This window comes from Nocardioides sp., from assembly GCF_035503875.1.
Taxonomy (GTDB): domain Bacteria; phylum Actinomycetota; class Actinomycetes; order Propionibacteriales; family Nocardioidaceae; genus Nocardioides.
Genome location: NZ_DATJTA010000054.1, coordinates 57,480 through 169,865, shown reverse-complemented (window position 1 = coordinate 169,865; position 112,386 = coordinate 57,480). Strand labels below are relative to the sequence as shown.

110 protein-coding genes (2 of these 110 running past the window's edge) are annotated in these 112,386 nt (G+C 73.3%); 56 read left to right on the top strand and 54 right to left on the bottom strand.

The annotated features are described in order from the left end of the window. Nucleotides 1-72, top strand: the end of a protein-coding gene (locus VMF51_RS13315) for an RNA polymerase sigma factor (protein WP_325474925.1). The gene continues 1,146 nt to the left of window position 1, outside the view; the window shows 72 of its 1,218 coding nt (coding positions 1,147-1,218); its start codon lies beyond the left edge, outside the window; the stop codon is at nt 70-72. Here the strand turns inward: VMF51_RS13315 and VMF51_RS13310 are convergent. Beyond that, nucleotides 59-1,309: a hypothetical protein gene (locus tag VMF51_RS13310; RefSeq protein ID WP_325474924.1), complete on the bottom strand. Its 1,251-nt coding sequence runs from the start codon at nt 1,307-1,309 to the stop codon at nt 59-61. The genes VMF51_RS13315 and VMF51_RS13310 overlap by 14 nt on opposite strands. A 115-nt stretch (nt 1,310-1,424) precedes the next feature. Between VMF51_RS13310 and VMF51_RS13305 the strand changes: the two genes are divergently transcribed. The 3 genes from VMF51_RS13305 to VMF51_RS13295 all read left to right on the top strand — a co-directional run bounded on the left by VMF51_RS13305 (nt 1,425) and on the right by VMF51_RS13295 (nt 4,674). Next, nucleotides 1,425-3,344: a M3 family metallopeptidase gene (locus tag VMF51_RS13305; protein WP_325474923.1), complete on the top strand. Its 1,920-nt coding sequence runs from the start codon at nt 1,425-1,427 to the stop codon at nt 3,342-3,344. Nucleotides 3,345-3,559: 215 nt separating this feature from the next. Then, on the top strand, nt 3,560-4,264 hold the full coding sequence (locus VMF51_RS13300) for a PadR family transcriptional regulator (RefSeq protein WP_325474922.1): 705 nt from the start codon (nt 3,560-3,562) through the stop codon (nt 4,262-4,264). Next, nucleotides 4,261-4,674 (top strand): DUF1707 domain-containing protein, encoded by a 414-nt coding sequence (locus VMF51_RS13295; RefSeq protein WP_325474921.1) that lies wholly within the window; start codon nt 4,261-4,263, stop codon nt 4,672-4,674. Before VMF51_RS13300 ends, VMF51_RS13295 begins: the two co-directional genes overlap by 4 nt. A gap of 63 nt (nt 4,675-4,737) precedes the next feature. Here VMF51_RS13295 and VMF51_RS13290 read toward each other — a convergent pair whose 3' ends face one another. The 7 genes from VMF51_RS13290 to VMF51_RS13260 form a co-directional block, all read right to left on the bottom strand. Next, entirely contained in the window at nt 4,738-5,343 is a 606-nt protein-coding gene (locus VMF51_RS13290) for a response regulator transcription factor (protein ID WP_325474920.1), read from the bottom strand. Further along, a complete protein-coding gene (locus tag VMF51_RS13285; RefSeq protein WP_325474919.1) occupies nt 5,340-6,488 on the bottom strand; it encodes a sensor histidine kinase in 1,149 nt (382 codons plus the stop codon). The genes VMF51_RS13290 and VMF51_RS13285 overlap by 4 nt, the downstream gene beginning before the upstream one ends. Nucleotides 6,489-6,516: 28 nt before the next feature. Beyond that, nucleotides 6,517-7,317 carry an ABC transporter permease gene (locus VMF51_RS13280; protein WP_325474918.1) on the bottom strand — a complete coding sequence of 267 codons (801 nt, stop codon included), beginning with the start codon at nt 7,315-7,317 and terminating at the stop codon, nt 6,517-6,519. Then, nucleotides 7,314-8,237 carry an ABC transporter ATP-binding protein gene (locus VMF51_RS13275; RefSeq protein ID WP_325474917.1) on the bottom strand — a complete coding sequence of 308 codons (924 nt, stop codon included), beginning with the start codon at nt 8,235-8,237 and terminating at the stop codon, nt 7,314-7,316. Before VMF51_RS13275 ends, VMF51_RS13280 begins: the two co-directional genes overlap by 4 nt. Before the next feature lie 73 nt (nt 8,238-8,310). Then, nucleotides 8,311-8,988: a Crp/Fnr family transcriptional regulator gene (locus VMF51_RS13270; RefSeq protein WP_325474916.1), complete on the bottom strand. Its 678-nt coding sequence runs from the start codon at nt 8,986-8,988 to the stop codon at nt 8,311-8,313. Nucleotides 8,989-9,102: 114 nt separating this feature from the next. Then, nucleotides 9,103-9,447: a thioredoxin family protein gene (locus VMF51_RS13265; protein ID WP_325474915.1), complete on the bottom strand. Its 345-nt coding sequence runs from the start codon at nt 9,445-9,447 to the stop codon at nt 9,103-9,105. Continuing rightward, the gene (locus tag VMF51_RS13260) at nt 9,444-9,842 is read right to left on the bottom strand and encodes a MerR family transcriptional regulator (protein ID WP_325474914.1); all 399 of its coding nucleotides are present in this window, start codon (nt 9,840-9,842) and stop codon (nt 9,444-9,446) included. The genes VMF51_RS13265 and VMF51_RS13260 overlap by 4 nt, the downstream gene beginning before the upstream one ends. An 88-nt stretch (nt 9,843-9,930) precedes the next feature. Here VMF51_RS13260 and VMF51_RS13255 point away from each other — a divergent pair, with 88 nt between their 5' ends. Genes VMF51_RS13255 through VMF51_RS13245 form a run of 3 tightly spaced genes read left to right on the top strand, consistent with a single transcriptional unit; the run spans nt 9,931 to nt 12,922 of the window. Continuing rightward, the gene (locus VMF51_RS13255) at nt 9,931-11,145 is read left to right on the top strand and encodes an acyl-CoA dehydrogenase family protein (protein ID WP_325474913.1); all 1,215 of its coding nucleotides are present in this window, start codon (nt 9,931-9,933) and stop codon (nt 11,143-11,145) included. Further along, on the top strand, nt 11,142-12,302 hold the full coding sequence (locus VMF51_RS13250) for an FUSC family protein (RefSeq protein WP_325474912.1): 1,161 nt from the start codon (nt 11,142-11,144) through the stop codon (nt 12,300-12,302). The genes VMF51_RS13255 and VMF51_RS13250 overlap by 4 nt, the downstream gene beginning before the upstream one ends. Next, nucleotides 12,299-12,922 carry a hypothetical protein gene (locus VMF51_RS13245; RefSeq protein ID WP_325474911.1) on the top strand — a complete coding sequence of 208 codons (624 nt, stop codon included), beginning with the start codon at nt 12,299-12,301 and terminating at the stop codon, nt 12,920-12,922. The genes VMF51_RS13250 and VMF51_RS13245 overlap by 4 nt, the downstream gene beginning before the upstream one ends. 69 nt (nt 12,923-12,991) lie before the next feature. Here the strand turns inward: VMF51_RS13245 and VMF51_RS13240 are convergent, their stop codons facing one another. The 6 genes from VMF51_RS13240 to VMF51_RS13215 all read right to left on the bottom strand — a co-directional run bounded on the left by VMF51_RS13240 (nt 12,992) and on the right by VMF51_RS13215 (nt 17,302). Continuing rightward, nucleotides 12,992-13,426, bottom strand: a complete 435-nt coding sequence (locus VMF51_RS13240) for a universal stress protein (RefSeq protein WP_325474910.1) — start codon at nt 13,424-13,426, stop codon at nt 12,992-12,994. Between the two features lie 45 nt (nt 13,427-13,471). Further along, nucleotides 13,472-14,431, bottom strand: a complete 960-nt coding sequence (locus VMF51_RS13235; protein ID WP_325474909.1) for an LLM class flavin-dependent oxidoreductase — start codon at nt 14,429-14,431, stop codon at nt 13,472-13,474. 19 nt (nt 14,432-14,450) lie between these two features. Continuing rightward, nucleotides 14,451-15,350, bottom strand: a complete 900-nt coding sequence (locus VMF51_RS13230) for a GNAT family N-acetyltransferase (RefSeq protein ID WP_325474908.1) — start codon at nt 15,348-15,350, stop codon at nt 14,451-14,453. Beyond that, nucleotides 15,347-16,249, bottom strand: a complete 903-nt coding sequence (locus tag VMF51_RS13225) for a GNAT family N-acetyltransferase (protein ID WP_325474907.1) — start codon at nt 16,247-16,249, stop codon at nt 15,347-15,349. Before VMF51_RS13225 ends, VMF51_RS13230 begins: the two co-directional genes overlap by 4 nt. Before the next feature lie 155 nt (nt 16,250-16,404). Continuing rightward, complete coding sequence (locus VMF51_RS13220; RefSeq protein ID WP_325474906.1) at nt 16,405-17,004, bottom strand: YceI family protein; 600 nt, start codon at nt 17,002-17,004, stop codon at nt 16,405-16,407. 160 nt (nt 17,005-17,164) lie between these two features. Next, nucleotides 17,165-17,302: a hypothetical protein gene (locus VMF51_RS13215; protein WP_325474905.1), complete on the bottom strand. Its 138-nt coding sequence runs from the start codon at nt 17,300-17,302 to the stop codon at nt 17,165-17,167. Nucleotides 17,303-17,613: 311 nt separating this feature from the next. Between VMF51_RS13215 and VMF51_RS13210 the strand changes: the two genes are divergently transcribed. The 3 genes from VMF51_RS13210 to VMF51_RS13200 are packed head-to-tail and all read left to right on the top strand — an operon-like array spanning nt 17,614 to nt 21,563. Beyond that, complete coding sequence (locus VMF51_RS13210) at nt 17,614-17,877, top strand: hypothetical protein (RefSeq protein WP_325474904.1); 264 nt, start codon at nt 17,614-17,616, stop codon at nt 17,875-17,877. Nucleotides 17,878-17,920: 43 nt separating this feature from the next. Next, complete coding sequence (gene glmS / locus VMF51_RS13205; protein WP_325474903.1) at nt 17,921-19,750, top strand: glutamine--fructose-6-phosphate transaminase (isomerizing); 1,830 nt, start codon at nt 17,921-17,923, stop codon at nt 19,748-19,750. A gap of 58 nt (nt 19,751-19,808) precedes the next feature. Further along, nucleotides 19,809-21,563: a DEAD/DEAH box helicase gene (locus VMF51_RS13200; RefSeq protein ID WP_325474902.1), complete on the top strand. Its 1,755-nt coding sequence runs from the start codon at nt 19,809-19,811 to the stop codon at nt 21,561-21,563. A 4-nt stretch (nt 21,564-21,567) separates the two neighbouring features. Here the strand turns inward: VMF51_RS13200 and VMF51_RS13195 are convergent, their stop codons facing one another. Next, nucleotides 21,568-22,479, bottom strand: a complete 912-nt coding sequence (locus VMF51_RS13195; protein ID WP_325474901.1) for an NAD(P)/FAD-dependent oxidoreductase — start codon at nt 22,477-22,479, stop codon at nt 21,568-21,570. A gap of 54 nt (nt 22,480-22,533) precedes the next feature. On the opposite strand from VMF51_RS13195, the gene VMF51_RS13190 reads away from it, so the two are divergent. From VMF51_RS13190 to VMF51_RS13160, 7 genes are all read left to right on the top strand, one after another. Continuing rightward, entirely contained in the window at nt 22,534-22,944 is a 411-nt protein-coding gene (locus tag VMF51_RS13190; RefSeq protein WP_325474900.1) for a MerR family transcriptional regulator, read from the top strand. Between the two features lie 136 nt (nt 22,945-23,080). Next, a complete protein-coding gene (locus VMF51_RS13185) occupies nt 23,081-23,890 on the top strand; it encodes an SGNH/GDSL hydrolase family protein (protein ID WP_325474899.1) in 810 nt (269 codons plus the stop codon). Between the two features lie 46 nt (nt 23,891-23,936). Continuing rightward, on the top strand, nt 23,937-25,841 hold the full coding sequence (locus VMF51_RS13180) for a penicillin-binding transpeptidase domain-containing protein (RefSeq protein ID WP_325474898.1): 1,905 nt from the start codon (nt 23,937-23,939) through the stop codon (nt 25,839-25,841). Between the two features lie 238 nt (nt 25,842-26,079). Next, nucleotides 26,080-27,537: an NAD-dependent succinate-semialdehyde dehydrogenase gene (locus VMF51_RS13175; protein ID WP_325474897.1), complete on the top strand. Its 1,458-nt coding sequence runs from the start codon at nt 26,080-26,082 to the stop codon at nt 27,535-27,537. A gap of 2 nt (nt 27,538-27,539) precedes the next feature. After that, nucleotides 27,540-28,517: a DUF2332 domain-containing protein gene (locus tag VMF51_RS13170; protein ID WP_325474896.1), complete on the top strand. Its 978-nt coding sequence runs from the start codon at nt 27,540-27,542 to the stop codon at nt 28,515-28,517. 33 nt (nt 28,518-28,550) lie between these two features. Further along, nucleotides 28,551-29,531 carry a zinc-binding dehydrogenase gene (locus VMF51_RS13165; RefSeq protein WP_325474895.1) on the top strand — a complete coding sequence of 327 codons (981 nt, stop codon included), beginning with the start codon at nt 28,551-28,553 and terminating at the stop codon, nt 29,529-29,531. A gap of 55 nt (nt 29,532-29,586) precedes the next feature. Continuing rightward, nucleotides 29,587-30,900 carry an MFS transporter gene (locus tag VMF51_RS13160; RefSeq protein ID WP_325474894.1) on the top strand — a complete coding sequence of 438 codons (1,314 nt, stop codon included), beginning with the start codon at nt 29,587-29,589 and terminating at the stop codon, nt 30,898-30,900. 108 nt (nt 30,901-31,008) lie between these two features. On the opposite strand, the gene VMF51_RS13155 is transcribed toward VMF51_RS13160, so the two are convergent. From VMF51_RS13155 to VMF51_RS13135, 5 genes are all read right to left on the bottom strand, one after another. Next, the gene (locus VMF51_RS13155) at nt 31,009-32,010 is read right to left on the bottom strand and encodes a LuxR C-terminal-related transcriptional regulator (protein WP_325474893.1); all 1,002 of its coding nucleotides are present in this window, start codon (nt 32,008-32,010) and stop codon (nt 31,009-31,011) included. A gap of 78 nt (nt 32,011-32,088) precedes the next feature. Then, nucleotides 32,089-32,640 carry a TIGR03086 family metal-binding protein gene (locus VMF51_RS13150; RefSeq protein ID WP_325474892.1) on the bottom strand — a complete coding sequence of 184 codons (552 nt, stop codon included), beginning with the start codon at nt 32,638-32,640 and terminating at the stop codon, nt 32,089-32,091. Beyond that, nucleotides 32,637-33,668 carry a sigma-70 family RNA polymerase sigma factor gene (locus VMF51_RS13145; protein WP_325474891.1) on the bottom strand — a complete coding sequence of 344 codons (1,032 nt, stop codon included), beginning with the start codon at nt 33,666-33,668 and terminating at the stop codon, nt 32,637-32,639. The genes VMF51_RS13150 and VMF51_RS13145 overlap by 4 nt, the downstream gene beginning before the upstream one ends. Nucleotides 33,669-33,765: 97 nt before the next feature. Further along, nucleotides 33,766-35,295: a glycerol-3-phosphate dehydrogenase/oxidase gene (locus VMF51_RS13140; RefSeq protein ID WP_325474890.1), complete on the bottom strand. Its 1,530-nt coding sequence runs from the start codon at nt 35,293-35,295 to the stop codon at nt 33,766-33,768. After that, nucleotides 35,292-35,882 carry a helix-turn-helix domain-containing protein gene (locus VMF51_RS13135; RefSeq protein WP_325474889.1) on the bottom strand — a complete coding sequence of 197 codons (591 nt, stop codon included), beginning with the start codon at nt 35,880-35,882 and terminating at the stop codon, nt 35,292-35,294. The genes VMF51_RS13140 and VMF51_RS13135 overlap by 4 nt, the downstream gene beginning before the upstream one ends. Before the next feature lie 17 nt (nt 35,883-35,899). Here VMF51_RS13135 and VMF51_RS13130 point away from each other — a divergent pair, with 17 nt between their 5' ends. Next, entirely contained in the window at nt 35,900-37,486 is a 1,587-nt protein-coding gene (locus VMF51_RS13130; protein WP_325474888.1) for an FAD-binding oxidoreductase, read from the top strand. Then, nucleotides 37,483-38,394: a diacylglycerol/lipid kinase family protein gene (locus VMF51_RS13125; RefSeq protein ID WP_325474887.1), complete on the top strand. Its 912-nt coding sequence runs from the start codon at nt 37,483-37,485 to the stop codon at nt 38,392-38,394. The genes VMF51_RS13130 and VMF51_RS13125 overlap by 4 nt, the downstream gene beginning before the upstream one ends. A gap of 83 nt (nt 38,395-38,477) precedes the next feature. Here the strand turns inward: VMF51_RS13125 and VMF51_RS13120 are convergent, their stop codons facing one another. Beyond that, nucleotides 38,478-39,104, bottom strand: coding sequence for a pirin family protein (locus VMF51_RS13120; RefSeq protein ID WP_325474886.1), 627 nt, complete (start codon nt 39,102-39,104; stop codon nt 38,478-38,480). 60 nt (nt 39,105-39,164) lie between these two features. Between VMF51_RS13120 and VMF51_RS13115 the strand changes: the two genes are divergently transcribed. After that, nucleotides 39,165-40,526: a GH1 family beta-glucosidase gene (locus VMF51_RS13115; RefSeq protein WP_325474885.1), complete on the top strand. Its 1,362-nt coding sequence runs from the start codon at nt 39,165-39,167 to the stop codon at nt 40,524-40,526. A gap of 1 nt (nt 40,527) precedes the next feature. Here VMF51_RS13115 and VMF51_RS13110 read toward each other — a convergent pair whose 3' ends face one another. After that, entirely contained in the window at nt 40,528-41,091 is a 564-nt protein-coding gene (locus VMF51_RS13110; RefSeq protein WP_325474884.1) for a hypothetical protein, read from the bottom strand. A gap of 62 nt (nt 41,092-41,153) precedes the next feature. On the opposite strand from VMF51_RS13110, the gene VMF51_RS13105 reads away from it, so the two are divergent. After that, the gene (locus tag VMF51_RS13105) at nt 41,154-41,729 is read left to right on the top strand and encodes a sugar O-acetyltransferase (RefSeq protein WP_325474883.1); all 576 of its coding nucleotides are present in this window, start codon (nt 41,154-41,156) and stop codon (nt 41,727-41,729) included. Between the two features lie 178 nt (nt 41,730-41,907). Here the strand turns inward: VMF51_RS13105 and VMF51_RS13100 are convergent, their stop codons facing one another. The 6 genes from VMF51_RS13100 to VMF51_RS13075 form a co-directional block, all read right to left on the bottom strand. Continuing rightward, nucleotides 41,908-42,573 carry a response regulator transcription factor gene (locus VMF51_RS13100; protein WP_325474882.1) on the bottom strand — a complete coding sequence of 222 codons (666 nt, stop codon included), beginning with the start codon at nt 42,571-42,573 and terminating at the stop codon, nt 41,908-41,910. Then, the gene (locus tag VMF51_RS13095; protein WP_325474881.1) at nt 42,570-43,835 is read right to left on the bottom strand and encodes a sensor histidine kinase; all 1,266 of its coding nucleotides are present in this window, start codon (nt 43,833-43,835) and stop codon (nt 42,570-42,572) included. Before VMF51_RS13095 ends, VMF51_RS13100 begins: the two co-directional genes overlap by 4 nt. After that, on the bottom strand, nt 43,832-44,818 hold the full coding sequence (locus VMF51_RS13090; RefSeq protein ID WP_325474880.1) for an acyltransferase: 987 nt from the start codon (nt 44,816-44,818) through the stop codon (nt 43,832-43,834). The genes VMF51_RS13095 and VMF51_RS13090 overlap by 4 nt, the downstream gene beginning before the upstream one ends. Before the next feature lie 156 nt (nt 44,819-44,974). Continuing rightward, nucleotides 44,975-45,901, bottom strand: coding sequence for a D-alanine--D-alanine ligase (locus tag VMF51_RS13085; protein WP_325474879.1), 927 nt, complete (start codon nt 45,899-45,901; stop codon nt 44,975-44,977). Beyond that, nucleotides 45,898-47,043, bottom strand: a complete 1,146-nt coding sequence (gene alr, locus VMF51_RS13080) for an alanine racemase (protein ID WP_325474878.1) — start codon at nt 47,041-47,043, stop codon at nt 45,898-45,900. Before alr ends, VMF51_RS13085 begins: the two co-directional genes overlap by 4 nt. Next, entirely contained in the window at nt 47,040-47,666 is a 627-nt protein-coding gene (locus VMF51_RS13075) for a M15 family metallopeptidase (RefSeq protein WP_325474877.1), read from the bottom strand. Before VMF51_RS13075 ends, alr begins: the two co-directional genes overlap by 4 nt. Nucleotides 47,667-47,795: 129 nt before the next feature. On the opposite strand from VMF51_RS13075, the gene VMF51_RS13070 reads away from it, so the two are divergent. Next, nucleotides 47,796-48,665, top strand: a complete 870-nt coding sequence (locus VMF51_RS13070) for an ABC transporter substrate-binding protein (protein ID WP_325474876.1) — start codon at nt 47,796-47,798, stop codon at nt 48,663-48,665. Nucleotides 48,666-48,698: 33 nt separating this feature from the next. Here the strand turns inward: VMF51_RS13070 and VMF51_RS13065 are convergent, their stop codons facing one another. After that, on the bottom strand, nt 48,699-49,667 hold the full coding sequence (locus tag VMF51_RS13065) for a hypothetical protein (RefSeq protein WP_325474875.1): 969 nt from the start codon (nt 49,665-49,667) through the stop codon (nt 48,699-48,701). A gap of 19 nt (nt 49,668-49,686) precedes the next feature. Here VMF51_RS13065 and VMF51_RS13060 point away from each other — a divergent pair, with 19 nt between their 5' ends. The 6 genes from VMF51_RS13060 to VMF51_RS13035 all read left to right on the top strand — a co-directional run bounded on the left by VMF51_RS13060 (nt 49,687) and on the right by VMF51_RS13035 (nt 55,622). Beyond that, nucleotides 49,687-50,844: a CaiB/BaiF CoA-transferase family protein gene (locus tag VMF51_RS13060; RefSeq protein WP_325474874.1), complete on the top strand. Its 1,158-nt coding sequence runs from the start codon at nt 49,687-49,689 to the stop codon at nt 50,842-50,844. After that, complete coding sequence (locus VMF51_RS13055) at nt 50,841-51,575, top strand: glutamine amidotransferase (RefSeq protein ID WP_325474873.1); 735 nt, start codon at nt 50,841-50,843, stop codon at nt 51,573-51,575. The genes VMF51_RS13060 and VMF51_RS13055 overlap by 4 nt, the downstream gene beginning before the upstream one ends. Before the next feature lie 32 nt (nt 51,576-51,607). Further along, on the top strand, nt 51,608-53,032 hold the full coding sequence (locus VMF51_RS13050; RefSeq protein ID WP_325474872.1) for an NAD(P)/FAD-dependent oxidoreductase: 1,425 nt from the start codon (nt 51,608-51,610) through the stop codon (nt 53,030-53,032). A 54-nt stretch (nt 53,033-53,086) separates the two neighbouring features. Beyond that, the gene (locus VMF51_RS13045) at nt 53,087-53,281 is read left to right on the top strand and encodes a CsbD family protein (protein WP_325474871.1); all 195 of its coding nucleotides are present in this window, start codon (nt 53,087-53,089) and stop codon (nt 53,279-53,281) included. A 191-nt stretch (nt 53,282-53,472) separates the two neighbouring features. Further along, nucleotides 53,473-54,915, top strand: a complete 1,443-nt coding sequence (locus VMF51_RS13040; protein WP_325474870.1) for a DEAD/DEAH box helicase — start codon at nt 53,473-53,475, stop codon at nt 54,913-54,915. Nucleotides 54,916-54,926: 11 nt separating this feature from the next. Further along, nucleotides 54,927-55,622 (top strand): type II CAAX endopeptidase family protein, encoded by a 696-nt coding sequence (locus VMF51_RS13035; protein WP_325474869.1) that lies wholly within the window; start codon nt 54,927-54,929, stop codon nt 55,620-55,622. 91 nt (nt 55,623-55,713) lie between these two features. On the opposite strand, the gene VMF51_RS13030 is transcribed toward VMF51_RS13035, so the two are convergent. Then, nucleotides 55,714-56,595 carry an NAD(P)H-binding protein gene (locus VMF51_RS13030; protein ID WP_325474868.1) on the bottom strand — a complete coding sequence of 294 codons (882 nt, stop codon included), beginning with the start codon at nt 56,593-56,595 and terminating at the stop codon, nt 55,714-55,716. A 32-nt stretch (nt 56,596-56,627) separates the two neighbouring features. Further along, nucleotides 56,628-57,425, bottom strand: coding sequence for a MerR family transcriptional regulator (locus VMF51_RS13025; RefSeq protein WP_325474867.1), 798 nt, complete (start codon nt 57,423-57,425; stop codon nt 56,628-56,630). Between the two features lie 68 nt (nt 57,426-57,493). Here VMF51_RS13025 and VMF51_RS13020 point away from each other — a divergent pair, with 68 nt between their 5' ends. The 17 genes from VMF51_RS13020 (at nt 57,494) to VMF51_RS12940 (ending at nt 76,668) form a co-directional block, all read left to right on the top strand. Continuing rightward, nucleotides 57,494-58,705, top strand: coding sequence for an acetyl-CoA C-acetyltransferase (locus VMF51_RS13020; RefSeq protein ID WP_325474866.1), 1,212 nt, complete (start codon nt 57,494-57,496; stop codon nt 58,703-58,705). 19 nt (nt 58,706-58,724) lie between these two features. Next, on the top strand, nt 58,725-60,917 hold the full coding sequence (locus VMF51_RS13015) for a 3-hydroxyacyl-CoA dehydrogenase NAD-binding domain-containing protein (protein ID WP_325474865.1): 2,193 nt from the start codon (nt 58,725-58,727) through the stop codon (nt 60,915-60,917). 126 nt (nt 60,918-61,043) lie between these two features. Next, a complete protein-coding gene (locus tag VMF51_RS13010; protein ID WP_325474864.1) occupies nt 61,044-61,790 on the top strand; it encodes an SDR family NAD(P)-dependent oxidoreductase in 747 nt (248 codons plus the stop codon). Further along, nucleotides 61,787-62,836 carry a phosphotransferase family protein gene (locus VMF51_RS13005; RefSeq protein WP_325474863.1) on the top strand — a complete coding sequence of 350 codons (1,050 nt, stop codon included), beginning with the start codon at nt 61,787-61,789 and terminating at the stop codon, nt 62,834-62,836. Before VMF51_RS13010 ends, VMF51_RS13005 begins: the two co-directional genes overlap by 4 nt. Beyond that, nucleotides 62,836-63,486 carry a histidine phosphatase family protein gene (locus VMF51_RS13000; protein ID WP_325474862.1) on the top strand — a complete coding sequence of 217 codons (651 nt, stop codon included), beginning with the start codon at nt 62,836-62,838 and terminating at the stop codon, nt 63,484-63,486. Before VMF51_RS13005 ends, VMF51_RS13000 begins: the two co-directional genes overlap by 1 nt. Before the next feature lie 143 nt (nt 63,487-63,629). Beyond that, nucleotides 63,630-64,238 (top strand): TetR/AcrR family transcriptional regulator, encoded by a 609-nt coding sequence (locus VMF51_RS12995; RefSeq protein WP_325474861.1) that lies wholly within the window; start codon nt 63,630-63,632, stop codon nt 64,236-64,238. Next, entirely contained in the window at nt 64,235-65,017 is a 783-nt protein-coding gene (locus VMF51_RS12990) for a TIGR03084 family metal-binding protein (RefSeq protein WP_325474860.1), read from the top strand. The genes VMF51_RS12995 and VMF51_RS12990 overlap by 4 nt, the downstream gene beginning before the upstream one ends. Beyond that, on the top strand, nt 65,014-66,756 hold the full coding sequence (locus tag VMF51_RS12985) for an acyclic terpene utilization AtuA family protein (protein ID WP_325474859.1): 1,743 nt from the start codon (nt 65,014-65,016) through the stop codon (nt 66,754-66,756). Before VMF51_RS12990 ends, VMF51_RS12985 begins: the two co-directional genes overlap by 4 nt. Then, nucleotides 66,753-67,874, top strand: a complete 1,122-nt coding sequence (locus tag VMF51_RS12980; protein ID WP_325474858.1) for an acyl-CoA dehydrogenase family protein — start codon at nt 66,753-66,755, stop codon at nt 67,872-67,874. Before VMF51_RS12985 ends, VMF51_RS12980 begins: the two co-directional genes overlap by 4 nt. Before the next feature lie 172 nt (nt 67,875-68,046). After that, on the top strand, nt 68,047-69,618 hold the full coding sequence (locus VMF51_RS12975) for an acyl-CoA carboxylase subunit beta (protein ID WP_325474857.1): 1,572 nt from the start codon (nt 68,047-68,049) through the stop codon (nt 69,616-69,618). A 91-nt stretch (nt 69,619-69,709) separates the two neighbouring features. Next, nucleotides 69,710-71,608, top strand: coding sequence for a biotin carboxylase N-terminal domain-containing protein (locus VMF51_RS12970; RefSeq protein WP_325474856.1), 1,899 nt, complete (start codon nt 69,710-69,712; stop codon nt 71,606-71,608). Next, complete coding sequence (locus VMF51_RS12965; protein WP_325474855.1) at nt 71,605-72,777, top strand: acyl-CoA dehydrogenase family protein; 1,173 nt, start codon at nt 71,605-71,607, stop codon at nt 72,775-72,777. Before VMF51_RS12970 ends, VMF51_RS12965 begins: the two co-directional genes overlap by 4 nt. A 37-nt stretch (nt 72,778-72,814) precedes the next feature. Further along, complete coding sequence (locus VMF51_RS12960; RefSeq protein ID WP_325474854.1) at nt 72,815-73,576, top strand: carboxymuconolactone decarboxylase family protein; 762 nt, start codon at nt 72,815-72,817, stop codon at nt 73,574-73,576. 8 nt (nt 73,577-73,584) lie between these two features. Then, nucleotides 73,585-73,959, top strand: a complete 375-nt coding sequence (locus tag VMF51_RS12955) for a hypothetical protein (RefSeq protein ID WP_325474853.1) — start codon at nt 73,585-73,587, stop codon at nt 73,957-73,959. Nucleotides 73,960-73,986: 27 nt separating this feature from the next. Then, nucleotides 73,987-74,907, top strand: a complete 921-nt coding sequence (locus VMF51_RS12950; RefSeq protein ID WP_325474852.1) for an AEC family transporter — start codon at nt 73,987-73,989, stop codon at nt 74,905-74,907. A 21-nt stretch (nt 74,908-74,928) separates the two neighbouring features. Next, a complete protein-coding gene (locus VMF51_RS12945) occupies nt 74,929-75,534 on the top strand; it encodes a hypothetical protein (RefSeq protein WP_325474851.1) in 606 nt (201 codons plus the stop codon). A gap of 9 nt (nt 75,535-75,543) precedes the next feature. Then, nucleotides 75,544-76,668, top strand: a complete 1,125-nt coding sequence (locus tag VMF51_RS12940) for a YihY/virulence factor BrkB family protein (protein WP_325474850.1) — start codon at nt 75,544-75,546, stop codon at nt 76,666-76,668. On the opposite strand, the gene VMF51_RS12935 is transcribed toward VMF51_RS12940, so the two are convergent. Further along, nucleotides 76,658-77,428 (bottom strand): tyrosine-protein phosphatase, encoded by a 771-nt coding sequence (locus VMF51_RS12935; protein ID WP_325474849.1) that lies wholly within the window; start codon nt 77,426-77,428, stop codon nt 76,658-76,660. The two genes, VMF51_RS12940 and VMF51_RS12935, sit on opposite strands and share 11 nt — an antisense overlap. 42 nt (nt 77,429-77,470) lie before the next feature. Beyond that, a complete protein-coding gene (locus VMF51_RS12930; RefSeq protein WP_325474848.1) occupies nt 77,471-78,028 on the bottom strand; it encodes a protein-L-isoaspartate O-methyltransferase in 558 nt (185 codons plus the stop codon). Nucleotides 78,029-78,080: 52 nt separating this feature from the next. Here VMF51_RS12930 and VMF51_RS12925 point away from each other — a divergent pair, with 52 nt between their 5' ends. Genes VMF51_RS12925 through VMF51_RS12915 form a run of 3 tightly spaced genes read left to right on the top strand, consistent with a single transcriptional unit; the run spans nt 78,081 to nt 80,248 of the window. Continuing rightward, on the top strand, nt 78,081-78,461 hold the full coding sequence (locus tag VMF51_RS12925; protein ID WP_325474847.1) for a PLD nuclease N-terminal domain-containing protein: 381 nt from the start codon (nt 78,081-78,083) through the stop codon (nt 78,459-78,461). 49 nt (nt 78,462-78,510) lie between these two features. Beyond that, nucleotides 78,511-78,996 (top strand): SigE family RNA polymerase sigma factor, encoded by a 486-nt coding sequence (locus VMF51_RS12920; RefSeq protein WP_325474846.1) that lies wholly within the window; start codon nt 78,511-78,513, stop codon nt 78,994-78,996. Further along, nucleotides 78,989-80,248 (top strand): hypothetical protein, encoded by a 1,260-nt coding sequence (locus VMF51_RS12915; protein WP_325474845.1) that lies wholly within the window; start codon nt 78,989-78,991, stop codon nt 80,246-80,248. The genes VMF51_RS12920 and VMF51_RS12915 overlap by 8 nt, the downstream gene beginning before the upstream one ends. Nucleotides 80,249-80,446: 198 nt before the next feature. On the opposite strand, the gene VMF51_RS12910 is transcribed toward VMF51_RS12915, so the two are convergent. From VMF51_RS12910 to VMF51_RS12855, 12 genes are all read right to left on the bottom strand, one after another. Further along, on the bottom strand, nt 80,447-81,928 hold the full coding sequence (locus VMF51_RS12910) for a hypothetical protein (protein ID WP_325474844.1): 1,482 nt from the start codon (nt 81,926-81,928) through the stop codon (nt 80,447-80,449). After that, entirely contained in the window at nt 81,925-82,635 is a 711-nt protein-coding gene (locus VMF51_RS12905) for a hypothetical protein (protein WP_325474843.1), read from the bottom strand. Before VMF51_RS12905 ends, VMF51_RS12910 begins: the two co-directional genes overlap by 4 nt. 97 nt (nt 82,636-82,732) lie before the next feature. Then, complete coding sequence (locus VMF51_RS12900) at nt 82,733-83,407, bottom strand: response regulator transcription factor (RefSeq protein ID WP_325474842.1); 675 nt, start codon at nt 83,405-83,407, stop codon at nt 82,733-82,735. After that, the gene (locus tag VMF51_RS12895) at nt 83,404-85,425 is read right to left on the bottom strand and encodes a sensor histidine kinase (protein ID WP_325474841.1); all 2,022 of its coding nucleotides are present in this window, start codon (nt 85,423-85,425) and stop codon (nt 83,404-83,406) included. Before VMF51_RS12895 ends, VMF51_RS12900 begins: the two co-directional genes overlap by 4 nt. Nucleotides 85,426-85,507: 82 nt before the next feature. Then, nucleotides 85,508-86,023: a hypothetical protein gene (locus VMF51_RS12890; protein WP_325474840.1), complete on the bottom strand. Its 516-nt coding sequence runs from the start codon at nt 86,021-86,023 to the stop codon at nt 85,508-85,510. Beyond that, nucleotides 86,020-87,309 (bottom strand): hypothetical protein, encoded by a 1,290-nt coding sequence (locus tag VMF51_RS12885; RefSeq protein ID WP_325474839.1) that lies wholly within the window; start codon nt 87,307-87,309, stop codon nt 86,020-86,022. The genes VMF51_RS12890 and VMF51_RS12885 overlap by 4 nt, the downstream gene beginning before the upstream one ends. 133 nt (nt 87,310-87,442) lie before the next feature. Continuing rightward, nucleotides 87,443-88,687 (bottom strand): cyclopropane-fatty-acyl-phospholipid synthase family protein, encoded by a 1,245-nt coding sequence (locus VMF51_RS12880; protein ID WP_325474838.1) that lies wholly within the window; start codon nt 88,685-88,687, stop codon nt 87,443-87,445. Next, a complete protein-coding gene (locus tag VMF51_RS12875) occupies nt 88,684-91,221 on the bottom strand; it encodes an FAD-dependent oxidoreductase (protein WP_325474837.1) in 2,538 nt (845 codons plus the stop codon). The genes VMF51_RS12880 and VMF51_RS12875 overlap by 4 nt, the downstream gene beginning before the upstream one ends. Further along, nucleotides 91,218-91,940 (bottom strand): anti-sigma factor, encoded by a 723-nt coding sequence (locus VMF51_RS12870; RefSeq protein WP_325474836.1) that lies wholly within the window; start codon nt 91,938-91,940, stop codon nt 91,218-91,220. The genes VMF51_RS12875 and VMF51_RS12870 overlap by 4 nt, the downstream gene beginning before the upstream one ends. Continuing rightward, nucleotides 91,937-92,551, bottom strand: coding sequence for an ECF RNA polymerase sigma factor SigK (gene sigK / locus VMF51_RS12865; RefSeq protein ID WP_325474835.1), 615 nt, complete (start codon nt 92,549-92,551; stop codon nt 91,937-91,939). The genes VMF51_RS12870 and sigK overlap by 4 nt, the downstream gene beginning before the upstream one ends. A 37-nt stretch (nt 92,552-92,588) precedes the next feature. After that, entirely contained in the window at nt 92,589-93,248 is a 660-nt protein-coding gene (locus tag VMF51_RS12860) for a fasciclin domain-containing protein (protein WP_325474834.1), read from the bottom strand. Between the two features lie 91 nt (nt 93,249-93,339). Continuing rightward, nucleotides 93,340-94,836, bottom strand: coding sequence for a molybdopterin-dependent oxidoreductase (locus tag VMF51_RS12855; RefSeq protein ID WP_325474833.1), 1,497 nt, complete (start codon nt 94,834-94,836; stop codon nt 93,340-93,342). 54 nt (nt 94,837-94,890) lie between these two features. On the opposite strand from VMF51_RS12855, the gene VMF51_RS12850 reads away from it, so the two are divergent. Together VMF51_RS12850 and VMF51_RS12845 are read left to right on the top strand one after the other, a co-directional pair. Next, nucleotides 94,891-95,649: an enoyl-CoA hydratase-related protein gene (locus tag VMF51_RS12850; RefSeq protein WP_325474832.1), complete on the top strand. Its 759-nt coding sequence runs from the start codon at nt 94,891-94,893 to the stop codon at nt 95,647-95,649. Nucleotides 95,650-95,768: 119 nt separating this feature from the next. Further along, the gene (locus VMF51_RS12845) at nt 95,769-97,961 is read left to right on the top strand and encodes a HelD family protein (protein ID WP_325474831.1); all 2,193 of its coding nucleotides are present in this window, start codon (nt 95,769-95,771) and stop codon (nt 97,959-97,961) included. A gap of 106 nt (nt 97,962-98,067) precedes the next feature. On the opposite strand, the gene VMF51_RS12840 is transcribed toward VMF51_RS12845, so the two are convergent. Then, the gene (locus tag VMF51_RS12840) at nt 98,068-98,433 is read right to left on the bottom strand and encodes a hypothetical protein (protein WP_325474830.1); all 366 of its coding nucleotides are present in this window, start codon (nt 98,431-98,433) and stop codon (nt 98,068-98,070) included. 143 nt (nt 98,434-98,576) lie between these two features. Between VMF51_RS12840 and VMF51_RS12835 the strand changes: the two genes are divergently transcribed. From VMF51_RS12835 to zwf, 4 genes are all read left to right on the top strand, one after another. After that, complete coding sequence (locus tag VMF51_RS12835; protein ID WP_325474829.1) at nt 98,577-100,526, top strand: anthranilate synthase family protein; 1,950 nt, start codon at nt 98,577-98,579, stop codon at nt 100,524-100,526. Between the two features lie 98 nt (nt 100,527-100,624). Then, complete coding sequence (locus VMF51_RS12830) at nt 100,625-101,197, top strand: aminodeoxychorismate/anthranilate synthase component II (protein ID WP_325474828.1); 573 nt, start codon at nt 100,625-100,627, stop codon at nt 101,195-101,197. Continuing rightward, nucleotides 101,194-102,486, top strand: coding sequence for an anthranilate synthase component I family protein (locus VMF51_RS12825; RefSeq protein WP_325474827.1), 1,293 nt, complete (start codon nt 101,194-101,196; stop codon nt 102,484-102,486). Before VMF51_RS12830 ends, VMF51_RS12825 begins: the two co-directional genes overlap by 4 nt. A 14-nt stretch (nt 102,487-102,500) precedes the next feature. After that, on the top strand, nt 102,501-103,946 hold the full coding sequence (zwf, locus tag VMF51_RS12820; protein ID WP_325474826.1) for a glucose-6-phosphate dehydrogenase: 1,446 nt from the start codon (nt 102,501-102,503) through the stop codon (nt 103,944-103,946). Nucleotides 103,947-104,191: 245 nt separating this feature from the next. On the opposite strand, the gene VMF51_RS12815 is transcribed toward zwf, so the two are convergent. After that, on the bottom strand, nt 104,192-105,088 hold the full coding sequence (locus VMF51_RS12815) for an acyl-CoA thioesterase domain-containing protein (protein ID WP_325474825.1): 897 nt from the start codon (nt 105,086-105,088) through the stop codon (nt 104,192-104,194). 14 nt (nt 105,089-105,102) lie between these two features. On the opposite strand from VMF51_RS12815, the gene VMF51_RS12810 reads away from it, so the two are divergent. Continuing rightward, nucleotides 105,103-105,489 (top strand): hypothetical protein, encoded by a 387-nt coding sequence (locus VMF51_RS12810; protein ID WP_325474824.1) that lies wholly within the window; start codon nt 105,103-105,105, stop codon nt 105,487-105,489. Between the two features lie 12 nt (nt 105,490-105,501). Here VMF51_RS12810 and VMF51_RS12805 read toward each other — a convergent pair whose 3' ends face one another. From VMF51_RS12805 to VMF51_RS12780, 6 genes are read right to left on the bottom strand one after another with little or no spacing between them, the layout of a single operon-like run. After that, nucleotides 105,502-106,038 carry a hypothetical protein gene (locus tag VMF51_RS12805; RefSeq protein WP_325474823.1) on the bottom strand — a complete coding sequence of 179 codons (537 nt, stop codon included), beginning with the start codon at nt 106,036-106,038 and terminating at the stop codon, nt 105,502-105,504. After that, on the bottom strand, nt 106,035-107,477 hold the full coding sequence (locus VMF51_RS12800) for a HAMP domain-containing sensor histidine kinase (protein ID WP_325474822.1): 1,443 nt from the start codon (nt 107,475-107,477) through the stop codon (nt 106,035-106,037). The genes VMF51_RS12805 and VMF51_RS12800 overlap by 4 nt, the downstream gene beginning before the upstream one ends. Beyond that, nucleotides 107,474-108,169, bottom strand: coding sequence for a response regulator transcription factor (locus tag VMF51_RS12795; RefSeq protein WP_325474821.1), 696 nt, complete (start codon nt 108,167-108,169; stop codon nt 107,474-107,476). The genes VMF51_RS12800 and VMF51_RS12795 overlap by 4 nt, the downstream gene beginning before the upstream one ends. Nucleotides 108,170-108,218: 49 nt before the next feature. Next, nucleotides 108,219-109,079 carry a fructosamine kinase family protein gene (locus tag VMF51_RS12790; protein ID WP_325474820.1) on the bottom strand — a complete coding sequence of 287 codons (861 nt, stop codon included), beginning with the start codon at nt 109,077-109,079 and terminating at the stop codon, nt 108,219-108,221. Beyond that, nucleotides 109,076-109,594: a low molecular weight protein-tyrosine-phosphatase gene (locus VMF51_RS12785; RefSeq protein ID WP_325474819.1), complete on the bottom strand. Its 519-nt coding sequence runs from the start codon at nt 109,592-109,594 to the stop codon at nt 109,076-109,078. Before VMF51_RS12785 ends, VMF51_RS12790 begins: the two co-directional genes overlap by 4 nt. After that, on the bottom strand, nt 109,591-109,974 hold the full coding sequence (locus VMF51_RS12780; protein WP_325474818.1) for a phage holin family protein: 384 nt from the start codon (nt 109,972-109,974) through the stop codon (nt 109,591-109,593). Before VMF51_RS12780 ends, VMF51_RS12785 begins: the two co-directional genes overlap by 4 nt. 135 nt (nt 109,975-110,109) lie before the next feature. Between VMF51_RS12780 and VMF51_RS12775 the strand changes: the two genes are divergently transcribed. Next, on the top strand, nt 110,110-111,738 hold the full coding sequence (locus tag VMF51_RS12775; protein WP_325474817.1) for a methyl-accepting chemotaxis protein: 1,629 nt from the start codon (nt 110,110-110,112) through the stop codon (nt 111,736-111,738). Nucleotides 111,739-111,740: 2 nt separating this feature from the next. Here VMF51_RS12775 and VMF51_RS12770 read toward each other — a convergent pair whose 3' ends face one another. Beyond that, nucleotides 111,741-112,386: the 3' portion of a GntR family transcriptional regulator gene (locus VMF51_RS12770; RefSeq protein WP_325474816.1), read on the bottom strand. The gene runs 53 nt beyond the window's last position; the window shows 646 of its 699 coding nt (coding positions 54-699); its start codon lies off the right edge, out of view; its stop codon occupies nt 111,741-111,743.

Genomic DNA, 112,386 nt, shown 5'->3' with positions numbered 1-112,386 from the left:
ATCGCCGCCACCGCCAACGCGGCCGAGCGGGCCTACCTCGCCCGCCGGCGCGACCAGCTCAGCTCCACATGACGTTGGTGAGGCACTCGTGGGCCGGAGCGACGTCGCAGTTCTGCGTGGCGTGGAGCATCGTGATCCAGACGCGTAGCGTGTGGACCTGGTTCTTGCCCTCGGGATTGCGGTAGCTCACGTCGAGCTCGGTGTCGGAGAACGTCTTCAGTGCGGCGGCCAGCTCTCCGGCGATCCCGTCCGCGGACTCGTACCAGTCGGTGTCGCTGTGCTTGGCGAGCAGCTCCTTGACGCGACGTTTCACGTCGTCGGGCATCTGGGCGATCTCGCTGAACTGCGCGAGCTGCTTGAGGCGCCGGTCGACCCGCCCGCTGACGTCGCCGAGCACGTCGAAGTCGTCGTCCCGGTCCGGGTCGTTGATGCCGAGGTTGAGCTCCGAGCGCCGGGGGTCGGACGAGCTCACGATCGGCTCGGCGGTCGGCACTCGTTGCTTGATCAGGGCCAGCAGGGCGGCCAGGTGCTCGGCCGTGAGAGCTGGTTGGGCGACGTCGGCGTACAGGCTCTGCGCCGCGTGCATCAGGTTGTAGACGAGCACCGGCTTCCCGATCCGCTTCAGCTCCGCCGCGAGCGGGTCCGACCCGGCGGCGAGGAGGAGGGCGTCGGCCGAGACCTCGAAGCAGTCGAGGTGCTCGAACCCGGCCACGTTCCCGGCCGTGACGTCGCCGGCTCCGAGGTGCGTCGCCACTCCGGTGCGCCGGAGCTCGAGGAGATGAGGGAGGTAGTCGCCCGCCCGCCGTGCGTCGGTGGTCTGGTGGATGAGCAGGTGGTCCACCCGGCCGCCGAACAGCTTGGCCACCTTCGTGACGTGCACGCCGACCTGGTCCGGTTCCGTGCCCAGCACCTTGTAGACGATGTCGAAGTCGTCCCGGGTGAGTCCGGATCCGCCCCCGACGGCGCGGTCGATCTCCGCGGCGAGCAGCGTGATGGTGTCGCCGTAGGTGTCGGCTCCGTCGAAGGTGCGGTAACCCTGGGCGATGGCGGTCCGGATGTGCTCGGCGCTGCGGCCGCTCAGCCCGAAGGTGACGTTGGTCGTGAGCCGCTGACGGTGGTCGGGGTCGCCGACGGTGACCGCATCGCCGACCTTGCGTCGCAGGGGGCCGGTGTCGCTGGAGGTGACCGAGTCGTCGGCGGGCCGGTGGACCGGCAGCGGCACGGGCGCGCGGGGCGTGTCGTTCTCCGACTCACGCCGGTCCGACGGGCGGACCTCCGGCTCGGGGGTCGCGAAGGTGGACTGGGACATGGGCGCCTCCTGGTGCCGTCGGCCCCCCGCGGCCTCGACCGTACCGTCGGCGAGACCCACGCGGTGTGGTTTCGCGCACGGTCCGCGGTCGGCGGTGGGTCCTACGCTGGCCCGCGTGACGCTCTCCCCGCTCTCGCTGCCCAGTTCCGACGACGCCCTCTCCTGGGTCGAGGAGTACGCCGCCGACGGCCTCGCGACGGCTCGCCGGCTGGTCGACGAGCTCCGGGCCGCCCCGCCCGCGGACACCCCGGCCGCGCTGCGCCAGTGGGACGAGATCGGCCGTCGGCTGGGCAACGTCGCGGCCGTCGGCTCGCTGCTGTCCAACGTGCACCCGCGCGAGGACGTCCGCACCCGCTGCGAGCAGGCCGAGGTCGACGTCGACCGGATGGCGACGCAGCTGCGGCAGGACCGGGCGCTGTACGACGTGTTCGCGGCCCTCGACGCCTCCGGTCTCGACGACCGGGCCGCGCGGCTGCTCGACAAGGTGCTCACCGACTTCCGGCGGGCGGGCGTCGACCGCGACGACGCCACCCGCGCCCGGCTCGCCGAGATCAACGAGCGGTTGACCGCGCTCGACCAGGAGTTCAGCCGCAACACCCGCGACGACGTCCGGACCGTGACCGCCCCCGCCGAGCGGTTCGCCGGGCTGCCGCAGGACTGGCTGGAGGCGCACCCGGCGGACGCGGCCGGTGACGTGACCGCCACGACCGACTACCCCGACTCCGTCCCGGTGCGGATGTTCGCGCACGACGCCGACCTGCGCCACGACATGTCGGTCGCGTTCCTGACCCGCGGCTACCCCCAGAACGAGCCCCTGCTGCAGGAGATGTTCGCGCTGCGGCACGAGCTGGCGACCCTGGTCGGCTACGCCGACTGGGCGTCGTACGACGCCGACGTCAAGATGATCGGCTCCGGCCCGGCGATCCCGGAGTTCATCGACCGGATCGCGGCTGCCGCCGCGGAGCCGATGGAGCGCGACCTCGCCGTGCTGATGGCGCGCTACCGCCAGGACCGGCCCGACGCGACCGAGATCCCCGGCAGCGACGCGTCGTACTACCAGGAGGCGGTGCGCCGCGAGCAGTACGACGTCGACGCGCAGCAGGTGCGCCGCTACTTCGACTTCACCAAGGTCCGCCAGGGACTGCTGGAGGTCACCGGACGGCTGTTCGGCCTCTCGTACCTGCCCGTGCCCGACGCTCCGGTCTGGCACGAGGACGTCACGGCGTACGACGTCGTCGAGACGGGCTCGACCGAGCCGTTCGCTCGGATCTACCTCGACCTGCACCCCCGCGAGGGCAAGTACAAGCACGCCGCCCAGTTCACCCTGACCGACGGCGTCGCCGGACGGCAGCTGCCCGAGGGCGTGCTGGTCTGCAACTTCTCCCGCGGCCTGATGGAGCACGACCACGTCGTCACGCTCTTCCACGAGTTCGGGCACCTCGTGCACCACGTGCTCGGCGGTCGCGGCGAGTGGGCGCGCTTCGCCGGCGTCGCCACCGAGTGGGACTTCGTCGAGGCGCCGAGCCAGATGCTGGAGGAGTGGGCGTGGGACGCCGACATCCTGGCCAGCTTCGCGACCGACGAGTCCGGCACGCCGATCCCCGCCGACCTGGTGGCGCGGATGCGGGCCGCCGACGACTACGGCAAGGGCATCTACGCCCGGGTGCAGATGTTCTACGCCGCCATGTCGTACTGGTTCCACACCGACCGCCCCAGCGACCTCACGGCCGCGATGCGCGAGCTGCAAGCCCGCTACTCGCCGTTCCCGTACGTCGAGGGCACCCACATGTTCGCCAGCTTCGGCCACCTCGGCGGCTACACCTCGGCGTACTACACCTACATGTGGTCGCTGGTCATCGCGAAGGACCTGTTCAGCGCCTTCGACCCGGCGGACCTCTTCGACCCCGAGGTCGCCGGCCGCTACCGCGACCGCGTCCTCGCCCCCGGCGGCGCGAAGGACGCCGCCGACCTGGTCGCCGACTTCCTCGGCCGGCCGTACTCCTTCGACGCGTTCGCGGCCTGGCTGGCCCGGTAGGGCTCGGCGCGGATTCACCGGTAGACCGGTGAACCTGGACGTTCTCGGCCGAAACTTCGCCTGAGAACGTCCACATTCACCGGTGAACCGGTGAATCCGTCGACCCCCCTTGCCCAAGCCAACACATCGGCGTACGCTCACGATATATCGCGAACCGTCGCCGACAGTCACTCGGACGTCAGGCTGACCGCGATACCCAGATCAAGGAGGTCCCCATGGGACAGCGTGGATTCAACCGACAGTGGTCGCGGTACGCCGAGGACCAGTTCCAGCAGCACCGGGGTCGCGGCGGACGCGGCGGCCCCTTCGACGGTCCGTGGCAGGGCGGCGGCTTCGGCGGCGGCTTCGGCGGACGTCAGGGCCCGCCGCCGTGGGTGGCCGGCCTGTTCGGGCTCGACCAGGGCGAGCGCCGGCGCGGGCCGCGGGTCCGCCGCGGTGACGTCCGATCCGCCATCCTCGACGTGCTCCGCAGCGCGCAGGAGGGCGAGCCGATCAACGGCTACCAGGTGATCCAGCAGATCACCGAGCGCTCCGGCGGCGCCTGGCGCCCCAGCCCGGGCTCGGTCTACCCGACCATCCAGCAGCTCCAGGACGAGGGACTCGTCGAGGTCGACGAGTCGAGCAAGCGCCGTACCGTCCGGCTCACCGAGGACGGCGAGGCGTACGTCGCCGAGCGCGGCGACGAGCTCGCCGCGGTCTGGACGCCCTTCGAGGACCGCGAGCGCGAGGAGCGCAGCGACTTCGCCGACCTCAAGCCGGAGATCGGCCAGGTCATGGGCGCGGTGTGGCAGATCGTCACCACCGGCTCGGAGTCCCAGCGCCGGGCGGCCGTCGACGTCCTCGTCGACACGCGCCGGCGGCTCTACGGGATCCTGGCCGAGGGCGACACCGAGGGCACGGAGGAGGCGGACGAGGCATGAACGAGGCGCAGCTGCGGATCGGCGACGCCGAGCGCGAGCAGGCCGCCGCCGTCCTCGGCGAGCACTTCGCCGCCGGGCGGCTGAGCGCCGACGAGCACGGCGACCGGCTGGACCGGATCTGGTCGGCGCGCACCCGCGCCGACCTGGTCCCGGTCTTCCGCGACCTCCCCGGCCCGAGCAGCGCCCCGCGCCGTACGCCGGAGCGCGCCGACCGCAGCTGCGGCTACTGGTCGGGCGGGCCGCACCGCGGCCTGCCCGGTCCGCTGCTGCTGGTGCTCGGCGTGCTCATCGCGCTGACGGTGCTGACCCACCTGCCGATCGTCCTGCTGGGCCTCGGTGTGTGGATCTTCGTCGCGGCCCGGCGGCGTACCCGCCACCAGCGACGCCCCGCGATCGGCTGGCCGGGGTAGTCCGTCACGTTCTGCAGGTAGGACATCTCTTGAACATGCAGAACGTGACGGACTATCCAGCCGCTAGATCCACCCCAACCGCCGCGCCGTGGCGGCCGCGTCGTGCCGGTTGGCCGCGTCGAGCTTGGTGACCGCGCTGGAGAGGTAGTTGCGCACGGTGCCGGGGGAGAGCGAGGCCCGGCGGGCGATCTCCTCCACCGGGGCGCCGTCGGCCGCGAGCTCCAGGACGTCCGCCTCCCGCGGGGTGAGTGGGCTGTCGCCGGCGGCGATCGCCTCGGCGGACAGCTCGGGGTCGACGTACCGGCCGCCGGCGTGCACGGATCGGACGACCGAGGCGAGGGTCGTGGCGGAGGTGGTCTTCGGGAGGAAGCCGCGTACGCCGGCCCCCAGCGCCCGCTTCAGGTGGCCCGGGCGGCCGTGACCGGTGACGATCACGATGCCGCAGCCCGGTCGCAGCCGCAGCAGCTCGGTGGCGGCGCCGATGCCGTCGAGGCCCGGCATCTGCAGGTCGAGTACGGCGACGTCGAAGTCCACCGACCGCGCGACCGCGAGCACCTCGTCGCCGGAGGCCGCCTGCGCGACGACCGCGAGGTCGTCCTCCAGGTCGAGCAGCTGGGCGAGGGCGGTGCGGATCAGGTGCTCGTCGTCGGCGAGCAGCAGCCGGATCACGCGACCACCGCCGCCGGGTCCAGCCGGACGACGACCTCGAAGTGGGCGTCGTCCGCCTCGACCTCCAGGGTCGCGCCGAGGGGCGCGAGCCGGGCGGCCAGGCTGCTCAGCCCGGCGCCGTCCTCGGCCCGGCCCGCGCTCGGCCGGTCGTTGGTCACCCGCAGCGCCGCGCCGTCGTAGGCGATCGTGACCCGGGTGGCGGTGGAGTGCCGCAGCACGTTGGTGACCGCCTCGCGGACCACCCAGCCCGCCGGCTCGTGCCAGCGGGGCGGCAGGTCGTCGACGTCGAGGTCGACCGCGATGCCCGCCGAGCGCAGCAGCGAGCGCGCCCCGTCGAGCTCCTGGCGCAGGTCCACGGGTCCGTAGCCGCGGGCCAGCTCGCGGGCCTCCCGGAGCGTCTCGTGCGCGGTCGCCCGGACCTCCAGCATCTTCTCGGCCGCCGCCTCGGGCTCGCCGCGCCGCGCGAGCGCGGCGGCGAGCTCGGCCTGCAGCCCGATCGCGGAGAGCCGGCGGCCCATCACGTCGTGCACGTCGCGGGAGAAGCGCAGCCGCTCCTCGGCGACCGCGAGCGCGCCTCGGGTGGCGCGGGTCCGGTCGAGCTCGCGCACGATGCCGAGCAGCCACAGGGACGCCCGCACCGTGAACATGAAGAACAGCGCGATGCCGAGGCCCCCGAGCAGGAACCACGGCTCGCGGGCCGCCAGGGCCGGCGCCCCCGCGAGCGCGACGAGCACGGCGATCGTCGTACGCCGCCCGCGCAGGCCGACCAGCGACCAGGCCATGGCCGACCAGAGCAGCAGCACCCCGAGCCCGCGCACCTCGGTCGGCAGCGTCAGCACCGCAAGGAACCCGACGACCTCCAGCCCGAGGAAGGGGCCGAGGCTGCGCCAGGGCAGCGGCCGGTACGCCGGGTACAGCTCGATCACGTCGGCGAGGACCCGATGGGCGGCCAACGTCACGACGAAGCCCCCGACCGCGACCGCGACGGCCAGGCCGTTGTCCTCGGCGGGGACCTCGTGCGAGGCCTGCACCGCGATGAGGACGGTGAAGCTCCAGAGCAGCACGTAGAGGGACTGCCGGGTGTACATGTCGACGCGGTCGACCTGGTCCCGGTCCGCCCACGACCACCACCTGCGAGAGCTCATGCCGGACAGCCTGCCCCCTCGGCATGCATCACGAACGGGGCTCCCACCGCATCGACCGTGCCGTCAGCCAGACGCCCAGCGCCGCCCAGGCGGCGAGCACCAGCAGCGGCTGCCCCGCCGCGGCCCAGGTCGAGCCGAAGTCGAGCGTCGGGTCGGTCGAGGTGCCCTCGAGACCCAGCCACGAGGAGCGCACCAGGTCGGTGATCGCCGCGCCCGGCGTCAGGTCGGCCCAGCGGCGGACCTCCTCGGGGAAGCTCACCGCCACCTGTCCGACGAGGGCCAGCAGGATCACCGGCATGCTGGTGATCTGGGCGGCCTCGGCGTTCTTGGTCCACGCCGCGGTCCAGAAGGCCAGCACGGCGAAGGTCAGGGCGGCCACCAGCACGGCCAGCACGAAGAGCGCCGGGTTGACCGGCATCGGCGCGCCCAGGGCGAGGGCGAGCGGGATCGCCACCACGCCGACGATCATCGCGACGACGACGCCGGGCAGCGCGAGCGAGGTGAGCAGCTCCAGGTCGCGGGTCTCCCCGGTCCGGATCCGCTTGAGCACCAGCTCGTCGCGGCGGGTCACCGTCATCGACAGCACGTTGTAGAACACCGGGAACAGCACCGCCATCACGACGGTCGAGGTCAGCGCCATGCCGGCCGCCCCGACGTCGCCGCGGTCGCCGAAGAGCAGGAACGCCATCGGCAGCAGCGGGAGGACGAAGGCGTACGCGAGGTTCAGCCGGTTGCGGAGCATCAGGAGCGCGTTGGCCCGGGTGAGGCCCGTCGTACGGCGCATCGCGGCCGAGCGCTCGGACCGGACGGTGGGGGTCGTGGTGGTCATCGCAGATCTCCTTCCGGTGCCTGGGCGAGGGCGAGGAACGTCGACTCCAGCGACGCGGACCGGGCGTCGAGCCGGTCCAGGCGCACGTCGTTCTCCGCCGCCCAGGACAGCAGCTCGGTCAGGGTGGTCTGGAGGTCGTCGGTCTCGAGGGTGGTGGTCTCGCCGTCGGGGGTGACGTAGCGGACGGTCGACGGCTGGTGCGCGACCACCTCCGCGATCGTGCCCTCACGGACGATCCGGCCCGCGTGCATGATCGCGATCCGGTCGGCGAGCTCCTCGGCCTCCTCCAGGTAGTGGGTGGTGAGGAGCACCGCGTTGCCATCGGCGCGCAGGCCGCGGATCAGGTCCCAGACCCGCCGCCGGCTCTCGGGGTCGAGTCCGGTCGTGGGCTCGTCGAGCATCAGCAGCTCGGGCCGGCACAGCAGGGCGCAGGCCAGGTCGAGCCGCCGGCGCTCACCGCCGGAGAGGGAGAGGACGCGCGTGCCGGCGCGGTGGTCGAGGTCGACCAGGGCCAGCACCTCCGCGACCGGCCGGGGGTCGGTCACGGTCGCCGCCTCCATCACCAGGGTCTCCATGACGGTGAGGTCGCCGGAGAAGCCGCTCTCCTGCAGGACGACGCCGGTACGCCGCCGTACCTCCGCGCGGTCGGTGATCGGGTCCAGGCCGAAGACCCGGACCGAGCCCGCGGACGGTGCGGCCAGGCCCTCGATCACCTCCATGGTGGAGGTCTTGCCGGCCCCGTTGGTGCCGAGCAGGGCGACGATCGTGCCCCTCTCGACGGTGAGGTCGACGCCGCGGACGGCCTCGAACGCCGCGTCACCGGTGCCGTAGGACCGGCGCAGCTCGTGGACCTCGAGGGCGGGCTCGCGGTCCGCCGGGGGTGCGGGTGGGCGGGCGGGTGTCGGTGCGGTCGTTGCCATGCCTCCAGCGTCGTCGCGCCGGCGGTCCTCCGGCAGTGCCGGAGATCAGCAGAAACCCGTGACAGATGTCAGGTCAGGACGCGAACGCGCGCAGCCGCTCGGCGTCGCGGATCGTGATCACCCGCTGCTGCACGTCGATCAGGCCCTCCGAGGCGAACCGGGCGAGTGCCTTGTTGACCGTCTCCCGGGCCGACCCGACGAGCTGGGCGAGCTCGGACTGGGTGAGCCGGTGCTCCACGACGAGCGCCCCGTCCTCGGCAGGTACGCCGAAGCGCTCGCCGAGCTTGAGCACCATCCGCGCGACCCGCGCCGGGACGTCGGCGAAGACGAGGTCGGCGATGGTGTCGTTGGACGCGCGCAGCCGGCGGGCCAGGTGGGAGAGCAGGGCACGCACCAGGTCGGGACGGCGGCCGATCTCCTCGTCGAAGCGCGAGCGCGACAGCTCGAGCAGCGTCGTGGGCGCCACCGCCGTCACGGTCGCGTCGCGGTCGGAGGCGTCGAGCAGCGACATCTCGCCGAGCACGTCGCCCGGGCCGAGGACGGCCAGCATCGTGGGCCGGTCCTGCGAGGCCGAGCGGGTGACCTTCAGGCTGCCCTCGGCCACGACGTACATCGAGGCGCCGGGGTCGCCCTGGGAGAACAGCACGCCACCGCGCCGCAGGTGCACCCGGTGCATCAGGGCGAGCAGCTCGTCGGCGGCGGCCGGGTCGGCACCCGCGAGATCGTGCAGGGCGGTGCTGAGCTCGGACACCGTCGCTCCTTCGGACTCCGTGCCCATCGAAGGCAATCGGGTTGGGAGTCAACAATTCTCGGACATCCGATGCTCTCGGCGCGACTTCCCCGGGGATGAGATCGGACACGTCGCTCAGCCGAGGATCCGCTCCACCTGCTCGAGCAGGGCGCGGCGGGGCCGGCTGCCGACGATCGCGCCGATCTCCTCGCCGTCGCGGAACACCTTCATCGTCGGCAGTCCCAGGACCTTCAGGGCGGCGGCGGTCGCGGGGTGCGCGTCGGCGTCCAGGGTGACCACGCGGAGCCGGTCGCCGAGCTCGGCGGCGACGTCGGCCAGGACGGGGGCGAGCTGGTGGCAGGGGCCGCACCAGGCGGCCCAGACGTCGACGAGCACCGGCGTGGACGAGGCCAGCACCTCGGTGGCGAAGCTCGCGTCGGTGACGGCGGGGAATCCGGTCGTGGCGGTCGGGTGGGTCATCGGCTCTCCTCGGGGACGAGCTCGCACCGCGGGGTGGGTACGGCGCGAGCGGTGGCGGCCGCGAGACGTTCGGCGAGCAGGTCGCGCCGGGTGCTCAGCCGGGCGATCCGGTCCGTCATGTCGGCGATCGCCTCGCGGTAGGTGTCGAGCGAGGCCGGGCAGTCGTCGCCGGACGAGCCGCCGGCGTCGAGGCAGTCCAGGAACGGGCGGGTCCGCTCGGCGGTGATGCCGAGCTCGCCGAGCGTCCGGATCTCCCGGATCCGGTGCACGTGCGCGTCGTCGTACTCGCGGTAGCCGTTGGGCAACCGCGCGGCGCGCACCAGCCCGAGCGACTCGTAGTAGCGCACCGCCTTGACGCTCACGCCGGCCCTGCGGGCCACCTCGCCGATCCTCATCCCGACCTCCTCGCCCCCGAGCCTCGTCCCTGCCCCCAGGGTCAAGGTCAAGCCCACGGGCGCGATTCCCGTGAGTAGGGTCGATCGCGTGACGACGCCCTCCTTCGAGCTCGGTCCCGACCACCTCGAGCTGCAGCAGTGGCTGCACACCTTCGCCGCCGACGTGATCCGCCCCGCCGCGGCGGAGTGGGACGAGCGGGAGGAGTTCCCCTGGCCGGTCGTCGAGGAGGCGGCCAAGGTCGGCATCTACTCCTTCGACTTCATCGCCACGCAGGCCTTCGACGGGACCGGGCTCGGCTTCCCGATCACCATGGAGGAGCTCTTCTGGGGTGACGCGGGCATCGGCCTGTCCATCGTCGGCACGTCGCTCGCCGCGGCCGCCGTCCGGGCCAACGGCACCGACGAGCAGGTCGGCGAGTGGGTCCCCGAGATGTACGGCGCCCCGGGCGACCTCAAGCTCGGCGCCTTCTGCTCCTCCGAGCCCGACGCCGGCTCCGACGTCGGCGCGATGCGCACCCGCGCGGTGTACGACGAGGCGACCGACGAGTGGGTGCTCACCGGCACCAAGACCTGGGCGACCAACGGCGGGATCGCCGACGTCCACGTCGTGACCGCGGTCGTCGACCCCGACCTGCGCACCCGCGGCCAGGCGAGCTTCGTCGTACCCCCGGGCACGAAGGGGCTCAGCCAGGGCCAGAAGTTCGCCAAGCACGGCATCCGCGCCTCGCACACCGCCGAGGTGGTCCTGGACGCGGTCCGGGTGCCCGGTCGCTGCCTGCTCGGCGGCAAGGAGAGGCTCGACGCCCGGCTCGCCCGAGCGCGGGAAGGCGGCGCCGGTCGCGGCAACGCGAGCATGGCGACCTTCGAGCGCACCCGGCCGGCGGTCGGCGCGCAGGCGGTCGGCATCGCGCGGGCGGCGTACGAGGTCGCGCTCGACTACGCCAAGACCCGCGAGCAGTTCGGCAAGGCGATCATCGAGAACCAGGCGATCGCCTTCGCACTCGCCGACATGAGGACGTCCATCGACGCCGCGCGGCTGCTGGTGTGGCGGGCGGCCTGGATGGCTACCCAAGGGAAGTCCTTCGACGCGGCGGAGGGCTCGATGTCCAAGCTGTTCGCGGCGGAGACGGCGGTGAAGGTGACCGGTCAGGCGATGCAGATCCTCGGCGGCAACGGCTTCACGCGCGAGTACCCCGTCGAGCGGTGGGCGCGCGACGCGCGGATCTACACCATCTTCGAGGGCACCTCGGAGATCCAGCGGCTCGTGATCGCCCGGACGATCTCGGGGGCGCCGATCCGGTGACCGTGGGTTCGGCCGGCTCGACCGGTACGACGACGCAGCGGCCCGGGCTCCGTCGGGGCCGCTGGCACGACCCGGTCGTGTGGACCGACGTCGTCCAGCTGGTCAAGACCGTCGTGGCCGCGGTGGTCGCGTGGGTCCTGGCCACCCACGTGCTGGACCTCTCGCAGTCCTTCCTGGCCCCGTGGTCGGCGCTGCTGGTGGTCCACGCGACCGTCTACCGCACCTTCTCCCAGGGTGTGCGGCAGGTGGTGGCCGCGGTCGCCGGTGTCGTGGTCGCCTGGCTGGCCGGATGGGCGCTGGGGCTGGACCCGCTCGCCGTCGGGGTGGCCGTCGGTGCCGGACTGGTCATCGGCGCGATCGGATGGTTCCACGACGAGGGCACGACGGTCGCCGCGACGGCGCTGATCGTGCTCACCACCGGCTACTCCGACGACGGCCTCGTCCTCGTCGACCGCCTGCTCGACACCGCGATCGGCATCGGCGTCGGCCTCGTCGTCAACGCCGTGGTCTGGCCGCCGCTGCGGCGGCGCGCCGCGATCTCCGCGCTGGACGCCCTCGACAACCGGATCGGGCAGCTCCTGGTCGACATGGCCGGCGGGTTCGAGCGCGGGTTCAAGGCCGGCGAGGTCGACGACTGGGTCGAGCGGAGCCGTGACCTCGACGAAGACCTGGACCGGGCCTGGTCGCTGGTCCGGCAGGCGCGGGAGAGCGCGCTGATGAACCCGCGCCGCGGTGCCGGCGAGCTCCGCGACCCCCGGGAGTGGGTGCAGGTGCTGCGGCGCATGGAGCAGGCGCTGGCCGAGATCCGCAGCCTGGCGCGGACCTGCTCCTACGACCAGCTCTACGAGCCCGAGTGGCAGCCGCGGTTCCGCACGTCGTACGCCGCCGCGCTGCGCCGCGCGGGCGAGGGCCTCCTCGGCTCCGACCGCGAGGAGATGCTGGCCGTCTGGACCGACCTCGACCGGCTCGTCGACGAGCTCGGCGAGACCCGGCCGGCGCCGCGGCTGTGGCCGGTCTACGGGAGCCTCGTGGTGAACCTGCGCAACCTGGTCGACGCGATGGAGGAGGTCGCCGACCGGAACCCGCTCGCCCAGCCGCCCCTGCCGTTCGCGCGGCTACGCCGGCGCGGCCTGCTGGGCCGCCGGGGTCGGCCGTGACCGCGCCTGGCCGGACTCGCTTCCGCGGGGCGATCGCCGGCGTCGGCACGACCTCGGGGGTCCGGGTCGTGGTCGGCCGCTGGTCGGAGTCGCCGTACGGCGGGTTCGCGGACGCGATGGTCGAGACGGCCGCCGGTCGCCGGGTGCTGCTCGCGCCCTCCTCCGAGGTCGCGGAGTTCGTCGCGTCGACGTACTCCTTCGACGAGGTGCGGGTCGAGCTCTTCTCGGTCGTCGCCGGCGCCGACGCGTGGACGGTCCGCTCGGAGTCCCTCGCCCTCGTCGTGGAGCTCGGTGCGCCGACCGCGCTCGGACGGCTGCTGCGCCTGGTCCCGTCGCGGCTCGCCGAGGCGCCGTGGTGGTGCACGGTGACCGACCCGGTCGCACGGCTGGTGCTGCGCGGCGTACGGACCCGCGGCAGCGCCGGTGGCGGGAGGCGGGAGTACTACGGCGCGACCGGCGTACGCCGCATCTCGCGCGCCACCGGATCCTTCGACGGCCTCGACCTGGGCACGCTCGCGCCCGTCGACCCACCCCCGCGCTTCGGGTTCTCCTCCACGCCGCGCCGGCCCGCGGTCACCGACGTGGTGACCACGGTCGTGGACTCCTCGGCCGGACCCTGACGTTCTGGCCCGAAACTTCGGCTGAGAACGTCAGGATTCCCCGGTCCACCGGGGAATCCGCGCTACCCCTCAGGCCGGGTGCGTGTGCGCGATGTAGACGTCGCACGGCGCGTGCGCGGCGACGTCGCGGGCGATGCTGCCGAGGACGCGGGCGATGCCCTGCACGCGCTTGTTGCCCACGACGATCAGGTCGGCGTCGAGCCGCTCGGCGGCGCGCACCAGGGCCTCGCCGGGGCGACCGCTGCCCGACCAGGTGCTGATCTCCAGCCCGGGGAAGTCCCGGTGCAGGTCCACCGTGATGGCGCCGGTGATCCGGTCGGCCTCCATCTCGTTGGTCACCAGGAACCTGTCCGAGCCGACCTCGACCGTCTCGGCCTCGAGCTTGCCGTAGGCCGAGACCAGGTGGAGCTGGGCGCCGAGGGCCGTCGCGAGCTCGGCCGCCTTCCGTGCCGCTGCGGCCGCCGTGGGGCTGTTGTCGACTCCGCAGACCAGTGTCTTCGTCACGATCGCAACTCTAGGGGTTCGCGCCGACCGCGGCGCGACCAGACGTCAGCTCCGGACGGCCGGCAGCACGACCTCGCTGATCGCGCGCAGGCTCGCCCACGACGGCTCGGCGGGCAGCCCGCCGCAGGCGGGGTGGCTGGTGACCAGCCGCAGCCCCGTGCGGCACCGGTCGACGAGCTCGTCGGGGGTGACGACCAGGTAGACCCCGGCCTCCCGCATCTCCTCGACGGTGCGCGAGCCGTCGACGACGTACGAGCCCGCCTCGCCGTGCCATTCCTGGTACGCCGTCGCGTCGGCCAGCAGGTGATGGCCGTAGCGCTCCCAGAACTCCTCGGGGTCGTCGGCGCAGAACACGTTGGCCGGTCCCTCGGCCGGGGCGCGCAGCACGAAGCCGGGCTCGCGGCCCAGCGAGCGGCAGGTGGCGTCGTACTCCTCCTTCAGGGCGGGGTCGCCGTGCTGGGGCTGGAAGTTCAGGCCCAGCCGGGCGGCCCGGCGCGCGGCGGCGGGCGAGCCGCCGCCGTAGAAGAGGAACGGGTGCGGCTGGGAGTACGGACCCGGCGTGGTGGCGCCGGTCCGCCACAGCTCCAGGACCCGGGCGATCCGCTCCTCGATCTCGCGACCCCGCGTCGTCCAGGACCGGTCGTAGAGCTCGTACTCGACGGGGCGGTAGCCCAGCCCCAACGTGTAGCTGACCCGCCCCTTCGAGAGCAGGTCGAGCACGGCGAGGTCCTCGGCCAGCCGGACCGGCTCGTAGAGGTTGACCAGCAGCGCCGAGACCGTGATCGGCACCCGCTCGGTCACCGCCGCGAATGCCGAGGCGACCAGCAGCGGGCTCGGCAGGTAGCCGTCCTCGGCCGCGTGGTGCTCGGAGACCATGATCGCGTCGTGGCCGTGCCGGTCGACGTACGCCGCCTGCTCGACGGAGCGGCCGAACAGCTCCTGGCGCTCCTCGGGGGTCGCGCCGGGCGCGCGGAGGTCGTAGCGGGTGACGAAGGTGGTGCCCATCCGCGCAGACTAGAACAAGTTACAGATTCATGGCGCGATGGACCCAGGTCGAGGCGACCACCATGCCGACCCGCTCGTAGAGCCCGCGCGCGCCGGAGCGGGTGTCGGTCGAGAGGTAGCAGCGCTCGGCGCCGTACGCCCGGGCCAGCACGAACGCGTCGACCAGCAGGGCCGGGGCCAGCCCGCGCCCGCGATGGTCGGGACGGACGGCGAGCCGCGCGACGTAGCCGGCGTCGCCCGCGAGGTGGACGTGCACGGCCCCGACCGGCTCCCCGGCCGGATCGAGCAGCAGCCGGAGGTTCCACGGTGCGGAGCCCGGCCGCCCCCAGACCCGGGCGCCGAAGTCCTCGAACGTCGTGCGCTCCCGGTCGGCCCACTCGCCGAACGCGTCCTCGACCAGCGTCCAGACCGCGACCCGGTCGGCCTCGCTCGCGTCCCGGATCGCGTACCCCGTCGGCAGCGGGCGCGCCGCGACCTCCGCGCCGGGTGGCAGCTCGAGGTCCCAGGCGGTCCAGCGGGCGGCGTACCCGAGGTCGGCGAGGAGCCGGTCCGCCGCGCTCCCCTCGGGGACCTGCGCGCCGATCGAGGCGTAGCCGCGCTCGCGACCCCGTGCCTGCAGCCAGCGGGCGATCGCCGTCCCGATGCCGCGGCCCTGGTACGACGGCAGCACGGCCGCGTAGGCGATGCCCGGGCCGCTGAGGTCGCCGTACGCCACCAGGTCGGCGCCGTCGAGGACGCCGACGGTGCTCGCCGCGACGTCGTACGACGGCCGCGCCCAGTCGGCCTGCACGTCCTCGAGCGTCAGCTCCGCGGCGCCGAGGTCGACGACCTCCTCGGCGGCGACCACGGCGTGCACGGCCGGGGCGTCGTCGAGGGTGAGCGGACGGGCGGTCAGGCCGTCCGGGAGCCCCGCGATCACAGGTCCACCGCGCGGTGCACCCAGGTGGAGGTGACCTCCATGCCGACCTTCTCGTAGAGGCCGAGCGCTCCGGTGCGCGAGTCGGTGGAGAGCTCCGATCGGGAGGTGCCGTGGGCGCGGGCCTCGCGGAAGGTGTCGGCGAGCAGGCACTGCGCGAGGCCGCGGCCGCGCCGGTCGCGCCGGGTGGCGAGCCGGTCGACGAACCCGTACTCCTCGTTGACGTGCAGGACCGCGGCGGCGACGACCTCGCCGGCGGGGTCGGTCACCACGCGCAGCTGCCAGGGCTCGAACCCGGGCCGGTGCAGCACCGCGGCGGCGAAGTCGTCGTACGGCTCCCGGCCGCGCTCCGTCCACTCCAGGAACGCGTCCTCGAGGACGGTCCAGCAGGCCGGGTACTCGTCCTCGCGCGCCGCGCGGACGGCGTACCCCTCGGGGAGCGGGCGGTCGGCGATCGTGCGGCCCGGCGGGAGCTCGAGGACCCAGCTGGTCCAGCGGATCCGGTAGCCGCGCTGTTCGAGGAGCCGGTCGCCCGGCGAGCCCGCCGGCGTCGGCGTACCCACGACGCGCCAGCCCTGGGCGCGGGCGAGCTCCTGCATCCGGTGGGCGAGCCAGGTGCCGATCCCGCGTCCGCGGTGGTCGGGGTGGACGGCGGCGTCGCCGCGCTCGTGCCGGTCGATGGCGACGTAGCCGACCAACCGGTCGCCGTCGACGACGCCGAGTGCGCTGGAGGCGAGGTCGAACGAGGGACGGCTCCAGTCGGAGACGACGTCCGCCTCCTCGATCACCACCGCGCCGACGTCGGCGAGCTCCTGGGCGGCGACCAGCTCGAAGACCGCGCGGGCGTCGGCGAGCACGAGCGGCCGGGCGATGAGCCCGTCGGGGAGCGGGGGCGCGGACATGGCGCCAGTGTGGGGGACGCCCGCTCCGGGATGCGCGGGCTTTTCCGGGCGCTCAGGTCGGCGTACGACGAGCCGATGGTGCGGAGACGCCGACGGCCCGGGTCCACGGGGACCGGGCCGCCGGCTGTCCACCTGCCGAGTGGCAGGTGCGGGGATCAGGCGTTCTTGATGGCCGAGATGTCGAACTCGAGCTTGACCTTCTCGGAGACGAGGACGCCGCCGGTCTCGAGCGCGGCGTTCCAGGTGAGGTCCCAGTCCTTGCGGTTGACCGCGGTCGCGCCCTCGAAGCCGACGCGCACGTTGCCGAACGGGTCCTGCGCGGAGCCGGTCTCGTCGAAGGCGATGGTGACCGGCTTGGTCGCGCCCTTGATGGTCAGGTCGCCGGTGATGGCCCAGGTGTCGTCGTCCACCTTGCTGACCTCGGTGGAGCGGAAGGTGATCTCCGGGTTGACCGCGGCGTCGAAGAAGTCCGCCGAGGCGAGGTGGCCGTCGCGGTCGGCGGAGCCGGTGTCGATGCTGGCGGTCTTGATGGTGAGCGAGACCGAGGAGGCGGACGGGTTCGCGGCGTCGATGTGCGCGGTGCCCTCGAACTCCTTGAACGCGCCGCGGACGGTGGTGACCATCGCGTGGCGGGCGCTGAAGCCGATCCGGCTGTGCGACGGGTCGATGGTGTAGTCGCCGGAGATGTCGTCGAGGGCCGTGGTGGCGGCGTCGAAGGTCGGCTCGGCGGCGGGCTTGCGGGAGAAGATGCTCATGGTGTCGCTCCTGGTCGGTGGGGATCGTAGAAGATTCAACCACTTGAACCGGACCGCCATCCGGTTTCTTCCCGAACGCCGGAAGTTTTTTCTCCGGACGTGCGACGAGGCCGTCCTCCCGGGTGGGAGGACGGCCTCGTCGGCGTACTGGCGTGGGTCGTCAGGCGGCGTGGGGGGCGGCGGACGCGGCGGCCTCGCCGACGACCTGCCAACGCGCCTCCATGCGGGACCGACCGTCGCGGTCGACCACCGAGATCCAGCGCATCTCCAGCTCGCCGGTCACCGTTGATTCCGTCATGGGACACCTCCTGTTCATCTTCCGTTCACCAAAGATAGCCGATCCCCACCCGGACCGCCAGAATTCGGCTCAGATCGCGCGCGCCCCTCCACCGGGACCCCCCTGCGCCCGCCCAGGTGACCCATCCCCTCCACCTGGCTCACGGGGGATGCCGACCCGTCAGACAATCGGCTGAAATCGCGGCGTGTTGACGCACGATCGACGGGTCGGTGAACGGCGCAGCGAGCCTGGGTCATCCAGATGGGGGAAGTTCCTGCCCGATATCGGGCAGGAAGTTGCCAGTGGACGGCCGGGGGCGTCATCGTCTCCCCATGCCCGCCGATCCGGACCTGGTCGCCCACCTGGTGGGGACGACCGGGCTCACCGCCGCCGAGGCGGTGCGTGTGGTCGAGGACGTCGTCGCGTTCCACGCCGAGCCGGTCGAGGAGCTGGTACGGCGCCGGCACGCCGAGCTGAAGACGTACGGCGCGAAGAACCCGGAGATCTTCCCGAAGATCTCGGCCGAGCTCGCCGATCGCGTCGTCGGCGCGCCGCGGCTCACCGAGCGCCAACTGCGCCGCATCGTCTACGGATGACGGACGGCTGCGGCACCCATCCCATCGTGAGAGGACATCTGAGATGTGCGGCATCGTCGGCTACATCGGCACCCAGCAGGCCGGGCACCTGCTCCTGGAGGGCCTGACCCGCCTGGAGCACCGGGGGTACGACTCCGCCGGCGTCGCCGTGCTCGGCGCGTCCGGCTCCGCGCTGAAGGTGGCCAAGCAGGCCGGCCGGGTCCGCGACCTCACCGAGGGGCTGCCCAAGCGGTTCTCCGGCCGGGTCGGCATCGGCCACACCCGCTGGGCGACCCACGGCCCGGCGACCGACGCCAACGCGCACCCGCACACCGACGCCAAGCGCGACGTGGCCGTCGTCCACAACGGCATCATCGACAACGCCTCGACCCTGCGCCGGCTGCTCGCCGACGACGGCGTCGACCTCGTGAGCGACACCGACACCGAGGTGCTCGCCCACCTCATCGCCCGCTCGGAGTCCGACACCCTGGAGGGCCGGGTCGCCGACGCGCTCGCCCTGATCGAGGGGACGTACGGCGTCGCCGTCGTGCACGCCGACTTCCCCGACCGGATCGTCGTCGCCCGCAACGGCAGCCCGCTGATCATCGGCGTCGGCGACAAGGAGATGCACGTCGCCTCCGACCTCGCCGCCCTCGTCCGCTACACGACGACGGTCGCGCACCTCGACGACGGTGAGATGGCGACGCTGACGGCGACCGGCTTCACGACGTACCGCCAGGACCTCACCGCGACCGCCAACCGGGCGCAGACGATCGACATCGACCCGTCGGCGTACGACGCGGGCGACGAGGGCGGCTCGTTCATGCACCGCGAGATCCACGAGCAGCCGCGTTCGACCGAGCGGGTGCTGCGCGGGCGGCTCGACGAGCGGTTCGGCACCGCCCACCTCGGCGGCCTCAACATGGACGCGCGCGAGACCCGGGCGATCCGGCGCGTGAAGATCCTCGGCTGCGGGTCGGCGTACTACGTCGGCCAGATGGGGGCCTCGCTGGTCGAGGAGCTCGCGCGGATCCCCGCGGACGCGGAGGCGGCCAGCGAGTTCCGCTACCGCAACCCGATCATCGAGCCGGACACCTTGTACGTCGCCGTCAGCCAGTCCGGCGAGACCATCGACACCCTGCTCGCCGTGCAGGAGATCCGGCGCAAGGGCGGCCGGGTGATCGGCCTGGTCAACGTCGTCGGCAGCGCGATCGCCCGCGAGTGCGACGGCGGCATCTACCTGCACGCCGGGCCGGAGGTCGCGGTCGCCTCGACCAAGGCGCTGACCAACATGTTCCTCGGGTTCGCGCTGCTCGCCCTCCAGCTCGGGCGTGTCCGCGACCTCTCGATCGCCGACGGCAAGCGGCTGATCGCCGGCCTGAACCGGCTCCCCGAGCAGATCGCCGAGCTCCTGGAGCGCGAGGACGAGCTCGCCGAGGCGGCCGCCCGGCTGGCCGAGGCCGACAGCCTGTTCTTCATCGGCCGGGTGCGCGGCTTCCCCGTCGCCCGCGAGGGGGCGCAGAAGTTCAAGGAGATCACCTACCGCCATGCCGAGGCCTACCAGACCTCCGAGCTCAAGCACGGCCCGCTGGCGCTGATCGACGAGTCGGTGCCGACCGTCGCGCTGGTGCCGACCGACGAGCTCACCGACCGCAACGTCGGCGCGATGCACGAGATCGCGGCCCGCCGCGGCCCGCTGGTCGTCGTGACCCACGAGGACGTCGACCTCGGCGAGCTCGACGCCGTACGCATCGACGTGCCCCGCAACGAGCGCGAGCTGGACCCCATCCTGCTGACGATCCCCCTGCAGCTGCTGGCCTACCACGCCGCGCTGCGCCTGGGGCTCGACATCGACAAGCCGCGCAACCTGGCCAAGTCCGTGACGGTCGAGTGACCCAGCCCACCGCGACGACGAAGGTGGCGGCTGCGGCCCATACCACTACCGTTGACGGGTGAGCACCGAGGACCAAGCAGCCGAGACCGACGCCCAGCAGACCACCTTCGCGGACCTGGGACTGGACGACGCGGTCCTCAAGGCGCTCAAGGACGTCGGGTACGAGACCCCGTCGGCCATCCAGGCGGCGACCATCCCGCCGCTGCTGGCCGGTCGCGACGTCGTGGGCCTGGCGCAGACGGGCACCGGCAAGACGGCCGCCTTCGCGCTGCCGATCCTGTCGCGGCTCGACGTACGCCAGAAGTCGCCGCAGGCGCTGGTCCTCGCGCCCACCCGCGAGCTCGCGCTCCAGGTGTGCGAGGCGTTCGAGAAGTACGCCGCCCACCTCAAGGGCGTCCACGTGCTGCCCGTGTACGGCGGCCAGGCGTACGGCGTGCAGCTCTCCGCGCTGCGCCGCGGCGTGCACATCGTCGTCGGGACGCCGGGCCGGATCATGGACCACCTCGACAAGGGCACCCTCGACCTGTCGCAGCTGCGCTTCCTGGTGCTCGACGAGGCCGACGAGATGCTCAACATGGGCTTCGCGGAGGACGTCGAGACGATCCTGGCCAGCACCCCGGAGGAGAAGAACGTCGCGCTGTTCTCGGCGACGATGCCGGCGCAGATCCGCCGGATCTCCAAGAAGTACCTGCGTGACGCGCAGGAGATCACCGTCAAGAACAAGACGGCGACCGCGGCGAACATCACCCAGCGCTACCTGATGGTGAGCTACCCGCAGAAGGTCGACGCGCTCACGCGCATCCTCGAGGTGGAGAACTTCGAGGGGATGATCGTCTTCGTCCGCACCAAGAGCGAGACCGAGTCGCTGGCGGAGAAACTGCGGGCCCGTGGTTTCAGCGCGGCCGCGATCAACGGCGACGTCGCGCAGGCCCAGCGCGAGCGGACCGTCAACCAGCTGAAGGCGGCCAAGCTCGACATCCTGGTCGCCACCGACGTCGCCGCCCGGGGCCTCGACGTCGAGCGGATCAGCCACGTCGTCAACTACGACATCCCCACCGACACCGAGTCCTACGTGCACCGCATCGGCCGCACCGGCCGCGCCGGCCGCAGCGGCGACGCCATCTCCTTCGTGACGCCGCGCGAGCGCTACCTGCTCAAGCACATCGAGAAGGCCACCCGCCAGCCGCTGACCCAGATGCAGCTGCCGAGCCCCGAGGACGTCAACGTCACCCGGCTCAACCGGTTCGACGAGCAGATCACCGCCGCGCTGCAGCAGACGTCCCGGATCGAGCGGTTCCGCGACATCATCGGCCACTACGTCCGCCACCACGACGTGCCCGAGGCCGACGTCGCCGCCGCCCTCGCGGTCGTCGCGCAGGGCGACGAGCCGCTGCTCCTCGACCCGGCCGCCGAGAAGCCGATCCGCGAGCCCCGCTTCGAGGAGCGCGACCGGCCCGAGCGCTCGGGCAGCCGGGAGCGCCGCGGCTCGCGCAGCGACGTCCCGATGGCGATGTACCGGATCAACGTCGGCAAGCGCCACAAGGTCGAGCCCCGCCAGATCGTCGGCGCCATCGCCAACGAGGGCGGCCTGCGCCGCGCCGACTTCGGCCAGATCCAGATCCGCCCCGACTTCTCCCTCGTCGAACTCCCGGCCGACCTGTCGAGCGAGGTCTTCAGCGCGCTCTCCGGCACCCGGATCTCCGGCAAGCTGATCGAGCTCCAGCGCGACCAGGGTCCGCGCGGCGGCGGGCGGTCGTCGTACGACGGCCGCGGCGACCGGCCCGAGCGGAAGCCGCGCCACAAGAGCCACTGAGGGACTACCCCGCCAGCACCAGGTCCTGCACCACCGCGCTGGCGGCGACCAGCCCGGCGGCCGCCGAGGTGAGCACCGCCGACATCGGCATGGGCAGCGCCTCGAGATGGGCCAGGTCGCCGGCGGCGTAGACGCCGGGGAGGCTGGTGCGCTGGAACTCGTCGACCCGCACGCAGCCGGACGGCAGCAGCTCCAGACCCAGCTGCTCGGCGAAGGGTGCCGACTGGGCGAAGGCGGTGGTGACGAACAGCCCGGCCACCTCCTCGGTCGGCCCGTCGGTGAACGACACGGTGGCGCCGCTGGCGCTGCGGCAGAAGCCGGTGACCGGCTCGGTCTGCACGGTCACGCCGGCCCGCGACAGGGTGTCGGCGAGTGCCGCCTCGACGGGTACGCCGTCGGTGAGCACGGTCAGCCGGCCCGCGATCGGCCCCAGCATCCCGGCCAGCCGCTCCGCGTGCGGTCCGGCGCCGAGGAGCGCGATGTGCCCGCCGGCGTACTCGTGGCCGTGGCAGAACGGGCAGTGCGCCGCGACCGTGCCGAACAGCTCGGTCAGGCCCGGCTTGTCGGGCAGGGTGTCGCGCACCCCGGTGGCGAGCACCAGTCGCCGCCCCGCCAGCACGGATCCGTCGGCGAGCTCGACGGTGAAGCCGCCGTCCGCGGCCGCCACGGAGGTCGCGGCGACCTCGCGCACCGAGACGGTCGAGTACGCCGCCAGGTCGGCCCGCGCGAGTGCCCGGAACTCGGCCGGGTCCCGGCCGTCGTGGGTCGCGAAGTTGTGCAGGTGCTCGACCGGCGCGTTGCGGTACGCGCCCGAGTCCAGCAGCACCACCGAGCGGTGCATCCGGCCGAGGGTCAGGGCGGCCTGCAGGCCGGCGGGTCCGCCGCCGATCACGACCGCGTCGAGGTTGTTCTCCATGTCGTCTCCCGTCGTCGACTTGTCTTGACGACGAGCATGTGACTTCATGTTGACATGAAGTCAAGTCCGGACGAGACCCCCTGGTCCGTGGGGGACGTGGCCGCCAAGTTCGGCCTCGCGACGCACGTGCTGCGCCACTGGGAGGACGTCGGCCTGCTGCGGCCGGCGCGCGACGGGGCGGGCCGCCGTCGGTACGGCGTGGACGACCTCTCCCGGGTCGCGGTCATCGTGCGGAGCAAGGACTCCGGCATGAGCCTGGAACAGATCGCCGTGCTCCTCGACGCCGAGGCCGTCGACCGGCACCGGGTGCTGCAGGCCCACGTCGACGACCTCGACCGCCGGATGGCCGAGATGGAGCGCTCCCGCGAGATGACGCTGCACGCGCTGAGCTGCCGCGCGCACGACGTCGCCACGTGCCCGAACTTCCAGCGGTTCGTCGCCGACATGGTCGGCTCGGTCGCGTAGCGACCGCTCGCGACACCCGGTCCACGCTCCCCTCCACAGGCGCCGGAAGGCCGGTGGCGGACGTCCCCGCCGGGTGCTTCGGTGATGCTCCGTCGGCCGCATCGGGGTGGCCGCATCCGGACCGCGGAGGTCGCTCGTGCGCAGACTCCTCACCACCCTCGGGCTCGCCCTCGGCGTGCTGCTCGCCACCGTGCCGGTCGCCTCGGCGACCGCGGCGCCGCCCGACCGGCCGACACGGCCGAGCTACGTCGCGCTCGGCGACTCCTACGCCTCGGGCGTCGGCAACGGCCGCTACCGCGAGGACGGCAGCGACTGCCTGCGTTCGCCGGACGCCTATCCCGTGCTGCTGGCCGACGCGCGCAGGTACGCCCTGCGCTTCCGGGCGTGCTCGGGCGCGACGATCGCCCACGTCCGGAGCACCCAGCTCGGGGCACTGAGCGCCCGCACCCGCTACGTCACCCTCTCGGTCGGCGGCAACGACGTCGGCTTCTCCCGGGTGTTGACCACCTGTGCGACGCCGTGGTGGCTGGCCGACTGCGGTGCCGCCGTCGACCGGGCACAGGCGGTGGTCCGCGACCTCCTGCCCGGCATGCTCCGCAGGCTGTACGCCGCCGTCCGCGCCCGGGCGCCGCGCGCGACGGTCGTCGTGGTCGGCTACCCGCGGATCTTCTCCGGCACCGACTGCGATCCCGGGACCTGGTTCAGTCGCCGGGAGCAGCAGCGGCTGAACCGGACGGCCGACCTGCTCGACGCGCGGATCGGGCGGGCGGCCCGGGACGCCGGGTTCGCCTTCGCCTCACCCGGGCGGAGGTTCCGCGGGCACGCGGTGTGCGACCGTCCGGCCTGGCTCAACGGGCTGTCGTTCCCGGTCGGGGAGAGCTACCACCCCAACCGGGCCGGGCACGCCCGGGGTCTGCTGCCGCTGGTGCGCCCGCTGCTGCGGTGACCGCTGCCGTGCGGGTCGGTCGGTGCGGGCTGGTAGAAGGGACGCCATGCGCCCACCCCTCCAGGTCCCGGCCGCCGTCCTGCTCGTCGCCGGGCTGCTCAGCTCGTGCGACCAGGTCTCGGGCCGCCTCTCCGACCCCGAGCCGGACCAGGCCGCGGCCGACCTCGCGACCGGCCTGGCCGGCGGGGACCTGAGCGCGGTGACGTTCTCGGGCACCACCGCCGCCGAGGCGACGGCGGCCTACGCCGCGGTGGTCGAGGGCCTGGGCGACCTGGAGCCCACCGTGACCCTCGACGACGTGGCGTCGGCCTCCGACGGCGCCTCGACCGCCACCCTGGCCTGGTCCTGGCCGGTCGGCGCTGCGCCCTGGGAGTACACCTCGGAGGCGCCGCTGGAGCTGGTCGACGACGAGTGGAGGGTCGTCTGGTCCCCGGCGGTCGTCGAGCCGTCGCTGACCGACGGCGAGGTGCTCGACGCGACCACGATCGCCGCTCGTCGAGGCGACATCACCGGGGCCGAGGGGAAGACCCTGGTCACCCTGCGACCGGTCGTCCGCCTCGGCATCGACCGCTCGGCGGTCCCGAAGCCGGAGGCGGTCGCGGCCGCACGCCGGCTGGCCGACCTGGTCGAGATCGACGCGGCGGCGTACTCCGCGCGGGTGGAGAAGGCGGGCGAGGCCGCGTTCGTCGAGGCGATCACCTACCGCTCCGAGGACGTCCCGCCGGCGGCCGCTCGCGCGGCCGAGACCGAGGCGGCCGTCCTCGCCGTCCAGGACGAGCTGCCGCTCGGGCCGACCCGGGAGTTCGCCGCACCGATCCTCGGCACCGTCGGCGAGGTCACGGCCGAGATGGTCGAGGAGGACCCCGACACCTACCGGCCCGGCGACGAGGCCGGCCTCTCCGGACTCCAGTCCCGCTACGACGACCTGCTCCGGGGCGAGCCGGGCGTCGTCGTCCACGCCGTGGCGACCGAGGACGAGGCGGCCGAGGACGCGGCCGAGCGCGAGCTCCACCGGGTCGATCCGCAGGCGGGCGGCGCCCTCGAGCTCACCCTCGACCCCGACCTCCAGCAGGAGGCCGAGCGCCAGCTGGCCGGCGTCCGACCAGCCAGCGCGCTGGTGGCGCTGCGTCCGAGCACCGGCGAGATCGTCGCCGCCGCCAACGGCCCCGGCACCGACGGCTACAACATGGCGACGTTCGGGCAGTTCGCGCCCGGCTCCACGTTCAAGGCGGTCACCAGCCTGGCGCTGCTGCGGGCCGGACTGACGCCCGCCACCCCGGTGCCGTGCACCCCGACGATCGTCGTCGACGGCAAGAGCTTCAAGAACTACTCCGACTACCCGTCGGGGGCGCTGGGCCGGATCCCCCTGCGTACGGCGATCGCCAACTCCTGCAACACCGCCCTGATCTCGCAGACCGACCGGCTGGGCGACACCGGCCTGTACGACGCAGCGGTCTCGCTCGGCATGGGTCTCGACCACGACCTCGGCTTCCCGGCCTTCCTCGGCAGCGTGAAGGACGCGACCTCCAAGACCGAGGCGGCCGCGGCGACCATCGGTCAGGGCACCGTCCTCGCCTCGCCGATGGTGATGGCCACCGTGATCGGGTCCGTGCAGCAGGGGGAGCTCGTGATCCCGCGGCTGGTCCGCTCGGTCGAAGTGACGGCCCCCGACGGCGCGCAGCCGCTGAAGCCCGGCGAGGCGAAGGCGCTGAAGTCGATGCTGCGCGAGGTCGTGACCGCCGGCAGCGGCCGGGCGCTCGCGGACGTGCCGGGCGGCCCGGTCATCGCCAAGACCGGCACCGCGGAGTTCGGCAGCGACCCGGTCCGCACCCACGCGTGGATGATCGCCGCCCAGGGCGACCTGGCCGTCGCGGTGTTCGTCGAGATCGGCGAGTCCGGCTCCCAGACCGCCGGGCCGATCCTGGAGGCGTTCCTCAGAGCGGCTCGCTAGGGGCCTACCGACGACGAGGCGCGGAGCTCCGGATGGGGCCGGGCTCCACGCCTCGTGCTCGTCCGGCGGCGGGGGACGTACCCGCCGGGCAAGGGAGAACCCCTCGCCGCATGGGGTCGGCAAGGGGTTCGGTCGCCTTCAAAGTGCTCCCTCCGAAGTCGACTCCGAAAAGGATTCCACGCGTTCTGGGGCCTGTCACCGGTTTTGCCGAAGTCGAGCGGGTGACAGGCTGGGTGACATGACCGGACTGAACCTGCTCGCCCCCCACCAGCGCCACCTCCTCATCGGCGGCGAGTGGCGCGAGGCCGACGGGGGTCGGCGCTTCGACGTGCACGACCCCGCCGACGGCAGCGTGCTCACCGATGTCGCCGACGCCTCGGTCGCCGACGCCGTCGAGGCCCTCGACGCGGCGGTGGCGGCCCAGGCCGACTGGGCGCGTACGGCGCCCCGCGAGCGCGGCGAGATCCTGCGCACGGCGTTCGGGCTGATCGCCGACCGGGCCGACGACTTCGCCGAGCTGATGAGCCTGGAGATGGGCAAGACGGTCGCGGAGGCGCGCGGCGAGGTGACCTACGGCAACGAGTTCTTCCGCTGGTACGCCGAGGAGGCGGTCCGCATCCACGGCCGCTGGATGCAGGCGCCGGCCGGTGGGAGCCGGCTGCTCACCATCAAGAAGCCGGTCGGGCCGTGCCTGTTCGTCACGCCGTGGAACTTCCCGCTGGCCATGGGCACCCGCAAGATCGGCCCGGCGATCGCGGCGGGGTGCACGATGGTCGTCAAGCCGGCCGAGCTCACGCCGCTGACGATGCTCGCGCTGGCCGGCGTACTCGAGGAGGCCGGGCTGCCGCCGGGCGTCCTCAACGTCGTCCCGACCACCGACGCGGCCGCGGTGAGCAAGGAGCTGCAGGCCGACGACCGGCTGCGCAAGGTCAGCTTCACCGGCTCGACCACCGTCGGGAAGGTGCTGGTGCGCCAGTCCGCCGACCAGCTGCAGCGGGTGAGCATGGAGCTCGGCGGCAACGCACCCTTCCTGGTCTTCGAGGACGCCGACCTCGACGCGGCCGTCGACGGCGCGATGGTGGCGAAGATGCGCAACATGGGCGAGGCCTGCACCGCCGCGAACCGGTTCCTGGTGCACTCCTCGGTCGCGGCGGAGTTCGCCGAGAAGCTGGGCGCGCGGATGGGCGCCCTGCGGGTCGGCCGCGGGCAGGACGACGGCATCGACGTGGGCCCGCTGATCGACGAGAAGGCGGTCGAGTCGGTCGGGCAGCTCGTCACCGACGCGGTCCACGCCGGCGCGCGGGTGGTCACCGGCGGCTCGGCGCCCGACGGCCCGGGCTACTTCTTCACGCCGACCGTGCTGCTCGACGTCCCGGTCGACAGCGAGATCACCACCCAGGAGATCTTCGGCCCGGTCGCGCCCATCACCACCTTCGAGACCGAGGAGGAGGCGATCGCGCGGGCCAACGACACCGAGTACGGGCTCGCGTCGTACGCCTACACCCGCGACCTGGCCCGCACCATCCGGCTCGCGGAGAGTCTCGACTACGGGATGGTCGGCATCAACACCGGCCTGATCTCCAACCCGGCCGCGCCGTTCGGCGGCGTGAAGGCCAGCGGGTTCGGCCGCGAGGGTGGCTTCGAGGGCATCGAGGAGTACCTCGAGACGACGTACGTCGCGCTCCCGGCGGGCTGAGCGTGGACGTCTACGGCGACCTCGTCGAGCAGTACGACGACTTCGGCCGCTACGCGGTCGCGGACTCGCCGTGCTTCGCCGCCTGGTCGGCGGCGGTGGCCGCGGATCCCGAGGTGCTCGCCTGGCTCGACACGCTGCCGCCCGGGAAGGCCCAGCCCAACCTGGTCTTCGCGGCCGCGCGCTGGCACGGCGTCCCCGCCCCCGGCGAGTACGACGCGCTGCGGACGGCCCTGCTCGGCGACGACGGCTCCATCCGCGCGACGATCCTCGAGCGGCGTACCCAGACCAACGAGGTGGGCCGGCTGGCCACCCTGGTACCGGCGTTCGCCACGCTCGGGATCGACGAGCCGGTGGCGCTGCTGGAGGTGGGGCCGAGTGCGGGGCTGGTGCTCTACCCCGACCGCTGGTCGTACGAGTGGGAGACCGATTCCGGGGTCGTGCGAGCAGGCACCGGCCGTCCGCTCGGCTGCCGGGTCCGGGGACCGGCGCCGGTCCCGGCCGAGCCGCCGCGGGTGGCGTGGCGTGGCGGGATCGACCTGAACCCGCTCGACGTCACCGACGCCGACGCGATGGCGTGGCTGACCACGCTGGTCTGGCCGGAGCAGGACGCGCGCCGCGAGCAGCTCGGGCACGCGATCGAGATCGCGCGTGCGGACCCGCCCGACCTGCGCCAGGGCGACCTGCTGACCGGGCTGAGCGACCTGGTGGCCGAGGCGGCGTCGTACGGGCCGGTCGTCGTGTTCCACACCGCCGTGATCGCCTACCTGACCGACCCGGACCGCGAGCGCTTCCACGACCTGATGACCGGGCTGGTGGCGTCCGGGGCCTGCCGCTGGGTCAGCAACGAGTCGCCGCAGGTCCTGCCCCGGGTGACCGCCACCGGTCCGGGGGCGACCGGCGGCCGGTTCGTGCTGGGCGTGGACGGGCAGGCGGTGGCGGCGACGCACGGCCACGGACGGACGTTGACCTGGTTCCCTTGACTTCAAGTTAACTTCATGTTGTCGGATCGGCGCATGCACGCCATCCGACAGCACGCCCTCGGCGACCCCGACGTCCTCGTCCTCGACCGGCTGCCCGACCTCGACCCGGGACCGGGGGAGGTGCGGATCGCGGTCGAGGCCTGCGGGGTGCACCTGCTCGACACGACCCTGCGGCGCGGCGCGACCGACGGTCCGATGCCCCCGCAGCCGCTACCGACGATCCCCGGCCGCGAGGTCGCCGGCGTCGTCGACCGGATCGGCCCCGGCGTCGAGGCGAGCTGGCACGGGCGCCGGGTCGTCGCCCACCTGGGCATGGTCCCGGGTGGGTACGCCGAGCAGGCCGTGACCGCGGTCGGGTCGCTGTTCGCCGTGCCCGAGCACGTCTCGTTCCCCGCCGCGGTCGCGGCGGTCGGCACCGGCCGCACGGCGCTGGCGATCGTCGAGCTGGAGCCGCCCCGCCCCGAGGACGTGGTGCTGGTTCCCTCGGCCGCGGGCGGGCTGGGTTGGCTGCTGGTGCAGGCCGCGCACGCGGTGGGAGCCACCGTCGTCGCGGCCGCCGGCGGCCCCTCCCGGACGGCCGTCCTCGCGGACCTGCGCCCGCGGCTGGCCGTCGACTACTCAGACCCGCGGTGGGCCGAACGGGTCCGGAGCGAGGTCGGCGCGGCGACCGTCGTGTACGACGGGGTCGGCGGCGAGGTCGGCCGGTCGGCCCTCGAGCTGCTCGCACCGGGCGGCCGGCTGGTGATGTTCGGCTACAGCGCCGGTACGCCGACCCGCTTCGACTCCGGCGACGTCGTCGAGCGGGCGCTGAGCGTCGGCTGGAGCCTGGGGCCGCGGATGACCGCGCTCCCCGGCGGCATCCCGGGCCTGGCGGGCCGGGCGCTCGACCGGGTCGCGGCGGGCGGCTGGGAGCCCCTGGTGTCGACGTACCCGCTCGCGGACGCCGCGCGCGCTCACGCCGACCTGGAGGGCCGCCGCGCACTGGGCAAGGTCGTGCTCACGGTGCCCCGATGAATTCGGTGGTGACCGTCGGTGCCCGCCTCCAGACTGGGACCCCACGGAGGAGCAGATGACCGAGCAGCAGACGCAGGCCCAGCCCCAGCCCGAGACCCCGCAGGGCCGGTCGCTCCCGCGCGCGCTGACGCCGTTCCGCAACCTCGCCTACCGCCGGCTCGCCCTCGCGCTGATCCTGTCGACCTTCGCCTCCGGCGTCTGGATCGTCGGCCTGGTCTGGGAGGTCATCCGGATCGGCGGCGGGCCGGGCCAGCTCTCGACCGTCTCCACCGCGGCGGCGGTCGGCGTGCTACTGCCCGCGCTGCTCGGCGGCGTCGTGGCCGACCGGGTGCCGCAGAAGCTGATCCTGCTCGTGGTGGCCGCCGTCGAGGTCACCGGCATGGGTCTGGTGGCCGCGCTCTCCCTCACCGACACGACCCAGGTCTGGCACCTCGCCACGGTCTCGTTCGTGACGGGTGCGGCGATGGCGTTCTACTACCCGGCCTACTCCGCCTGGCTGCCGGCGCTGGTCGAGGAGCGCGACCTGCTCGCGGTCAACGGCTTCGAGGGCATGATCCGGCCGACGATCGGCCAGGCGATCGGTCCGGGCGTCGCCGGGGCGGTGGTCGGCGCGATCTCGCCGGGCGCGGCGTTCTCGATCGCGGCGGTGGCCAGCCTCGCGGGGCTGATCGCGCTGACGGCCGTGCCGCAGACGCCGGTGCGCCGCGAGATCGACCCCGAGTCGGTGCCCCGCCGTCCGGTCGCCGCGGCGCTGATCGACGTGCGCGAGGGCTTCGGCTACATGGTCCGCACCCCGTGGCTGCTGGCCACGCTGCTCTTCGCGTCGCTGCTGGTGCTCTCGATCATGGGTCCCTTCGAGGTGCTGGTGCCGTTCCTGATCAAGGACAAGCTCGGCGGCGACGCGGGCGACCACGCGATGGTGATGGCGGCGTTCGGGATCGGCGGGGCCGTCGGCTCCCTGGTCATGGCCTCGCTGCGCCTGCCCCGGCGCTACCTCACCGTGATGAACCTCGGCTGGGGCCTGGGCTGCCTGCCGGTGATCGTGATGGGCATGGCGACCGAGGTGTGGGTGCTCGTCGCCGCGGCGTTCGTCTTCGGGGCGATGTTCTCGTTCCCGATGGTCATCTGGGGGACGCTGCTGCAGCGCCGGGTCCCGCCGCACATGCTCGGCCGGGTGGCGTCGCTGGACTTCTTCGTCTCGATCAGCCTGATGCCGGTGTCGATGGCCCTCGCCGGGCCGGTCAGCGACGCCATCGGGCTGCGCACGACGTTCCTGATCGCCGGGATCCTGCCGGGCGTGGCCGCGGTGGTCGCGACGATCGCGGCCCGGCTGCCCGCGGACGAGCTGGCCCACCCGCTGCGCGACTGACGAGGGCCGGGGCCGCGGACCCCTCCGGCGGAACCTGACGTTCTGGGCTGGAACTTCGGCTGAGAACGTCCGGTTCACCGGTTCACCGGTGAATCTGCAGCCGACGCCTCAGACCGGCGTGCCGAGGGTGTCGGCGAGGTGGTTCCGGGAGGCGATCCCGAGCTTGCGGTAGATGTGCGAGAGGTGCCACTCGACCGCCTTGACGGTCACCACCAGCTCCTCGGCGATGCGGCGGTTGGTGAGCCCCTCCGAGGCCAGCAGCGCGACGCGTCGCTCGGCGGCGGTGAGGGTCGCCATCGCCTCGGCCCGCACCCGGTGCGGCTGCTCGCCCATCCGGTCGAGGAGGCGGCGTACCCGGCCCTGGAGCGGCCAGAGCTCCTCGCGGCCGGCGTACTCCTCGGCCGAGCGGAGCAGCGCGCGGGCCTCGTCGGTGCCGGCCCCGGTCGGGTCGAGCAGGAGCAGGCCGGCGAGGTCGGTGTCGATCTGGGCGGCGAGCCGCTGCGCGACCACGTCGGTGAGCGTGGCCCGGGCCTCGCGCAGCAGCACCACGCGATCACCGCCGACGCCGACCGTGGCCAGGGTGCGCAGCGCGTGCGCGTGGGCGTACGGCGACCCGGAGGCCGCGGCCACGCCGCGCCACTCCTCGGCCAGCGCGACGGCCTCGCGGTGCCGGCCGACGCGGACCAGGGCGATGGACGCGCTGGCGCGCCAGGGCACCAGCGCGGGATCGGCCAGCGTCTCGGTGTCGCTCAGCCGCGCGCCGGCGGTGGTGAAGTGCTCGACGGAGCGCTCGTCCTCGCCGAGGACGGTGGCGAGCTCGCCGCGCGCGTGGTGGGCGAGGGCTCCCGGCGGACCGGGGAGGTCGAGCAGCGGGTCGAGGGCTCCGCCGACGACGATCGCCTCGCCGACGTCCCCGCGGGCGAGGCGGCAGTCCACGAGCGCGGCGGTGACCAGGCCCCCGGCGACCGGGTCGGCGGAGGCGACGGGATGCGCCCGCAGGGCGGTCAGCGCGTCCAGACCCTCGCGGATCCGTCCGGCCCGGACGCTGACCAGTGCGGCCGGCAGGGCCTCGGCAAGGTCAGCCTCGTCGGGAACCTCGGGCGAGCGCATGGGCAGGAGCCTAGGAAGGTCGCGCCGCGCCCGGACCGGAACCCCGGAATCGGTCCGGAATCGACACGGGTGGACCAGTCAGGTGCGCCCCAGGAATGCCAGCAGGCGGACGTCGGCCGGCGCGTCGGGGGCCACGGCACGTGCGGGCGCGAAGCGCACCCCGCGGTCGCGGGCGTCCACGAGGACGTCGGCGGCTCCGAGCAGGCCCTCGGCGAGCTCCTCGGGCACCCGACGGGGCTGCCCGGCAGCCTGGCCGACGTCCCAGCCGTGGACGGTGATCTCGAGCGCGGCGGCGGTGACGAGCACCGGTCCCGCGAGGGCGGCGTCGCCGACCAGGACGTCACGGGGGCAGGCCCGGACCCACGCGCCGAGCAGCGCGCCGGCCTTCTCGCGCAGGGCGCCCACGGTGTCCGCCGCCGGCGCCGGCGGGGTCACGGCGACCGTGCCCTCGGCGGCCTCGAGGAAGGCGTCCAGCGCGTCGTCCATGTGGTCCAGCAGGGCGCCGAGCGTCCACCGGCTGCACGGGGTGGGCCGCTCGAGGTCGGCCTCGCCGACGCCCGCGAGGGCGACGCAGGTGAAGGCCAGGGACCGGTCGAGCAGCTCGACGGCGTCGTCGAGCCGCGGGGTCACCGCGGTGCCGGGCTCTCGCAGGGGACCGCGGTCTCCGGCCGGTAGTCGGCCGGCAGCACCTCGGGCAGTCCGCACCGGGCGAACAGGGTGGCGTCGAAGAACGCGTGCACGTGCTTGACCTGGTCGCCGTCGAGCTGGAGCACCTGGAGCTGGAACGGGACGAAGTGCCCGTCGGCGGTGCGCATGTAGAGCCCGAACGCCGGCTGCCCGTTCGCGTACGTCGTCAGCATCGGCATGTCGTAGCTGCCGCCGGGGCAGGCCGTCGCGATGAGCTCGCCGATGTTGGCGGCGCCGACGTACCAGCCCGTGAACGGCGGCATCTCCCAGACCGCCTCGGCGGTGAGCAGGCTGACGATCTGGTCGATGTCCTTGCGCCAGAAGGCCTCGACGTAGCGCTCCAGCAGCTGCTGCTGCTCGGGCGTGAGGTCGGGACGGAGGCTCTCCTGGGTCAGCCCGCGGTCCTTGATCTGCGCGTGCGCGCGTTGCAGCGCGGAGTTCACCGCCGCCGTCGTCGTGTCCAGGGCCTCGGCCGTCTCGGCGGCCGACCAGCGCAGCACGTCGCGCAGGATCAGCACCGCCCGCTGGCGGGCCGGGAGGTGCTGGAGGGCGGCGATGAAGGCGAGCCGGATCGAGTCGCGCTCGGCCACCACGACGGCCGCGTCGGGGACCGGCTCGAGCCAGGCGATCTCGTTGTTGGCCTCCAGCGCGTCGCCGGCCAGGGCGTCGGGGGTCCCGAGGCCGGTGGGCAGCGGCCGGCGCGGCCGGCCCTCGAGGTTGGTCAGGCAGACGTTGGTCGCGATCCGGTAGAGCCAGGTGCGGACCGACGAGCGGCCCTGGAAGTCGGCGGAGGCCTTCCACGCCCGCAGGAAGGTCTCCTGGACGAGGTCCTCGGCCTCGTGCACCGAGCCACTCATCCGGTAGCAGTGCGCGAGCAGCTCGCGCTGGTAGCGCTCGGTCAGGGTCGGGAAGTCGTCCAGCTCGCTGCTCGTCACCTGCTTGGTCACCGCCAGGGTCATCGCCGCCGTCATGATCCGTCCCCTCGAGTCGTCCAGTCTGCCTCGCCGTACCGACCGGGGTCGAGGGAGAAACTCATCGTTCCCCCACGGTGGGTAGTCGTCGGGGGACTCAGGAGGCGGACGCGCAGATCTCCAGCGCCCGCTCGGCGGCGGGTACGGCGAGGAGCCGGTCGGCGGGCACCAGGCCGACGCGGGTACGCCGGTCGAGCAGGTCGTCGACGTCGAGCGCACCCTCGTGGGTGATGCCGAACAGCAGCTCGGCGAGCGTGGTGGGGACCGCGTCGGCGACGGGGGCGAGCAGCTCGTCGTCGCCGAGGCCGCTGACCTCGCGCGCGGAGGCGAGGACGAGCGCCGCGTCGGTGCCGTAGCGGCGCACCAGCCGGGTCGGCTCCTCCAGCTCGGCGAGCGCCGGTCGCGGCGCGGCGCCGAGCAGCGGGAGGGCCGCGGTCCGGCACGGAGCGGCCTCCAGCCCCGCGTGGGCGACCGCGGCGTCGACGGCGTCCTCGGCCATCCGGCGGTACGTCGTCAGCTTGCCGCCCACGACCGTGAGCAGGCCGGACTCCCCGGTCAGCACCGCGTGCCGTCGGGACAGGTCGGCGGTCGAGCCGTCCGGGGCGTGCAGCAGCGGCCGGAGCCCGGCGTACGCCCCGACGACGTCGGTGCGGTGCAGCGGCCGCGCGAAGGCGGCGGACACCACGTCGAGCAGGAACCCGATCTCCGGCTCGGTCGGCTGGGGGACGTCGGGCACCTCGCCGTCGGCGGGCTCGTCGGTGAGGCCGACGTACAGGGTGCCGTCGGGCTGGGGGAGTACCATCACGAACCGGTTGGTCGCGCCCGGGACCGGGCAGAAGACCGCGGCCCGGAGCCCGGGGGCCGACTCGCCGCGCAGCACCAGGTGGGTGCCGCGGCTGGGGCGCAGGGTCACCTCGGCGGCGAGGGTGCCGGCCCAGACGCCTGTGGCGTTGACGACGGCGCGCGCCGTGACCGTCCGGGTCGCGCCGGTGAGCTCGTCGCGCAGCTCGACCCGGCTGCCCGTGGCGCTGAGCACCCGGGCGCGCGTGCGGACGTGGGCGCCGTACGACGCGGCCGTGCGGGCGATCGTGACGACCAGCCGGGCATCGTCCTCGAGCTGGCCGTCCCACGCCATCATCGAGCCGCGCAGGCCCGCGCGGCGCAGGGCCGGGGCCAGCTGCAGGGTCTCGGTGGCGGTCAGCCGCCGCGGCCGCGGGAGCGTCTCGTGGTCGGTGCGCGCCCCCCGGCGCAGCCCGTCGCCGGCCCACATCCCGGCGCGGGTGATCCCGGCCATCATCCGGCCGACGCTGGCGTCGAACGGGACGACGTACGGCATCGGGCGGGTCAGGTGGGGCGCGGTGACCTCCATCAGCACCCCGCGCTCGACCGCGCTCTCGTGAGCGACGCCGACCTGGCCGTTCGCGAGGTAGCGGAGGCCGCCGTGCACCAGCTTGGAGGACCAGCGCGAGGTGCCGAAGGCGAGGTCGTGCGCGTCGACCGCGAGCACGGACAGGCCGCGGGAGGCGGCGTCGAGCGCGACGCCGGCGCCGGTGACGCCGAGGCCGACGACGACCAGGTCGACGTCGGCGGGCGCCCCGTCCAGGCCGGGCGCGATGCGGGTGCTCACGGCTGCAGGACCCGGGTCAGGGCCAGCGCGAGCTCGGCGTCGAGCTCGGCCAGCGAGGCGCGGTCGTCGACCATCGTGTGGGCCGAGAGCACGAAGCCGTGCGCGGCCAGCACGAGGGACCGGGCGATCGCGGTCGGGTTGCCGGCCCGTACGTCGCCCGTGGCCTGCCCCGCGACGATCGACTCCTCGGCGATGGCCAGGATCAGGTCCTGCGAGCGGCCGCGGCGGGCGAGCAGGTACGGGAGGATCAGCTCGGGGTCGAGCTCCACGATCCGCACGAACAGCTCGTTCTCGCGCAGGGTGCGGATGGTGGCGACCATCCGGTCGACGAGGCCGGGGATGCCGTCGGCATCGCTGCCCGTGCCGGCCACGATCGCCGTCCACTCGCGGGTCATCAGGTCGCCGAGCAGCTGCGGCATGTCCGACCAGGTGCGGTAGATCGTCATCCGCGACACCCCCGCGCGCCGCGCGACCTCGGTGAGCGTCGTACGTCGCCAGCCGACGTCGAGGATGCAGGCCCGGGCGGCGTCCAGGTAGCCGTCACGCGGCCCTGGCGCAGCATCGGGGTTGTGACGAAGTGACGCCATATGTCACATTGTAACGCATGGTCCACGAGTCGAGCTCTGCCGAGATGCACCCGTCCCGCTGGGGCGACCCCGCCCAGGCCGCGCCGCTGGCGGACTCCGCCCGCGGGCTCGTCGAGATGGTGTTCGGGCTCGACGAGCGGCCCGCGCTGACGGAGGTCGTCGTACCTCCCTCCCGGCTGGAGCCAGCGATCCTCGCTGCGCTGGAGGAGCTGCTCGGCCGTGAGCACGTGCTGACCGACGACGGCACCCGGCGGCTGCGCACCCGCGGCAAGTCCACCCCCGACCTGCTCCGGCAGCGCGCGGGCGACCTGGCGGACGCCCCGGACGTCGTGGTCCGGCCGTCGTCCCACGACGAGGTGGCGGCCGTCCTGACGTACGCCGTCGCGCACCACCTCGCCGTGGTCCCGTTCGGCGGGGGTACGTCGGTGACGGGCGGCCTGGTCGCGCGCCGCGAGGGGTACGAAGGTGTCGTCTCGCTCGACCTGGTCCGGATGAAGCGGCTGCTCGCGGTCGACCGGGTCTCGATGACCGCGACCCTGGAGCCCGGGCTGCGCGGCCCGGAGGCCGAGGCCCTGCTCGCGGCGGAGGGGATGACCCTGGGGCACTTCCCGCAGTCCTTCGAGCACGCGACCATCGGCGGCTTCGCCGCGACCCGGTCCTCGGGGCAGTCCAGCGCCGGGTACGGCCGCTTCGACGCGCTGGTCGTCGGCCTGCGCGCGGCGACCCCGCGCGGCGAGCTGGTGCTCGGGAGCGCACCCGCCTCCGCCGCCGGTCCGGACCTGCGCCAGCTGCTGCTCGGCTCCGAGGGGGCCTTCGGGGTGATCACCGCGGTCACTGTCCGGGTCCGGCCGGTGCCGGTGGAGAAGGTCTACGAGGGCTGGCGCTGGCCCACCTTCGACGCCGGTCGCGACGCGATGCGCACCCTCGCGCAGGCCGGCCTGCTGCCGACCGTGCTCCGGCTCTCCGACGAGGCCGAGACGTCGCTCAACCTGGCGCGTCCCGACGCGATCGGGGACGCCTCCGACGGGGGCTGCCTGATGATCACCGGCTACGAGGGCGAGCCCGACGCGGTCGCCGCGAAGAGGACCGCCGTCACCGCGGTGCTCACCGGCCTCGGCGGCGTACCGCAGGGGGAGGAGCCGGGCCGCTCCTGGGCGCACGGTCGCTTCCATGCGCCGTACCTCCGGGACTCGCTGCTCGACGTCGGTGTGCTCGTCGAGACGCTGGAGACGGCGACGTTCTGGTCGAACGCGCCCCGCCTGTACGCCGACGTGAAGTCCGCCCTCGAGACCGCACTCGGGTCGCCCACGCTCGTGCTGTGCCACGTGTCGCACGTCTACGAGACCGGCTGCTCGCTCTACTTCACGATCGCGGCCAAGCAGTCGGACGACCCGGTCGCCCAGTGGCTCGCGGCGAAGGCCGCGGCGAGCGACGCCATCGTCGCCGCCGGGGCGACGATCACCCATCACCACGCCGTCGGCACCGACCACCGGCCGTGGCTGGCGGCCGAGATCGGCGACCTCGGTGTCGGGGTGCTGCGGGCCGTAAAGGCCGAGCTCGACCCCACGGGGATCCTCAACCCCGGGATCCTGGTCGCGCCGTGACCCGCTCGTTCACGTTCCTGGTCAACCCGGCGTCCGGCGGTGGCGCGGCGCCCGCCGCCGTCGTACCCGTCGCGCGGCTGCTGCGCGACGCGGGCGCGACCGTCGACGTGACCTACTCGCCCGGCCCGCTCGCGATGACCGCCCTGGTCACCGAGGCGGTCGGCCGCGGCGACGTGGTCGTCTCCGTGGGCGGCGACGGGATGCTCTCGCACCTCGCCGGGCCGGTCGCGGCCGCCGGCGGGACGCTCGCGGTGCTGCCGGCCGGGCGCGGGAACGACTTCGCCCGGATGCTCGGCCTGCCGACGGAGCCCGAACCGGCCGCCGAGCTGCTGCTGCACGGCCCCGCGACCCCGACCGACCTGCTGGGCTGGACGGTTCCGGGCTCGTCGACCCGCACGGTGGCGGGCTCGGTGTACGCCGGCGTCGACGCCCGCGCGGCCGCGATGGTGCACCGGATGCGGTGGACGCCGAAGCGGCTGCAGTACCCGTCGGCGGCGGTCCGCTCCCTCGCGACGTACCAGCCGGGACGGTTCGAGGTGAGCGTCGACGGCGCCGCGCACCGGTTCTCGGCCGCGACGGTCGTGGTCGCGAACTCGGCGTACTACGGCCAGGGCATGAAGATCGCGCCCGCCGCGGCCGTCGACGACGGCCTGCTCGACGTCGTCGTCATCGAGGCCGCCTCCCGGCTGGCGCTGGTCCGCTCCCTGCCGAAGGTGTACGACGGCGGGCACGTCGCCCTGCCCGAGGTCACGGTGCTCAGCGGCCGCCGGGTCGAGCTGCGCGGCACCTCCCGCGGCGGCGTACCCGTCGGCGCCGACGGCGAGCCCCTCGGCGACCTGCCCACCCTCGACCAGCCCCCGGCGATCGTCGAGATCCTCCCCGCCGCCCTCCCCGTCATCCGCCCCTGACCCCCCGCCGAGTCGGCAGAAGTTGCGCGTCGAGTCGGCAGAACTTGCGCACAGACTGTCGGCAAGTTCTGCCGACTCGGCGGTCAGGTGAAGGACCAGACCAGGAGCTCGGTGGGGACGGCGGCGGTGACGCGGACGGCGGGGTGGTCGACCAGCTCGAAGGCGTCGCCGGCGGCGAGCGGCTCGGCGAGGGAGGAGCGGGTCAGCGCGCCGCTGGCGACGAAGGCGTGCACCCGGCCGGCGGCGGGGAGCTCGACGGTGTCGCCGGTGCGGAGGCGGGCGACGGAGAACCGCGCCCCGGGCAGGGGCGCGGCGACCTCGGTCAGCGTGCCGGGCTCGAGCGCCGGCGTCGCGACGTCGTACGACGGGGGCGCGGGCTCGTCGGCGGCGATCCAGACCTGCACGAAGCGGGTGCGCGGCTCGGCCGCCACCTCGCTGTGCTCGACCGGCGGGTGGGTGACGCCGTCGCCGGTCTGGAGCACCGCGACCTGGCCGGGCGCGACCACGACCGCGTCGCCGACGCCGTCGTGGGCGAGCGCGCCGTCGAGGACCCAGGTGACGATCGACACGCCCGAGTGGGGGTGAGTGGCGAATCCCTCACCGTCCTTCAGGAAGTGGTCGTCGTGGCACACCATCGGCCCGAACCGCAGGCGATCCGGGTCGTGGTGGTCGCCGAAGGAGAAGGAGTGCTGGGTGGCCCGTCCCGGCATACGTTCGGTAAAACGTGCGGAAGCGCGGCGGATCTCGACTGTCACGTCCATGATGGTGACATGGGGGCAGAGTCCGAAAGTCGAACGTTCCCGGTTCTCCCTCCCGGTTTCCGGCTGGGTGCCGGCACGGCGGCGTACCAGGTCGAGGGTGCGGTCGCCGAGGACGGCCGCGGCCCGAGCATCTGGGACACGTTCTGCCGCATCCCCGGCGTGATCGCCGACGGCAGCAGCGGCGACGTCGCGACCGACCACTACCACCGGTACGCCGAGGACGTGGCGCTGCTGAAGCGCCTCGGCGTCGGGGGCTACCGGCTCTCGATCGCCTGGCCCCGCATCCAGCCCACCGGTCGCGGACCCGTGAACCCCGCCGGCCTGGCCTTCTACGACCGGCTGCTCGACGAGCTCCTCGAGGCCGGCATCCGGCCCATGGTGACGCTGTACCACTGGGACCTGCCCCAGGCCCTCGAGGACGACGGCGGGTGGCTGAACCGCGCCACGATCGACCGGTTCGCGGACTACGCCGCCCTCGTGGCCGAGCGGTTCGTCGACCGGGTGGAGCACTGGATCCCGGTCAACGAGCCCAGCAACGCGGCGTACCTCGGCTACGGCCTGGGTCGGCACGCCCCGGGCAAGGCGATGCTCTTCGACTGTCTCCCGGCAGCGCACCACCTGCTGCTCGCCCACGGCCGCGCCGCGGTGGCGCTGCGGGCCGCCGGCGCGACCAGCGTCGGCTGCGCGAACAACCACGCCCCGATCTGGCCGGCCAGCGACGATCCGGCCGATGTCGGCGCCTCGAAGCTGTTCGACTCCCTGTGGAACGGCATCTTCATCGAGTCGATGCTGCTCGGCCGCTACCCCGTGGACCTGCAGCCGCTGCTGGAGGAGGACATCCACGACGGCGACCTCGCGACGATCCGGCAGCCGCTCGACTTCTACGGCGTCAACTACTACAGCCCGCAGCGGGTCGGTGCGACCCACGAGGATGCCGCGCTGCCGTTCGAGTGGCGGCCGCTGATCGGCTACCCGACCACCGAGGCGGGCTGGTCGGTGGTGCCCGCGTCGCTGCGCGAGTGGCTGATCACGTTCCGTGCCCGGTTCCGCGCCGCCCTGCCGCCGATCTACGTCACCGAGAACGGCGCGTCGTACACCGTCGCGCCCGACGCGGACGGCGTCATCGACGACCAGCAGCGCATCGACTACCTCGACGTGCACCTGCGTGCCGTCGCCGAGGCGGTCCAGCGCGGCGTGGACGTGCGCGGCTACTACGCCTACTCGCTGCTCGACAGCTTCGAATGGGGCGACGGGATGCGCTCGCGCTACGGCCTCGTGCACGTCGACCCCGAGACCCAGGACCGCACCCCCAAGCGGTCCTTCCAGTGGTACGCCGACACGATCGCCGCGCAGACCCGCTCGACCGGCTGAGCTACGACCTCCGGGTCACTGGGGTGGTCACGCCGTTGCGACGCAGGGCGGCGGTCAGGGCCTCGTGGAACGCGTCGGCACCGGCGCGGCCCCAGACCAGGACGCGTGGCAGCTCGGTGCTGTGATCGGTCAGGCGGTCGGGCCGGGCGCGGACGCAGACGACCTGCGGCATCCCGGAGAGCAGGGCGAAGCTCGTGAAGAAGAGCCCCCGCCACGTCAGGGAGCCGGCGACGTGGATCTCGTCCACCTGGCTCGCGTCCACGCGCCGCATCCGAACCGGACCGCGGCGTACGACGATGTCGGTGCCGTCGACGTAGTAGCGCACGGGCGCCGGCCACAGGACCCAGACGAGCGCCAAGATCGCGCCTGCGAGAAGACAGGAGACGAGGGCGAAGGCGAGTACCGCCAGGAAGCCCTCATACGGGCGAGGCTCGTCCCACCAGGCCGCGATGGCGACCACCCCGAAGACGACGCCGAGGACGAGTCCGGTGAGCAGGAGCGAGCCGACCGGTCGCCACGCGTGCCGCGCGCTTCCCGCGACGATCAGCTCGCCTGGTCGATCCATCTCGTGTCCTCGGTGCTCGGAGGTCGGGGGCGCCCGACCGGGGCGAGGCTAGCGTCGGGGACGTGACGAGCTACGAGCGGGACGACCGGACCATGCGCGAGCGGATGCTCGCGGGCGACGCCTACATCGCCGACGACCCGGAGCTGGAGGAGGCGTCGTACGCCGCCCGCGACCTGATGTCGGCGGTGAACGCGACCGATCCTCGGGAGAAGCCGCTGCGGCGCCGGCTCCTCGAGGAGCTGCTCGGCGCGATCGGCGAGGAGACGGAGATCCGGCCACCGCTGTACGTCGACTACGGCAGCCACCTGAGCATCGGCGCCCGATCGTTCGTGAACTTCGGCCTCGTCGCGCTCGACGTCGCCGCGATCACCATCGGCGACGACGTCCAGATCGGGCCGAACGTCCAGCTGCTGACGCCCACCCACCCCGTCGAGCCCGGCCCGCGCCGCGACAAGTGGGAGGCCGCCAAGCCGATCACCATCGGCGACAACGTGTGGCTCGGCGGCGGGGTGATCGTGTGCCCGGGCGTCACCATCGGCGCGGACACGGTCGTCGGCGCCGGCTCCGTCGTCACCAAGGACCTGCCCGCCGGCGTCGTCGCCGTCGGCAACCCCGCGCGGGTGGTCCGCAAGGTCTGAATCCCTCGCCCGACGCTGGTTGAGGTGCGAGCGCAGCGAGCCTCGAAACCTGGCGAGCCGGGAAGCAGCGGTGGGCGAGGCCGTCTGTCGTCTTGCGGGGTTTCGAGGCTCAGGACTTCGTCCTTCGCGCCTCAACCAGCGTGCGACCAGGACTTCGTCCTTCGCGCCTCAACCAGCGTCAGGCGAGGCCGTGGGCGTGGGCGAAGACGACGATCTGGACCCGGTCGCGCAGGGACAGTTTGCGCAGGATCGCGCCGACGTGGGTCTTGACCGTCGACTCGCTGGCGAAGACCAGGCCGGCGATCTCGGTGTTGGAGAGGCCGCGGGCGACGGCGGAGAACACCTCGCGCTCCTTCTCCGTCAGCGAGAGGTACGACGCGGGCGCGGGTGCGGCCGCCTGGAACTGCCCGTCGAGCAGCGTCGAGAGGTCCTGGGGGGCGAGGACCGCGTTGCCGACGTACACCGTGCGGATCGCGTCGCGGAGCATGGTCGGGGTGGTGTCCTTGAGCAGGAAGCCGCTGGCGCCGTACCGGATCGCCGTCGCCGCCCGGTCGTCGAGGTTGAACGTCGTCAGTACCACCACGCGCAGCGGCGCCGAACGCCGCGCCACCCGTTCGGGCAGGAACAGCTGGCGGGTGGCCTCGACGCCGTCCATCTCGGGCATCCGGACATCCATCAGCACGACGTCGGGTTCGAGCTCGTCGGCGAGCCGGACGGCCTCCAGCCCGTCGGACGCCTGGCCGACGACGCTCATGCCCTCCTGGGCGTCGACGATCACCGCGACGCCGGCGCGGAAGAGCTCCTGGTCGTCGACGAGCAGGACGCGGATCGGGGCGTCGCTCATCCCGACACCGTCCGCACCGGCACCCACGCGGTGACGGTGAAGGTGGCGCCCTCGGCCTCCTCGCGGCGGCGTACGTCGAGCCGCCCGCCGACCGACTCCACCCGGCGGCGCATCCCGTCGAGCCCCTGCCCGCCGCCCTCCGGCGGCGGCGCGGTCAGCGGCTGGGTCTCGTCGGGAGCGGGCGCGAGGTTGCGCACCTCCAGCCGCAGCTGGTCCTCCCAGGCCCCGTCCGGCCAGTGCCGCTCGACGAGCACCGGAGCGTCGCGCCGGCCGTGCTTGAGGGCGTTGGTGAGCATCTCCTGGAGCACCCGGTACGCGACGGTCTCCAGCTCCGGCGGCAGCGGCTGGACCTGCCCGACCTCGGAGGCGACGACCTCGTGGCCGCCGGCGCGCACGCCCGCGATCAGCTCGTCGAGCCCGCCGGGCCGCGCGCCCGCGGGCTGCGGGGTCTGGCTGAGGACATGCCGGACGTCCTGGAGCGAGGAGCGCGCGGAGGTCGCGATCGTCTCCATGGTCTTCTTCAGCGCCTGCGTGTCGGCGTCGGGCAGGTACTGCGCCGACTCGGCCTGGGCCAGGATCACCGCGAGCGAGTGGCCGACGACGTCGTGTACGTCCCGTGCCAGCCGCGCCTGCTCGTTGCGCAGCCGGGCGATCTCCTCGGCCTGCTCGCGGTCCTCGACGGCGCGGGCGGCCTGGTCCTCGGCGGCGACCTGCGAGACGCGGGACGACTGCGCACGAGCCACGAACCGCAGCGCCAGGCCGGCGAGCCACGGCACGCCGAGCAGCGCCATCCCGATCACCGATGCGGCCACCTGCCAGGAGTCGCCGTACCGGTAGCGGTCCTGGATCAGCTGCTCGAACCCGGCGCCCTCGACCAGGCCGTCGAGACCGTTGACGCCGACGTACAGGACGGCGATCAGGGCGGCGGCGGGGATCGAGAGCGCGCTCAGCCCCACGGTGAGGGTCGAGCCCCAGCGGGCGCACCCGAAGGCGACCACCGCGACGGCGACCTCCACGAGCATCAGGTCGACGCCACTGGTCACTTGCAGCACGCCGACGCCCCAGACCAGGGCGAGGGCGGCGGCCGGCGCCCATCGGCTCAGCGCGACGGCGGCGCCCATCGTCAGGGCGATCAGTGCGAGCCCGCCCCGCGAGGTGCTGACGTAGTCCCGGTTGACCGCCTCGAGCAGGCCGAACAGGGCGACCAGCAGTCCGGCGGCGACGTCGGGTACCCACCGCTGCCAGTCCCGGACGGCGTTCATGCCGGCACCGCCACCCGGGGCCGGGGCGCGACGAAGCGCCGCTCGACGGCGTACCAGCTCAGCGCCGCCGCCGGCACCGTCAGCGCCGCCGCGAGCAGCCCGGCGTGGTCGACGTGCGGGCGCAACCACAGGGTGAGCGGGTAGTTCCACAGGTAGGCGCCGTACGACATCGTCCCCAACCACACGAGCGGGCGCAGGCCGGGCGCGGTCACGTCGGCCCAGGTCCGCCAGGCCACGAGCAGCACCGCGGTGAGCAGGGCGATCGCCGGGCCGGCGAGCAGATAGGTGAGCGCATGACCCCGCAATGGAACCACGCTCAGCACCGCCAGCCCGCAGAGCGCGGCCCCCGGCGCCCAGGACGGTACGGCGGCGCGGACGGCGAGCACCCGGCTCGCCGCGCCGATGACGAAGCAGACCGCCCACGAGGTCGGGAGCGCGTACGCCAGGTCCGGCTCGGCGCGCAGCCACAGCACGGTCAGGGCGGCGGCGAGCAGGCAGGCCGCGGCGACCCCGGCCAGCAGCACGAGCACCAGCCGGCGCCGGAACGCCAGCGCCAGCAGCACCGGCCAGACCAGGTAGAACTGCTCCTCCGTGGCCAGCGTCCACAGGTGGAAGGTCGCGCCGTCGGGCGTGAGGTGCGGCAGGTTGCCGGTCCAGGTCAGCGCGACTAGCACGTCCCGGGGGAGCGCGCCGCGATCGCCCAGGGGGTCGAACAGCAGCGTCACCACGACGATGCCCGCCACCAGCAGCACCAGCGCCGGCACCAGCCGCCGGGCGCGGCGGACGTAGAAGCGCCGCAGGTCGACCCGGCCGGTGCGTTCCAGCTCGCCGAGCAGCAGGCCGGTGATCAGGTGGCCCGAGAGCGCGAAGAACATCACCACGCCCACCACGCCGGCGCCCGCGAAGGCGTCCGGCAGGGCGTGCCGCAGCACGACCAGCCCCACCGCAATTCCCCGGAGCAGGTCCAGGCCCTGGAGTCTCACTCCGACGCCTGCTGCGCCCCGTCTCGGCGGCGCCTGGACTTCGTTGTCGTCGGTCGTCATGACTCCGTCATGCCTCCCTCCTCCGCCTCGCCAGACGCTCCCCGAGACGACGCTCGCGACGGCGCGGAGTGAGACTCCAGGGCCAGCCTTGGATCCTCACCCGAGCGCGTCCCGGACCAGCAGGTCGACGAGGTCGGCGTACGACGTCCCGGCGGCGGCGAACATCCGCGGCACCTGCGAGTGCTCGGTGAAGCCGGGCATCGTGTTGACCTCGTTGAGCACCGGACCCTCGTCGGTCAGGAAGAAGTCGACGCGGGCCACGCCCGCGCACCCGAGCGCGCCGTACACCGCGACCGCGGCGTCCTCCAGCGCCTTCCGCTCGACGTCCTCGAGGACGGCGGGGATCCGGAAGTCGGCGGTCCCGCCGTACTTGGCGTCGAAGTCGAAGAGCCCGTCGACCACGATCTCGAGGGTCGGGGAGACGAGGAGGCCGTCGCGCGACGCGAGCACGGCGACGTCGATCTCCCGGCCGACGACGACGTCCTCGACGAGCACCCGGTCGTCGAGCGCGAGCGCGGCGTCCAGCGCGGAGGCGAGCTCGTCGGCGGTGCGGACCATCGAGACGCCGTGGCTGGAGCCGGCGGCGACGGGCTTCACGACCACCGGGTGCGTGAAGCGGTACGACGTCGCGGTCGCCGCGGTCAGCAGCACCCCGGCGGCCGTCGGGATCCCGATCGCCTCCGCGACCAGCTTGGTCGCCCACTTGTCCATGGCGATCGCGCCGGCGCCGACCCCGGACCCGACGTACGGGATCCCGGCGAGCTCGCAGAGCGCGGCCAGGGTGCCGTCCTCGCCCCGCGGCCCGTGGACGACGGGTACGGCGACGTCGCAGGTCCCCAGCAGGCGTACGGCGCCGGCGAGGCCGATCGGTCCCTCCTCGTCGCGCCAGGTGCCGTCGGGGTCGATGGTGAGGCGGACGACGTCGTACCGCTCCGCGAGCGCGTCGGCGACGCCCGCGGCGGAGGCCAGGGACACCTCGTGCTCGCAGTTCGCGCCGCCGCCGATGACGGCGACCCGGCTCATCGCACACCCCGCAGCGAGGCGAGGGCGGTGCCGCGGGCGATCCGCGGGCCGAAGCCGGTGACGACCTCGTGCGGCAGCGTGTCCGACCAGGCGGCCCAGTCCGCGGGCGTCGGCTCGCCGGCACGACCCGGGCCGAGCACGGTCGCGGTCTCCCCGGCCAGCACCGGCTCGTCGCCGACGTCGACGACGACCTGGTCCATCGACACTCGGCCGACGACGGGCCGGCGCCGACCGCGCAGCAGGACCTCCGCGCGACCCGAGGCGGCACGCGGCAGCCCGTCGGCGTACCCCAGGGGGAGCAGCGCGAGGGTCGTCGCCCGAGGCGCGGTCCAGGTGTGGCCGTAGCCGACGCCGGTGCCGCCGCGGACCCGGCGGACCGAGACCACGGGGGCGGTGAGCGTCATCGCCCAGGAGAGCGTGGTGGTGCCGGAGGGGTCGATGCCGATCAGGCCGGCGCCGACGCGCACGGTCGTGTGGTGGCTGCGGGGATCGGTGAGGGTGGCCGACGTCGCGGCGAGGTGGCGTACGGCGGGCCGCAGGCCGGCGGCCCGCGCGGTCTCCACGCCCCACGCGAACCGCGTCCGCCCGGCGGCGTTCGCCGGGTGCCCCGGCTCGTCCGCGCAGGGCAGGTGGCCCATCACGCCGACGACGCGCAGCCGGCCGGCCTGTTCGGCCCGGCGGGCGGTCCGGCAGAGCCGTGCCCAGGCGGTCGGCTCGGCGCCGTCGCGGGCCAGCCCCGTGTCGAGGTGCAGGTGGATCCGCGCTCCCGGCGCCTCGCGCACGATCGCCTCGAGGTGCGCGGCGGACGGGACGGCGAGGTCGAGGTCGTGCGCCACAGCGGTCGCGAAGTCGGCGTCGACCGGGTTGAGCCAGCTCAGCACCGGCGCCCGCAGCCCCGCCTCGCGTAGCGCGAGGCCCTCCGCGATGCTCGTGACCCCCAGGCCCGTCGCGCCGTTGGCCAGCGCGGTCCGGGCGACGGTCACCGCGCCGTGCCCGAAGCCGTCGGCCTTCACGACGGCCATCAGCTCGCCGGTCGCCCGGCCCGCGAGCAGCCGCGTGTTGGCCGCGATCGCCGCGGGGTCGATCGTCAGGGTCGGACCGGTCACGCGCTCCTGGACGCGGCTCACCGCCACGGCGCTCATGCCGCGACCAGCGCGTCGAGCGGGCCGTACGACGCAGCCGCGGCCCCGGTCGTCAGCGCCCAGTACCGGTCGCCGTAACTCCAGTGCCACCACTCGGTCGGGTAGTTCACCAGCCCCGCCCCGCCCAGCACCCGCGCCATCAGGTCGCGGTGCGCCCGGGCGTCCGCGCCGATGCCGTCCGCGGCGGTGAAGCACCGGCCGTCGGACTGCTCGGGGGTCGCGTCGATCGGCGTACCGAGGTCGAGCTCGTCGCCGCAGGCGTCGACCAGGGTCAGGTCGACCGCGGCGCCCGCGACGTGCGGCGCCACCTCGACGGGGGAGACGAACCGGCTGACGAGCCGGGCGATGGCGGCGGCGTCGGTGACCTGCGGGTGCGCGGCGCGGACCTCGGCGTCGTACGCCGCGATGATCGCGCGCTGGTCGGCGACCGAGCGGTGCCCCTCCACGACCTTCAGGGAGATGCCGAGCGGGAGCGCGTGCCGCGCGGCCGCGAGGCGGTCGGCGAGGCCGGCGCGGACCAGGGCGCGGGCGGGACCGAAGCCCGCGTCGAGGTGGACCAGCGGCTCGCCGCACTCGTGCACCGGGACGGCGGCGACGCGGGGGTCGGACAGCAGGATCGTCATGGTGACCACGCTCCCGGCCCGGACGGGTACGGCGCCTCCACCTGAGGTGCCGGTGGGCTGTCCTTCAGGACAGTTCTTGCAGGCCGAGCCCGTCCGCTATCCGGAAACCGGGCTCCCTACGATCTGCGCATGCGCCTGCGTCGTCCCGCTCTCGCCCTGCCGGTCCTGCTCACCCTCGCCACGGCGGCGTGCGGATCGGCCGACGACAGCGACGGCGCGGCGTCGACCGGTACCCCCGCGAGCGGTGCCTGCGGACCCGAGAGCCTCCCGCTGGTCACCGACGGGAAGCTGACCGTGGCGACCGACTCGCCGGCGTACGAGCCGTGGTTCGTGGACAACGACCCCACCAACGGCGACGGCTTCGAGTCCGCCGTCGCGTACGCCGTCGCGCAGCGGCTCGGCTTCTCCGAGGACCAGGTCGAGTGGGTCGTCGTACCGTTCAACCGGTCCTACAAGCCCGGCGCGAAGGCCTTCGACTTCGACGTCAACCAGATCTCGATCTCGCCGGAGCGCGCCGAGGCCGTCGACTTCTCCCGGGGCTACTACTCCGCCGCGCAGGCCGTCATCGCGCTGAAGGGCAGCGAGGCCGCCAACGCCACCAGCCTCGACGACCTGCGCGACCTGCAGCTCGCCGCCCAAGCCGGCACCACCTCGCTCGCCGCGATCACCGACGTGATCGAGCCCGCCGCCGAGCCGGACGCCCTGACCGACACGGGCCAGGCCAAGCAGAAGCTGCTCAACGGCCAGGTCGACGCGATCCTCGCCGACCTCCCCACGGCGTTCTACATCTCCGCGGTCGAGATCCCCGACAGCGCCATCGTCGGCCAGTTCCAGGCGGAGTCCGGCGAGCAGGAGGAGTTCGGCCTGCTCTTCGAGAAGGGCAGCCGGCTGCGGCCCTGCGTCGACGAGGTCCTCGCCGGACTCGACGAGGACGGCACGCTCGCCGAGCTGGAGCAGGAGTGGCTGTCGGACGTCGTGGGCGTGCCGCAGCTGAGGTGAGGTTGCCGTGGAAAGCGTGACGTACCTGGTGCGTCACGGCTTCCACAGCTCCGCGGCCTCGCACCCGGCGCCGCACGGTCGAAGCTCGCCGGTCCAGCCCCGGCCCCGCAGCACCGTCGCGATCCGCGCCGCGGTCCGGCAGGGGCGGTCGTACACCTGGCCCCACCCGAGGCGCACGGTCTGCTCGCGATCGACGGTGGCGTCCAGGTCCCGCTCCAGGTCGACGTCGCGCTGGGCGGCCAAGTCGTGGAACAGCCGGCCGTCGAGCTCGACCACCAGGCGGTACGGCACGTAGTCGACGTCGCGCCGGCCCGCGCGGACCTGCCGTTGACGCGACGGGACCGGAAGCCCGTGCGGCCGCTCGACCCTCTGCAGGTAGCCGTGCTCGAGCACCGAGCAGGACCCGCTCGCGATGTCGTCCGCCACCTCGATCAACCAGCGCCGCCGAGGCACGTTGGTGAGGCCGCCGGCCGCCTCGGCGAGCCGGCCAGCCGCCGTACGCCGGGACTGGCAGACGTCGGCCAGCAGCTGGATGGCCGCGAGCTCGTCGAGCTCGGCCGCGACCAGGATCGCCGCGTGCTCGATCCGGCGCCGCGGCGGCGAGATGTTCGCCAGGACGGTGGCGGCGTACTGCCGGGACCGCCGGACGACGTACCCCTCGATCTCGCGCCGGCGGACGGACGCGGGGACGACGATCTCGATCGGGTCGGCCGGGCGGTGATCGCGCCAATCGGCGCCGAGTGCGAACTGGAGCGCCGAGCGCCCGTCCAGCGCGGCCTCCGGTCCGAAGCGGTGGATGCCCGCCCAGGCCCGCTGCCGCCAGGTGGGTACGCCGGTGTGGTCGACGAAGACGCCGGGGAGCAGCCGGACGAGCTCCCGCCGCCGCAGCCGCCGAGACCGCGACTGTGGATGGCCGCGTGGAAACGGTGACGCACCAGGTACGTCAGGACTTCCACACCCCCGCACCCACCCATCGAGACCACCCTTCAAACGTGACAGCATCGCTGTCATCATCGTGGCCATGACGTACGAGCTGGGGCAGGGGACGGGTCCACTCAAGGGCGTGAAGGTCGTCGAGATCGCGGGGATCGGGCCGGGGCCGCACGCGTGCATGATCCTGGCCGATCTGGGGGCCGACGTGATCCGCGTCGAGCGGCCGGGCGGGCAGATGCTGGCGGGGGGAGCGAAGAACCTGCTCAACCGCGGGCGGCCGAGCGTCGCGCTCAACCTGAAGGACCCCGAGGCGATCGCCACGATCAAGGAGCTGGTCGCGGGGGCCGACGTGCTCGTCGAGGGGATGCGGCCCGGGGTGGCCGAGCGGCTCGGGATGGGGCCGGACGACTTCGCGGAGGTCAACCCGCGCCTGGTCTACGGCCGGATGACCGGCTGGGGCCAGCACGGCCCGCTCGCGCACGCGGCCGGGCACGACATGAACTACATCGCCATCACCGGCGCGCTGTTCGGGCTCGGGCAGGACAAGTCCAAGCCGCACTTCCCTACCAACCTGCTGGGCGACTTCGGCGGCGGCTCGACGTACCTCGTCATCGGCATCCTCGCCGCGCTCCTCGAGGCCCGGGTCAGCGGGCAGGGGCAGGTCGTCGACGCGGCCATCGTCGACGGCACCGCGCACCTCAACGCGATGACCGCAGCGTTCGTCGGCGACGGAACCTTCAAGGAGGAGCGGGCCGCCAACCTGCTCGACGGCGGCGCGCCGTTCTACGACGTCTACGAGACCAGCGACGGCCGGCACATGTCGGTCGGCGCGCTCGAGCCGCAGTTCTGGGCGATGTTCATCAAGCTGCTGGGCGTCGAGGACGTCGTACCCGGCCAGTACGACCTCGACCGGTACGCCGAGATGCGCCAGCTCTTCGCCGACACGTTCCGCACCCGCACCCAGGCGGAGTGGATCGAGGTGTTCGAGGGCACCGACGCGTGCGTCGCCGGGATCGTGCCGCTGAGCGAGGCCGCCGAGCACCCGCACCTGAAGGCGCGCGGGACGTTCGTGACGAAGGACGACCTGCTCCAGCCGGTGCCCGCGCCCCGGTTCTCGCGCACCGAGGCCACGATCGGCACCCCACCGTCGCCGTCGCCCGGCAGTGACACCCGCGTCGCGCTGAGCGCTTGGGGCATCGACGACGTGGATGGCCTGATCGCCCGGGGGGTAGCGGTCCAGGTGTGAAGCCGTTCCTGTTCCTCGGCACCCGCGCCGAGGACCTCGCCGCCGACGGTGAGTACGACGCCGTCCTGCGCTTCACCGGCCTCGACGAGCGCGACGTACGCCGGGTCCGGCTGGAGCGCGACGCCCTGGGCGAGGTCGACCTGGACGACTGGTCGGGGATCGTGCTCGGCGGCGGCCCGTTCAACGTCAGCGACCCGGAGGAGCGCAAGAGTCCCACGCAGCACCGGGTCGAGGGCGAGCTGCGGGCGCTCGCCGAGCGGGTCGTCGAGTGCGACTTCCCCTTCCTCGGCGCCTGCTACGGCATCGGCACCCTGGGCACGCTGCGCGGCGGCGTGGTCGACCGGACGTACGCCGAACCGATCGGCGCGGTGACGGCCACGCTCACCGAGGCGGGCGCGGCGGATCCGCTGACCGGGGTGCTGCCGCCGTCCTTCGACGTCTTCCTCGGGCACAAGGAGGCGGTCAGCCGCCTGCCCGACGGGGCGGTGCTGCTGGCGAGCGGCGCGGGCTGCCCGGTGCAGGCCTTCCGGATCGGGACCAACGTCTACGCGACCCAGTTCCACCCCGAGCTCGACGTGGAGGGGATCTGCACCCGGATCGAGGTCTACCGCCACTACGGCTACTTCGACCCGCCCGACGCCGCGACGCTGATCGCCGGCGCCCGGGCGGCCGTGGTCACCGAGCCACCCCGGATGCTGGCGCGCTTCGTCGAGCTCTTCGCACGCTATTGAACAGGCGTCAATAGCGTGGTTACAGTGCTGGCATGGAACACGTCGACGTCCTGGTCATCGGCGCGGGTCTCTCGGGCATCGGCGCCGCCTGCCAGCTGCGCGAGCACCACCCGGGCCGCAGCATCGCCGTACTGGAGGGGCGCGAGGTCAGCGGCGGCACCTGGGACCTGTTCCGCTACCCCGGCATCCGCAGCGACTCCGACATGTTCACCTTCGGGTACCGCTGGCGCCCCTGGCCCGGCGACACCGCGCTGGCCGACGGGCCGCTGATCCTCGACTACCTGCGCACCGTCGCGCGGGAGTACGGCGTCGACGAGCTGATCCGCTACGACCACCGGGTCACCCGGGCGAGCTGGGACTCCGGGACCGCCCGCTGGACGGTGGAGATCGAGGGCCGCGAGCCGATCAGCGCAAGCTTCCTGCACGCCTGCACCGGCTACTACGACTACGAGACCGGGCACGCGCCCACGTTCCCGGGCCAGGCCGACTTCCGGGGCGACGTGATCCATCCCCAGCACTGGCCCGAGGACTACGACTACGCCGGCAAGCGGGTCGTCGTGATCGGCAGCGGGGCCACCGCGATCACGCTCGTGCCCGCGATGGCCGGGACCGCCGAGCACGTCACGATGCTGCAGCGCTCGCCGACGTACGTCCTCTCCCGGCCGGGCAAGGACCCGTTCGCCACGCGGTTGGCGCGGCTGCCGCTGCGGTTGCGCTACCCGGTCGTGCGGTGGAAGAACATCCTGGTCGCGAGCGGCTTCTACCAGCTCTCCCGCCGCCGCCCGGGCGTGGTGAAGGGCTTCATCGCGAAGGCGCTGCGCCGCCAGCTGGACGGGCACGTCGACGTCGACCGGCACTTCGCCCCGTCGTACGACCCCTGGGACCAGCGGCTCTGCTTCGTCCCCGACGCCGACCTGTTCCGCGCCTTCCGGCGGGGCACCGCGTCGGTCGTCACCGACACCATCGAGACGTTCACCGAGACCGGGATCCGGCTCACCTCGGGCGCCGAGCTGGAGGCCGACCTGATCGTCACCGCCACCGGACTGAAGCTGCTGCCGTTCGGCGCCATCGACCTGGAGGTCGACGGCGAGAAGGTCGAGCTCAGCGACACGATGGCCTACAAGGCGCTGATGCTCAGCGGGGTGCCGAACTTCGTCTACACGATCGGCTACACCAACGCGTCCTGGACTCTGAAGGCCGACCTCGTCAGCGAGTACGTCGTCCGGCTGCTGAGCCACCTCGACGAGCACGGACTGCGCAGCGTCGTACCCGTGAAGGACGCGGGGGTCGAGGAGCGGCCGTTCATGGACTTCCAGTCGGGCTACGTCCTGCGCGCGCTCGACGGGCTGCCCAAGCAGGGCAATCGGGCGCCGTGGATGCTGAAGCAGAACTACCTCACCGACGTCCGGACCATCCGCCGGGACCGGATCGACGACGGGGTGCTGGCCTTCGGGTGAGTTGGTCGTGGCCCGATCGGTTACCTGAACGGTCTACCGATCGAGGAGGACGCGATGAGCTTCGTGGACAAGGCCAAGCACAAGGCGGAAGAGCTCAAGGGCCACGGCAAGGAGCAGGCCGGCAAGGCGAACGACGACCCGCAGCTGACGGCCGAGGGCAAGGCCGACCAGACGTCGGGGAAGACCAAGCAGGCCGGCGAGCACCTGAAGGACGCCGCCAAGGACATCAAGGACGGCTTCACGAAGTAGTGAACGTCACCCCGCCGCGATGCGGGGTCTGTCGGGCCGCACCCCTAAGGTTGGGGGTGCGGCCCGTCCAGTCTTGCCTCGGCCCCGCTCGCGACATTCGCTGTCTCTTCGACAGGTCGCGCTTCTTCTGGCGAGACGCCGCCACAGTTAGTGACTCTCACTTGTCTTCGCAGTCCTTCGCCGATCTCGGCGTGCCCACTTCCCTCGTCGCCCTCCTCGCGGAGCGCGGCATCACCGTCCCGTCGCCGATCCAGGCGGCCACCCTCCCCGACTCGCTCGCGGGTCGCGACGTCCTCGGCCGGGGCCGTACCGGCTCCGGCAAGACCTACGCCTTCCTGCTCCCGCTGGTCGCCCGGCTCCAGGCCTCGGGCCGGCGCCCGCAGGCGACCAAGCCGCGCGCGCTGATCCTGGCCCCGACCCGCGAGCTGGTCGGCCAGATCCAGGAGTCGCTCGCCCCGCTGGCCAAGTCCGCCGGCCTGAGCACCCAGACCGTCTTCGGCGGCGTCGGCCAGAACCCGCAGGTCCAGGGCCTGCGCAAGGGCGTCGACATCGTCCTCGCCTGCCCCGGCCGGCTGGAGGACCTGATCGGGCAGGGTCACTGCGACCTTGGCGCCGTCGAGATCACCATCCTCGACGAGGCCGACCACATGGCCGACCTCGGCTTCCTGCCCGGCGTACGCCGGATCATGGACCGCACCCCGAAGGACGGCCAGCGGCTGCTCTTCTCGGCCACGCTCGACAACGGCGTGAACGTGCTGGTCAAGCGGTTCCTCTCGAACCCGGCCACCCACGAGGCCGACTCGGCCCAGTCGCCGGTCGCCAAGATGGACCACCACGTCCTGCACCTGCACCGCGACCAGCGGGTCCCGGTGCTGGTCGACCTGGCCAGCGCGCCCGGCCGTACCGTCGTCTTCACCCGCACCAAGCACGGTGCCAAGGCGCTGACCCGCCAGCTCAACAAGAACGGCGTCCCCGCCGTCGAGCTGCACGGCAACCTCAGCCAGGGCGCCCGCACCCGCAACATGGACGCCTTCCACGCGGGCAAGGCCAGCACCCTGGTCGCGACCGACATCGCCGCGCGCGGCATCCACGTCGACGACGTGGCGCTGGTCGTCCACGCCGACCCGCCGGCCGAGCACAAGGCGTACCTGCACCGCTCGGGCCGTACGGCGCGCGCCGGCGCCGCGGGCACCGTCATCACCCTGATGACCGAGGACCAGGTGCGCGACGTGCGCGACCTGACCCGGGCGGCCGGCATCAAGCCGACCATCACCAAGGTCGACGGCCCGCGCCACCCGGTGCTCGCCCAGCTCGCCCCCGGCGAGCGGGTCATCGTCGAGGGCGGCCTCGTGGTCGAGGCCCCCGAGCAGCAGCGCCAGCCCAAGCAGCCCCGCTCCGGCGGGAACGGCGGCAATGGCGGCGGTGGTGGCGGCGGTGGCCGTAACCGGCGTCGTCGCGGTGGCAGCGGCGGTGGCAACGGCGGCGGCGGTGGCCGGGGCGGCCAGGCCTCGGGTGGCCAGTCGTCCGGCGGCCAGTCGCGCAAGCCCGCCGGTCGTCGCGGCCAGTCCTCCGGCGCGTCCCCGTCCGGCGGCTCCCGCCACAGCGCCTCGTCGTTCTCTTCGGGGCGTCGCTAACCTCGACACGCATGAGCCCGGTCGTCGCCTGGATGCGGCGATCGCTGTGGGACGTCGTCCCGCGCGATCACCGCGAGTCGCCTGAGCTGCTCAGGCGGCGACAGGTCGTGACGGCCGGGTTCGTCGTCCTCGGCGCGGTCGTCCTCGGCCTATCGCTGCGGATCGAGCCGGGCAGCGCGTGGTTCTATCCCGCGACCCTGCTGCTCGCCGCGGTGTGGACGATCGGGGCGTTCGTCTCCGGGCCGTTGCACCTGGGCCGGATCGCCCGCCGCGACCGGCTGGTCCGGCCGTGGGCGACCCCGATCGCCGTCGGCCTGGCCCTCGCCGGGCTGTTCGTCGTCGGCGCCCTGGTGGTGCGGGAGATCCCGTTCCTCGGGGACCAGGTGTCCTCGGTCCTCGACTACGCCGACCAGGGGTTGCTCCCGCTCCTGGTCGCGATCACCCTGGTCAACGGGATCGCCGAGGAGCTGTTCTTCCGCGGTGCGGCGTACGCCGCCATCCCCCGGCGCCCGGTGCTCTGGACGAGCGTCGCGTACCCCATCGCCACGCTCGCGACCGGCAACCTGATGCTGTCGTTCGCGGCGGTGCTGCTCGGTGTGGTCGTGGGCCTGGAGCGGCGCGCCTCCGGCGGCATCCTCGCCCCGATCCTGACCCACGTGACCTGGTCGCTGGCCATGCTGCTGGTGCTGCCGCAGGTGATCGGCTGACTTCTGGGGGATCCGCTGACGTTCTGGGGCGCAATTTCGCCTGGGAACGTCCAGATTCACCGGTGAACCGGTGAATCTGCAGCCCCGCCCCTCAGCCCTCCGCCAGTGCCCGTTCCACCGCCTCGGCGTACGTCAGCGGCTCCCCGGGGACCACGTCCCGGATGGAGTGGTCGGTCTGGATCACCTCGGTGCCCATGGAGTCGATCAGGTTGCGGCCGGTGGTGACGTCGACGCTGGTGACGAACGAGATCCAGTACGACGACAGCTTGGGCGTCAGCACGGGCGCCTTGATGATCGGGACCCGCTTCCCGGTCATCACCTCCGAGGCCTGCTGGAGCATCTCCAGGTAGCTCAGCCGGTCCGCGCCGCCGACCTCGAAGACCCGGCCCAGTGCCTCGTCGTTGTCGACCACGCCGGCCAGGTAGCGGATCACGTCGTCGATGGCGATCGGCTGGGTGCGGGTGGCGGCCCACTTCGGGACCACCATCGCGGGCAGGTTCTTGACGAGCTGGCGGGTCATCTCCCACGAGATGCCGCCGGCCCCGACGACGATGGCCGCGCGCAGCACGGTGACCGGGACGCCCGAGGAGCCGAGCAGCTGCTCGACCTCGCGGCGCGAGCGCAGGTGCGCGGAGAGCTCGTCGCCGTCCTTGCCGAGCCCGCCGAGGTAGACGATCTGCGTCGCTCCCGCGGCTGCCGCGGCCAACCCGAAGCCGCGGGCGGCCTCGGCGTCGCGGCGCTCGAAGTCGTCGTCGTCGAGCGAGTGCACAAGGTAGACGGCCACGTCGACGTCGGTGAGCGCCTCGGCGAGCGTGCCCGGGTCGTGCACGTCGCCGAAGACCGGCTCCCCGGGACCGTCGTACGTCTCGGGGTGGCGGGTCATCGCCTTCACGTCGTGGCCGGCGTCGATCAGGACGGGGACCAGTCGCTTGCCGACGAAGCCGGTGGCGCCGGTGACGAGAACGTTGCTCATGGGTGGGCCGGTACCCAGGGCGCGCGTCCGGTTCAGGCCTCGGCGCCGCCCCCGTCGCGGGCGCGCTTGGCGATCCGCTCGCGCTTGGTCTCGTCCATGGCGGCCTCGTACGCCGCGACCAGGCTGGCGATCGAGAGCGGCTTGAGGCGCTCGACGACCTCCTGGATCCGCTCGGGGGCGGCCCCCGCGTCCCGGTAGACGGGCCACACCATGGTCCGGAACAGCTCGTTCAGCTCGTGCGCGAGCTGGCGGCCGTGGGCGGCGTACACGTCGGCGGCGGCGACCGCGGCCTCGGTCGGGAAGCCGAGGTCGATCAGGCCGAGCCCCACGGGGAGCTGCGACATCGAGACCTCGTAGCGCCCGCGCTTGTTGCGGAACGCGATGCCGAGGGCCGCGAGAGTGGCGAGGTCCTCGTCGCTGAGCGTCCGGCCGGTACGGCGGTCGAACTCGGTGCGCGTCAGCTCGGCCGGCGCGTCGGCCTGCCAGGGCGCGAGCATCGTGCGGTGCAGCGCGATGTCCTCCGGAGTGGCGCCGGCGGGGATCGCGACGAGGTACCGCTCGATCGCCGAAAGGGTGAAGCCATGCTGCTGCAGCTCGCGGACCAGCTCGAGGCGGGCGACGTGGTCGGCGGAGTAGTAACCGGAGCGGCCGCGCCGGATCGGCGGCGGCACCAGCCCCTTGGTCGTGTAGAAGCGCACGTTGCGCACACTCATCCCGACCCGGGCCGTGAGCTCCTCGAGCGTCAGCAGCTCCTCGTCCGCCATCTCCGCCTGCCTGCCTTCCGTGACCGAGGCCACAACTTCCGGGTGCCCCTTGACCGTGACACTCATGGTGTCACAATCGGAGGACATCGCGGATCTTCGGTCCGCACCCCGAACTACTCCTCGCTAGGACGGTCATGGCAGAAGCATTCGTGTACGACCACCTCCGCACGCCGCGCGGCAAGGGCAAGGCAGCAGGCTCGCTGCACGAGGTGAAGCCGGTCGACCTGGTGGTCGGGCTGCTCGACGAGGTCAAGGTCCGCAACCCCGGGCTCGACCCGGCGCGCGTCGACGACGTCGTCCTCGGCGTGGTCTCGCCGATCGGCGACCAGGGCGGCGACATCGCCAAGACGGCCGCGCTGGCCGCCGGCTACCCCGACACCGTCGCGGGCGTCCAGCTCAACCGCTTCTGCGCGTCCGGCCTCGAGGCCGTGAACCAGGCGGCCTCCCGGGTCCGCGGCGGGTTCGAGGACCTGATCCTCGCCGGCGGCGTGGAGTCGATGAGCCGGGTGCCGATGGGCTCCGACGGTGGCGCCTGGGCGTCCGACCCGGCCACCGCCTTCAAGGCCGGCTTCGTGCCCCAGGGCATCGGCGCCGACCTGATCGCGACGCTGGAGGGCTGGAGCCGCGACGACGTCGACGCGTACGCCGCCGAGTCGCACCACCGCGCCGCGAAGGCCTGGGCCAACGGCTACTTCTCCGGCGCGATCGTGCCGGTCAAGGACGTCAACGGCCTGACCGTCCTCGACACCGACGAGACGATCCGCCCCGACACGACCGCGAGCAGCCTCGCCGGCCTGAAGGCGTCGTTCGCCCAGATCGGCGCCGACGCGGGCTTCGACGACGTGGCCCTGGAGAAGTACCACTGGATCGAGAAGATCGACCACGTCCACCACGCCGGCAACTCCTCGGGCATCGTCGACGGCGCCGCCCTGATGGCCATCGGCTCGGAGGAGGTCGGCGCCGAGCTCGGCCTGACCCCGCGCGCCCGGATCGTCGCGACCGCCGTCTCCGGCGCCGACCCGACGATCATGCTCACCGGCCCGGCCCCGGCCGCCCGCAAGGCGCTGGCCAAGGCGGGCCTGGAGGTCGGCGACATCGACCTGTTCGAGATCAACGAGGCCTTCGCCGCGGTCGCGATGCGGTTCATGCGCGACCTCGACATCAGCCACGAGATCACCAACGTCAACGGCGGCGCGATCGCCATGGGCCACCCGCTCGGAGCCACCGGCGCGATGATCCTCGGCACCCTGATCGACGAGCTCCAGCGCCGCGACCAGCGCCGCGGCCTCGCCACGCTCTGCGTCGGCGGCGGCATGGGCATCGCCACCATCGTCGAGCTGGTCTGAGAAGCGAGGAAGAGAAACCATGACCGAGACCCAGACCCAGTCCGCCGTCCACTTCGAGAAGGACGCCGACGGCATCGTCACCCTGACCCTCGACGACCCGACGTCGAGCGCCAACACGATGAACCAGCTCTACATCGACTCGATGGACGCGGCGATCGACCGGCTGTACGCCGAGGAGCCCGACGTCGCGGGCGTCGTACTCGCCAGCGCGAAGAAGACCTTCTTCGCCGGCGGCAACCTGAAGAACATGATCAAGGCCGGCCCCGACGACGCGGCCGACGTCTTCGCGATGAGCGAGACGGTCAAGGCGTCGCTGCGCCGGCTGGAGAAGTTCCCCCGCCCGGTCGTCGCCGCGATCAACGGCGCCGCGCTCGGCGGCGGCTACGAGATCTGCCTGGCCGCCAACCACCGCATCGCCTGGGACGGTCCCGGCGTCATCGTCGGTCTGCCCGAGTCGACGCTCGGCCTGCTGCCCGGTGGCGGCGGCGTGACCCGCATCGTGCGGAAGTTCGGCCTGCAGGCCGGGCTGATGGACGTGCTGCTCACCGGCACCCAGTTCAAGGCCGCCGCCGCGAAGGACAAGGGCCTGGTCGACGAGCTGGTCGCGACCCGCGAGGAGCTGGTCCCGGCCGCGAAGGCCTGGATCAGGGCCAACCCCGACGCCGCGCTGAACCCGTGGGACGCGCCGGGCTACAAGATGCCCGGCGGTACGCCGAAGTCCCCGGCGCTGGCCGGCTTCCTCCCGGCGTTCCCCGCGCTGCTGCGCAAGCAGACCAAGGGCGCGGTGTTCCCGGCGGCGCGGGCGATCCTGTCCGCCGCGGTCGAGGGCGCGCAGGTCGACTTCGAGACCGCCTCGCGGATCGAGTCGCGCTACCTGACCAACCTGATCGTCAACCAGGGCTCGAAGAACATGATCCAGGCGTTCTTCTTCGACCTGCAGGCGATCAACTCCGGCTCGCTGCGTCCCGACGGGATCGAGCCGTACAAGGCCGTCAAGGTCGGCGTCCTCGGCGCCGGGATGATGGGCGCCGGCATCGCGTACTCCTGCGCCCGCGCCGGGATGCAGGTCGTGCTGAAGGACGTCTCGGCCGAGAACGCCGCGAAGGGCAAGGCGTACTCCGAGAAGCTCAACGCCAAGGCCGTCGGCCGCGGCAAGCTGACCGAGGAGAAGAGCGCCGAGCTGCTCGACCGGATCACCCCGACCGCCGACCCGGCCGACCTCGCCGGCTGCGACCTGGTCATCGAGGCCGTCTTCGAGGACCCGGCACTGAAGGCCAAGGTCTTCGCCGAGGTGGCGCCGTACGTCAACGACGACGCGCTGCTGTGCTCCAACACCTCGACGCTGCCGATCACCGAGCTCGCCGAGGGCGTGGACCGGCCGGCCGACTTCATCGGCCTGCACTTCTTCAGCCCGGTCGACAAGATGCCGCTCGTCGAGATCATCCGCGGCAAGGAGACCTCCGACGTCGCGCTGGCCAAGGCGTACGACGTGGTCCAGCAGATCAAGAAGACGCCGATCGTCGTCAACGACAGCCGCGGCTTCTACACCTCGCGGGTGATCGGGTTCTTCGTCAACGAGGGCCTCGCGCTGCTCGCCGAGGGCCAGCGGCCGTACTCCATCGAGCGCGCCGCGACGCAGTCCGGCTACCCGGTCGGCCCGCTGCAGCTCACCGACGAGCTCAACATGGAGCTGATGGCCAAGATCGCCAAGGCCACCCGCGAGGCGGCCGAGCGCGACGGCACGTCGTACGACCCGCACCCGGGCACGGGCGTCGTCGAGAAGATGATCGAGGCCGGGCGCCCGTCGCGGCTCGCCGGTGCCGGCTTCTTCGAGTACGCCGACGGCAAGCGCGGCTCGATCTGGTCCGGGCTGGCCGAGACGTTCCCGATCGCCGAGGAGCAGATCCCGCTCGTCGACATGAAGGAGCGGATGCTCTTCGCGGAGGCGCTGGAGACCGCGAAGTGCTTCGAGGAGGGCGTCATCACCTCGGCGGCCGCCGCGAACATCGGCTCGATCATGGGCATCGGCTTCCCGCCCATGACCGGCGGCGCGGCGCAGTACATGACCGGCTACCAGGCGGCCGACGGGTCGATCGGCCTCGCGGCCTTCGTCGCCCGCGCCGACGAGCTGGCCGACGCGTACGGCGACCGCTTCCGCCCCACGCAGTACCTCCGCGACCTGGCCGCCTCCGGGGGTTCCTTCCCCGCCTGACCCACGTCGCCCCCTCACCCACCACCCACGCCGAGCCGGCGCGAGTTTGCCGCCGAGCCGGCACGAACTCGCGCCGGCTCGGCAGCAAACTCGCGCCGGCTCGGCGGTTACGTAAGGTCGATCCCCATGAGCAGGGTCCTGATCACCGGGGCCGCGTCCGGGCTGGGCGCGGCGCTCGCCGAGGCGTTCGAGGTGCGCGGGGACGAGGTGCTGCGCACCGACCTCGACGGCGCCGACCTCCGCCTCGACATCACCTCCGAGGAGGACTGGGTCGCGGCGCTGGCGCACGTCGAGGAGACCTGGGGCGGGCTCGACGTCCTCGTCAACAACGCCGGGGTCGCGGGCGGCGGGCGGCTGGACGTCGCCGAGCTCGACGAGTGGCGGTGGATCTTCGACATCAACCTCTTCGGCGCGGTCCGGGGCACGCGCGCCTTCGTGCCGCTGTTCAAGCGGCAGCGCGCGGGGCGGATCGTCAACGTCGCCTCGCTGGCCGGACTGGTGCACCCGGCGGGGATGGCGTCGTACAACGCCGTGAAGGCCGCGGTCGTCGCGCTCACCGAGACGACCGGCCACGAGCTGGCGTCGTACGGCGTCACGGCGCACGCCGTCTGCCCGTCGTACTTCCGCACCAACCTGATGAGCTCGATCCGCGGCGCCGACACCGCGCTGGCGGGCGTGATGAGTCGGCTGGTCGACGAGTCGCCGGTCGGCGCCGACGAGATCGCCGCCGCCGTGCTCGCCGGGCTCGACCGTGGCGAGGAGCTGATCCTCCCCGACGCGGCCGGCCGGGCGGCGTACGGACTCAAGCAGACCGACCGGGCGGCGTACGACGCAGTGATGCGCGACCAGGCCCAGAAGCTGGAGCAGGCATGAACGACGCCAGGCCGGTCCGCGACGAGGACGCCTTCGATGTCGGCGCGGTCGAGAGGTGGCTCGGCCGGGGCGCGATCGAGGAGGTCCGCCAGTTCCCGGGCGGCGCGTCCAACCTGACCTACCTCCTCCGGCTCGCCGGCGACCCCGGCCGCGAGCTGATCCTGCGCCGGCCGCCGACGGGCCAGAAGGCCGCGGGCGCCCACGACATGGGGCGCGAGCACCGGATCCAGGCGGCGCTCGCGCCGGTCTTCCCGTACGTGCCCGAGATGATCGGGTTCTGCGAGGACGAGTCGGTGATCGGCTCGCCGTTCTACGTGATGGCCAAGGTCGACGGCACCATCCCGCGGCGCGACCTGCCGCCCGAGATGACCCGCGACGAGGTGTCGCGGCTGTGCGGCAGCGCGTGGGACGTGCTCGCCGAGCTGCACTCCGTGGACGTCACCGCGCATCCCCAGCTGGCGGCGCTCGGCCGCGGCGAGGGGTACGTCGGCCGCCAGGTCGGCGGCTGGACCGCCCGGTTCGCGAAGGCGCGCACCGAGGACACCGGCGACTGGAGCGACATCGAGGCCTGGATCGCCGCGGAGCAGCCCGCCGACGTCGCGCAGGTGCTGATCCACAACGACTTCCGGCTCGACAACGTGGTGCTCGACCCGGACGACCCGACCCGCGTCGTCGGCGTCCTCGACTGGGAGATGGCGACGGTCGGCGACCCGCTCATGGACCTCGGCGGCTCGATGGCGTACTGGGTCGAGGCGGGCGACGACGAGTTCTTCCAGGCCTTCCGCCGCCAGCCCTCCCAGGCCGACGGCATGTGGACCCGCGCCGAGATCGTTGAGCGCTACTGCGCGCGGATGGGCTACGAGCTCACGCCGGAGCAGTGGCGCTTCTACGAGGTCTTCGGGTTGTACCGGCTGGCCGTGATCGCCCAGCAGATCTGGTACCGCTACTTCCACGGCCAGACCACCAACGAGGCGTACGCCGTCTTCGGACCCGCCGTCGGCTACCTCGAGAAGCGCTGCCGCGGCCTGGTGGCGGAGGCGGGCTGATGGGCCTGCTGGTCCTGGTGCGGCACGGGCAGGCGTCGTTCGGCGCCGAGGACTACGACGTCCTCTCCGAGACCGGGCACGAGCAGGCCCGGCTGCTGGGAAAGCAGCTCGCGGCGCTGGGGGTGGACCCGGCGCTCGTGGTGCGCGGCGGGATGCGACGGCACCGCGAGACGGCGGAGGCGATGGCCGACGCCGCGGGGTGGACGGCCCCGACCGAGGTGGACGCGGGCTGGGACGAGTTCGACCACCTCGCGGTCGTGGAGGCTCTCGGTGAGCCGACCCCGCCCGGCCTGGACCGCCGCGCGTTCCAGGCGCTCTTCGAGCGGGCGACGTCTGGCTGGGTGGCCGGCACGCTGCCGGTCGGCGGCGAGTCGTACGCCGACTTCCTGGCCCGGGTGCAGGCCGCGCTGGACCGCCTCGTCGAGCGGGCCCGCACCGGCACCGTCGTCGTGGTGACCTCCGGAGGCCCGATCGGCGCCGCCGCCGCGACGCTGGTCGACCGGTCCGATCCTGCACGGTTGTGGGCCGCCTTCAACACGGTGCTGGTGAACAGCTCGGTCACGCGGGTCCTGGTCGGACCGTCCGGCACGCGGCTGCTGACCTTCAACGAGCACACGCACCTGCCGGCCGGGGTGCTGACTTACCGCTGAGCTGACCTCGTCGGGGTAGTCCGTCACATGAGGGGGGTCGATCGTCGGCGGAACCCCGCGGGTGTGACGGACTACCCCACCAACCACGACTCAACTAAAAATCAGGCTTGACTGTTTGTGACCATCCGGACGATGCTGTCCGGGTGTCGACCACCCGAGTGCCCCAGGAGGAGCGGACCCGCGTCATGCGGGCCCGGCTGCTGGAGGCGACCGTCGAGCTGCTGGTGGAGCGGGGCTTCGGCGGTACGTCGACCACGCTGGTCTCCGAGCGGGCCGGGGTGAGCCGGGGGGCGCAGCTGCACCACTTCCCGACCAAGAACGCGCTGGTCGTGGCGGCGGTCGAGCACCTGACCGAGGTGCGGGGGGCGGAGCTGGCCAGGGCCGCGGAGGCGCTGCCGGTGGGCGAGCGGCGTACCCGTGCGGTGCTGCAGATGCTCGGCGACCACTTCACCTCGCCCGTCTTCACCGCCGCGCTCGAGCTGTGGGTCGCGGCCCGAACCGACGCCGCCCTGCTGGAGGCCGTGGCGCCGCTGGAGCAGCGGGTCGGGCGCGAGGTGCACCGGCTCACCGTCGAGCTGCTCGGAGCCGACGAGTCGCTGCCCGGGGTGCGCGAGCTCGTCCAGGGCACCCTCGACCTCGTGCGCGGGCTCGGCCTCGCGAACACCATCACCGACGACGCCCGGCGCCGCGAACGGATCCTCGACCAGTGGGCCGAGGTCCTCGACACCGCCCTCACCTGGGAGAACGCATGAGCCTGCTCGACGACCTCCTCCTCGACCTGCGGGCCGAGGGCGACGGCATCTGGAACGCCGTCGCCGGCCTCGACGACGCCGCGTGGGCCACGCCCACCCCGGCCGCCGGCTGGACGATCGCGACCCAGATCGCGCACCTGGTGTGGACCGACGAGGTGGCGGTCGTCGCCGCGACCGACCCCGAGCGCTGGGACGCCCTGGTCACCGAGGGGGCGGCCGACCCGGACGGCTTCGTCGACGCCGGTGCCCACGAGATCGCGCGGCTGGCGCCGACGGCCCTGCTCGCCCGCTGGGGCGCCGCCCGCACCGCGCTGGCCGACACGCTCCGCGACTACCCGCCCGGCGAGCGGATGCCGTGGTTCGGTCCGCCGATGTCGCCCACGTCGATGGCGACCGCGCGGCTGATGGAGACCTGGGCGCACGGCCTCGACGTGTACGACGCCCTCGGGATCACCCCCGAGCGCACCGACCGCATCCGGCACGTCGCCCACCTCGGCGTCCGCACCCGCGGCTACGCGTACGCGGTGCGCGGTGAGCAGGCCCCGGCCGAGGAGCCGCGGGTCCAGCTGACCGCGCCGTCCGGCGACACCTGGGCCTGGGGGCCGGAGGACGCGGCGCAGTCGGTGACCGGGTCGGCGTACGACTTCTGCCTGCTGGTCACCCAGCGCGTCCACCGCGCGGACACGGACCTGGTCGCGGTCGGCGACGACGCCGAGCACTGGCTCGCCATCGCCCAGGCCTTCGCCGGGCCTCCGGGCGAGGGACGGGCGCAGCGATGAGCGACACCGGAGCGCTGCGGATCGGCAACTGCTCGGGCTTCTACGGCGACCGGCTGTCGGCGATGCGCGAGATGCTGGAGGGTGGGTCGCTGCACGTCCTCACGGGCGACTACCTCGCCGAGCTGACCATGCTCATCCTCGGCCGGGACACGCTGAAGGACCCGTCGCTGGGGTATGCGAAGACCCACCTGCGCCAGCTCGAGGACTGCCTGGGGCTCGCGCTCGAGAAGGGCGTCCGGATCGTCAGCAACGCCGGCGGCCTCAACCCCGCCGGTCTCGCCGACCGGGTCCGCGAGGTCGCGAAGGGCCTCGGGCTCGACGCGGACGTCGCGCACGTCGAGGGCGACGACGTACGGCACCTCGCCGAAGAGATCGGACTCAGTGGCGGTGCGCTCACCGCCAACGCCTACCTCGGCGGGTTCGGCATCGCCGCCGCGCTCCGCGAGGGCGCCGACGTGGTCGTCACCGGCCGGGTCACCGACGCCTCCCTCGTGGTCGGGCCGGCCGTCGCGCACCACGGCTGGACGCCGACGTCGTACGACGAGCTCGCGGGCGCCGTCGTCGCCGGGCACGTGCTGGAGTGCGGGACCCAGGCCACCGGCGGCAACTTCTCCGGCTTCATGTCCATGGTCTCGACGAGCTCGACCACCAGGAGCGGGAAGCCGCTCGGCTTCCCGCTCGCCGAGATCGCGGCCGACGGCTCCAGCGTGATCACCAAGCACGACGGCACCGGCGGCCTGGTCTCCACCGACACGGTGACCGCCCAGCTGCTCTACGAGATCCAGTCCACCCGCTACCTCAACCCCGACGTCACCGTGCACCTCGACTCCGTGCGCCTGCGCCAGGACGGCGTCGACCGGGTGCGTGTCGAGGACGTGCGCGGCGAGGCCCCACCGGCGCGGCTGAAGGTGTGCGTCAACGAGCTCGGCGGCTACCGCAACAGCGTCGAGTTCGTGGTCACCGGCCTGGACATCGAGGCCAAGGCGGACTGGGTGCGCGAGCAGCTCACGCCGTCGCTCACCGCGAGCACCGTGCACTGGAGCCGGGCCGTCCTGCCGATGCCCGACGCCGACACCGAGGAGGGCGCCTCCACGCTGCTGCGGTGCACGGTGCTGGACGCCGACGCGGACCGGGTCGGCCGCGCGTTCACGGGCGCGGCGGTCGAGCTGGCGCTGGCGTCGTACCCCGGCTTCACGATGACGGGACCGCCTGCCGCTCCCACGCCGTACGGCGTCTATCGGGCGGAGTACGTCGACCGCGGGACCGTCACGCACACGGTCGTGCACGCGGACGGTCGGCGCGAGGTGATCGCCGACCCGACCGAGTTCTTCGAGAGCGACCCGGATGCGGGGCGCCGCGAGTCGCCGTACCCCGCCCCTGCGGACTCACTGACCCGCCGGGTGCCGCTCGGCACGTTCGTGCACGCGCGGTCCGGTGACAAGGGCGGCGACGCGAACCTCGGGCTCTGGGTGAAGAACGACGGCTCGCCGCTGCGCGCGGCCCGCGTGCAGTGGCTGGCCAAGCTGATGAGCCCGCGCAAGGTGCGCGAGCTGCTGCCGGAGGCGGCCGGGCTGGACGTCGACGTCTACGTGCTGCCCAACCTGGGCGGCGTCAACGTCGTCATCCGCGGGCTGCTCGGACAGGGGGTCGCCGCGTCCACGCGGTTCGACCCGCAGGCGAAGGGGCTGGGCGAGTGGATCCGGTCCCGCATGGTCCACATTCAGGAGGATCTGCTGTGAGTGAGCTGCGCGAGCTGGGCGCCGAGTTCGTACGCCGCGAGGTGGCGCCGTACCTCCAGGACTGGGAGGAGGCCGGCGAGGTTCCGCGCTCCCTGCACCTGGCCGCGGCCAAGCAGGGCGTGCTCGGGGTCTCCTTCGCCGAGTCGGTCGGCGGCGAGGGCGGCTCGGTGCTCGACATGGTCGACCTGCAGGAGGGGATGTTCGAGGCGGGCGCGTCGAGCGGGCTGATGTCGGCGCTGTTCACCTGCGGGATCGCGGTGCCGCACCTCGCCGCGCACGGCTCGCCGGAGCTCGTCGACCGGTACGTGCGGCCGACGCTGGCCGGCGAGAAGATCGGCTCGCTCGCGATCACCGAGCCGGGTGGCGGATCCGACGTGGCGAACCTGCGGACGACGGCGGTCCGCGACGGCGACTTCTACGTCGTCAACGGCACCAAGACGTTCATCACCAGCGGCGTGCGCGCCGACTTCGTCACCACCGCGGTCCGCACCGGGGACCCCGGCCACGGCGGCATCTCGCTGCTGGTGGTCGAGAAGGGCACGCCCGGCTTCACCGTGGACCGGGCGCTCACCAAGATGGGCTGGCACTGCTCCGACACCGCCGAGCTCGGCTTCGCCGACGTCCGGGTCCCGGTCGGGAACCTGGTCGGCGCGGAGAACTCCGGCTTCTACCTGATCGCCGAGCAGTTCGTCGCCGAGCGGCTCGGGCTCGCGGTCCACGGCTACGGCATCGCCGCCCGCGCGCTGGCCCTGACGGCGGCGTACTGCCGCGAGCGGGAGACGTTCGGCAAGCCGCTGATCGCCAACCAGGTGGTCCGGCACCAGCTCGTCGAGATGCGCCGCCGGGTCGAGGTCGCACGCACCTACGCCCGCGAGGTCGCCCGGCGCCACGAGAACGGCGAGAACGTGATCGCCGAGGTCTGCCTGGCCAAGCAGACCGCGTGCGAGACCGCGTCGTACGTCGTCGACCAGGCGGTGCAGCTGCACGGCGGCCTGGGCTACCTGCACGGCACCGAGGTCGAGCGGCACTACCGCGATGCGCGCCTCCTGCCCATCGGCGGCGGCGCCACCGAGGTGCTCGCCGACCTCGCCGCCAAGCTGCTGGGGTACGCCGCATGACCCGCCGCAATGCCACGCTGGTTGAGGTGCGAGGCGCGCCAGCGCCGAGCCTCGAAGCCCGTCTTGCCGGGAGACCAGCTCGATCGGGGCCGTCTGTCGTCTCACCGGGTTTCGAGGCTCAGGACTTCGTCCTTCGCACCTCAACCAGCGTCGGGGGACCGGAGGGCGAGCGATGAGTGACAACAGGACCGCGATGCTGGAGAAGCTCGCCGACCTCCACGCGGAGCACGCGAAGGCGGTGGCGGGGGGCGGGGAGAAGTACGCCGAGCGCCACCGGGCGCGGGGGAAGCTGCTGCCGCGGGAGCGGATCGAGCTGCTCGTCGACGAGGGGTCGGCGTTCCTGGAGCTGTCGCCGCTGGCGGGCTGGGGCTCGGACTTCACCGTCGGCGCGAGCGTGGTGACCGGGATCGGCGTCGTCGAGGGCGTGGAGTGCGTGATCACCGCGAACGACCCGACGGTCAAGGGCGGGGCGAGCAACCCGTGGACGGTGAAGAAGCTGTTCCGGGCCGCGCAGATCGCCGAGGAGAACGGGCTGCCGACGATCTCCCTCGTCGAGTCGGGCGGCGCCGACCTGCCGACCCAGAAGGAGATCTTCATCCCGGGCGGCCGGCTGTTCCGCGACCTGACCCGGGCCAGCGCGCGCAAGGAGCCGACGATCGCGCTGGTCTTCGGCAACTCCACCGCGGGCGGCGCCTACGTGCCCGGCATGTCCGACTACACGGTGCTCGTCCGCGAGCAGGCCAAGGTGTTCCTGGGCGGCCCGCCGCTGGTGAAGATGGCGACCGGCGAGGAGTCCGACGACGAGTCGCTCGGCGGCGCCGAGATGCACGCGCGTACGTCGGGGCTCGCCGACTACCTGGCCGAGGACGAGGTCGACGCGATCCGGATCGGTCGGCGGATCGTGGCGCGGCTGAACTGGCGCAAGGCTCTCGCGCCACCTGCGTCGTACGCCGAGCCGGACGCGGACCCCGAGGAGCTCCTCGACCTGGTCCCGGCCGACCTCAAGGAGCCCTTCGACCCGCGCCAGGTGATCGCCCGGCTGGTCGACGGCGTGAGTGCGGCCAACGGGGTGGCGTTCGACGAGTTCAAGCCGCTCTACGGCACGTCGCTGGTCACCGGCTGGGCACGGATCCACGGCCGCCCGGTCGGCATCCTCGCCAACGCCCAGGGGGTGCTGTTCAGCGAGGAGGCGCAGAAGGCGACGCAGTTCGTGCAGCTCGCCAACCAGTCCGACACCCCGCTGCTGTTCCTGCACAACACCACCGGCTACATGGTCGGCGCGGAGTACGAGCAGGGCGGCATCATCAAGCACGGCGCGATGATGATCAACGCGATCAGCAACTCCACGGTCCCGCACCTGACGGTGATCATGGGGGCGTCGTACGGCGCCGGCAACTACGGCATGAACGGCCGCGCGTACGATCCGCGCTTCCTCTTCACCTGGCCCTCGGCCAAGTCCGCGGTCATGGGGCCGGCCCAGCTCGCCGGGGTGCTGTCGATCGTCGCGCGGGCGGCGGCCGAGTCGCGCGGCCAGGAGTACGACGAGGAGGCGGACGCGGGCATGCGCGCCTTCGTCGAGCAGTCGGTCGAGGAGCAGTCGCTGCCGCACTTCCTCTCCGGGATGCTGTACGACGACGGCGTCATCGACCCGCGCGACACCCGCACCATCCTCGGCATCTGCCAGTCCGTCATCGAGAACAAGCCGATCGTCGGCACCGACCGCTTCGGGGTGTTCCGGCCATGATCACCACGACCGTTCCCGCCGACCCGGCGCGAGTTCGCGCCGGCTCGGCGCTACATTCACGCCGGCTCGGCGGGGATCGGGGGGAGGGCTGATGATCCAGCGCCTGATGGTCGCCAACCGCGCGGAGATCGCGTCGCGTGTCTTCCGCACCTGTCGCCGTCTCGGGATCGAGACCGTCGCGGTGCACAGCGACGCCGACGCCGGACTGCCCTACGTCGTCGAGGCCGACCTCGCCGTACGCCTGCCGGGGGACGCGCCCGCCGACACCTACCTGCGGGCCGACCTGCTGGTCGAGGCGGCGCTGAGGGCCGGGGCCGACGCGGTGCACCCGGGCTACGGCTTCCTCTCCGAGAACGCCGACTTCGCCCGAGCCGTGCAGGCCGCCGGCCTCACGTGGGTCGGGCCGCAGCCGGAGGCGATCGAGGCGATGGGCTCGAAGATCGAGGCCAAGCGGCTGATGGAGGCGGCCGGCGTACCCGTGCTGCGCAACCTCGACGCCGAGAGCGCGACCGAGGCCGACCTCCCGCTGATCGTCAAGGCCAGCGCGGGCGGCGGCGGCCGCGGCATGCGGATCGTGCGCGACCTCGCCTCGCTGGCCGGCGAGATCGAGACCGCCCGCGACGAGGCGCGTTCGGCGTTCGGCGACGGCACGGTGTTCGTCGAGACGTACGTCGAGCGCGGGCGCCACGTCGAGGTCCAGGTGTGGGGCGACGCCGAGGGCCGGATCGCGGTGCTCGGCGAGCGCGACTGCTCGCTGCAGCGGCGTCACCAGAAGGTCGTCGAGGAGGCGCCGGCGCCGGGTCTCCCCGATCCTGTGCGCGAAGCCCTGCACTCTGCGGCGAGGGCTGCCGCCGAGGCGATCTCGTACCAGGGCGCCGGCACCGTCGAGTTCCTGTACGACGAGGAGGCCGAGCGGTTCTTCTTCCTCGAGATGAACACCCGGCTCCAGGTCGAGCACCCGGTCACCGAGCTCGTGTTCCACCAGGACCTGGTCGAGCTGCAGCTGCGCACCGCCCAGGGGGAGACGTCCGAGGTGCGCTTCCCCGCGAAGCCCGACCGGCACGCCGTCGAGGTGCGCCTGTACGCCGAGGACCCGGCGCGGGACTACCAACCGCAGAGCGGCGTGCTGACCCGCTTCGAGATCCCGACGACGCCGTACGTCCGCGTCGACACCGGCTACGCCTCCGGCAGCACGGTCGGCACCCACTACGACGCGATGCTCGCCAAGGTCATCGCCTGGGGCCGCACCCGCGAGGCCGCGATCCGCTCCCTGGCCGACACGCTGCGCCGCGCGCGCATCCACGGGGTGACGACCAACCGCGACCAGCTGCTGGCGATCCTGCGGGACGAGCAGTTCCGAGCGGGGCGGGTGAGCACCGCGTTCCTGGGGGGTTTCGAGACGGGACTTCGTCCCTCCTCAACCACCGGGGCCGGCGTCGCCGCTGCGCTCGCGCTTGCGGAGCTCGCTGTCGCCTCCCGGTCCGTCCAGCGCGGGATCCCGGTCGCCTTCCGCAACGTCCCCTCGCAGCCGCAGCGGACGGTCTTCGAGTCCGGGACCGTCGAGTGGTGGGGCGGGCGGGACGGCTACCGGGTCGACGGGTACGACGTCGTCTCGGTGGCGACCGACCGCGTGGTTCTCGAGCAGGACGGCCTGCGGACGTCGTACGACGTGGCGGCGGTCGGCGACCGCGTCGACGTCGACTGGGCGGGCGGCCACGCCGCCCTCCAGCGGGTGCCGCGGTTCACCGACCCCGCCGACGCGGTCGCGAGCGGCAGCCTGCTGGCGCCGATGCCCGGCACGGTGGTGTCGGTGGCCGTCGCCGCCGGGGACGAGGTCGAGGCGGGCCGGCCGGTGCTGGTCCTGGAGGCCATGAAGATGCAGCACACCGTGAGCGCGCCGTACCCCGGCACGGTCACGGTGCTCAACGTGAAAGCCGGGTCGCAGGTCGCGGCCGGAGAGGTTCTGGCAGTCGTGGAGGAGACAGCGTGAGCACGTACCAGGAGTCCGAGGAGCGCCAGGAGCTGCGCAAGGCGGTGGCCGGGCTGGCCGGGAAGTTCGGGCGCGACTGGTTCACCGAGCGCGCCCGGGCGGGGGAGAAGACCACCGACCTGTGGCTGGAGATCGGGCGGCACGGCTTCCTCGGCATCAACATCCCCGAGGAGTACGGCGGCGGCGGGGGCGGCATCGGCGACATCGCGGCCGTCTGCGAGGAGCTCGCCGCGCAGGGCTGCCCGCTGCTGCTGATGGTCGTGAGCCCGGCGATCTGCGGGACGATCATCAGCCGCTACGGCACCGAGGAGCAGAAGCAGCGCTGGCTGCCCGGCATCTGCGACGGCACGTCGACGATGGCGTTCGCGATCACCGAGCCCGACGCCGGCACCAACACCCACAACATCACCACCACCGCCCGCCGCGACCCTCAGTCGTCGGAAGGCGGCTGGGTGCTGACCGGTCGCAAGATCTACATCTCCGGCGTCGACGAGGCCGACAACATGCTGGTCGTCGCCCGGACCGAGGACGCCAAGACGGGTCGGCTCAAGCCGTGCCTGTTCGTGGTCCCGACCGACGCGACCGGGCTCGAGGCGCGGCCCATCCCGATGGAGATCGTCAGTCCGGAGCTGCAGTTCCAGGTGTTCCTCGACGACGTCCGGCTGCCCGCCGACGCCCTCGTGGGCGACGAGGACGGCGGTCTGGTGCAGCTGTTCGCCGGGCTCAACCCGGAGCGGATCATGGCGGCGTCGTTCTCCACCGGCCTCGCGCGCTTCGCGCTGGAGAAGGCGACGTCGTACGCCAAGGAGCGCACGGTCTTCAAGGCGCCCATCGGCTCCCACCAGGCGATCGCCCACCCGCTCGCGCAGTCGCACATCGAGATCGAGATGGCCCGGCTGATGACCCAGAAGGCAGCCGCGCTGTACGACGCCGGCGACGACCTGGGCGCGGGCGAGGCCGCCAACATGGCCAAGTACGCCGCCGCCGAGGCCGCCTGCGACGCCGCCGACCGCGCCGTACAGACCCACGGCGGCAACGGGATCACCCAGGAGTACGGCATGGCGGGCCTGCTGGTCGCCACCCGCGCCGGCCGGATCGCCCCCGTCAGCCGCGAGATGATCCTGAACTTCGTCGCCATGCACTCCCTGGGGCTGCCCAAGTCCTACTGAGCGGGCGCGACGCGGCCGGGCCGCTAGGTTGCGGGCCATGGAGCACCTCGCGGTCCACGCACCCGAGGCGGCGGCGACGTACGACGCGGTCGCGGCAGCCACGCGCCGGTCGCTGCCGGAGCACCCCGACGTGACGGCCTTCGCGGAGCAGTTCGCGGTGGACGTGTCGGTGCTCTCCGACGAGCAGCGGGCCGCGTTCCTGGCGGCGACGGGCGCCGAGGCGTTCGCCGTCGTGCAGCGGGTGTACGTCGGCGACGTGTGGCCGCGGGTGCGCTCGGTGCTGGACCAGGTGCTCGGCGCCGGCGTGTGGCCGACCCCGGACGACGCGGCGGTGGACGAACTCTGGCCGCTGCTCGACGACTTCATGCGGGCGGTGGCCCGCCTCGACGCGCTCGACCCGGTGACCACCGAGCTGGTCCGCCTGCGGGGCGCCCGGCAGCACGACTGCCGGGTCTGCCGGTCGCGGCGCAGCGTGGCGGCACTCGACGCGGGCGCGACCGAGGAGACCTTCGACGAGCTCGACCGCTGGGAGTCGAGCACGCTCCCGGAGGACCGGAAGGCCGCGCTCGGGCTGACCGACGCGATGATCTGGACGCCGTACGCCGTGCCCGCGGAGGTCGTCGCCGCCGCCAGCGACCACCTCACCGATGACCAGGTCGTCGAGGTGGTGCTCGACGTGGCGCGCAACGCCGCCAACAAGATCGCGGTCGGCCTGGGCGCGGACGCCGCCGAGGTGACCGAGGGCGTGCAGCTGTTCACCACCGACGCCGACGGGGAAGTGTCGACGGTCCCTGGTTGAGTGACCGCGTGTCCGTCACGCTCGAGGTCCCGAAGGCCGTGCTCCTGCTCGTCGGTCGGGAGGACTTCGACCCGCCGACGTCGTTCGGCGGCCGGCTGTGCAGCGCCACCGACGACTGCCTCGCCATCTCGGTGCGCCACGAGCACGACGGCCCGGTCGAGGTCGACCTCGACCCCGAGGCCTCGCGTGCCGGACTGACCGAGATCGGCCGCTTCGTGCTGGAGAGCGAGGGGCTGCTCTCGCTGCGCGACGTCTGGGGCCGCGAGCACGCCGGGTACGGCGTCGAGCCCGGGCACGCGACGGTGACGGTCTGGGTCGACGACGAGCGGGAGCCGACCCGGGTCGTGCTGGGGGTGGCCGCCGACCGCCCGCCCCCCGTGTGACCCCCGTCGCTCTCTACCCTCGATGACGTGGATGGGGTCTTCGCGGGGTTCGCGACGATCGGCCTCATCATCGGGCTGGGGATCCTGCTGGCCCACCTGAAGGTGATCGACGCGGCGGGTCAACGCACCCTGTCGATGCTGGCGTTCTACGTCGCCAGCCCGGCCCTCCTGGTGACCGTGCTCGAGGACAGCGACCTGAGCGCGGTCTTCTCCGGCAACCTGGTCGCGACCGTCGCGGCGGTCCTGGTCGCGGGGCTCGCGTACATCGCGGTCGCCGTCGTCCGCGGCCGTGACCTCGGGACCACCGTGATCGGGACGCTCTGCGCGGCGTACGTCAACGCCGGCAACCTCGGGCTGCCGATCGCGGCGTACGTCCTCGGCGACCCCGCGCTGGTCGCCCCCGTGCTCCTGCTGCAGCTGCTGATCCTGCAGCCGCTCGCCCTCACCGTGCTCGACGCCGCGAACAGCGAGCACCGGCTCTCGGTCGGCGCCATCGTGAGCCGGCCGCTGAAGAACCCGATCACCATCGGCTCGGCGATCGGGCTGGGGTTCGCCCTGACCGGCCTCGAGCTGCCCGTCGCCATCCACGACCCGTTGGCTCTGGTCGGCGGGATGGCGGTCCCCTCGATGCTGATCGCGTACGGCGTCTCGCTGCGGCTCGGCCCGCTCCCGGGGAGAGGCGTGCCCGCCTCGGAGCTCGCGCTGGCGACCGGGCTGAAGATGGTCGTCCAGCCGCTGGCGGCGTACCTCGTCGGGCGGTTCGCGCTCGGCCTCGACGCCGAGCAGCTGCTCGCCGTGACCGTGCTCTCGGCGCTCCCGACGGCGCAGAACGTCTTCGTCATCGCCTCCCGCTACGAGCGCGGGGTGCTGCTGGCGCGCGACGCGATCTTCGTCAGCACCCTGGCCTCGGTGCCGGTCGTCGTCCTGATTACGGCCCTGATCGCCTGATCAGCCGTCATGCTGGCGCCCATGTACTCGCGGGCGCTCGCCATCACGGCCCTGTCGTACGGCGTCCTGCACCACCTCGGCCTGCTCCCCGACGGCCTGGGCGAGGGCCCGGACGGCAGCCGCTGGGCCGACTGGCTCGACCTGCTCGTGCCGTGGCTCGTGCTCGCGCCGGCGGCGTGGACGATGGTCGCGGCCGAGGCGTCGCGCCAGACCTGGCTGGCCTTCGGGATGGGCGCGCTCGCCTACGCGAACGGCCACGGCATCCACCTCGCGGGCAACTCGCTGAACAACACCGCGCCCGGCGAGACCGCGCACCTGTGGGACGAGGTCGTCGGCCACGCGGTCTGGTACGCCGGGGTCGCGCTCGTGCTGGGAGCGCTCGCGGCGACCATGCGGGGACGGCCGCGGCCCCACCCGATCGGCTATCCGCTGGCCCTCGGCGTCGGTCTGACCTGGGCCAGCAACGCGGTCGGCGGCGGCACCGTCGTCCCCGCCCTCGCGGTCGCGCTGGCGGCCTCCTGGTGGGGCTGGCGGCGGCGGGAGGAGCTCGGCGTCGTGCTGCTCGTGGGGTTCGCGCCGGGGGCACTCGTGCTCGTGGTTGAGCTCATCACGCGGCTGAACCAGTAGGTTGTGCGTGTGGGCCGGGTCATCGACGCCGTCGATCGCGGCCAGCAGAAGGTGCCGGTGATCGGCTTCCCGCTCGCCGTCTTCTACAAGTACCTCGACGACCAGGGCAACTACCTGGCCGCGATCATCGCCTACTACGCGTTCATCGCGATCTTCCCGCTGCTGCTGCTCGGCACCACGATCCTGGGCTTCATCCTGCAGGGGAACCCGGAGTGGCAGGACCGGATCCTCGACTCGGCGCTCGGCACGTTCCCGATCATCGGCGACGAGCTCGGCCGGCCGGAGGGTCTGCGGCCGTCGACGACCGGTGCGGTGGTCAGCGGCCTGGTGGCCCTGTACGGCGCGCTCGGGCTGGGCCAGGCGATCCAGAACGCGCTCAACCAGGCCTGGGCGATCCCGCGCAACAGCCGCCCCAACCCGATCCTGCTCCGGCTGCGCAGCCTGATGCTGCTGGTCACCGCCGGCGTGGCGCTGCTCGGCCTCTCGATCCTCTCCGCGCTGCTCAGCCAGACCGAGGTGTTCGGCGAGTTCGCGTCGTACCGCTGGCCGATCGTGCTGGTGACCATCGCGCTGGTGACCATGGTGCTCGCGCTGCTGCTGCGCCTGGGCGCGGCCCGCACCCACCAGCTGCGCACCGTGCTGCCGGGCGCGTTCGCGATCGCCGTGATGTGGCAGACCCTGCAGTCGATCGGAACCGCCTACGTCACCGGCGTCATCGCGGAGGCCGAGGGCATGGACGAGACGTTCGCGGTCGTCCTCGGTCTGATCGGTCTGCTCTGGGTCGCGGCCGTGATGGGCGTGCTCGGCATGGAGGCGAACGTCGTCCTCGCCCGCCGGCTCTGGCCGCGCGCCCTGCTCACGATCGTCACCGACAAGGTGAAACTCACCGAGGCCGACAAGCGGGCCTACGAGTCGTATGCCCGGATGCAGCGGCACAAGGCCTACCAGAGCATCGGCGTCATCTGGGGCGACCAGCGCAGTCCGGTGGAGCGGGTCGGTGCCGCCGTCGAGGCCGAAGCTGAGGCCGAAGCTGAGGCCGAGGCCGCGACGAAGCGCGAGGAGCACCCGCGGCCGGTGCCGCCCACGGGTCCGCCGCCGACGGGCCCGCCGCCGGGTCCGCCGACTACCGCGTGAGCTTGCGGCGCAGCGCGCCGAGCACGTCGTCGCCGAGCCCGAGCCCGTCGCGCAGGTACGCCCCGCGGTCGCCGTACAGCCGCTCGACGGAGTCGTACGACGTGCGCAGGTAGTCCGCGTCCGCGACCAACACCGGCTGGTAGACCTCCGCCTTGTCCGGCCCGAGGTGCTCGACGATCTGGGCCAGGACGGCGGCGCGGCTGGCCTCGGCGTACTCGTTGGTGAGCAGGTAGTCGGCCTCGATCACGGCGTCGTCGACGCCGGCGAGGTGCAGCAGCAGTGCGGCGGTCCACCCGGTGCGGTCCTTGCCGGCGCTGCAGTGGAAGAGGTGGACGCCGTCGCCGGCGAGGTGGGTGAGCACCTGCCCGAGGGCGGCCCGGGTGGGCGCGTCCTCGACGAAGCCGCGGTAGACCCGCTCCATCATCGCGACGGCGGCGGGCCGGTCGGGCAGCGAGGAGATCTCGTCCATGGGGATGCCGAGCACGTCGACGTGCGTCCAGGCGGCGCCGGGGATCTCGATGTCGGGGTGGACGTCGATCTCGTGCCGGCTGCGCAGGTCGAGCACGCCGGTGACGCCGAGAGCCGCGATCGAGGCGGCGTCCTCGTGGGTCAGCCGCAGCTCGTTGGCCCGGAAGAACACCCCCCGGCGGACGTTCGAGCCGGTCGCGGTCGGGTAGCCGGCGCCCGGGCCGGCGACGTCGCGGAAGTTGTCGGCCGAGCCGAGCCGGACCAGCTCGGCGGGGTGCTCCTCGGTGCTCACCGCCGCAGGATAGGCGCCCTCTTCAACCGGCCGGTGGACGGTTCACCTCAGCGGGACGAATCGGTAGGCACCGTGCGTCGTCACGAGCGGTCCGTCCTCGTCCGCGATCACCAGCAGCATCTCGCCCTGCACGGGCACGACAAGCCGCCCATGCAACACCAGCTGGTCGACCAGGGGGAGCGGCAGCTCGGTGGCCCCCGCGGACACCAGGACCCGGTCGTACGGCGCGTGCTCCGGGTCGCCGAGCACCTCCGGTGTCGCCGCGTCGATGCGCGCCCAGCGGCGGTGGGACGCGGCGAGGTTGGAGCGGCCGAACGCGACGAGGTCCGGCACGATCTCCACCCCACGCACCTCGCCGGCCGGGCCGACCAGGTGCGCGAGGAGCGCGGTGGTCCAGCCCGACCCGCTGCCGACGTCGAGCACCCGCTGGCCGTGACGCACGTCGAGCAGCCGCAGCATCCGCGCCACGGTGCGCGGCTGGGAGCAGGTCTGGCCGTGGCCGATCGGGAGCGGGCCGTCGTACGCCGCCCGCTCGCGCTGGTCGGGCGGCAGGAACCACTCCCGTGGGGTGGCGTCGAACGCGGCCGTCACCGGGTCCATCGATCCAGGAAAGCACGGACGGCGGGCGCCGTCATCGGTGAGACTTCCGCCCATGCTCAGGTTCCTGCCCGGCCTCGTGGTGTTCGTGCTGTGGGTCTACTGCCTCGTCGACGTCATCGGCACCCGTGACGACCGCGTCCGCCACCTGCCCAAGTGGGCCTGGATCATGATCGTCCTGCTCTTCCCCCTGGTCGGCTCGATCGTCTGGCTGCTCGCCGGACGGCCCGAGAAGGCCCGCCCGCTGACTCGGGAGCAGGGTGCCGCGCCCGGCTTCTCCGAGTACGAGCGACCCGGCCGGTTCGCCGCCGCCGACCCCGCGAAGGACGAGGAGTTCCTCCGCGGCGTCCGGGAGCGCGCCGAGGAGCAGCGGCGCGCCTACGAGGAGCGGAAGCGGCGAGAGCGCGAGGGGCTGGACGGCGACCCGCAGGCCTGAGCCCTCAACCTTTCGCCCGTCTCCTGCGTACCTGGGGCAGGGAGGTGCGATGCGATCCTCGGAGTTCGAGGCCTTCGTCGACGGCGAGCTGGCGCGGCTGCTGGGCTACGCCCGGGTGCTGACCGGCAACGACCACGATGCCTGGGACCTGGTCCAGGAGGGCCTGGTCCGGGTCGGCCTGCGCTGGGGTCGGATCGAGCGCTCGGGCAACCCGGCGGCGTACGTCCGCACCACGCTGGTCCGCCTCAACATCGACCGGCTGCGTCGCCGCGGTCGCGAGCACCCGGTGGCCGTGCCACCGGACACCGCGATGGCCGTCCGGCTCCCCGAGGGCGTGGACGCCTGGCTCGTCGAGGCGCTCGCGAGCCTGACGCCGCGGCAGCGGACCGCGGTCGCCCTCCGCTTCGTCGACGACCTCGACGTCGCCGGCGTGGCGGCCGCGATGGGCTGCTCCGGGGGGACCGCGAAGAGCCACCTCTCGCGCGGTCTGCAACGGCTGCGGGACCTCGCCCCGGAAGGAGACCTCCATGGATGACGAGGAGCTGCGCGGTGCGCTGCGGCGGTACGCCGAGCCGGTGCCGCCGGGACCCCGGGCCGGGGCGATCGTCGTGGGGCGGGTCGCGCGGCGTCGCCGTCGCCGGCGGATGGCCGGGATCGCGGCCGTGGCGCTGGTGGTGGCCGGCACCGCAGGGGTGGCCGCCGGACTCGCGGGTGAGGACATCGCGGTCGACCCAGCCGACCGCGCTCCGCGAACCGTCCAGCTCGGAGGCGACTGGCGCGAGATCGCGGAGTCCCCGCTCTCGCCGCGAGTCCGCGCGATCACGGCGTGGACCGGCGAGGAGCTCGTGGTGCTGGGGGGCATGGAGGACGGATGCCCGCCCGACGCGAACTGCGTCGCGATGGGGAGGCCGCTGGCCGACGGCGCCGCCTATGACCCCGACGCCGACCGCTGGCGCCCGATCGCCCCAGCGCCGCAGACACTCCACGACGGGACCGCGGTGTGGACGGGGTCGGAGGTCGTGGTGCCCGGTTTGGAGGTGACCCTGGCCTACGACCCGGTGTCCGACCGTTGGCGCGAGCTCGACGCCGCTCCGGGCGGCTTCGACCGTGGGGTGCGCACGGATGCCGATGTCGCGTTCAGCGCCTACCAGCAGGAGGCCGGCGGCGGCCCCACCGACTGGCTGCTCGATCCCGGCTCGGACAGGTGGACCCCGCTGCCGCGAGATCCGTTCGGGGAGTCGTACGACCGGAGCCTGGCCTGGGACGGCACCCGGCTGTGGCTGGTGTCGATGAGCGTCGACCACCACGGCCCGGCGTACGACGGGTCTCCGTCACGGCTCGCCGTGCTCGAACCGGGTCCCGGAGGAATCGCCGCTGGGACGTGGAGGGTGGTGGACGAGTCCAGCCCCGACCTGGTCTACGAGCAGGACGCCTGGTGGGCGGGGGGACGGATCGTCGTCACTCCCGGTCCGTACGGCGGTGGCGTCGGCCGGCTCTACGACCCGGAGTCCGGCACCTGGACCGAGCTTCCGGATCCCGGCCCGACGTCGTCCGACCCGCCCTGCCCGCTGCCCGCCGCCGGCATCGGCGCGTCCTGGATCTCCGGCGGCGGACCCGGCCTGGTGTCGACCGAGGAGGACGCCACCGCCCAGGTCCCACCCTGCGGAGGTCGCACCCACATCGCTGTCGCCGCCTGGGCTGGTGACACCCTGGTGCTGTGGGGAGGGTTCGACGAGGACCTGCGGCCCCTCACCTCCGGCCTGGCGTGGACCCCGACCGGGCGCTGAGTCAGTTCTCGAGGAGTTCCTCCGCGGCGTCCGGGAGCGCGCCGAGGAGCAGCGGCGCGCCTACGAGGAGCGGAAGCGGCGAGAGCGCGAGGGGCTGGACGGCGACCCGCAGGTCTGATCCGCCGGGGCGGCCGCCGCCCGGCGGTGAGCCGGCAACCGTCTCCGAGCCCGGATCGGTTGCCGGCTCACCGCTGCGCGTCACCGCACCCGCACCCGGACCTTCGCGGTGCGCGCGGCGACCTGGGCGCTGCCGGCGTAGGCGACGCTCAGGCGCACCCGCCCGCGCGGCTGCTTCCGCAGCTTCAGCACCGCCTTGCCGCGGACGACCGCGCCCCGGCCGACGACCTTCGTCCCGCGCTTGACCACGAGCCGTCCGGCCCAGGACGACGCGGGCAGGCCGGCGGCCTGCAGGTTCACGCGCAGCCGGATCGTCCGCCGCCCGAGTGGCGTCGCCTTCGCGGTCAGCACCGGGGCGACCCGGGGGACAGCGGGCGTCGCGGCGCTGGTCGCGACGTACGGCTCGTAGCCCGCGGCGCTGCCGGTCACCCGGACCGCGAGCCGGCGCCCGATGTCGGCGGGCGTCACCCGCAGCGTGGTCCCGGTGGCGCCAGGGATCGCCCGGCCGTCGCGCAGCCACTGCAGGCCGACCACCGGGGTGCTGCTCTCCGGCGGGACCTGGATCCTCGGGGCCACGGCGGTGAGCAGCCCACCGACCGCCGCGGTGCCGCGGACCGTGGGGGTGCCCGCGACGTCGAGGAGGGCGTCGACCCGCACGGGCTCGGCCGCCGCCTCCCGGTCGGCGTGGTTCTCCCGCCGGGCCGTGGCGGTGTAGCTGATCCAGTAGTCCCGGTCCGCGGGCGTGAGGAGGTACGTCGGCCCGTCGGCCCCCGGGATCGGCTCCCCACGCCGGAACCACTGGTGGCTCACCGTGGTGGGCTCCGGCGCGAACGTCGCGGGCCGGGCGGTCAGCAGGTGCCCGGCGCGCGGCGTACCCACGATCGACGGCTGCTCCACCACCGTGAACCCCTCCGGCAGGACCCGGTAGGTGACGGTCCGCTCGGTGGACCAGCCCACGGTGTCGGTCGCGGTCGCGCGCACGGTGTACGTGCCCGGCCGGGCGGTGTAGAGCGGCGCACCATTCGTGATGGTCGCATCGCAGGAGGCCACGCCGCTGTGGGCGTCGCCGCAGGAGAACCCGCCGGTGACCTGCTGGTTCAGCGCGAACTCGGCGCCCTCGGCCAGCGGGGCCGTGAAGTCCACCCAGGGGACCGTCCGGTCGACGCCGACCCAGTGCACGGCTCCGCCGGCGTTCTCGCGGCGGTCCCAGGCGTCGATCTCGACCCGGGTGCTGCCCTCGGTGCTGAAGGTGAGGGTGTCCTCGGCGAGGAGCGGTCCCGAGTCCACGAGGACGTCGTCCATGTACGCCCGGAACTCGGCCATGCGGAACCCCGAGGGGCTGCCGCCGTTGGTGCCGACGTCGACGATCCGGATCCCGATGGTCACGGTGTCGGTGTGCCAGCCGTCGTTGTTGTCGGGCCGGGTGACCTCGATCCTGGGTCCGTGGATGTCCAGCGTCGGGTCGGGGTCGGGGTCCTGCCCCGGGCCGGCCGAGGCGGCCGCCGGCGCGAGGGCGAGCCCCAGGGCGAGCGCTGCGACGGTCGAGACGAGCCGGCGCATCATGCCTCCACCTCCTGCACGATGGCGCTGTTGCCGACGGCCAGCCACATGCCGACGACGAGCAGGCCGAGCATGGAGACGAACGGCAGCCCCGGCACGCCCGTCACCGCGACCGCGCCGAAGCACAGCAGGCAGACGGCGGCGGCGAAGACGCCCAGCGGACGGGAGACCAGCCGCTCGCGCAGGCCGAGGATGGCGATGCCGGCCATCGCGACGGCGACCGGCACCCAGCCGACGTACGGGCTGAAGTCGTTCATGACGTAGTAGGTGTAGAGGCCGGTGTCGTCGTACGCCCCGTGCTCGGCGGCGCCGGGGAGGTAGTCGCCCAGGGCGCCCTTCCAGCCGTAGGCCAGCGCGAGGGCACCCGCGGCCGCGACCAGGCCGTAGGTGACGACCGGGGCGCCGAGCGACCACGGGTAGCGCTGCGCCACCCGGCGGTTCCAGACGGCGGCGAGCACCAGCAGCGCGGCGACGCAGAGGTAGCCGGCGAAGCCGCCGAGGCGGAACGGGAGGTGGTCGAGGTCGGCCATGTCGGCGACGGTGACGGTGTAGTCGGTGGTCTCGCCGGACTCGCCCGCGCGCTGGTCGGAGAGGAGGGTGCCGATCACGCCGAGCAGGCCGGCGGCGCACATCCACAGCGGCCAGATCCGGAACCGCGCCGGGTCCGGCGCGAGGGGTGTGACCGACCGGGGGTCGGTGGAGAGGGACATGGGATTCGCTTCCGTGACGGGGGTGGGTACGCCGCGGGCTCGCGGCGTCCTCCACGGTCCGGTCCCGGTCGGCCCGGGCCGCCAGGGACGGGTGTCCTCAACCGGCCGGGCCTCGCTCCGGGACGCTCACGCCGATCCCCGCCTCGCGGGCCAGCACCACCAGCGCCGCCCGGTCCGGGGCGCCGACCTTGCTCAGGACGGCGTACACGTAGTTGCGAACCGTCTTGCTGGTCAGCACCAGGCGGCGGGCGATGGTCGCGTTGTCGTGGCCGCGTGCCAGCAGCTCCAGCACGTCGCGCTCGCGCACGGTGAGGTCGGCGAAGACGCCGCCGCGCGCCTGGCGGGCGCTGGTCAGGTAGTCCACGGCCCGCACCGCCACCTGGGGGCCGAGGACGACGGCGCCGCGGCCGACCGACCAGAGCGCCCGCTCCACCTCGTCGGGGTCGGCGCCCTTGACGAGGTAGCCCCGGGCGCCGGCACGGATCGCCGCAAAGAGCGACTCGTCGTCGTCCATGCCGGTCACGACGAGAACGGCCGTCCCGGGCCGGCGGGCGAGGATCTCGCGGGTCGCGTCGACGCCGGACTCCCCGGCGAGGTCGAGGTCCATCACGACGACGTCGGGCTCCAGGTCGACGGTGCGCTCGACGGCCTCGGCGGCGCCGGCGGCGTCGCCCACCACCGTCACGCCAGCGACCTCCTCGAGGATCGCAGTCATCCCGAGCCGGAACACCGGGTGGTCGTCGACGACGAGCACCCGCAGCGCCGCGGTCACGGCAGCACCATCCGCACCGCGGTGCCGCGGCCGCCCGGCCCCGGACCCGTCCCGAGGCTCCCGGCGAGCTCCGAGGCGCGCTCGCGCATCGAGACCAGGCCCAGACCCGGCGGCGCGGCGGGATCGATCCCCCGGCCGTCGTCGACGACCTCCAGTTCGACGCCGCCGTCGGGGGTGGAGGCGACCCGGATGGAGACCCGGGTTCCGCCCGCGTGCCGGTAGGCGTTCAGCAGCGCCTCCCCGGCGACGTGGTACGCCGCCACCTGGCGCCGCGCGTCCAGCGACCCGAGTCCGGATGCGTCGACGCCCACGTCGAGGCCGGAGGCGGAGAACCGGGCCGCCAGCACCCGCAGCGCCCCCGCCAGGTCGCCGTCGTCGAGCTCCGCGGGAAGCAGCGACCGCGCCAGCATCCGGACCCCGTCGGAGCGGCGGGCCACCTCGGTGCGCAGCTCCTCCAGCAGCTGCTCGGCGGACGCCGGGTCGCGCCGCAGTCGGCGTTGGGCCGCCGCGAGTCCGAGTCCGACGCCGGCGAGCACCGGCCCCATGCCGTCGTGCAGCTCGCGCCGCAGCAGCCGGCGCTCCTCGTCGCGCACCTGGGCCAGCCGGGCCGAGGCGGTCTCGAGACGCAGGTTCGCGCGGGTCAGGTCGAGGGTCACGGCGACGACGTCCGCGAGGCGGCGTACGGCGCGGCGGACGCGGGGGTCGATCCGCTCGCCGGGTGCCGCCTCGAGGTGCAGGTCGCCGACGTGGCGACCCTCCACGACGAGCGGGTAGGTCTGCTGCTCGCCGGGCGGGAAGCTCTGCCGGCCCGCGTCCAGCCACACCTGCGGCTCGTCCGGCGCCGACACGCACACCCAGCCCAGCCGCAGGCTGTCCCGCAGCCGGTGCACCAGGCCACGCAGCGCGTCGCGGTCGCCGCAGCCGCGCAGGTCCGAGCCCAGGCGTGCCAGCAGGACCACCGGGTCGGAGGCGGCGCCGTGCACGAGCAGGTCCACCCGGCGCTGCAGGCTGCGACGCAGCGGGTCCACCAGCACGGCCAGGACCGCGATGGCCGCCGCGCTCGCCGCCACGTCGGCGGTGGGCAGCAGCGCGCCGACGGCGGTGATCAGGCCGACGTACAGGGCGACGACGACGGCCGACAGCAGGAACCACACGGCGACCCGGGGGACCGCCGCGCTCGGGCGCTCGTCGCCGTCCCAGGCCCGCAGAGTCAGGGCCAGCACGGCGAGGGTGAGCAGGACCTGGGCGATGGCGACCACCGGCAGCGCGACGGCGTCCGCGGTGCCGAGCGGGGAGACGTGCAGGACGACCATGGCGCCGACGAGGAGGCCGACGGCGAGGGCGAGGACGCCGTACGCCCGGGCGTCGTCGGGGCCGGCGCTCCGCCAGCGGCGGACGACGTCGCCGACGGCCAGCAGTGCCACCGCGGCCACCACGATCATCGCCGGCACGGTCAGCCCCATGAGGACGTCCCCGAGCGCAGTGTCGGCGAGGGAGAGCGGGTTCGGCGGTACGCCGGGCTGCTGGACGGTCGCGCCCGCGACCGTGATCACGGCGGCGGCGACCGCGCCCGCCGTCGCCGCCGCGCGTGGCAGCCGGCCCGGTCGCTCGGGGCGCAGCAGCCACGGCAGCACGCAGGCCGCCAGGAAGCTGCCGGGCGCCGCCGACCAGCCGAAGACGTGTGCGGTGATCCCCACGCCGGGCCAGTCCCGCTCCGCGGCGAGGAAGCTCCAGGCCAGGCAGGCGGCGGCCGCGGCGAAGCACAGCGAGATCAGCGCGCACAGGGGACCGGCCGGGTGGCGGGTCCGCGCGACCACGAGGGCGCTGGCCGGGCCGGAGGAGAGCCCGACCAGCACGTAGAAGGAGAAGAAGTCGCGGTCGTCGTACCAGGTGACGTCGGGGCCGAACGGGTCCTCGGCGACCACGACGAGCACCAGGGCGCCGAGGCCGAGCACGACGGACGCCGCCGCGACGGCGAGCCCGCACCGGGGCCGCCCGGTGGATCGGCGCGCTGTCATGACCGGATGCTGGCCCGCCCGGGATCCCGGGCGGAAGGGACGGGCGTCCCGAACCGCCGGGGGATCCCCGGACGGGCCGGCGTCAGGCTCCGGGGGCGACGAAGGTGACCGAGAAGCCGCCCTCGGTGGGGTCGACCTGGAAGCCCACCTCGCCCGCGACGCCCTGCACCACCTCGTGGCCCAGGCCGCCCGGGTCCTCCCGCGTGATCTCGTAGCCGTCCAGCGCGCCCAGCGCGCTCTCGAAGGCGTCGAGGACGGCGACCGGCGACTCGTCCGTCGCGTAGTCCGCGATCTGCTGCGCGTCGCCGGCCGTCCCCGAGGTCCGGCACAGGGCGGCGTCGTCGACCGGCTCGGGCCAGTCGTCCGGGCGCAGGTCGGCCGCGTCGGGGTCCGGGTCGCCGAACCAGATCGGGAAGGCCGCGGCGCACTCCTCGGAGTAGCCGGGAGGCAGGTCGCCCGCGTCCGCCGTGGGCACCGGGTCGGCCGCGTTCCCGGCGTCAGTGGTGCCCGGGGAGTCGGGATCGGAGCCGCACCCGGACAGCAGGACGAGGGCGAGCGCCGTACCGGCGAGGGCCGCCGCGCGGGACCGCGCCCTCATCGCCGGACCTTCCTCGTCGGCCGGCTGGTGAGGGTCGCCGTGGCGTAGCCGGTGCCGCGGGCCGTGACCCGCACGCTGATCCGCTTGCCCCGGTCCTTGCGGGTCAGGCGGTACGCCGCCTTCGTCGCGCCGCGGACCGGCTTGCCGGAGCGCAGCCACTGCAGCCGCACCGAGCCCGGCCGCGGGTGCAGCACCGCGGAGCGCGCCCGCAGGGTCCGGCCGATCCGGACCTTGCCGGCGACGGCCGGCGCGCGCCGTACCGAGTAGCGGCGCGGGGCGGGGGCCAGTGCGGCCGCCGACCAGTCCGGCTGCCCGCCGTCGGCGATCAGCCTGCCGGGGTCCTGGCAGGGTGCGCCGACCGGGGTGACCCGGGTCGACCAGATCCCGTCGCCGGGCTCCTCCCACGCGAAGGTGCGGCTGTCCGGTCCCCACGTGGGGCCGTTGATGCCGGTCAACGGGGTGGTCGCGCAGGTCCAGGTGGGCGCGGCGGGCGGAGGTCCGGTGCGGGGGTCGCCGTTGACGCGGTACCAGGTGATCCGGGCCTGGTCGCCGTACCCGCGCACCGCGGCCAGCCACTGCCCGTCGGCGGAGAGCTCGCTGTCGCCGAGGTCGGTGGTGTCGGTGCCTGCGGGGACGGTGTCCTGGTCGTCGAACCAGTGCACCGGTTCCTGGCCGAGGTCCTTGATCGTCACGTGGTGCAGGTAGCCGCCGGTCTGCAGGGTCCGGCGGATGCCGACCCACGACGGCGACCAGTACGGCGTGATGCCGTACGTCGTCGCCGGGGTCGCCCGGTCGGACCGTGTGATCGCGGTGACGACGCTGGGTCGGCAGCCGGGCTGGCCGAGGTCGCACTGGTGGGCGGCGAGCGTGTAGGCGATGTGGGAGCCGTCGGGGGAGATCGCCACGTCGGCGGCCGGGGTGTCCGGCGGGCCGACGAGCGGCGGCGGGTCGATCCGGTTCAGGACGGTGCCGTTCTGGGTCATCCGGACGATGTCCTTGCCGTGCCCGACGGCGAGCACGCCGGTGTCGGACATCGAGGGGGAGCGGTAGGGCCGGGCGGCCGTGCCGTCGGAGGTGACGCGGTACTGGCTGGAGCCGTTCCCGCGGGCCAGCCAGACGTCGTACCCGCGGATGAAGGCGATGGTGCCGCCGGCCGTCGCGGCGGCGCGGGCTTGGGGGTCGCCGGCGGGGGTGGGTGGGGGCGCGGCGCCGACGGGGCCGGCCAGGCTCAGGGTGAGCGCCGCGGTCACGGTGGGGACCGCGGCGCGGAGGAACCGGGTGGACATCTCTCTCCTCGGGACGGGGGCAGGGCGTCGTACGCTCCTGCGCCCGCCGTCCTCGCCGGGAGAGGCCGGTGTCCTCGATCGGCCGGGCCGCGAGTGACCCGGGACCGCTACCCGCGCGCGACGGTGCCGGAGCTCACCCTTGCTTCGTCAGCACCAGCTGGTTGACGTCGAGGTAGCCGGAGGCGAAGCCCGCGCGGGAGTACTCCAGGTAGAAGTGCCACATCCGCTCGAAGGTGTCGTCGAAGCCGAGCTCGCGCACCTGGGCAGCTGCTGCGAGGAAGGCGTCGTCCCACAGCCGCAGGGTGGCGGCGTAGTGGTGGCCCATCGAGAACTGCGCGCCCAGCCGCAGCGACGTGTGCTCGAGGGTGATCTCGTCGATCACGTCGACCGAGGGGAGGAAGCCGCCGGGGAAGACGTACTTGTTGATCCAGGTGTAGGTGTTGCGCGTGGCCAGCATCCGGTCGTGCGGCATCGTGATCGCCTGGATCGCCGCCCGGCCGCCCGGGACGAGCACCGAGTCGACCTTCTCGAAGTAGGTCTGCCAGAACTGCCAGCCGACCGCCTCGATCATCTCGACGGACACGACGGCGTCGTACGTCCCCTCGACGTCGCGGTAGTCGCAGAGGTCGACGGACACCCGGTCGCTCAGGCCGGCCGCGGCGATCCGCTCGCGGGCGAGCGCCTGCTGCTCGACCGACAGCGTGACGGTGCGGACCTCGGCGCCCCGGCGGGCGGCCCGCAGCGCGAGCTCGCCCCAGCCGGAGCCGAGCTCCAGCACCCGGCTGCCCTCGGCCACGCCGGCCGCGTCGAGCAGCCGCTCGATCTTGCGGACCTGCGCCGCCTCGAGGTCGTCCGCGGTCGCCCGGGACGGACTGCCCTCGAAGAGGGCGGCCGAGTAGCTCATCGTCGGGTCGAGGAAGAGCTGGAACAGCTCGTTCGACAGGTCGTAGTGGTGCGCGATGTTGGCCTGCGCGTTGTCGGACGTGCTCACCTGCGCCCGCGGGGGTCGCTTGACGACCAGGGAGCGCAGCTTCTGCAGCTGCGGCGGCACCAGGGTCGGCATCTGCGCGGCCAGCACGGTGAGGAAGCCACTCAGGTCCTCGGCGTCCCAGGCGCCGGTGAGGTACGCCTCCCCGAAGCCGATCAACTGGTCGACGCCGAGCCGCGCGAAGAACTCGTCGGGCCGGTGCACCACCGCGATCGGACCGCCGCGACCGAAGAACTCGGTACCGACGGCCACGGTGACGTCCAGGTGGTTCACGGCGGAGAGGAAGAGCCGCTTGGCGACGTACGAGGACACCGCGGCGCGCGGGCCGGTGGGTACGTCGTGCAGGCCCGGCCACCGCTGGATCGCGGGCGGGGTGGCGGCGCGCGTCATGACACACCTTCCTGGTGGTGGTGGGGACGGGGACGGAGGGGGAGGCGGCGCAGCCAGAGCCGGACGCCGTGCGCGCGGATCAGCGCGGCGCCGCGGAGGGCGGTGCCCACCGCCCGCACGGGACGGTGCGTGGAGCGGGTGCCGTCGAGCGTGGCGCTGAACGCCGCGCCGTCGTCGGAGTGCAGGGTCACGGCGATCCGCAGCCGCTCGTCCGGCAGGGGTACGGCGAGCTCGTAGTGCCCGTCCGTGCCGTGGAACGGCGACACGTACATCGCCTTCGGCGTCCTCGCCCGGCCCTGCTCGTCCGGATGGACGAGGTAGGCGTGCCGGTCGCCGTAGGTGTTGTGCACCTCGACGACCACGCACTGCTGGCGACCGGTGGCGTCGAGGCACCAGAACACCGAGATCGGGTTGAAGCAGTGCCCCAGCGTGCGCGGGAGCGCGGCCATCAGGATCCGCTCGGGCCGTTCCTCGCCGTAGCCGGCCAGGAACGTGTCGAGGTTGACCCGGATCGACCGGTCGGGCGACCCCAGGTGGTCCCGGGCCTCGAACGACCCCAGCAGCCACGACCGCGCGCCGTGGTCGGGCAGGTCGTCGAGGTCGACCAGCCACGTGTGCGAGCGGTGCGTGAACGTCCGCCGGAACGGCTGCCGCCGGGTGTGCCGGATCGTCGTGTCGTACAGCACGCCCACCGGGTTTCGAGGCTCGGGCGTTGAACGCCCTCGCACCTCAACCAGCGTCGGGTGGCGGGCGTCGCTGGTTGAGGTGTGAAGGACGGAGTCCTGAGCCTCGAAACCCGGTGAGCCGACGCTGGTTGAGGTGTGAAGGACGGAGTCCTGAGCCTCGAAACCCGGTGAGTCGGACGTCGGCCTCGATCGACGCCATCTCTTGGCAAGACGGGTTTCGAGGCTCGGCGCTGGGGCGCCTCGCACCTCAACCAGCGTGGGGTCGCTCGGCGCGGGGGCGCCTCGTACCTCAACCAGCGTCGGGTGGCGGGCGTCGCTGGTTGAGGTGCGAAGGACGGAGTCCTGAGCCTCGAAACCCGGTGAGTCGGACGTCGGCCTCGATCGACGCCACTTCTTGGCAAGACGGGTTTCGAGGCTCGGCGCTGGGGCGCCTCGCACCTCAACCAGCGTGGGGGCGTTCGGCGCCGGGGCGCCTCGCACCTCAACCGGCGTGGGGTCGGGCGTGTCGCTGGTTGAGGTGTGAAGGACGGAGTCCTGAGCCTCGAAACCCGGTGAGTCGGACGTCGGCGCCGATCGCGGCCAGTCGAACCCGAGGCGCTCGACCGCGGCGAGGCCGGAGCGGGCGCCGTCCTCGTGGAAGCCCCAGCCGTGGTACGCACCGGCGAAGGAGACCCGCGCGGTGTCGATCTCGGGGAGCCGGGCCTGGGCGGCGACGGAGGTGGGGTTGTAGAGCGGGTGCTCGTACTCCATCCGGTCGATCACGAGCGCGGGGTCGACGAGGTGCTCCCCGCCGAGCGTGACCAGGTAGTGCGTGTCGGTGGGCAGCCGCTGCAGCCGGGTGAGGTCGTAGGTGACGATCACGCCGTCGCGCTCCTCGGCCGGGCGGTGGAAGTTCCACGACGCCCAGGTCTGCCGGAGCCTCGGCAGCACCGAGGTGTCGGTGTGCAGCAGCGCGACGTTCGGGGAGTACGGCATCGCCCCGAGCACCTCGGCCTGCGGCGCGGTCGGCTCGGCGAGCAGGGCCAGCGCCTGACCCGGGTGGGTGGCGACCACGACCGCGTCGTACGACGTGACCTCGCCGTTGCCGTCGGTGATCCGTACGTCGGTGGGCGTCTCCAGCAGCGACGTGACCTTGGTGCCGGTGCGGACCTCGGCGCCGCTGCTCGCGAGCGCGATGGCGACCCGAGCGACGTACTCCCGCGAGCCGCCGGTGACGGTGCGCCAGGTGGGCGAGCCGAAGATCGCCAGCATCCCGTGGTGCTGCAGGAAGCTGAACAGGTACCGCGCGGGGTAGTCGAGCGACACCGCCGGGTCGCAGGACCACACGGCGGCGACCAGCGGCTCCATGAAGTGCCGGGCGAAGTACGGCGTGAAGCCGCCCTCGGCCAGGAAGGCGCGGAGCGTGACGTCGTCCCCGGGCCGGTCGAGCAGCGCCTTCGCGCGCCGGTGGAAGCGCGGGATCTCGGTCAGCATCCGCAGGTAGCGCGGGTCGGCCAGGTGCCGGGCCGTCGGTACGACGCCCCGCCGCCCGAGCGCGCCCGCCCACTCCAGCCCGGTGCCGGCGTCGCTGATCGACATCGACATCTCCGACTCCTGGGTCTCCACGCCGAGCTCGGCGAAGAGCCGCAGCAGCACCGGGTAGGTGCGCCGGTTGTGGACGATGAAGCCGGTGTCGATGGCCAGGCCGTCCGCGCCGTCGTCGACCAGGTGCGTGTCGGCGTGCCCGCCGAGCCGGTCGTCGGCCTCGAACAGGGTGACGTGCGCGCTGCGCGAGGCGACGTACGCCGCCACGAGCCCGGCCACGCCGGAGCCGATGACCGCGACGCGGCGGTCCTGCGGAGTGCTCATGCCTGCTCGAACTCGACGACGGCCAGCACGTCGCCCTCGGGCTCGCCGGTCGTGGACCCGCCGTCGGCCTCCAGTGTGATGCCGAAGCCGTCGGCGGTCGCCGGGTCGCCGACCAGCTCGACCACGTTGCTCGGGCCGTCGGGCATCAGCCCGGCCGCGACCATCCGCTCGTCGTGCTGCAGCCAGACCTCGTAGACCCGCCCGTCGGGGGCGTCGGCCATGTCGCTGGTGGCGATCACGGCCTGGTTGAGCGAGACGGAGCGGTAGAGAGTGGCGGTGGAGCCGTCCTCGAACTGCTGGACGTAGGTCTGCACGTCGTCGGCCGCGCGGATCCGGTCGACCGCGGACGGCGTGGTCTGCGAGGTCTCGTCCTCCCAGGGCTGCACGACCGCGGCGCCGACGCCGAGGACGGTCACGACCGCGGCCGCCGCGGCCAGGCCGGGAAGCCACCGGCGTGCGGGGCGTCGGCGTACCGGCTGCTCCGGCACGAGCGGCGGCAGCGGGCGCACTGTCGCGATGTCGGCGAGGACCCGGTCGCGCAGGGCCGGCGGCGGCTCCTCGATCACGGTCTCGGCCATCATCGCCGCGGCCTCGCGGAGGCTGTCGACCTCCGAGCGGCAGGCGGGGCACTCGGCGAGGTGCTTCTCGAACTGTGCGCGCTCGAGGTCGTCGAGCGCGTCCACGGCGTACGCGCCGGACAGGGCGTGGATGTCGGTCATCGGCCCCCAACTCCCATCGTGTCGCGCAACCGGATGAGGCCGTCTCGGATGCGGGTCTTCGCGGTGCCGACCGGGAGGTCGAGCATGCCTGCCACCTCGGTGTGGGTGTAGCCACCGAAGTACGCGAGCTCGAGTGCCTCGCGCTGCACGGAGGTGAGGCTGCCGAGCGCGGTGCGCACCCGGCGGGCCTCCAGCGAGGCGTGGGCCGCCTCGGCGGTCGCGTCGTGGGCGACCGGCTGGTTCTGCTGGTGGTACGACGCGTCGCGGCGGGTGGACGCCTCCGCGGACCGGACCCGGTCGACCGCCTTGCGGTGCGCGATCGTCAGCAGCCACCCGAGCGGGCTCCCCCGGTCGGGGTCGTAACGCCCGGCCGTGCGCCAGATCTCCAGGAACGCCTCCTGCGTCACCTCCTCGGCCTGCGCCGGGTCGCGGACGACCCGGACGACGAGACCGAAGACGCGCGAGGAGACGGCGTCGTACAGCTGGCTGAAGGCGCCCTGGTCCCCGCGCCCGGAGAGCTTGAGCAGCTCCACGAGGTCGGGGGCGGCCGACGCCCCCTCCGCCGGGGTCTCCGGGGAGGGGTCGTCGGGCACGGGCCGGATGTGGTCCACGTGTGAATCCTTGCGGGTCAGGTCAACGACGGTGGCGTCAGGGCATCAGGACGGTGTCGATGATGTAGACCGTGGCGTTCGCGGTCTGGACGTTCCCGCACAGGACGGTCGCGCCCTCGTCGCCGATGGTCGCCGCCTCGCCCTCGCCCTGGATCGTCAGCATGTCGCCACCGAGGGTCTCGAACTCGCCGGAGAGCTGGTCGGGGGAGATGCGCTCGGGGACGACGTGGTGGCTGAGCACCGCGGTGAGCTGCTCCTTGTCGGCGAGCAGGGCGTTGAGGTCCTCCTCGGGGACCGCCTCGAACGCCGGGTTGGCCGGCGCGAAGACGGTGAGTGCCTCGGCGCTGTTGAGGGCGTCGACGAGGCCGGCCTCGCCGACCGCGGTGACCAGCGTGCTGAGCAGCGGGTTGGCCGAGGCCGCGGTGGCGACGGGCTCGGCCGCCATGCCGGTGAACGAGGCGGGACCGTCGGCCGGGATGTCGGCACAGGCGTCGCCGTACGGCTTGGTGGAGGCCTCGGTCATGCCGGAGTCCATCCCCTCGGACTCGGTCATGTCGTCGGCGGGGGCGCTGGAGGACGGGGTGTCGTCGGTGGCACTGGACCCGCTGTCCTCGTCGCTGCAGGCGGCCAGGCCCACGGAGAGCGTGAGGGCGGCGGTGGCGAGGGCGCCCGTGCGGCGCAGCGTGCGGAGCTTCATCGTGGTGCCTTCCGTCGGTGGGTTGACGTGAGTGGTTCGGGGCCGGCGCCGGACCGGATTGGTCCGACCGGGAGGAATTTCAGGAGGAATCTCAGGAGACCTGGACGCGGGTCTCCTGCACGCCGCTGGACCCGGCCGGGAACGGCGTCGCCCGTACGGCGGTCTGGGTCTCGCCGTCGCCGCTGGTCGCCCGGACGGCGAGCGAGTGCGAGCCGGAGGTGGCGTCCCAGGGGAGGTACCACTGGCGCCAGTAGTCGTTCCCGCCGTCCGGTCCGAGGGTCGCCGGTTGCCACGGCCCGCCGTCGATGCGGACCTCGACCTTCGCCACGCCGCCCCGCTGCTGCGCCCACGCGACGCCTCCGACGAAGGTCGGGCCGGCGTCGATCGTGGACAGCGACTTCGGGGTGTCGATCCGGCTGGAGATCTTGATGGGCGCGTCGGTGGCCCACTTCCGCTTCGTCCAGTACGCGTCCTGCTCGGCGTACGTCGTCAGCGTCAACCGGCTGATCCACTTGGTCGCGCTGATGAAGCCGTACAGCCCCGGGATCACCAGCCGCGCCGGGAAGCCGTGCTCCAGCGGCAGCGGGTCGCCGTTCATCCCGACGGCGAGCAGCGCGTCGCGCCCGTCGAGGGCGAGGTCGAGCGGCGTGCTGATCGTCATCCCCTCGACGTCGGTGCTGAGGATCTGGTCGGCGCCGGTGCCGTCGATGCCCGCCCGGTCGAGCAGGTCCCGCAGGGGTACGCCGAGCCAGCGCGCGGCGCCGACGTACTTCCCGCCGACGTCGTTGGAGACGCAGGTGAGCGTGATGTCGCGTTCGACCATCGACAGCTCGAGGAGGTCGTCGAAGGTGAACGTGACCTCCCGGTCGACGTCGCCGTCGATGGTCAGCGTCCAGTCGTCGAGGTCGATCACCGGCAGCGTGAGGCGGGTGTCGACACGGTAGAAGTCGCCGTTCGGCGTGCGGAACGGCGTGACGCCCTCGACGGTGCCCTCGATGCCGGCGGGCAGCGGCGGCGCGGGGTCGGCGGCGGCCGGCAGGGCGACGTCGGCGATCCGGGTGCGGGCGCGGGCGATCCACTCCCCGGCGCCGCCGGCCGCCACCGCGAGGGCGGCGAGCGCCCCGGCCATCAGCACGCCGCGCCGGCCGCCGGCGGCCGCCCGGTCGCCGCGGGGCCGGGTCAGCAGGACCAGCACGAGGACGGCGGTCACGGCCGCGACCAGGCTCGGGAGCAGGTCGAGCGCCTCCAGCCGGGGCCGGTTCAGGGTCGCGCCCGCGGCCAGCAGGACGAGGACGACCAGCAGCGCCGCGCCGTACGACGTCCGCCGTCGCGCGAGAAGACCGGCGACGGCGGACAGGACGAGCACCCCCGCGAACACCGACCCGACCAGGATCGGCTTGTCCCGGGTGCCGAACCGCTGGATCGCCCACTCCTTCAGCGGCGTCGGCGTCAGGTCGATGACCTGGGACCCGACCGCGAGCACGGGGGACGCCGCCGGATCGGTCAGGCCGGCGACCAGGTGGGCGAGCGCCACCGCGACGAGGGTGGCCAGCACCCCGGAGGCGGCGTACGCGAGTCGTGTCCTCATGGGGTTGGTTCGTCGCAGGACCGGTGCGCGGATGGGGTGGGGCAGGATGCGGGGATGACCGAGACCCCCGTCGAGCTGGTGCACTACGCCGTCGCCGATGACGTCGCGACCATCACCCTGGACTCCCCGCACAACCGCAACGCGCTGTCGCGCCGGCTCGTCACCGAGCTCACGGCGGCGCTCGAGCGAGCGGGTGCGGACGACTCCGCCACCGTCGTCGTGGTCCGTGCCGCGGGCCGGGTCTTCTGCTCCGGTGCCGACCTGTCCGAGGCCGCCGCCGGGAGCATGGAGGAGGGCGCGCTGGCCATCGTCGCGTTGCAGCGGCTGGTGCTGACGCTGCCCAAGCCCGTGGTCGTGCGGCTGCACGGAGCGGTCCGGGCTGGGGGCATCGGCCTCGTCGCCGCCGCCGACGTGGTGGTCGCGGCCGACGACGCGACCTTCGCGCTCACCGAGGTGAAGCTCGGCCTGGCACCGGCCGCCATCTCGCTGACCGTGCTGCCCCGGATGACGTCCCGAGCCGCGGCCCTGACGGCGCTGTCCGGCGAGGTGTTCAGCGGCGCCGAGGCGGCGTCGTACGGCCTGGTCACGACGGCGGTGCCCGCCGCCGAGCTCGACGCGGAGCTGGACCGGGTGGTCGCCTCGCTCGCGACGGGCGCGCCCCAGGGGCTCCGCGAGACCAAGGCGCTGCTGACCCGCGACCTCGTCGAGCACCTCGACGCGCGCGGACCCGAGGTGGCGGCGCTCAGTGCGCGGCTGTTCGGCTCGGACGAGGCGCGGGAGGCGATGACCGCGTTCCTGTCCCGCAAGCGCTGACGCTGTGGTGGAAACCGGCGTGGGCATACCCGGCGCCCGGCTAGAGTTGCTCCCTTGTCGCGCCCCGTCCGGGGCCGGCGACGAACGGCAGGACATTCGGGGCTGAGGGGATCGCAGCGTTGACGGACGAGGCAGTCGAGACTCGGGAGATCGCTCAGGAGCAGGCGTTCGTCGATCGGGTGTACCGCCAGCTCCGCGATTCCGCGGAGGCCGCGCAGCAGCTGGCGCGTGAGGGCCACGAGCGCGGCCGGCTGGGTCACGAGGGTGGCCTGGTCGAGCGGGACGCGATGGTCTTCCAGGCCGCGAAGCGGATCGCGCAGCTCGACGCCGCCCACGAGGGGCTGGTCTTCGGTCGCCTCGACCTGCGCCCGGGCCTCGACCCGGAACCGCGGTACGTCGGCCGCATCGGCCTGCGTGACGCCGAGCGCGACTCGCTGCTCATCGACTGGCGCGCGCCCGCCGCGGCGGTGTTCTACCAGGCCACCGCCGCCGACCCCCAGCACGTCATCCGCCGCCGGGTGCTGCGCTCCCAGGGGCCCCGGGTGGTCGGGGTCGAGGACGAGCTGCTCGACGCCGACGCCCTGGAGGAGGACGGCGTCGACCTGCCGATCGTCGGCGAGGGCGCGCTGATGGCGCAGCTCTCCCGCGCCCGCGACCGCTCCATGCACTCGATCGTCGCCACCATCCAGGCCGAGCAGGACAAGGCGATCCGCGCGCCCGGCAAGGGCGTCGTGTCGATCTCCGGAGGACCCGGCACCGGCAAGACCGTCGTCGCGCTGCACCGCGCGGCGTACCTGCTCTACAACGACCGGCGCCGCTACGAGACCGGCGGCGTCCTCGTCGTCGGGCCCAGCGGGGTCTTCATGCGCTACATCGAGCGGGTGCTGCCCAGCCTCGGCGAGACCGCCGTCGCGCTGCGCTCGCTCGGCGAGGTCGTCGACGGGGTGAAGGCCAGCCGCCACGACGAGCCTGCCGTCGCCGACGTGAAGGGCTCGGCGCGGATGGCCGAGCTGCTGCGTCGTACGGCGCGGCAGCAGGCGCCGGGCAGCCCGACCGAGCTCCGGGTCTTCTACCGCGATGACCGGATCGTCCTCGACCGCGGCGTGCTGGGCCGGGTCCGGCGCAACCTGATGTCGCAGGGCCGGCGCAACAAGCAGCTGCCGCGGGTCTCGCAGGCGCTGCTGGACCAGATGTGGCGCCAGGTCCGCGGCGACCGCGGCCGCGAGCGGGGCCGCGAGTCGTTCGACGAGGAGATGCTCGACAACGATGCGTTCCTCGACTTCGCCGCGTCATGGTGGCCGCCGCTGGACGCGCCGACGGTGCTCGGCTGGCTGCGCGACCCGGAGTTCCTCGCCCGGGTCGGCGAGGGCGTCGTGTCGGCCGAGGAGCAGCGGCTGCTGCTGAAGTCCTGGACCGCCGGCGGCACGCTCTCGGTCGAGGACGTCCCGCTGGTCGACGAGCTGCGCTACGCCCTCGGCGACGTCCCGGCGCGCACCGAGGACTCGCGCGACGACCCGCTGAGCGCGATCGCCGGAGCCGTCGACCTGCAGGAGCTGTTCACCGCCTCCGACCGGGAGTACGCCCCGACCGGGCGCGCCTGGGCGCCGCCGACGCACAGCATCGAGGACGACGGGTACGCCCACGTGCTCATCGACGAGGCGCAGGACCTCACGCCGATGCAGTGGCGGATGGTCGGCCGCCGCGGCCGGACCGCCTCCTGGACGATCGTCGGCGACCCTGCCCAGTCCTCCTGGCCGGTGCCGGCCGAGGCCGCCGCCGCACGGGCCGAGGCGCTGGAGCGCAAGGCGCAGCACGATTTCCACCTGTCGACGAACTACCGCAACTCCTCCGAGATCTACGAGTACGCCGCGGCGTACGCCTCGCGCGTCGGGCTGGACGCCGACCTCCCGACGGCGGTCCGCTCCACCGGCGAGCACCCGCGCGTGGTGGAGGGCGTGGCCGACGTCGAGGCGGCCACCCGGGAGGCCGTCAACGAGATCGCCGGCCGGGTCTCCGGCACGGTCGGCATCGTCGTCCCCGTCGCGCGCCGCTCCGAGGTCAACGCCTGGTTGGCGTCCTGGCCCGAGCTCGCCGACGCCGCCCCCGGCGCCCGCGCCGCGGTCGACTCCTCGGTCGCGCCCTCCGGCGACGACCGGGTCGTCGTCCTCACCGGCCTGGACACCAAGGGCCTGGAGTTCGACGGGATCGTCGTCGTCCGCCCCCAGGAGATCGAGGACGAGTCCGCCACCGGCCGCGCCACGCTGTACGTCGTCCTCACCCGCGCGACGCAGCTGCTGACCACGATCTCCTGATTCGAGGCCCGGGTCCGCCGCCCGGGCGCGGGTGGCGGTGAGCTGGCAACCGGTCTGCCGGGCGATTTGGTTGCTGAGCCACCGCTGACCAGGGCCGACCGCGGCGTCAGTCGTCGGCCGCGAGGCGCCACCAGATCGCCAGGATCACCAGACCAGAGGTGATCAGTGCCGCAGCGCCGGTCAGCCACTTCTCGATCCTCGCGCCGTCGGCCCGGATCTCCTCCCCCGTGAGGAGTCCCATCACGAGGACCAGGAACGGAATCAGGCCCGCCACCACGAGGACGACGCCGACCCGTCCGCCGACCGGCCGGCGGGCCATCCGCTCGGCCATTCCCGGCCGGGTGGCCAGCCACCGTCCCGTCCTCTCGCCCGAGTTCTCGACGAGGCTCTGGATCAACACCACGGCAAAGAGCACGGCCAGCGCGATCAGGACGAGCACGGGGGACAGCAGCACCCAACCCCACCAGCTCACGGCGCGATCCTCGCAGCCCTTCTGGATCTCGCGCGGAGCATCGTGGAAACCGTGACGCACCACGCACGTCACCGTTTCCACGGCCGATTCCGCCTGCCGACCGCGACCCGGCGGCCGGGCCGCGGCGCAACTAGAGTTCGCCCATGACCGCCACACCTGATGCCCGGACCGCGATCGAGGCGCTCCAGGGGCACGAGGCGTGGGCGATCATCCGGCGCTCCACCCGCGCGGGCGACCGCGACACCGTCGGCCTGGTGGGCGGGCGGCGCAGCGTCGTCGACTCGATCCTCGACGTACCGCTGTCCGACGGGGTGCCCGACGACGGGCACATCGCCGACCGGCTGCTCGCCGTACCGTTCCGGCAGGTGGCCGAGCGCGGCTTCGAGGCGCACGACGACGGTACGCCGCTGGTCGTGGTCGACGTCGAGACCGAGCTGGAGTTCTCGGTCGCGGAGATCGTCGCGGCGATCGACGAGGTCGAGGTCGACTTCACCGACCGCGGCGGCTTCGAGACCGACGACGAGGAGTACGGCAAGCTCGTCGCGTCGATCATCAGCGACGAGATCGGGCAGGGCGAGGGGGCCAACCTCGTCATCGGCCGGCACTACCGCGCGAGCGTCGCCGACTGGGACGCGCGGAAGGCGCTGGCCGTCTTCCGCCGGCTGCTCGAGCGCGAGCGCGGTGCGTACTGGACCTACGTCTTCTTCACCGGCGACCGCTACCTGATCGGCGCCAGTCCCGAGCGGCACGTCTCGCTGCACGGCGGCGACGTCCGGATGAACCCGATCAGCGGCACCTTCCGGATCCCGGCCGACGCCGACGCGGGTCCGGACCTGCGCGGCCGGCTCCTCGACTTCCTCCACGACGAGAAGGAGATCTACGAGCTCTTCATGGTCGTCGACGAGGAGCTGAAGATGATGTGCGACATCTGCGACCGGGGCGGCCAGGTGCTCGGGCCGTTCCTGAAGCCGATGAGCCGCCTCATCCACACCGAGTACCTCCTCGCCGGCCAGACCGACCGCGACCCCCGCGAGGTGCTGCGCGACACGATGTACGCCGCCACCGTCACCGGCTCGCCGGTCGAGAACGCGTGCCGGCTGATCAAGAAGTACGAGACCGGCGGGCGCGGCTACTACGGCGCCGCGCTGGCCATCCTCGGGCGCGACGAGCAGGGCGAGCCGGTCCTCGACAGCCCCATCGTGATCCGCACCGCCGACGTCGACCTCGAGGGCCGGCTGACGGTCACGGCCGGCGCGACGCTGGTGCGCGACTCGGACCCGGCGTACGAGGTGGCCGAGACGCACGCGAAGGCGGGCGGCATCCTGAGCGCGTTCGGGCTGGTCCCGCCCGCGCCGGTGCCGAGCACGAACGTCGCCGAGCTGGTCAGCGACGAGGACGTGCTGCTGACCCTCAACAAGCGCAACCGGCGGCTCTCCCGGTTCTGGCTGACCGACCAGGGCGGCTCGCGTCCGGACCCCGGGCTGGCGGGGAAGAGCGCGGTGATCCTCGACGGCGAGGACGACTTCGTGAACATGCTGCGCCACGTGCTCCGGGTGCTCGGCATGACCAGCGAGGTGGTCCGGCACGAGGAGTACGCCCCCGGCGTGCTCGACGGCTTCGACCTGGTGATCGTCGGCCCGGGTCCGGGAGACCCGCGCGACGGCAGCGACCCGAAGATGGCCAACCTGCGGGCGGCCGTGGCCGAGCTGATGGCGGCCGAGCGGCCGTTCCTCGCGGTGTGCCTGGGGCACCAGGCCCTGTGCCACCACGTCGGCATCCCGCTGGCGTACAAGGACATCGTCTTCCAGGGCACCCAGTCGCCGGTCGCGATCGGCGGCGAGACCGAGCGGGTCGGCTTCTACAACACCTTCGTCGCCCGGGTCGCCGACGACACCGTGCTGCCGGACGGCGTCAGCGTCGAGGCCGACCCCGGCACCGGCGACGTGCACCTGGTCCGCGGTCCGCACTACCGCGGCATCCAGTTCCACGCCGAGTCGATCCTCACCGAGAACGGCTACGACCTGCTGCACGAGCTGGTCGCCGACCTGCTGCTGGCCAGGGGTTCCCGAGACGAGTCTTTGGTCCTACCCTGACCAGGTCAGGAACACGGGTCCGACGGTGACTGCCCCCCAGTGCCGTCGGGCCCGTCCCTGTTCCCGGGCTCCACTCGCCGGCCAGTAGGTTGCTGAGCGTGGCGGCACCGGACGTGGTCGTCGTGGACCACCACGACTCCTACACGTGGAACCTCGTCCACCTCGTCGCCGCCGTCACCGGGGTCCTGCCCCGGGTCGTGCAGCACGACGAGGTGGACGCCGCCGACGTGCTCCGGCACAGCCACGTGGTCCTCTCTCCCGGGCCGGGTCATCCGGCTTCGGCCGCGGACTTCGCCGTGGGTCGCGAGGTGCTGCTCGCGGGCACCCGTCCGGTCCTGGGCGTCTGCCTCGGCATGCAGGGCCTGGTGACGGCGTACGGCGGCCGCGTCGACCGGGTCGACCCCGGGCACGGGGTGCTGGCGCGGGTCGCGCACGACGGCGAGGGGCTGTTCGCCGGCGTACCCGCTCCGTTCGCGGCGGTGCGCTACCACTCGCTCGCCGCCCTGGCGCTGCCCGCGTGCCTGCGGGTGACGGCGAGCGACGAGGAGACCGGGCTGACGATGGCGGTCGCGCACCGCGACCTGCCGCTGGTCGGCGTGCAGTTCCACCCGGAGTCGGTGCTGTCCGAGCACGGGGCGGCGCTGGTGTCGAACTTCCTGGAGGCGCCGTGACCGACCCGACCTCGGCGTTCGCGGCGGTCGCCGCCGACCACGCCCGCTGCTTCTGGCTCGACGGCGGCGGCGCGCGGGAGTGGTCGGGCAGGCGCTCGCTGCTCGGCTGGCTGGCCGACGACGACGTCTCGCTCACCTACTCCGCCGCCACCCGCGAGGTGGTCCGGCACGCCTCCGGCCGCGCGGAGGTCGTCGGCGACGACCCGTTCACGGTCCTGGCGGCCGAGCTGGCTGCCGGCTCGCAGACCGACCAGTGGTTCGGCTACTTCGGGTACGCCGCCCGCGCCGACCTGCCGGCGTACCCCTCCGACTCGGTGCCGGACGCGGTCTGGATGCGGCCGAGCCAGGTGCGGCTCTTCGAGCACGATGTTCTGGGGGAGGACCTGACGTTCTCGGGCGAAGTTCCGGCTGAGAACGTCCGGATTCCCCGGTTCACCGGGGAATCCGCGGACCCGCCCTACGCCGCCCACTTCGCCCGGGTCCAGGAGCACCTGCACGCCGGCAACAGCTACGAGGTCAACCTGACCTACCGCGCGGAGGTGGCGAGCGACCTCGACCCGGCGACGGCGTACCTGCGCCTGCGCAAGCTCAACCCCGCGCCGTACGCCGGGTTCCTGCAGCACGACGTGCCGGGTGCGCGGGCGTGGCTGCTCAGCTCCAGCCCGGAGCGGTACGCCGTGATCGGCGCGGACCGGAGCATCGAGACCAAGCCGATCAAGGGCACGACCCCGCGGGGGCGGACCGCGGCCGAGGACGAGGAGCTGCGGCGCCGGCTCGCCGAGGAGCCGCGCTTCCGCAGCGAGAACCTGATGATCGTCGACCTGCTCCGCAACGACCTCGCGATGGTGTGCGAGGTCGGGTCGGTCGAGGTGCCGGCGCTGATGGCCGTGGAGTCGTATGCGACCGTGCACCAGCTGGTCTCGACGGTCCGTGGCCGGTTGCGCGACGACGTGACCGCCCTCGACGCCGTCCGCGCGCTGTTCCCGGCGGGGTCGATGACAGGAGCGCCGAAGCGGCGCACCATGGAGATCGTGCAGGAGGTCGAGGACACGCCCCGGGGCGCGTACGCCGGCGCCTTCGGCTGGATCTCCGCCGACGGCCGCGCCGACCTCGGGGTGGTGATCCGCTCGCTGACCACGACCGGCGACGGGCGCTACCTGCTCGGGACGGGCGGCGGCATCACGGTGCACTCCGACGTCGACGACGAGTACGCCGAGTCGCGCTGGAAGGCCGAGCGGCTGCGCCAGGTCTTCGGCGAGGCACCGACACGGGAGGGAAACACCGCGTGACTACCCTCGACGACATGGAGCAACCTCACGTCATCGTGCTCTTCGGGGCGACGGGCGACCTCGCGCGACGCAAGCTCCTCCCCGGCCTGCTGCGGCTCTTCGAGGCCGAGCTGCTGAAGGACTCCTGCATCGTTGGCACCTCGCTGGAGGAGATCGACACCGACACCTTCGTCAAGATCGCCCGCGACGCCTGCGAGGAGTTCGGCAAGGGCGACGTCACCGACGAGCGCTGGGCGCCGTTCGCGCGGATGCTGAGCTACGTGCCGCAGGGCGCCGGTCCGCACGCGCTCGCCGAGGCCGTGCACCGCTCCGAGGAGGCGCTGGCCGCGACCGGCGAGGACATCCGCCGGCTGCACTACCTGAGCGTCCCGCCGAAGGCCGCCCTCGACGTCCTCCGCCAGCTCGACGAGGCCGGCCTGGTCGAGCGCTCGCGGATCATCATGGAGAAGCCGTTCGGCACCGACCTGGAGTCGGCGAAGGTGCTCAACGCCCGGGTCCACGAGGTCTTCGACGAGACCCAGGTCTTCCGGATCGACCACTTCCTGGGCAAGGAGGCGGCGCAGAACATCCTGGCCTTCCGGTTCGCCAACGGCCTGTTCGAGCCGATCTGGAACCGCAACTTCATCGACCACGTGCAGATCGACGTCCCCGAGACGCTCGGCCTGGAAGGTCGTACGGCGTTCTACGAGGGCACCGGCGCGTACCGCGACATGGTCGTCACCCACCTCATGCAGGTGCTGGCGTTCATGGCGATGGAGCCGCCGACCTCGCTGGCGCCCGACCCGATCAGCGACGAGAAGCTGAAGGTGTTCCGCTCGATGCGGCCGATCGAGCCGCACAACGTCGTACGAGGGCAGTACAACGGCTACCGGGGCAAGGCCGCCGTCGCCGAGGACTCCGACACCGAGACGTTCGTGGCGCTGAAGGTCGAGATCGACAACTGGCGCTGGGCCGGCGTGCCGTTCTTCCTGCGCACCGGCAAGAAGCTCGCCGAGGGGGCGCGGATCATCTCCATCGCCTTCAAGGAGCCACCGCTGACGATGTTCCCGGCCGGGTCCAACGTCGGCCGCCAGGGTCCCGACCACCTCACCTTCGACCTCGCCGACCAGTCGCGGATGTCGCTGTCGTTCTACGGCAAGAAACCCGGTCCCGGGATGAAGCTGGAGAAGCTCTCCATGCAGTTCGCGACGCACGAGACGAAGTCGTCGACCGCGGTGCTGGAGGCCTACGAGCGGCTCATCCACGACGCGATGCGCGGCGACCACACGCTGTTCACCACCGCCGCCGGCATCGAGACGCTCTGGGAGAAGTCGATCCCGCTGCTCGCCGACCCGCCGCCCGTGCGCGGCTACGCCCCCGGCAGCTGGGGTCCCAACGCCATCCACCAGCTGATCGCCCCACACGCCTGGCGGCTGCCCTTCGAGCGGTCCTGGCGCGACGCGAACACGACGCCGCGCTGAGGCCGCCGTCCCCTCCGCTGGTCGAGGTGCGAGGGGCTTCGGCGTGCGGGTCGGTCGTCGCGCGCTGGTTGAGGTGCGAGGAGCTTCAGCGACGAGCCTCGAAACCCGGTGGGCCGAGGTGGGGCCTCGATCGAGGCCGACTCTCGGCACGAGGGGTTTCGAGGCTCAGGACTTCGTCCTTCGCACCTCAACCAGCGTGGGGCCGGGGCTTCGTCTGTCGCACCTCAACCAGCGTGGGGCCGGGCCTAGGCAGACGTACGGCGCTCGCCGCCGTCGGTGTACTCGACCCCGCCGAGGTCCACGACGCGCTGGGCGTTGGCGAGCGAGGTGACCACGGCGGTGCCGAGGGGGCCCGTGCGGTCGAAGACGGCGGCGGTGCCGACGGCGACGCCGTCGACCTCGACCCGGTCGACGGCGGCGAGCCCGATCGAGAGGCCGTCGGGGCGGCGGGCGAGGGTGAGGTTGATGTCGGTGTTGATGTACTCGATGCCGCGGTCGCCCCAGTTCGTGACCAGGCTGGCGCCGTCGGCGATCGAGGCGACCGCCTGGAAGGGCGAGCGGGGCTCGCCGGCGACGATCGCGACCGCGGTGTGCCACGACGACTTGCGGGTGTCGTTCTGGTGCAGCCCGAAGGACTGCGACCAGCCGGCCGAGCTGTGGAAGAACGGCACGTGCCCGTCCTCGGTCACCGGGGCGACGTCGAGCGGGGGCGGCGTCGGGCGGGACTCGGGCGCCCAGACCGAGCCCTCGGTCGAGGCGGTGGGCTTGAGGAACAGCGCACTGGCCCGGGCGACCCGCACCTCGGCGCCGTCGCGCTCCTGGGTGAGCACGGCGTCGACCAGGCAGATCCGGGGTCCCTCGCGCACCACCTCGGTGGTGACCGTGCAGTCGCGCATCCGGGCGACGGTGAACAGGTCGACGGTGAAGCGCGCGGGCACCAGGTCGTCCCGGCCGAGGTCGAGGACCCGTGCCTCGGCGCCGCGGGCGAGCGCCCCGCTGACGGCCACCCCGTGCATCTGGTCGTCGTCCCACATGCTCCGGGCCAGGTCGGTGGGGGTCAGTGCGGAGGGGGCGTCGCCCGAGGGGCGGAAGAACGACAGCTGCATGTCGGTCATTGTGCTGGCCGCGACCGAGAGGGGCACGAGATCATCCCGATATGTGCGCCTCGATCGCCGGCAACGGGTGGACGTTCGATGAGATCGACGAGGGCACGCTCTACGAGTTCTGCCCACGTCCGGGCGTCCACGTCCGCCTTCACGACGCGTCCTGCACCGAGATCCGGTTCGACCCGGTCCACCGCACCCTCGTCGTCCGGTTTGCGTTCGACGAGGACTACCCGGGACGGGCGGTGTGCGCCACGTACGAGTTCTCGGACGTCATCGTCCGTGACTGGACCGACGACGGGTCGGACGACGGGACCGATGCGCCGTGGAGGGGTCAGGTCACGGAGCTGACCTGGGACGCCCCGCGGACCTTCCACCTGGGTCTGGCGGAGGTGGCTCTCACCGTCGAGGCCTCGGCGGTGGTCGTCTCCGTGACCTGAGGGCGGGGGACGTCAGGAGTCCGGGCCGTCGGCGGACGCGTACGTCGCCAGCTGCCGCATCGTCTCCTCGACCGCTGCGACGACCGGTGCCTCGTCGTACGGTCGGGGGTCCGCGGCGTTGACGACGAGCACGATGTCGCCGACCTGGACGAAGCCGGTCACGCCGAGCACCTCCGTGCCCGCGTTCGCCACCATCCGGGCGGCGTCGGCACCCGGGATCTCAGGCTCGGTCACGCTGCCGTCGTCGGGCGCGCCCATCTGCTCCCACGCGGCGTCGAGGCCCGCGGGGAAGACGAGGTAGTTGGCGTCCACCACCGCGCCGCCCTCGACCGCCGGCAGCAGCGTGCAGCGGGGCGAGTCGGCGGAGCCGCTCTCTCGGGTCACCTCGGCCCCCAGCTTCGCCGCGATGCCGGCGACGTCGAGCCCGTCGCAGGGGTTCCAGACGGGCTCGGCGCTCGCGCTCGACGAGGCGGCGGGCGGGTCGTCGTCGGACCCGCCGCACCCGGCCAGCAGCAGGGGTACGACGAGCAGGGCGGCGCGGGCCCTCACGCGCCGGCCCCGGCCGGGGACGTCTCGGCGGGTGTGGTCGGCGGCGGGGTCGGTGCGCCCGGGATCCGCAGCACCATCCGGGCGCCGCCGGAGGCGGCATGTCCGGCCTCCACGGTCCCGGAGTGCCGCGTGGCGACCTGGTCCACGATCGAGAGCCCCAGGCCGGAGCCGGGCATGGACCGGGACTCGTCGGACCGCCAGAACCGCTCGAAGACCCGGGGCAGGTCGGCGTCGGCGATGCCCGGCCCCTCGTCCTCGACCACCAGCTCGCCCTCGACGAGCGAGACGTGGATGGTCCCCCCGGCGGGGCTCCACTTGGCCGCGTTGTCGAGCAGGTTGGTGACCGCCCGCTCCAGCGCGCCCTGCTCGCCGATGACGAACCACGGCTCGACGTCGACGTCGAGCGCGACCCCGGCGGCGCGGCGGCGTACCCGGGCCAGGGCGTGGTCGACCACCTCGGCGAGGTCGACGGTCTCGATCACGTGGGCCATCGGCTCGTCGCGGGCGAGCTCGACCAGGTCTCCGATCAGGGTGGTCATCTCCTCGATCTGGGCGCGTACGTCGTCGAGCAGCTCGGCGCGCGCCTCGGGGGGCAGGGTCGCGCCGGACGCGTCCGACTGGGCCAGCAGGTCCAGGTTGGTGCGCAGCGAGGTGAGCGGGGTGCGCAGCTCGTGGCCGGCGTCGGCGACCAGCTGCCGCTGCCGGTCGCGCGACGCCGCGAGTGCGGCGAGCATCTGGTTGAACGCCGACGACAGCCGGGCGATCTCGTCGTGCCCCTCGACCGGGATCGGCTGCAGCTCCTCGGTCCGGGCGATGTGCTCGACGCGCCCGGTGAGCCGGCGTACCGGCCTCAGCCCGTTGGCCGCGACGCCCCAGCCGGCGACCGCGGCGGCGATCACGCCGGCGGCGCCGAAGAGCGCCATCACGATGCCGAGCCGCTTCAGCAGCTGCTCCTGCGACTCCAGGGACTCGCAGACGACCAGCGCCTTGCCCTCGCCGTACGGCACCGCGACGACGCGGAACCGGTCGTCGCCGTCGATGGCCCGCGCGGTGCGCACGCTGAGCTCGGAGGTGCCGGTCGCGACGTCGAGCTCGTCCTGGCCGAGCTTCGGGACGGCGCCGTCCTTGTAGGGGTAGAAGCCCTGTCCGTCGGCGGTCACGGTCCCGATGCGCACGTCGGTGGAGGTCAGCATCCACGCGGGGATCTCGTTGCCGGTGTTGGCGTCGATGATCAGCGGCAGCTGCGCGGTCGCGTGGGCGCGCTCGACGAGCGAGTCGTCCATGGAGGCCTGCAGCTGCATGCGCACGACGAAGTAGCCGCCCATGGCGACGAAGGCGACCGCCAGGCCCACGGCCAGGGTGGTGAGCAGGGTGACCCGGCTGGCGAGGGATCGTCGGTAGTGCCAGCGTCCGTCGCTCGAGTCCGAGGCGCCGGTCACGATTCCTTCAGCACGTAGCCGACGCCGCGGACCGTGTGGATCAGCCGGGGCTCGCCCTCGGCCTCGGTCTTGCGGCGCAGGTAGCCGACGTAGACCTCCAGGGAGTTGGCCGTCGTCGGGAAGTCGTAGCCCCAGACCTCCTCGAGGATGAAGCTGCGCTCCAGGACCCGGCGGGGCCGGCGCAGGAACATCTCCAGCAGGGTGAACTCGGTGCGCGTCAGCTCGATCGCGCGGTCGCCGCGCCGCACCTCGCGGGTCGCGACCTCCATCGTCAGGTCGGAGAAGGAGAGCACCTCCTCCGCGGTGTCCTCCGGCGGGACCACCCGGCGCAGCAGCGCGCGCAGGCGGGCCAGCAGCTCGGCCAGCGCGAACGGCTTGGTGAGGTAGTCGTCGGCGCCGGCGTCGAGGCCCTCGACGCGGTCACCGACGGCGTCGCGCGCGGTGAGCACCAGGATCGGTACGTCGTGGCCCGCCGTGCGCAGCGCGCGGGTCGTCTCGATGCCGTCGAGGCGCGGCATCATCACGTCCATCACGACCACGTCCGGGCCGACCCGGCCGATCCCCGCGAGCGCCTCGGCACCGTCGGCGGCGAGGTGGACGTCGTACCCGTTGAACTCCAGGGAGCGGCGCAGCGACTCACGCACCGCCCGGTCGTCGTCGACGACGAGCACGCGCGGCTTGGGGACACTCACGGGTCCATGTTGCCAGCCGCGGCTGAACCCTGCCTGAGAGTGGGCGGGCTCAGGTGTAGCGGGCGGCCGCGGCGGCGGCGCGGGCGCCGTACCCGCCACCGAAGAGGCAGGCGTGCACGAGCAGCGGGAAGAGCTGGTGCAGCGCGACCCGCTCCTCCCAGCCGTCGGCGAGCGGGGTGACCTCGGCGTACGCGTCGACGACCCGCTGCAGGTGCGGGAGCCCGAAGAGCGCGAGCATGGCCAGGTCGACCTCGCGGTGGCCGCCGTACGCCGCCGGGTCGATGACGCTGACCCGGCCGTCGGCGCCCCACAGCACGTTGCCGTTCCACAGGTCGCCGTGCAGGCGTGCGGGCGGCTCCTCGGGGAGCAACGCGGGGAGCCGCCCGACGACCGCCTCGACCCGCGCGGCGTCGTCGTCGGTGACGGCGCCGCGGTCGCGGGCGAGCTTGAGGTAGGGCAGGACGCGGCGCACGGCGTAGAACTCCGCCCAGGTGTCGGCCGTGCGGTTGGGCAGCGGGAGCCGGCCGATGAAGCCGTCCTCGTCGAGGCCGTACGCCGCCGCCCCGGCCGCGTGCGTCGCGGCCAGTGCGCGGCCGAGGCCCGCCGCGACGTCTCCGCTGTTGCGCCCCGGCTCGACCCACTGCAGGATCAGGCACTCCGCGTCCACCGCGAGCACCTCCGGCACCGCCAGCCCGTCCTCGACCTCGGCGAGCCAGCGCAGCCCGCGCGCCTCGGTCTCGAAGAACGCGGCGGGTGCGTTGTTGAGGGTCTTCATCAGCGCGGTCCGGCCGTCGCTCAGCCGGAGCTTGGTGGCGGTCGCGACGTCCCCGCCGGCGACCGGGGCCGTGGCCACCACCGCCGAGCCGAGGAGAGTCTCGGCCCGCCGGGCGACCAGCGGCTGACGGGTCACGACTCGTCCGGCTCCTGGAGCAGCTCCTCCTGGAGGGCGCCCACGATCACGGTGCACGTCCGCTCGACCATGGTCAGCACCTCCTCGAAGCCGTCGTCCCCACCGTAGTACGGGTCCGGGACCTCGCCACCCGGTTCGACCGGATCGAAGTCGCGGAACAGCCGCACCCGCTCGCCCGCGCCACCGACGCCCGCCAGGTTGCTGCCGTCCATCGCGAGGACCAGGTCGTGCTCCTCGAGCCAGGCGGTCGACCAGTGCCGAGCCCGGTGCAGCGAGGGGTCGTAGCCGGCGGCGGTGAGCGTGGCCGCGGCCCGGGCGTCCATCGGGTTGCCGACGTGCCAGTCGCCGGTGCCGGAGCTGACGACCGCCACCCGTCCGGCGAGCCCGGCCTCCTCGACCCGCGCGGTGAGGACGACGTCGGCCATCGGGGAGCGGCAGATGTTGCCGAGGCAGACCAGCGCGACGGAGTACCGGCCGGGGGTGCGGGGTGGCGGCAGCGTCGGGTGGGGGCTCATCGGAGCTCCTCCGGGCCGATCAGGCTGTCCACCATCCAGGTGACGATGGTGATCACGATCGCGCCGCCGACCGCGGGCCAGAAGCCGGTGACCTCGAAGTCGACGCCGAGCACGTCCGCGAGCCAGCCGGTCAGCATCAGCATCAGCGCGTTGATGACCAGCAGGAACAGGCCCAGGGTCACGATGATGAACGGGATCGAGAGGATCTGCAGGACCGGCTTCACGAACGACGACACCGCGCCGAGGATCAGCGCGACGACGAGCAGCGGGAGGATCTTCTCGGACGTCTCGTCGGACCCGGTGAAGCGGATGCCGTCGATCAGCCAGGCCGCGACCGCCAGGGCGATGGCGTTGGTGAGAAGCCAGGTGAGGAAGCGCACGCGGCGATCCTGCCAGGTCACCCCAGCGGCTCGGACGTCGTTTTCCCTCGGGTCCCGGCGGGCCCGGCCGATTCTGAGGGTGCCGACTCGGGCTGGCCGGGCGGTCTCCTTCCCCGACCACGGAGGTACGACTCCATGTCATCCGCCCCGTCCCCCGCCCCTCGCTTCCGGATCGCCGGCTGGTGGGCCGACCGCGGCATCCGCACCAAGGTGCTCGTCCCGGCCGCGGTGGCGATCGTCGTCGCCCTGGTCGTCGGCATCTTCGGCCTCAACAGCCTGTCCGCCAGCGCCGAGACCAGCCAGCGGATCTACACCAACAACCTGACCGCGGTGAAGGTGCTCGGCGACGTCGCCGAGACCCGCAAGAGCCTGTCGCTGAGCATCCGCGACATCCTGCTCGTGGGCGACGGCGAGGACCGCCAGGCCACCCTCGACGAGTACGCCGACCTGCAGGTCACCTTCAACAGCCAGCTCGACGACTACGTCGCGACCGACCTGACCGCGGAGAACGCGGCCCGCGTCGCGCAGATCCGCGAGGAGCTCGACCGCTACGTCGCCGACGTCGAGACCAAGCTCGGCCCGCTCGCCGAGCGCCAGGACCTGGCCGGCTGGCTGCGGATGAACAACACCGAGCTGTCCCCGATCGCCGAAGGCATCAGCAGCCTGCTCGGCGAGATGGTCGAGAGCGAGGACGCCCAGGCCGCCGACGCGGCCGCGGACGCGCGGTCGTCGTACGAGTCGCAGCGCGAGCTGGCGATCATCCTGCTCACGGTCGGCCTGGTCGCCGCGCTCGGATTCGCGCTGCTGGTCGCCCGTGGTGTGCGGACCTCCATCAACCGCCTCCAGGTGGCGCTGCGCGCCCTCGCGGGCGGCGACCTGACCGCCGATGCGGGAGTCCGCTCGCGCGACGAGGTCGGCCAGATGGCCGCGGACCTCGAGACCGCGCGGGAGAGCCTGCACGCCTCGCTGTCCGCGATGGGCGACAACACCGGCGTGCTGGCCTCGGCGGCCGAGGAGATGTCGGCCGTGTCGGCCCAGCTCGGCGCCTCAGCGAACGAGTCCTCGAGCCAGGCCAACCTGGTCTCGGCGGCCGCCGAGGAGGTCTCGTCCAACGTGCAGACCGTCGCGGCGGGCAGCGAGCAGATGGGCGCCTCGATCCGCGAGATCGCCCAGAACGCCTCGGACGCCGCGCGGGTCGCGAGCCAGGCCGTCGTGACGGCCGAGGAGACCACGGCCACCGTGGCCAAGCTCGGCGAGTCGTCGGCCGAGATCGGCAGCGTCGTCAAGGCGATCACCTCGATCGCCGAGCAGACCAACCTGCTGGCCCTGAACGCGACCATCGAGGCCGCCCGCGCCGGCGAGGCCGGCAAGGGCTTCGCGGTCGTCGCCAACGAGGTCAAGGAGCTCGCGGTCGAGACCGCCCGCGCGACCGAGGACATCGCCAAGCGGGTCGAGGCCATCCAGGCCGACACCGGCGGCGCCGTGACGGCGATCGGCGAGATCACGGAGATCATCAGCCGGATCAGCGACTACCAGAACACCATCGCCGCGGCGGTGGAGGAGCAGACCGCGACCACCAACGAGATCTCGCGGAACGTCGCCGAGGCGGCGACGGGCGCCAGCGAGATCGCGCGCAACGTGGGCTCGGTCTCCGAGGCCGCCGACCAGACGACCGATGCGGCGGGCAACACGACCGCCGCCGCGGGTGAGCTGACCCGGATGGCCACCGAGATGCGCGACCTGGTCGGGCGCTTCCGGCTCTGAGGTCACCCCTCCTCGAGGCCGAGGGCGGCGACGATGTCGTCCTCGGCCTCGAGGAGGTGCCGGCGCAGGAAGTCGTGGGCGCCGTCGAGGTCGCCGGACTCGAGGAGCTGGACGAGGGCGACGTGGTTCTCGGCCTCGTTGTGCGCGTTGCGGCGGATCCGCTCGACCTGGGCGAGGGCCAGCCTCAGCTCCACGACGAGGTTCTCGGCCATCGCGACCAGCCGGGGCGAGCCGGTCAGCCCCACCAGGGAGACGTGGAAGGCGAGGTGCCGCTCGTTGAGCTCCTGGTACGACGCGCCCCGGCGTACCGCGGACGTGTAGGCGTCGAGGGTCCGGCGCACGAGCGCCCGACGGCTCTCGTCGGCATCCGCCCAGCGGCGTACGCCGGCGCCCTCCAGGACCCAGCGGGCCGCGCAGACGTCGCGGACCGAGTCGGCCTCGGGTGTGACGACCTGGACGCCGCGGTTCGGCTCGCGGGTGGCCAGCCCCTCGGCCACCAGGATCGTCAGCGCCTCCCGGATCGTCGGGCGCGAGACTCCGAGCGACGCGGCCAGGGCGACCTCGCGCAGCGGCGTCCCGGACTCCAGCTCGCCGTCGAAGACCGCGCGCCGCAGCTCCTGGGCGATCCGATCCACGGTCGAGGCGGGC

Bases quoted from the DNA above. Each gene is read 5' to 3' on its own strand.
- VMF51_RS13310 (WP_325474924.1), bottom strand. From the start codon at position 1,309: ATGTCCCAGTCCACCTTCGCGACCCCCGAGCCGGAGGTCCGCCCGTCG.
- VMF51_RS13300 (WP_325474922.1), top strand. From the start codon at position 3,560: ATGGGACAGCGTGGATTCAACCGACAGTGGTCGCGGTACGCCGAGGAC.
- VMF51_RS13295 (WP_325474921.1), top strand. From the start codon at position 4,261: ATGAACGAGGCGCAGCTGCGGATCGGCGACGCCGAGCGCGAGCAGGCC.
- VMF51_RS13285 (WP_325474919.1), bottom strand. From the start codon at position 6,488: ATGAGCTCTCGCAGGTGGTGGTCGTGGGCGGACCGGGACCAGGTCGAC.
- VMF51_RS13280 (WP_325474918.1), bottom strand. From the start codon at position 7,317: ATGACCACCACGACCCCCACCGTCCGGTCCGAGCGCTCGGCCGCGATG.
- VMF51_RS13275 (WP_325474917.1), bottom strand. From the start codon at position 8,237: ATGGCAACGACCGCACCGACACCCGCCCGCCCACCCGCACCCCCGGCG.
- VMF51_RS13265 (WP_325474915.1), bottom strand. From the start codon at position 9,447: ATGACCCACCCGACCGCCACGACCGGATTCCCCGCCGTCACCGACGCG.
- VMF51_RS13260 (WP_325474914.1), bottom strand. From the start codon at position 9,842: ATGAGGATCGGCGAGGTGGCCCGCAGGGCCGGCGTGAGCGTCAAGGCG.
- VMF51_RS13235 (WP_325474909.1), bottom strand. From the start codon at position 14,431: ATGGGCACCACCTTCGTCACCCGCTACGACCTCCGCGCGCCCGGCGCG.
- VMF51_RS13225 (WP_325474907.1), bottom strand. From the start codon at position 16,249: ATGTCCGCGCCCCCGCTCCCCGACGGGCTCATCGCCCGGCCGCTCGTG.
- VMF51_RS13220 (WP_325474906.1), bottom strand. From the start codon at position 17,004: ATGAGCATCTTCTCCCGCAAGCCCGCCGCCGAGCCGACCTTCGACGCC.
- VMF51_RS13215 (WP_325474905.1), bottom strand. From the start codon at position 17,302: ATGACGGAATCAACGGTGACCGGCGAGCTGGAGATGCGCTGGATCTCG.
- VMF51_RS13210 (WP_325474904.1), top strand. From the start codon at position 17,614: ATGCCCGCCGATCCGGACCTGGTCGCCCACCTGGTGGGGACGACCGGG.
- glmS (WP_325474903.1), top strand. From the start codon at position 17,921: ATGTGCGGCATCGTCGGCTACATCGGCACCCAGCAGGCCGGGCACCTG.
- VMF51_RS13195 (WP_325474901.1), bottom strand. From the start codon at position 22,479: ATGGAGAACAACCTCGACGCGGTCGTGATCGGCGGCGGACCCGCCGGC.
- VMF51_RS13190 (WP_325474900.1), top strand. From the start codon at position 22,534: ATGAAGTCAAGTCCGGACGAGACCCCCTGGTCCGTGGGGGACGTGGCC.
- VMF51_RS13180 (WP_325474898.1), top strand. From the start codon at position 23,937: ATGCGCCCACCCCTCCAGGTCCCGGCCGCCGTCCTGCTCGTCGCCGGG.
- VMF51_RS13175 (WP_325474897.1), top strand. From the start codon at position 26,080: ATGACCGGACTGAACCTGCTCGCCCCCCACCAGCGCCACCTCCTCATC.
- VMF51_RS13165 (WP_325474895.1), top strand. From the start codon at position 28,551: ATGCACGCCATCCGACAGCACGCCCTCGGCGACCCCGACGTCCTCGTC.
- VMF51_RS13160 (WP_325474894.1), top strand. From the start codon at position 29,587: ATGACCGAGCAGCAGACGCAGGCCCAGCCCCAGCCCGAGACCCCGCAG.
- VMF51_RS13155 (WP_325474893.1), bottom strand. From the start codon at position 32,010: ATGCGCTCGCCCGAGGTTCCCGACGAGGCTGACCTTGCCGAGGCCCTG.
- VMF51_RS13145 (WP_325474891.1), bottom strand. From the start codon at position 33,668: ATGACGGCGGCGATGACCCTGGCGGTGACCAAGCAGGTGACGAGCAGC.
- VMF51_RS13135 (WP_325474889.1), bottom strand. From the start codon at position 35,882: ATGGCGTCACTTCGTCACAACCCCGATGCTGCGCCAGGGCCGCGTGAC.
- VMF51_RS13130 (WP_325474888.1), top strand. From the start codon at position 35,900: ATGGTCCACGAGTCGAGCTCTGCCGAGATGCACCCGTCCCGCTGGGGC.
- VMF51_RS13120 (WP_325474886.1), bottom strand. From the start codon at position 39,104: ATGCCGGGACGGGCCACCCAGCACTCCTTCTCCTTCGGCGACCACCAC.
- VMF51_RS13115 (WP_325474885.1), top strand. From the start codon at position 39,165: ATGGGGGCAGAGTCCGAAAGTCGAACGTTCCCGGTTCTCCCTCCCGGT.
- VMF51_RS13110 (WP_325474884.1), bottom strand. From the start codon at position 41,091: ATGGATCGACCAGGCGAGCTGATCGTCGCGGGAAGCGCGCGGCACGCG.
- VMF51_RS13100 (WP_325474882.1), bottom strand. From the start codon at position 42,573: ATGAGCGACGCCCCGATCCGCGTCCTGCTCGTCGACGACCAGGAGCTC.
- VMF51_RS13095 (WP_325474881.1), bottom strand. From the start codon at position 43,835: ATGAACGCCGTCCGGGACTGGCAGCGGTGGGTACCCGACGTCGCCGCC.
- VMF51_RS13085 (WP_325474879.1), bottom strand. From the start codon at position 45,901: ATGAGCCGGGTCGCCGTCATCGGCGGCGGCGCGAACTGCGAGCACGAG.
- alr (WP_325474878.1), bottom strand. From the start codon at position 47,043: ATGAGCGCCGTGGCGGTGAGCCGCGTCCAGGAGCGCGTGACCGGTCCG.
- VMF51_RS13075 (WP_325474877.1), bottom strand. From the start codon at position 47,666: ATGACGATCCTGCTGTCCGACCCCCGCGTCGCCGCCGTCCCGGTGCAC.
- VMF51_RS13070 (WP_325474876.1), top strand. From the start codon at position 47,796: ATGCGCCTGCGTCGTCCCGCTCTCGCCCTGCCGGTCCTGCTCACCCTC.
- VMF51_RS13065 (WP_325474875.1), bottom strand. From the start codon at position 49,667: ATGCTGTCACGTTTGAAGGGTGGTCTCGATGGGTGGGTGCGGGGGTGT.
- VMF51_RS13060 (WP_325474874.1), top strand. From the start codon at position 49,687: ATGACGTACGAGCTGGGGCAGGGGACGGGTCCACTCAAGGGCGTGAAG.
- VMF51_RS13050 (WP_325474872.1), top strand. From the start codon at position 51,608: ATGGAACACGTCGACGTCCTGGTCATCGGCGCGGGTCTCTCGGGCATC.
- VMF51_RS13045 (WP_325474871.1), top strand. From the start codon at position 53,087: ATGAGCTTCGTGGACAAGGCCAAGCACAAGGCGGAAGAGCTCAAGGGC.
- VMF51_RS13035 (WP_325474869.1), top strand. From the start codon at position 54,927: ATGAGCCCGGTCGTCGCCTGGATGCGGCGATCGCTGTGGGACGTCGTC.
- VMF51_RS13030 (WP_325474868.1), bottom strand. From the start codon at position 56,595: ATGAGCAACGTTCTCGTCACCGGCGCCACCGGCTTCGTCGGCAAGCGA.
- VMF51_RS13025 (WP_325474867.1), bottom strand. From the start codon at position 57,425: ATGAGTGTCACGGTCAAGGGGCACCCGGAAGTTGTGGCCTCGGTCACG.
- VMF51_RS13020 (WP_325474866.1), top strand. From the start codon at position 57,494: ATGGCAGAAGCATTCGTGTACGACCACCTCCGCACGCCGCGCGGCAAG.
- VMF51_RS13015 (WP_325474865.1), top strand. From the start codon at position 58,725: ATGACCGAGACCCAGACCCAGTCCGCCGTCCACTTCGAGAAGGACGCC.
- VMF51_RS13010 (WP_325474864.1), top strand. From the start codon at position 61,044: ATGAGCAGGGTCCTGATCACCGGGGCCGCGTCCGGGCTGGGCGCGGCG.
- VMF51_RS13005 (WP_325474863.1), top strand. From the start codon at position 61,787: ATGAACGACGCCAGGCCGGTCCGCGACGAGGACGCCTTCGATGTCGGC.
- VMF51_RS13000 (WP_325474862.1), top strand. From the start codon at position 62,836: ATGGGCCTGCTGGTCCTGGTGCGGCACGGGCAGGCGTCGTTCGGCGCC.
- VMF51_RS12990 (WP_325474860.1), top strand. From the start codon at position 64,235: ATGAGCCTGCTCGACGACCTCCTCCTCGACCTGCGGGCCGAGGGCGAC.
- VMF51_RS12985 (WP_325474859.1), top strand. From the start codon at position 65,014: ATGAGCGACACCGGAGCGCTGCGGATCGGCAACTGCTCGGGCTTCTAC.
- VMF51_RS12975 (WP_325474857.1), top strand. From the start codon at position 68,047: ATGAGTGACAACAGGACCGCGATGCTGGAGAAGCTCGCCGACCTCCAC.
- VMF51_RS12970 (WP_325474856.1), top strand. From the start codon at position 69,710: ATGATCCAGCGCCTGATGGTCGCCAACCGCGCGGAGATCGCGTCGCGT.
- VMF51_RS12960 (WP_325474854.1), top strand. From the start codon at position 72,815: ATGGAGCACCTCGCGGTCCACGCACCCGAGGCGGCGGCGACGTACGAC.
- VMF51_RS12945 (WP_325474851.1), top strand. From the start codon at position 74,929: ATGTACTCGCGGGCGCTCGCCATCACGGCCCTGTCGTACGGCGTCCTG.
- VMF51_RS12930 (WP_325474848.1), bottom strand. From the start codon at position 78,028: ATGGACCCGGTGACGGCCGCGTTCGACGCCACCCCACGGGAGTGGTTC.
- VMF51_RS12925 (WP_325474847.1), top strand. From the start codon at position 78,081: ATGCTCAGGTTCCTGCCCGGCCTCGTGGTGTTCGTGCTGTGGGTCTAC.
- VMF51_RS12920 (WP_325474846.1), top strand. From the start codon at position 78,511: ATGCGATCCTCGGAGTTCGAGGCCTTCGTCGACGGCGAGCTGGCGCGG.
- VMF51_RS12915 (WP_325474845.1), top strand. From the start codon at position 78,989: ATGGATGACGAGGAGCTGCGCGGTGCGCTGCGGCGGTACGCCGAGCCG.
- VMF51_RS12910 (WP_325474844.1), bottom strand. From the start codon at position 81,928: ATGATGCGCCGGCTCGTCTCGACCGTCGCAGCGCTCGCCCTGGGGCTC.
- VMF51_RS12905 (WP_325474843.1), bottom strand. From the start codon at position 82,635: ATGTCCCTCTCCACCGACCCCCGGTCGGTCACACCCCTCGCGCCGGAC.
- VMF51_RS12895 (WP_325474841.1), bottom strand. From the start codon at position 85,425: ATGACAGCGCGCCGATCCACCGGGCGGCCCCGGTGCGGGCTCGCCGTC.
- VMF51_RS12890 (WP_325474840.1), bottom strand. From the start codon at position 86,023: ATGAGGGCGCGGTCCCGCGCGGCGGCCCTCGCCGGTACGGCGCTCGCC.
- VMF51_RS12885 (WP_325474839.1), bottom strand. From the start codon at position 87,309: ATGTCCACCCGGTTCCTCCGCGCCGCGGTCCCCACCGTGACCGCGGCG.
- VMF51_RS12880 (WP_325474838.1), bottom strand. From the start codon at position 88,687: ATGACGCGCGCCGCCACCCCGCCCGCGATCCAGCGGTGGCCGGGCCTG.
- VMF51_RS12875 (WP_325474837.1), bottom strand. From the start codon at position 91,221: ATGAGCACTCCGCAGGACCGCCGCGTCGCGGTCATCGGCTCCGGCGTG.
- VMF51_RS12870 (WP_325474836.1), bottom strand. From the start codon at position 91,940: ATGACCGACATCCACGCCCTGTCCGGCGCGTACGCCGTGGACGCGCTC.
- VMF51_RS12860 (WP_325474834.1), bottom strand. From the start codon at position 93,248: ATGAAGCTCCGCACGCTGCGCCGCACGGGCGCCCTCGCCACCGCCGCC.
- VMF51_RS12855 (WP_325474833.1), bottom strand. From the start codon at position 94,836: ATGAGGACACGACTCGCGTACGCCGCCTCCGGGGTGCTGGCCACCCTC.
- VMF51_RS12850 (WP_325474832.1), top strand. From the start codon at position 94,891: ATGACCGAGACCCCCGTCGAGCTGGTGCACTACGCCGTCGCCGATGAC.
- VMF51_RS12835 (WP_325474829.1), top strand. From the start codon at position 98,577: ATGACCGCCACACCTGATGCCCGGACCGCGATCGAGGCGCTCCAGGGG.
- zwf (WP_325474826.1), top strand. From the start codon at position 102,501: ATGGAGCAACCTCACGTCATCGTGCTCTTCGGGGCGACGGGCGACCTC.
- VMF51_RS12810 (WP_325474824.1), top strand. From the start codon at position 105,103: ATGTGCGCCTCGATCGCCGGCAACGGGTGGACGTTCGATGAGATCGAC.
- VMF51_RS12785 (WP_325474819.1), bottom strand. From the start codon at position 109,594: ATGAGCCCCCACCCGACGCTGCCGCCACCCCGCACCCCCGGCCGGTAC.
- VMF51_RS12775 (WP_325474817.1), top strand. From the start codon at position 110,110: ATGTCATCCGCCCCGTCCCCCGCCCCTCGCTTCCGGATCGCCGGCTGG.